Source organism: Archangium minus, assembly GCF_044360475.1.
Classification (GTDB): domain Bacteria; phylum Myxococcota; class Myxococcia; order Myxococcales; family Myxococcaceae; genus Archangium; species Archangium minus.
Genome location: NZ_CP043494.1, coordinates 1,431,494 through 1,546,836, shown reverse-complemented (window position 1 = coordinate 1,546,836; position 115,343 = coordinate 1,431,494). Strand labels below are relative to the sequence as shown.

87 protein-coding genes, 1 tRNA gene and 1 pseudogene (2 of these 89 running past the window's edge) are annotated in these 115,343 nt (G+C 67.1%); 41 read left to right on the top strand and 48 right to left on the bottom strand.

The features are described 5' to 3' along the window. Window positions 1-210, bottom strand: a pseudogene (locus F0U60_RS06490) (transposase); its annotated part reaches 335 nt to the left of the window's first position; the annotation flags it as partial. Window positions 211-627: 417 nt separating this feature from the next. Further along, complete coding sequence (dndA, locus tag F0U60_RS06485) at window positions 628-1,758, bottom strand: cysteine desulfurase DndA (protein WP_395815488.1); 1,131 nt, start codon at window positions 1,756-1,758, stop codon at window positions 628-630. A gap of 156 nt (window positions 1,759-1,914) precedes the next feature. On the opposite strand from dndA, the gene dndB reads away from it, so the two are divergent. From dndB to F0U60_RS06460, 5 genes are read left to right on the top strand one after another with little or no spacing between them, the layout of a single operon-like run. Next, window positions 1,915-3,069 (top strand): DNA sulfur modification protein DndB, encoded by a 1,155-nt coding sequence (gene dndB / locus F0U60_RS06480; RefSeq protein WP_395826006.1) that lies wholly within the window; start codon window positions 1,915-1,917, stop codon window positions 3,067-3,069. Continuing rightward, entirely contained in the window at window positions 3,056-4,594 is a 1,539-nt protein-coding gene (gene dndC, locus F0U60_RS06475) for a DNA phosphorothioation system sulfurtransferase DndC (RefSeq protein ID WP_395815486.1), read from the top strand. Before dndB ends, dndC begins: the two co-directional genes overlap by 14 nt. Beyond that, a complete protein-coding gene (dndD, locus tag F0U60_RS06470; RefSeq protein ID WP_395815483.1) occupies window positions 4,591-6,567 on the top strand; it encodes a DNA sulfur modification protein DndD in 1,977 nt (658 codons plus the stop codon). Before dndC ends, dndD begins: the two co-directional genes overlap by 4 nt. Before the next feature lie 8 nt (window positions 6,568-6,575). Then, the gene (gene dndE, locus F0U60_RS06465; RefSeq protein ID WP_395815480.1) at window positions 6,576-6,962 is read left to right on the top strand and encodes a DNA sulfur modification protein DndE; all 387 of its coding nucleotides are present in this window, start codon (window positions 6,576-6,578) and stop codon (window positions 6,960-6,962) included. Continuing rightward, window positions 6,959-8,425 (top strand): DNA phosphorothioation-associated putative methyltransferase, encoded by a 1,467-nt coding sequence (locus tag F0U60_RS06460; RefSeq protein WP_395815477.1) that lies wholly within the window; start codon window positions 6,959-6,961, stop codon window positions 8,423-8,425. The genes dndE and F0U60_RS06460 overlap by 4 nt, the downstream gene beginning before the upstream one ends. Before the next feature lie 54 nt (window positions 8,426-8,479). Here F0U60_RS06460 and F0U60_RS06455 read toward each other — a convergent pair whose 3' ends face one another. Continuing rightward, the gene (locus tag F0U60_RS06455) at window positions 8,480-9,631 is read right to left on the bottom strand and encodes a hypothetical protein (RefSeq protein WP_395815474.1); all 1,152 of its coding nucleotides are present in this window, start codon (window positions 9,629-9,631) and stop codon (window positions 8,480-8,482) included. 127 nt (window positions 9,632-9,758) lie between these two features. Next, a tRNA-Phe gene (locus tag F0U60_RS06450) sits at window positions 9,759-9,831 on the bottom strand. 194 nt (window positions 9,832-10,025) lie between these two features. Here F0U60_RS06450 and nhaR point away from each other — a divergent pair. Then, the gene (gene nhaR, locus F0U60_RS06445) at window positions 10,026-10,922 is read left to right on the top strand and encodes a transcriptional activator NhaR (RefSeq protein WP_395815471.1); all 897 of its coding nucleotides are present in this window, start codon (window positions 10,026-10,028) and stop codon (window positions 10,920-10,922) included. 21 nt (window positions 10,923-10,943) lie between these two features. Here nhaR and F0U60_RS06440 read toward each other — a convergent pair whose 3' ends face one another. Both F0U60_RS06440 and F0U60_RS06435 read right to left on the bottom strand, forming a co-directional pair. Next, complete coding sequence (locus tag F0U60_RS06440) at window positions 10,944-12,662, bottom strand: amidohydrolase (RefSeq protein WP_395815468.1); 1,719 nt, start codon at window positions 12,660-12,662, stop codon at window positions 10,944-10,946. Window positions 12,663-12,805: 143 nt separating this feature from the next. After that, window positions 12,806-13,006, bottom strand: coding sequence for a hypothetical protein (locus F0U60_RS06435; RefSeq protein WP_395815465.1), 201 nt, complete (start codon window positions 13,004-13,006; stop codon window positions 12,806-12,808). 216 nt (window positions 13,007-13,222) lie between these two features. Here F0U60_RS06435 and F0U60_RS06430 point away from each other — a divergent pair, with 216 nt between their 5' ends. The 3 genes from F0U60_RS06430 to F0U60_RS06420 all read left to right on the top strand — a co-directional run bounded on the left by F0U60_RS06430 (window position 13,223) and on the right by F0U60_RS06420 (window position 16,743). Beyond that, window positions 13,223-14,530, top strand: a complete 1,308-nt coding sequence (locus tag F0U60_RS06430; RefSeq protein ID WP_395815462.1) for a glycosyltransferase — start codon at window positions 13,223-13,225, stop codon at window positions 14,528-14,530. Between the two features lie 114 nt (window positions 14,531-14,644). Then, window positions 14,645-15,985 (top strand): nodulation protein NfeD, encoded by a 1,341-nt coding sequence (locus tag F0U60_RS06425; protein WP_395815459.1) that lies wholly within the window; start codon window positions 14,645-14,647, stop codon window positions 15,983-15,985. Next, entirely contained in the window at window positions 15,982-16,743 is a 762-nt protein-coding gene (locus F0U60_RS06420) for a slipin family protein (protein ID WP_395815455.1), read from the top strand. Before F0U60_RS06425 ends, F0U60_RS06420 begins: the two co-directional genes overlap by 4 nt. Window positions 16,744-16,762: 19 nt before the next feature. Here the strand turns inward: F0U60_RS06420 and F0U60_RS06415 are convergent, their stop codons facing one another. Beyond that, window positions 16,763-17,431 (bottom strand): hypothetical protein, encoded by a 669-nt coding sequence (locus F0U60_RS06415; RefSeq protein WP_395815452.1) that lies wholly within the window; start codon window positions 17,429-17,431, stop codon window positions 16,763-16,765. Between the two features lie 68 nt (window positions 17,432-17,499). Here F0U60_RS06415 and F0U60_RS06410 point away from each other — a divergent pair, with 68 nt between their 5' ends. Both F0U60_RS06410 and F0U60_RS06405 read left to right on the top strand, forming a co-directional pair. Next, complete coding sequence (locus F0U60_RS06410; RefSeq protein WP_395815449.1) at window positions 17,500-17,655, top strand: hypothetical protein; 156 nt, start codon at window positions 17,500-17,502, stop codon at window positions 17,653-17,655. Between the two features lie 51 nt (window positions 17,656-17,706). Next, complete coding sequence (locus F0U60_RS06405; RefSeq protein WP_395815446.1) at window positions 17,707-18,366, top strand: hypothetical protein; 660 nt, start codon at window positions 17,707-17,709, stop codon at window positions 18,364-18,366. A 210-nt stretch (window positions 18,367-18,576) separates the two neighbouring features. Here F0U60_RS06405 and F0U60_RS06400 read toward each other — a convergent pair whose 3' ends face one another. Continuing rightward, entirely contained in the window at window positions 18,577-20,367 is a 1,791-nt protein-coding gene (locus F0U60_RS06400) for a M4 family metallopeptidase (protein ID WP_395815443.1), read from the bottom strand. 151 nt (window positions 20,368-20,518) lie between these two features. On the opposite strand from F0U60_RS06400, the gene F0U60_RS06395 reads away from it, so the two are divergent. Further along, the gene (locus F0U60_RS06395) at window positions 20,519-21,544 is read left to right on the top strand and encodes a lipoate--protein ligase (RefSeq protein ID WP_395815440.1); all 1,026 of its coding nucleotides are present in this window, start codon (window positions 20,519-20,521) and stop codon (window positions 21,542-21,544) included. Between the two features lie 52 nt (window positions 21,545-21,596). Here the strand turns inward: F0U60_RS06395 and F0U60_RS06390 are convergent, their stop codons facing one another. Together F0U60_RS06390 and F0U60_RS06385 are read right to left on the bottom strand one after the other, a co-directional pair. Beyond that, window positions 21,597-22,184, bottom strand: a complete 588-nt coding sequence (locus tag F0U60_RS06390) for a superoxide dismutase (protein ID WP_395815437.1) — start codon at window positions 22,182-22,184, stop codon at window positions 21,597-21,599. 135 nt (window positions 22,185-22,319) lie between these two features. Further along, complete coding sequence (locus F0U60_RS06385; protein WP_395815434.1) at window positions 22,320-22,817, bottom strand: DUF2721 domain-containing protein; 498 nt, start codon at window positions 22,815-22,817, stop codon at window positions 22,320-22,322. 171 nt (window positions 22,818-22,988) lie between these two features. On the opposite strand from F0U60_RS06385, the gene F0U60_RS06380 reads away from it, so the two are divergent. Both F0U60_RS06380 and F0U60_RS06375 read left to right on the top strand, forming a co-directional pair. Further along, entirely contained in the window at window positions 22,989-23,492 is a 504-nt protein-coding gene (locus F0U60_RS06380) for a helix-turn-helix domain-containing protein (protein ID WP_395815431.1), read from the top strand. Then, window positions 23,489-26,074: a VIT domain-containing protein gene (locus F0U60_RS06375; RefSeq protein WP_395815428.1), complete on the top strand. Its 2,586-nt coding sequence runs from the start codon at window positions 23,489-23,491 to the stop codon at window positions 26,072-26,074. Before F0U60_RS06380 ends, F0U60_RS06375 begins: the two co-directional genes overlap by 4 nt. Window positions 26,075-26,131: 57 nt before the next feature. On the opposite strand, the gene F0U60_RS06370 is transcribed toward F0U60_RS06375, so the two are convergent. From F0U60_RS06370 to F0U60_RS06350, 5 genes are all read right to left on the bottom strand, one after another. Next, window positions 26,132-27,142, bottom strand: a complete 1,011-nt coding sequence (locus F0U60_RS06370) for an NADP-dependent oxidoreductase (protein WP_395815425.1) — start codon at window positions 27,140-27,142, stop codon at window positions 26,132-26,134. 55 nt (window positions 27,143-27,197) lie between these two features. Beyond that, on the bottom strand, window positions 27,198-28,646 hold the full coding sequence (locus F0U60_RS06365) for a di-heme oxidoredictase family protein (protein ID WP_395815422.1): 1,449 nt from the start codon (window positions 28,644-28,646) through the stop codon (window positions 27,198-27,200). Next, window positions 28,643-30,109, bottom strand: a complete 1,467-nt coding sequence (locus F0U60_RS06360; RefSeq protein WP_395815419.1) for an RCC1-like domain-containing protein — start codon at window positions 30,107-30,109, stop codon at window positions 28,643-28,645. Before F0U60_RS06360 ends, F0U60_RS06365 begins: the two co-directional genes overlap by 4 nt. 80 nt (window positions 30,110-30,189) lie before the next feature. Further along, the gene (locus tag F0U60_RS06355; protein WP_395815416.1) at window positions 30,190-32,421 is read right to left on the bottom strand and encodes a sensor histidine kinase; all 2,232 of its coding nucleotides are present in this window, start codon (window positions 32,419-32,421) and stop codon (window positions 30,190-30,192) included. A 130-nt stretch (window positions 32,422-32,551) separates the two neighbouring features. Next, a complete protein-coding gene (locus F0U60_RS06350) occupies window positions 32,552-34,243 on the bottom strand; it encodes a hypothetical protein (protein WP_395815413.1) in 1,692 nt (563 codons plus the stop codon). 254 nt (window positions 34,244-34,497) lie between these two features. On the opposite strand from F0U60_RS06350, the gene F0U60_RS06345 reads away from it, so the two are divergent. The 8 genes from F0U60_RS06345 to F0U60_RS06310 all read left to right on the top strand — a co-directional run bounded on the left by F0U60_RS06345 (window position 34,498) and on the right by F0U60_RS06310 (window position 41,934). Beyond that, a complete protein-coding gene (locus tag F0U60_RS06345) occupies window positions 34,498-34,710 on the top strand; it encodes a hypothetical protein (RefSeq protein WP_395815410.1) in 213 nt (70 codons plus the stop codon). A 190-nt stretch (window positions 34,711-34,900) separates the two neighbouring features. Then, the gene (locus tag F0U60_RS06340; RefSeq protein WP_395815407.1) at window positions 34,901-35,365 is read left to right on the top strand and encodes an FBP domain-containing protein; all 465 of its coding nucleotides are present in this window, start codon (window positions 34,901-34,903) and stop codon (window positions 35,363-35,365) included. A 21-nt stretch (window positions 35,366-35,386) separates the two neighbouring features. Further along, complete coding sequence (locus F0U60_RS06335; protein WP_395815405.1) at window positions 35,387-36,223, top strand: phytanoyl-CoA dioxygenase family protein; 837 nt, start codon at window positions 35,387-35,389, stop codon at window positions 36,221-36,223. Between the two features lie 191 nt (window positions 36,224-36,414). After that, window positions 36,415-37,899, top strand: coding sequence for an IS66 family transposase (tnpC, locus tag F0U60_RS06330; RefSeq protein WP_395810572.1), 1,485 nt, complete (start codon window positions 36,415-36,417; stop codon window positions 37,897-37,899). A gap of 163 nt (window positions 37,900-38,062) precedes the next feature. Continuing rightward, the gene (locus F0U60_RS06325; RefSeq protein ID WP_395815402.1) at window positions 38,063-38,593 is read left to right on the top strand and encodes a hypothetical protein; all 531 of its coding nucleotides are present in this window, start codon (window positions 38,063-38,065) and stop codon (window positions 38,591-38,593) included. Between the two features lie 107 nt (window positions 38,594-38,700). After that, a complete protein-coding gene (locus tag F0U60_RS06320; protein WP_395815399.1) occupies window positions 38,701-39,432 on the top strand; it encodes a hypothetical protein in 732 nt (243 codons plus the stop codon). Window positions 39,433-39,521: 89 nt separating this feature from the next. Further along, complete coding sequence (locus F0U60_RS06315) at window positions 39,522-40,772, top strand: transporter substrate-binding domain-containing protein (protein WP_395815396.1); 1,251 nt, start codon at window positions 39,522-39,524, stop codon at window positions 40,770-40,772. A 121-nt stretch (window positions 40,773-40,893) separates the two neighbouring features. Beyond that, on the top strand, window positions 40,894-41,934 hold the full coding sequence (locus F0U60_RS06310; RefSeq protein ID WP_395815393.1) for an alpha/beta hydrolase family esterase: 1,041 nt from the start codon (window positions 40,894-40,896) through the stop codon (window positions 41,932-41,934). 6 nt (window positions 41,935-41,940) lie between these two features. On the opposite strand, the gene F0U60_RS06305 is transcribed toward F0U60_RS06310, so the two are convergent. Next, the gene (locus F0U60_RS06305; protein ID WP_395815389.1) at window positions 41,941-42,399 is read right to left on the bottom strand and encodes a hypothetical protein; all 459 of its coding nucleotides are present in this window, start codon (window positions 42,397-42,399) and stop codon (window positions 41,941-41,943) included. A 421-nt stretch (window positions 42,400-42,820) separates the two neighbouring features. Between F0U60_RS06305 and F0U60_RS06300 the strand changes: the two genes are divergently transcribed. The 4 genes from F0U60_RS06300 (at window position 42,821) to F0U60_RS06285 (ending at window position 56,100) form a co-directional block, all read left to right on the top strand. Next, window positions 42,821-46,747: a Dyp-type peroxidase gene (locus F0U60_RS06300; RefSeq protein ID WP_395815385.1), complete on the top strand. Its 3,927-nt coding sequence runs from the start codon at window positions 42,821-42,823 to the stop codon at window positions 46,745-46,747. 268 nt (window positions 46,748-47,015) lie between these two features. Then, window positions 47,016-48,539 (top strand): SDR family oxidoreductase, encoded by a 1,524-nt coding sequence (locus F0U60_RS06295; RefSeq protein WP_395815381.1) that lies wholly within the window; start codon window positions 47,016-47,018, stop codon window positions 48,537-48,539. 23 nt (window positions 48,540-48,562) lie between these two features. Then, window positions 48,563-54,970, top strand: a complete 6,408-nt coding sequence (locus tag F0U60_RS06290; protein ID WP_395815378.1) for an SDR family NAD(P)-dependent oxidoreductase — start codon at window positions 48,563-48,565, stop codon at window positions 54,968-54,970. 38 nt (window positions 54,971-55,008) lie between these two features. Next, window positions 55,009-56,100, top strand: a complete 1,092-nt coding sequence (locus F0U60_RS06285) for a fatty acid desaturase family protein (RefSeq protein WP_395815375.1) — start codon at window positions 55,009-55,011, stop codon at window positions 56,098-56,100. 10 nt (window positions 56,101-56,110) lie between these two features. Here F0U60_RS06285 and F0U60_RS06280 read toward each other — a convergent pair whose 3' ends face one another. Continuing rightward, entirely contained in the window at window positions 56,111-56,977 is an 867-nt protein-coding gene (locus tag F0U60_RS06280; protein ID WP_395815372.1) for a LysR family transcriptional regulator, read from the bottom strand. Between the two features lie 72 nt (window positions 56,978-57,049). On the opposite strand from F0U60_RS06280, the gene F0U60_RS06275 reads away from it, so the two are divergent. From F0U60_RS06275 to F0U60_RS06260, 4 genes are all read left to right on the top strand, one after another. Next, window positions 57,050-57,895 carry a nuclear transport factor 2 family protein gene (locus tag F0U60_RS06275; RefSeq protein ID WP_395815369.1) on the top strand — a complete coding sequence of 282 codons (846 nt, stop codon included), beginning with the start codon at window positions 57,050-57,052 and terminating at the stop codon, window positions 57,893-57,895. Between the two features lie 205 nt (window positions 57,896-58,100). Continuing rightward, window positions 58,101-59,420, top strand: a complete 1,320-nt coding sequence (locus tag F0U60_RS06270) for a hypothetical protein (protein ID WP_395815366.1) — start codon at window positions 58,101-58,103, stop codon at window positions 59,418-59,420. 273 nt (window positions 59,421-59,693) lie between these two features. Then, window positions 59,694-60,212: a hypothetical protein gene (locus F0U60_RS06265; RefSeq protein ID WP_395815363.1), complete on the top strand. Its 519-nt coding sequence runs from the start codon at window positions 59,694-59,696 to the stop codon at window positions 60,210-60,212. Window positions 60,213-60,264: 52 nt separating this feature from the next. Next, entirely contained in the window at window positions 60,265-63,201 is a 2,937-nt protein-coding gene (locus tag F0U60_RS06260; RefSeq protein WP_395815360.1) for a hypothetical protein, read from the top strand. Window positions 63,202-63,409: 208 nt separating this feature from the next. Here F0U60_RS06260 and F0U60_RS06255 read toward each other — a convergent pair whose 3' ends face one another. Then, window positions 63,410-64,318: a LysR family transcriptional regulator gene (locus tag F0U60_RS06255; protein ID WP_395815357.1), complete on the bottom strand. Its 909-nt coding sequence runs from the start codon at window positions 64,316-64,318 to the stop codon at window positions 63,410-63,412. Between the two features lie 591 nt (window positions 64,319-64,909). Between F0U60_RS06255 and F0U60_RS06250 the strand changes: the two genes are divergently transcribed. Both F0U60_RS06250 and F0U60_RS06245 read left to right on the top strand, forming a co-directional pair. Next, window positions 64,910-65,530: a zinc-binding dehydrogenase gene (locus F0U60_RS06250; RefSeq protein ID WP_395815354.1), complete on the top strand. Its 621-nt coding sequence runs from the start codon at window positions 64,910-64,912 to the stop codon at window positions 65,528-65,530. Between the two features lie 54 nt (window positions 65,531-65,584). Then, entirely contained in the window at window positions 65,585-66,349 is a 765-nt protein-coding gene (locus F0U60_RS06245) for an SDR family NAD(P)-dependent oxidoreductase (RefSeq protein ID WP_395815351.1), read from the top strand. Between the two features lie 791 nt (window positions 66,350-67,140). Here the strand turns inward: F0U60_RS06245 and F0U60_RS06240 are convergent. From F0U60_RS06240 to F0U60_RS06225, 4 genes are all read right to left on the bottom strand, one after another. After that, window positions 67,141-67,755 (bottom strand): hypothetical protein, encoded by a 615-nt coding sequence (locus F0U60_RS06240; protein ID WP_395815348.1) that lies wholly within the window; start codon window positions 67,753-67,755, stop codon window positions 67,141-67,143. A 7-nt stretch (window positions 67,756-67,762) separates the two neighbouring features. Further along, entirely contained in the window at window positions 67,763-69,232 is a 1,470-nt protein-coding gene (locus F0U60_RS06235; RefSeq protein WP_395815346.1) for a hypothetical protein, read from the bottom strand. Between the two features lie 820 nt (window positions 69,233-70,052). After that, window positions 70,053-73,232, bottom strand: a complete 3,180-nt coding sequence (locus F0U60_RS06230) for a lantibiotic dehydratase (protein WP_395815343.1) — start codon at window positions 73,230-73,232, stop codon at window positions 70,053-70,055. After that, window positions 73,229-74,533, bottom strand: a complete 1,305-nt coding sequence (locus tag F0U60_RS06225; protein ID WP_395815340.1) for a lanthionine synthetase C family protein — start codon at window positions 74,531-74,533, stop codon at window positions 73,229-73,231. Before F0U60_RS06225 ends, F0U60_RS06230 begins: the two co-directional genes overlap by 4 nt. Window positions 74,534-74,676: 143 nt before the next feature. Between F0U60_RS06225 and F0U60_RS06220 the strand changes: the two genes are divergently transcribed. Further along, window positions 74,677-74,832, top strand: a complete 156-nt coding sequence (locus tag F0U60_RS06220) for a hypothetical protein (RefSeq protein WP_395815337.1) — start codon at window positions 74,677-74,679, stop codon at window positions 74,830-74,832. A gap of 101 nt (window positions 74,833-74,933) precedes the next feature. Here the strand turns inward: F0U60_RS06220 and F0U60_RS06215 are convergent, their stop codons facing one another. The 3 genes from F0U60_RS06215 to F0U60_RS06205 all read right to left on the bottom strand — a co-directional run bounded on the left by F0U60_RS06215 (window position 74,934) and on the right by F0U60_RS06205 (window position 77,176). Beyond that, window positions 74,934-75,239, bottom strand: coding sequence for a DUF6289 family protein (locus F0U60_RS06215; RefSeq protein WP_395815334.1), 306 nt, complete (start codon window positions 75,237-75,239; stop codon window positions 74,934-74,936). 44 nt (window positions 75,240-75,283) lie between these two features. Further along, complete coding sequence (locus F0U60_RS06210; RefSeq protein ID WP_395815331.1) at window positions 75,284-75,535, bottom strand: hypothetical protein; 252 nt, start codon at window positions 75,533-75,535, stop codon at window positions 75,284-75,286. Between the two features lie 108 nt (window positions 75,536-75,643). Next, a complete protein-coding gene (locus F0U60_RS06205; RefSeq protein ID WP_395815328.1) occupies window positions 75,644-77,176 on the bottom strand; it encodes an RICIN domain-containing protein in 1,533 nt (510 codons plus the stop codon). Here F0U60_RS06205 and F0U60_RS06200 point away from each other — a divergent pair. After that, window positions 77,176-77,448: a hypothetical protein gene (locus tag F0U60_RS06200; RefSeq protein WP_395815325.1), complete on the top strand. Its 273-nt coding sequence runs from the start codon at window positions 77,176-77,178 to the stop codon at window positions 77,446-77,448. The genes F0U60_RS06205 and F0U60_RS06200 overlap by 1 nt on opposite strands. A gap of 67 nt (window positions 77,449-77,515) precedes the next feature. On the opposite strand, the gene F0U60_RS06195 is transcribed toward F0U60_RS06200, so the two are convergent. Beyond that, a complete protein-coding gene (locus F0U60_RS06195) occupies window positions 77,516-78,037 on the bottom strand; it encodes a hypothetical protein (protein ID WP_395815322.1) in 522 nt (173 codons plus the stop codon). A 470-nt stretch (window positions 78,038-78,507) separates the two neighbouring features. Here F0U60_RS06195 and F0U60_RS06190 point away from each other — a divergent pair, with 470 nt between their 5' ends. From F0U60_RS06190 to F0U60_RS06180, 3 genes are all read left to right on the top strand, one after another. After that, a complete protein-coding gene (locus F0U60_RS06190; RefSeq protein WP_395826002.1) occupies window positions 78,508-79,212 on the top strand; it encodes a LysR substrate-binding domain-containing protein in 705 nt (234 codons plus the stop codon). Window positions 79,213-79,420: 208 nt separating this feature from the next. Beyond that, a complete protein-coding gene (locus F0U60_RS06185; RefSeq protein ID WP_395815318.1) occupies window positions 79,421-80,194 on the top strand; it encodes a glucose 1-dehydrogenase in 774 nt (257 codons plus the stop codon). 64 nt (window positions 80,195-80,258) lie between these two features. Then, window positions 80,259-81,311, top strand: coding sequence for an alpha/beta hydrolase (locus F0U60_RS06180; protein WP_395815315.1), 1,053 nt, complete (start codon window positions 80,259-80,261; stop codon window positions 81,309-81,311). 12 nt (window positions 81,312-81,323) lie between these two features. Here the strand turns inward: F0U60_RS06180 and F0U60_RS06175 are convergent, their stop codons facing one another. Next, window positions 81,324-82,229, bottom strand: a complete 906-nt coding sequence (locus F0U60_RS06175; protein WP_395815312.1) for a LysR family transcriptional regulator — start codon at window positions 82,227-82,229, stop codon at window positions 81,324-81,326. Window positions 82,230-82,436: 207 nt separating this feature from the next. On the opposite strand from F0U60_RS06175, the gene F0U60_RS06170 reads away from it, so the two are divergent. Further along, entirely contained in the window at window positions 82,437-83,213 is a 777-nt protein-coding gene (locus F0U60_RS06170) for an SDR family oxidoreductase (protein WP_395815309.1), read from the top strand. A 52-nt stretch (window positions 83,214-83,265) separates the two neighbouring features. After that, window positions 83,266-83,739: a cyclophilin-like fold protein gene (locus F0U60_RS06165; protein ID WP_395815306.1), complete on the top strand. Its 474-nt coding sequence runs from the start codon at window positions 83,266-83,268 to the stop codon at window positions 83,737-83,739. 271 nt (window positions 83,740-84,010) lie between these two features. Here F0U60_RS06165 and F0U60_RS06160 read toward each other — a convergent pair whose 3' ends face one another. The 17 genes from F0U60_RS06160 to F0U60_RS06080 form a co-directional block, all read right to left on the bottom strand. Further along, complete coding sequence (locus F0U60_RS06160; protein WP_395815303.1) at window positions 84,011-84,361, bottom strand: hypothetical protein; 351 nt, start codon at window positions 84,359-84,361, stop codon at window positions 84,011-84,013. Between the two features lie 287 nt (window positions 84,362-84,648). Further along, window positions 84,649-85,959, bottom strand: coding sequence for a group II intron reverse transcriptase/maturase (gene ltrA, locus F0U60_RS06155; protein WP_395815300.1), 1,311 nt, complete (start codon window positions 85,957-85,959; stop codon window positions 84,649-84,651). An 877-nt stretch (window positions 85,960-86,836) separates the two neighbouring features. Next, window positions 86,837-87,100, bottom strand: a complete 264-nt coding sequence (locus F0U60_RS06150; protein WP_395815297.1) for a hypothetical protein — start codon at window positions 87,098-87,100, stop codon at window positions 86,837-86,839. 20 nt (window positions 87,101-87,120) lie between these two features. Next, the gene (locus tag F0U60_RS06145; RefSeq protein WP_395815294.1) at window positions 87,121-88,470 is read right to left on the bottom strand and encodes a DUF6986 family protein; all 1,350 of its coding nucleotides are present in this window, start codon (window positions 88,468-88,470) and stop codon (window positions 87,121-87,123) included. Between the two features lie 12 nt (window positions 88,471-88,482). Then, a complete protein-coding gene (uraH, locus tag F0U60_RS06140; RefSeq protein WP_203410671.1) occupies window positions 88,483-88,824 on the bottom strand; it encodes a hydroxyisourate hydrolase in 342 nt (113 codons plus the stop codon). Next, complete coding sequence (gene uraD, locus F0U60_RS06135) at window positions 88,821-89,333, bottom strand: 2-oxo-4-hydroxy-4-carboxy-5-ureidoimidazoline decarboxylase (RefSeq protein ID WP_395815290.1); 513 nt, start codon at window positions 89,331-89,333, stop codon at window positions 88,821-88,823. The genes uraH and uraD overlap by 4 nt, the downstream gene beginning before the upstream one ends. Next, window positions 89,330-90,346, bottom strand: coding sequence for an allantoicase (alc, locus tag F0U60_RS06130; protein ID WP_395815287.1), 1,017 nt, complete (start codon window positions 90,344-90,346; stop codon window positions 89,330-89,332). The genes uraD and alc overlap by 4 nt, the downstream gene beginning before the upstream one ends. Window positions 90,347-90,372: 26 nt before the next feature. Next, window positions 90,373-91,734, bottom strand: a complete 1,362-nt coding sequence (gene allB, locus F0U60_RS06125) for an allantoinase AllB (RefSeq protein ID WP_395815284.1) — start codon at window positions 91,732-91,734, stop codon at window positions 90,373-90,375. Next, a complete protein-coding gene (locus F0U60_RS06120; RefSeq protein WP_395815281.1) occupies window positions 91,731-93,128 on the bottom strand; it encodes an FAD/NAD(P)-binding protein in 1,398 nt (465 codons plus the stop codon). The genes allB and F0U60_RS06120 overlap by 4 nt, the downstream gene beginning before the upstream one ends. Before the next feature lie 180 nt (window positions 93,129-93,308). Continuing rightward, window positions 93,309-94,460: an NrfD/PsrC family molybdoenzyme membrane anchor subunit gene (gene nrfD, locus F0U60_RS06115; RefSeq protein ID WP_395815278.1), complete on the bottom strand. Its 1,152-nt coding sequence runs from the start codon at window positions 94,458-94,460 to the stop codon at window positions 93,309-93,311. 2 nt (window positions 94,461-94,462) lie between these two features. Then, window positions 94,463-95,254 (bottom strand): 4Fe-4S dicluster domain-containing protein, encoded by a 792-nt coding sequence (locus F0U60_RS06110; protein ID WP_395815275.1) that lies wholly within the window; start codon window positions 95,252-95,254, stop codon window positions 94,463-94,465. 5 nt (window positions 95,255-95,259) lie between these two features. Then, the gene (gene fdh, locus F0U60_RS06105) at window positions 95,260-98,508 is read right to left on the bottom strand and encodes a formate dehydrogenase (protein ID WP_395815272.1); all 3,249 of its coding nucleotides are present in this window, start codon (window positions 98,506-98,508) and stop codon (window positions 95,260-95,262) included. 135 nt (window positions 98,509-98,643) lie between these two features. Continuing rightward, the gene (locus F0U60_RS06100; RefSeq protein ID WP_395815269.1) at window positions 98,644-98,949 is read right to left on the bottom strand and encodes a YkvA family protein; all 306 of its coding nucleotides are present in this window, start codon (window positions 98,947-98,949) and stop codon (window positions 98,644-98,646) included. A 204-nt stretch (window positions 98,950-99,153) separates the two neighbouring features. Beyond that, a complete protein-coding gene (locus tag F0U60_RS06095) occupies window positions 99,154-99,327 on the bottom strand; it encodes a hypothetical protein (RefSeq protein WP_395815266.1) in 174 nt (57 codons plus the stop codon). A 69-nt stretch (window positions 99,328-99,396) separates the two neighbouring features. Continuing rightward, window positions 99,397-100,485 (bottom strand): hypothetical protein, encoded by a 1,089-nt coding sequence (locus F0U60_RS06090; protein ID WP_395815264.1) that lies wholly within the window; start codon window positions 100,483-100,485, stop codon window positions 99,397-99,399. 38 nt (window positions 100,486-100,523) lie between these two features. After that, on the bottom strand, window positions 100,524-101,237 hold the full coding sequence (locus F0U60_RS06085; RefSeq protein WP_395815261.1) for a DUF7003 family protein: 714 nt from the start codon (window positions 101,235-101,237) through the stop codon (window positions 100,524-100,526). A 2-nt stretch (window positions 101,238-101,239) separates the two neighbouring features. Next, on the bottom strand, window positions 101,240-102,898 hold the full coding sequence (locus tag F0U60_RS06080; RefSeq protein WP_395815258.1) for an ATP-binding protein: 1,659 nt from the start codon (window positions 102,896-102,898) through the stop codon (window positions 101,240-101,242). A gap of 223 nt (window positions 102,899-103,121) precedes the next feature. Between F0U60_RS06080 and F0U60_RS06075 the strand changes: the two genes are divergently transcribed. Continuing rightward, on the top strand, window positions 103,122-104,555 hold the full coding sequence (locus F0U60_RS06075) for a S28 family serine protease (RefSeq protein ID WP_395815254.1): 1,434 nt from the start codon (window positions 103,122-103,124) through the stop codon (window positions 104,553-104,555). A gap of 144 nt (window positions 104,556-104,699) precedes the next feature. On the opposite strand, the gene F0U60_RS06070 is transcribed toward F0U60_RS06075, so the two are convergent. Beyond that, entirely contained in the window at window positions 104,700-105,464 is a 765-nt protein-coding gene (locus F0U60_RS06070) for an esterase family protein (RefSeq protein WP_395815251.1), read from the bottom strand. A gap of 23 nt (window positions 105,465-105,487) precedes the next feature. After that, window positions 105,488-106,537: a proline iminopeptidase-family hydrolase gene (locus F0U60_RS06065; protein WP_395815247.1), complete on the bottom strand. Its 1,050-nt coding sequence runs from the start codon at window positions 106,535-106,537 to the stop codon at window positions 105,488-105,490. A 220-nt stretch (window positions 106,538-106,757) separates the two neighbouring features. Here F0U60_RS06065 and F0U60_RS06060 point away from each other — a divergent pair, with 220 nt between their 5' ends. Beyond that, a complete protein-coding gene (locus tag F0U60_RS06060) occupies window positions 106,758-111,158 on the top strand; it encodes an AAA family ATPase (protein WP_395815244.1) in 4,401 nt (1,466 codons plus the stop codon). A 118-nt stretch (window positions 111,159-111,276) separates the two neighbouring features. On the opposite strand, the gene gyrA is transcribed toward F0U60_RS06060, so the two are convergent. Together gyrA and F0U60_RS06050 are read right to left on the bottom strand one after the other, a co-directional pair. Then, window positions 111,277-114,051, bottom strand: coding sequence for a DNA gyrase subunit A (gyrA, locus tag F0U60_RS06055; protein ID WP_395815241.1), 2,775 nt, complete (start codon window positions 114,049-114,051; stop codon window positions 111,277-111,279). Window positions 114,052-114,240: 189 nt separating this feature from the next. Beyond that, window positions 114,241-115,343, bottom strand: partial view of a hypothetical protein gene (locus F0U60_RS06050; RefSeq protein ID WP_395815238.1) — the 3' portion only. The gene runs 55 nt beyond the window's last position; 1,103 of the gene's 1,158 nt are visible here — the last part of the coding sequence; its start codon lies beyond the right edge, outside the window; the stop codon is at window positions 114,241-114,243.

Here is a 115,343-nt window from a genome sequence, read left to right as displayed (position 1 = left end):
GCCCGGAATCAGTTCGCGCAGGCGTAGCAGGACGGTGTCCTCCACGTCGTTGCGCTGGCCCTTGAGGGTGGACTTGTGCACTGTCAGCCACACCAGGGGCGTAGGGCGGCCGTGCTTCGTCAGCAGCGAAGCCACCAGGGTGGTGTGGTCATCATCGTCGAAGTCCGTCCAGTCCAAGGCGATGACGGCCTCGGTGCGCTGGGCCAGCATGTACGGCACCCACAGACTGAACAGGTGCCACACGTTCAAGCCCGCATTGGACAGCAACCTGTCTACCTGCTTCACCCCGTGCTTGCCCTTGGTGCCTCGCGCCACCGCCACGGCCTGCCCGATGGCGTACACCGACAAACTCGCGGCGTGGATGACCCCCAGCGTCGCCAGCGACAGTGACAGCACCCGCTTGGCGTGGACGTCCTCGGCGAAGAGGCTGGAGAGGAATTCATGGACCTGCTGCTCGTTGATAGCTGAAGTACCCACTTCTCCGGTAACGTCCATGACCCTACTGCTCGAACTAAACAGCCTACCGACCCCCTCCTCGCCAGCTTGCTAAATGAGGGGATGCCTCAGCTCTGGAGGAGGAAAAGCAGCAGCGTCGCACACGGGTTGCTCAACCCTGTTAATTTTAAACTACATCAACCGCCTAACGCCCGCTGCCATACCGTACCAATCAACATCTCCAGTAAGATGGGACCACGAGATACGTACAGCCCCACGTACATCGATTTCCGACAATCCCATCGCCAGGAGAACATGACTGAGCGTATAGGACTGAGAGGTACATGCGGAGCCATTGGACACCGCCGCAAGCCCCTTCCACGTCAGCATGACAGCTTCTGAATCCAGTCCTGGAAACGAAACGTTCAGAACGTGAGGGAGGGCTCGACCGGGTTCACCATTGACCCTACAGCCCAGAGGCAGGAGCGCACCGAGAGCAGCCTCGCGCAACTGAAGCACCCGCTGCTTCCGTTTATCGTGATCGCGAAGGGCCAGCTCCGCGGCCAAGCCCAGCCCGACCACGAGAGGCACGGCAACGGTACCTGGACGCAGTCCCCTTTCCTGGCCTCCTCCCACCATGAGCGGGGTGAGAGGAATGCGCTCGAAGCCCCGGCGCCGAACAGCAAGCGCCCCAGCACCTTTCGGGCCATAGATCTTGTGCCCGCTGATGCTGACCAGCTCGACTCGCGGGTTCCTCAGTGCGGAGAGGTCCTTGCCGAACCCTTGAGCAGCATCCACATGCAGGTAGGCCGGGTGCTCCACCAGCACGCGGCAAATCTCATCGAGTGGCTGCAGAATCCCGGTCTCATTGTTCGCGTGCATCACCGACACGAGCAGCGTGTCGGGCCGAAGGGCCGAGCGGATCTCCTCCGGATCCACCCACCCCCCTGAGGTCGGGGGCACAAGGGTGACTTCGAACCCACGTTCTCGAAGCCGTTCCAGAGGCTCAAGTACCGCCTTGTGCTCGATCGCCGTGCTCACGATGTGCCGCCGCCCCGTCTTCTCACCGTACGGAGCCAACCCGAGAATGGCCAGGTTGTTGCTCTCGGTCGCCCCGCTGGTAAACAGGACTTCGTCCCGCTTCGCCCCAAGCACGGCCGCGACTTGCTCCCGGGCCCGCTGGACCGCCTGCTGGGCCCGGGCTCCGAAGTCGTGCGTCCTGCTCCCGGCATTGCCGAACTCCTCGGCCATGAACCGCAGCACCACGTCCCGAACCTCGGGCTCCAAGGGGGTTGTCGCGTTGCAGTCGAGGTAGGCCGTCACCGCCAGTTCCTCCTTCAGGAGATGGCACCGATATAACCCCCCAGACTCCATTGGCCAGATCCTTGATTTCTTCGCTCTGTTTGCGATTCTCTTGACGTACAGACGTCATCATTTTTATTGACGTACAGGCGTCGTCGAGATACGCCACGTGACTTTATGCGTCGTGCTGCTGGCCTATCTGATACGTCCTCTCCCGGGCGTCGGTCGAATCCGCCGGCCGCCTTCGGGTACGTGTTCCCTGCCATCCGGGGGCTACAAGCGCACCGGGAGTACTACGTCTCCATGTGCCCGCTGCGGCTCATCCCCCGCATCTTCCTCTTCAACGAGGACGAGCTGATCCCCGAGCTGAGGGCGCAGCGGGTCCTCAACAAGGGGCGCATCCCGGAGATGGCCCGCTACATCCTTGATAACCGCGACTCCTACACGTTCTCGGCGCTCACCGCCTCCATCGACGGCGACGTGCGTTTCGAGCCCCTCGGCGACACGGGCGACGCGCAGAAGCTCGGCAGCCTGCAAGTGTCGATGCACGCGCGGTTCATCATCAACGACGGGCAGCACCGCCGGGCAGCCATCGAGGCTGCCATCCGCGAGAACCCGGACCTAGCCGATGAGACCATCGCCGTCGTCTTCTTCCTCGACACCGGTCTCGAGCGCTGCCAGCAGATGTTCGCGGACCTCAACCGGCACGCCATCCGGCCTTCGACCTCGCTGGGAGTGCTATACGACCACCGCGAGGACGGCGCGAAGGTCGTCAAACACTCGGTGCTGAAGCTCCCTCTCTACCGGGACCTCACAGAGATGGAGCGCAGCACGCTCTCCGCCCGATCACGGAAACTGTTCACCCTGAGCGCCTTGTACACGGCAACCCGCGCCCTCCTTGGCCGCATGGAGGACCGCAGCGACGAGGAGCGCCGGGAACTGGCGATATCCTTCTGGGATGAAGCAGCCAAGCTTTTCCCCGAGTGGCAGCAGGTCCTGGATCAGAAGCTGAGCGCCGCGGAAGTGCGTCGCGACCTGCTTCACACGCACGGCGTTGTCCTGCAAGCGCTAGGACGTGTTGGCAATGCGCTTTTGCGCGAGCAGCCTCAGGCTTGGAAGAAGTCTCTGAAGAAGCTCTCCCGGCTCGATTGGTCGCGCTCAAACGCGCAACTCTGGGAAGGACGCGCCCTGGTAGGTGGCCGGGTGTCGAAAGCCTCCACCCACGTTACCCTTACAACGAACCGAATCAAGGCCCACCTCGGGCTCTCGCTGACTCCCGAAGAGCAGCGCATCGAGGATGCCTTCCTACGAGGAGAACATGCAGCGCGCTGATTCGAAGCGAAGCTCCGCCTTCGAGACCACCGGCATGAAGCAGGTGGTTGCATCCCTCGTCGAGGAGATCCAGGAACTCTACTTGGCGGACCGCGTGCCCTGGGTGGTCGGCTACAGTGGAGGCAAGGACTCGACCGCCTGCCTCCAGCTCATCTGGATGGCTCTCGCGGGTCTTCCCGCGGAGAAGCGGACGAAGACTGTCCATGTCATCAGCACCGATACCTTGGTGGAAAACCCGGTCGTCGCCGCATGGGTGACCCAATCGCTTGAGACGATGAAGAAGGGCGCTACCAGTGCGGGCATGCCCATCGAGCCGCACCGGCTCACGCCTGAAGTCGCGGACACCTTCTGGGTCAACCTCATCGGCAAGGGATACCCCGCGCCGCGCCCGAAGTTCCGCTGGTGCACCTACCGGCTGAAGATCCGCCCCTCCAACGCCTTCATCAGCAACGTCGTCCGCAAGAGCGGTGAGGTCATCCTCGTGCTCGGCACACGCAAGGCCGAAAGCGCCGCCCGGGCCCGTGCCATGGAACGCCATGAGCGCAGGCGAGTGCGAGATCGGCTCAGCCCGAACGCCAACCTGCCCAACTCCCTCATCTACAGCCCCATCGAGGACTGGTCGAACGATGACGTCTGGATGTTCCTGATGCAGTACTCCAATCCCTGGGGCTACAAGAACAAGGAGCTGCTGACCATGTACCAGGGGGCCTCCGCCGATGGCGAGTGCCCGCTCGTGGTCGACGACACGACTCCAAGCTGCGGAGACAGCCGCTTCGGCTGCTGGGTCTGTACGCTCGTGGAGAAGGACAAGTCGATGCAGGCGATGATCCAGAACGACGAGGAGAAGGAATGGATGCTCCCGTTGTTGAAGCTGCGCGATGAACTGGACACCACGGACGACAAGCACCTGCGCGACTTCCGCCGCATGAATGGCCTCGTCCAGCTCCACAACGGGAAGCCCGTCCCCGGTCCTTATACGCAGTCCGCTCGTGAAAACTGGCTGCACCGTGTGCTCAAGGCCCAACGATGGGTGCGCGACAATGGCCCCGAGCACGTCCGTAACATCGAGCTCATCTCCCTCGCCGAGCTCCAGGAGATCCGGCGAATCTGGGTGGTCGAAAAGCACGAAATTGAGGACAACCTCCCTCGTATCTACGCCCAGGCCATGGGGGAGCCCTACCCCGGTCCCGCGCTCGACGACAACCTGATCTTCAGCGCCGAGGATATGGACCTGCTGCGCGAGGTCTGCGGGCAGGACCGCCTGCGCTTCGAGCTCGCACGAGAGCTCATCGATATCGAACGCCGTCATCGCTCCATGTCGAGACGTTCAGGACTCTTCGACGCGCTAGAGGGCTCCATCAAGAAACGCTTCTTCACGGACGCCGACGATGCGACGCGGTACGCCACCGCTCGACAGGAAGCACGGGAAAAAATTGCCGAAATGCGTCAGTCCGACGACCCGAAGCAGCTCGACTTGCTGTCTGGTGAGCCCTCTACGGCCGCTGAGGACCAGGCCGTCTCATGATTCTCGACCAGCTCATCCTCCACAATTTCGGCATCTATCATGGGCGCCACGTCATCGAACTGACGCCCACGTCGAAGAACAAGCCAATCATTCTCTTCGGCGGTTTGAACGGCAGTGGAAAGACCACCCTGCTCGATGCGTTGAAGCTGGTCCTTTATGGAAGGCGCGCCGACTGCTCGAATCGACGGGATCTGCCCTACGAGGAATTCCTGCGCCGCTCCATCCATCGCTCTGTCGACCCACAGGACGGAGCGGCCCTCGAGCTGCGATTCCGCCATCGTGTCGAAGGGGTTGAGAACATCTTCCGTATCCACCGCTCCTGGTCCACGAAGGGCCGGACGGTGCGAGAGCACGTCGAAGTTCTTCGTGACGGACAACCGGACCCCGTCACTACCGAGAACTGGACCGAGCTGGTGGAGGAGTTCATCCCGTCACGGCTCTCCGGATTCTTCTTCTTCGATGGCGAGAAGATCGAGTCGCTCGCTGACTTGGATCGTTCTGCGGAGGTGTTGGCCACCGCACTCCAATCACTCCTTGGGCTCGATCTGGTCGATCTACTTCAAACGGACTTGAAGGTGGTCGAGCGTCGCAACAAGGAGAAGCAACGCTCTCGCGAGGAACAGGAGAAGCTCGCGGCCGCGCAAGCTGAAGTGGAGCAGATCAAGGAGCGCTACTCCGAGGCCGTCACCGAGTGCGGCTCGAAAACCAATCAGGTCGACCGCCAGAAAAAACGCATCCGCGACCTCGAAGAGAAGTTCCGCAAAGCAGGAGGCGAGCTCTACACCAGGCGCGCCGAGCATGAAGCAGAGCGACGTGCCATCGAGAATCGGCTCGACACGACCTACAAGCATCTCCAAAGTTTGGCCGAAGGCGCCGCACCACTGCTCCTCGTGAGGGAGCTGATCGATGAAGTGGCAGCAAAGTCGGCATCTCCCGTCTCGATGCTGAGAGAGGAGCTGCTCACGGTACTGGCTGAACGGGATGAAAAACTGCTGTCCGAGGTAAAACGGGCTGGTACACCCTCAGAGGTTCTTGCCCGAATCGAGCGCTTCCTGAACCAGGACCGCGAAAGCCGTAGGCCCCTACACCCAGAAGACCCGAGCATTCACCTCTCGGAGGAAGCCGATCGCGACCTGGCAAACCTACGTGGGACCCTGCTCTCCGAGGCCCAGGCAACCAGCTCGGTGTTGCTGCGTGACGTCGACTCGCTCACCCAGGAACTCACTCAAGTCGAACGTACGCTCGAGATGATGCCGGATGAGGAGGCGGTCAGCGGTCTGGTTCGTCAGCTCGCTGAGGCCAGGAAAGCGCTGGCAAAGGCGGAGGCCGAGCTGAAAGTTGCCGAGGAAGAGCGCGAACGACTCAACCAGGAACGCTCACGCAAGTGGGATGCCTATACCAAGATGGTCGAGCACGATGTGGATGATCGCTTCCGTCAGGATGAAGCCGACCGCATCATTCATCATTCACAGGGCATCCGCTCGATCATGGAGCAGTTCCGCACACGGGTCTCCGAGCGGCATGTTCGGCGTATCGAGCAGCTCATCCTGGAAGGGTTCAGTCACCTGCTCCGCAAGGATTCGCTCGTGTCCAGGCTATCGATCGACCCGTCGACATACCACCTGTCGATGTTCGGTAAAGATGATCAGCCGCTATCCCCGGAGCGTCTCTCGGCCGGCGAACGGCAGTTGCTCGCGATTTCCATCATCTGGGGGCTCGCACGGGCTGCGGGGCGCCCTCTTCCCGTCGTCATCGACACACCGCTGGGGCGGCTCGATTCGGTGCACCGCAGCCATCTCGTCGAGCGTTATTTCCCCTTCGCCAGCCATCAAGTCATACTGCTCTCCACTGATCAGGAGATCGACGAATCAGGTCTCGACAGGTTGAGGTCCTCTGTGGGCCACTCCTACCGACTGACCTATGATGGGCGAGAGCAATCCTCTCGTGTGGAAAAAGGTTACTTCTGGGATTAGAGCGCACGATGGTCATCGAACACATCAAGCTGTCCCAGCAGGCGAAGGAACAGCTCATCAAGCTGAAGCGCGTCACGGGCATCATGAACTGGAACGTCCTGTGCCGCTGGGCGTTCTGCACGTCGCTCGCCGAGCCCACGCCACCGCACGCCATGCGGATTCCGGCAGACAGTTCCGTGGAAATGACGTGGAAGACCTTTGGAGGCGAGCACGCGGAGATTTATGAAGCGCTCCTGCGCGCCCGCTGTCTTCGGGACGGCCTGGAGCTCTCGGACGAGATTCTCGCGGAGCAGTTCCGCCTGCACCTCCACCGGGGCGTCGGATACCTGTTCGCCGACAAGAAGATGCGTGATGTCGCCGACTTGTTCCGGCGCATCCCCGAGCTCGCCTCGTGAGCGAGGCCAGACCAAGCTTCGCCCGCCACCGGACTGCACTCGAGCGAACGGACCTGTCACGTCCCGTACGTTTGGCGTTGAATGATAGCATCATCACGCAGAACACCCGCGTCCTCGATTACGGATGCGGCCGAGGAGGGGACATCCGGCGCCTGCGCGAGCGTGGCATCGATTGCGACGGATGGGACCCCGCCCACCGTCCCGAGGGTCCCCGCGTCCCAGCGGATGTCGTTAATCTCGGTTACGTCGTAAACGTCATCGAGGATATCGAGGAACGAGCCGAGGTGCTCCGCTCGGCTTGGTCCCTGGCCAAGCAGGTCCTCGTGGTGGCAGCCCGGCTCGAAGTGGAAGCCCATCAGTCCATTGGAGGCTGCCACCAAGACGGGTTCGTGACGCGACTGGGAACCTTCCAGAAGCTTTACCAGCAAGACGAACTCCGCCGATGGATCGACGGCACGCTGGAAGTCACGGGTGTGCCTGCGGGTCCTGGCGTCTTCTATATCTTCCGGGAAGAGGCCGCTCGACAGACCTTCCTCGCATCACGATACCGGCGGCTCAGTGCAGCACCTCGGGCCCGTCGCTCCGACGAACTCTTCGAGCGCCACAAAGACATCCTGCAACCGCTGCTCGATTTCTTCGGGCACCACGGCCGCCTGCCGCAACCGGAAGAACTGGGCGGAGCCCAGGCCATTTGCGAAGCGTTCGGTTCGATTCAACGCGCGTTCCGCGTCGTCCAAGCGGTCGTGGACGAGGCCCAATGGGAGGACGTGCAGCAACAACGCACGGAGGACCTCCTCATCTACCTCGCGCTCTCGCGCTTCAGCCAGCGACCTCGACTCACCGAACTTTCTGCTTCGCTCCAACTCGACATGCGGGCGTTCTTCACCTCGTACAAGGCCGCCTGTGAGCTAGCTGATGCCCTGCTGTTCTCAGCGGGCCACATGCCCAGCGTGGACCGACTCTGCCAGCAATCGACAGTCGGCAAGCAGACCCCGTCCGCACTCTATGTGCACGAGTCGGCCCTCGATAAGCTGCCCCCAGTGCTCAGAATCTACGAGGGATGCGCGCGCACCTTCATTGGGTCCGTCGAGGGCGCGAACGTCATCAAGCTGCATCGCGGCAGCCCACAGGTGTCCTACCTCTCATACCCGGACTTCGACTCAGCTCCGCATCCGAGCCTGAACAGTTCATTGCTCGTCGCACTCCAGACGTTCCGTATCGAGATGCGCCACTTCAGCAATTCGAAGAACCCTCCCATCCTCCACAGGAAAGAAGAGTTCGTCACGGAGACCTATCCTCAACGTGCGAAGTTCGCCCGGCTCACGGCGCAGGAGGAGCGGCATGGGTTGTACGTATCCCCAGAGCGGATCGGCACAAAGGCGGGCTGGGAACAGGTCCTGAATGAGCGTGGAGTGAGTCTCCGAGGGCACCGCGTCGTGCTGAACAAGGAAACCACGAAGTAGGCACCCAGGAATAATCCAGGCGTGCCATGCGCCAAAGATGAAACAGGAGCGGCGCTATTCGATACCGCTCCAATACGTGCTGAGATAGCGCTCATCGAGTGCCCATTCATCATCCATGGCCGCGTACGAGGTTGCCCGCCCTCCCGCGCTCGAATGGGCCTTGGTCGTAAGCAGACCAGCGTGCCAGAGCACCTGCTTGAACTTGAAGACCGCAGAGGGATTGAAGGCAACACCCTCGAGATTCTCCAGGTCGTTCTGAGAAGGGTCGGCCAGGAACAGTGAACGAGCCAGGAGCTCGTCTGTGCGCATAGCCGCCAGAAAGAGCTTTGGTGTCGGCAGAGGTCTCGCGCTCTGTCGGAGGGTATCGAGCACCAGACGAACGGCCGCCTGGCGAAGCAGCACCGCTCTGACGACAGCAGCAACCGCCGAAGCCTCCTCAGCGAGCTGACGCCTCTTGTCGATCGGTGAGGAGAGCGAAAACCCTACTGCGGAAAGCAACTCGGCTGTCGTCAGACCATCGAGAGTGGGCTTCCCGGAAGAGTCTATCAGCCCCAAAACGGAGGCACCTTCGATAGCATGCTTCCGAGTACCCTCGGACTGGAGATCCGGCCAGTGCCTGCTCATTGCGTCCAGCACTGACTCCCTGGGGAAGCTCACGGCCAGCCACGGCACCACGAGGTAGTTGAGAGGATGATTCAACTGGAGACGCCTCGTGACGGGAATCCCCTGTAACGCGGCCACCACCGTCCCCATCGTCCAGGGATGGGGGAGCGGCTGGGCCGGTGCAAGCACCTCTCGCCACTCGCGCTCGACCCGCAGCAGCAGCCCGATCCCATCGCGACGCGCTGTCTCCTCCATTTCTGGATTCGCCACTGGGCCCGGCAGAGCAAGGTATGCGTAATGAACACCCCTGCGGTAGCGGCGGGCTTGCGCGAGTCCCATGACCCAGTCGCTCACCGAAGGCTTCACCTCAAACCCGACCACAGAGGGCCAGGTAGGGCGTTGCAGCGTGCAGAGAAGGTCCGGGTATGCCCCGTCTATTGGGACGCGCCCCACGGGCTCAAGGCTCCGCGCGAATCTTGATTGCAGGTAGGAAGGCTGCGAATCGACGAGCACGTTTTCCACGGGAAGCCCCTGGAGTCCCCGCGCAAGCAGGTGGACCTTCAGCGAATGGACGACCTCTGCCTCAGGAGCCAGTCTCGTCATCTCCTCCCGGCGCAGTCTACGCAGGAGCGTTGCGCCCCAGGCTCAAGCCATGCGGGAGGCGCTGAAAACACGAAAGGCCGATACGTTGTGCGTATCGGCCTCGGTCTACTGCGAACTCATTTGAAAGTGCCCAGGGGCGGAATCGAACCACCGACACGGGGATTTTCAGTCCCCTGCTCTACCAACTGAGCTACCTGGGCGTGCTGCGCAACCGCTCGAAGTAACGGCGATTTACGGGGACTCGGCCCTCACGTCAAGCTGGTTCTTCAACTCCGCCTCACTTCCCTCCCTTCCCCCTCCTCGCTCGCACGCCCGTCCCCCCTCCCTCCTTCCCAGCACGCACCCGCTGTGCGTTTCCGTTAAATCCCCGGTCACCCCCCTCGAGGCCCCTCGCGTGAGCTGGCTCAACTACCACCACCTCCTCTACTTCTGGACCGTCGCCCGCTCGGGCTCCATCGCCAAGGCCAGCGAGGAGCTCCACCTCGCCCAGCCCACCATCAGCGCCCAGCTCAAGCTCCTAGAGGAGTCGCTCGGTCACAAGCTCCTCGAGCGCCAGGGCCGCCGCCTCGTCCTCACTGACGTCGGCCGCACCGTCCTGCGCTACGCCGATGACATCTTCCGCCTCGGCAACGAGCTCAAGAACGTCGTCAACGGCCTCCCCTCCGGCCAGCCCCTCCGCTTCGCCGTCGGCGTCACCGACGTCATCCCCAAGCTCGTCGCCGAGCGCCTCCTCGAGCCCGCCTTCGACGTCTCCCCCGACATCCGCATCACCTGCCGCGAAGGCCCCCTCCCCCAGCTCCTCGCTTCCCTCGCCCTCCACGAGCTCGACGTCGTCCTCGCCGACGCCCCCTCCTCCGAGCCCGTCAGCGTCCGCTCCTTCAATCACCTGCTCGGCAAGTGCGGCGTCTCCTTCTTCGCCGCTCCCAAGCTCGCCCACCTCGCCAAGGGATTCCCTCGCGCCCTCGATGGGGCCCCCACGCTCCTCCCCTCCGAGGCCTCCTCCGTCCGCCGCTCGCTCGAGATGTGGTTCGACGCCCAGCGCGTCCACCCGATCATCGTCGGGGACTTCGACGACTACGCCCTCCTCAAGGCCTTCGGTCAGCGCGGGCACGGCTTCTTCGCCGCTCCCTCCGTCATCGAGGCCGAGGTCTGCCGTCAGTTCAACGTCTCCGTCATCGGCCGCACCGAGGACATCGAGACGTGCTTCTACGCCATCTCCGTCGAGCGGCGGCTCCGGCATCCGGCTGGCGTCGCCATCGCGGAGACCGCTCGCTCTCGGTTGTTCGGCTAGCTCCTCACACGCGGCGAGGAGTCAGGGGGCGCGGTAGACCTCGCGGCCGTCCACCACCGTCGCCACGACCTTCGCGTCCACCAGCTTCCGGGGCTCGTCCAACACCGGGTCCACCGACAGCACCGTGAAGTCCGCGTCCATCCCTTCCATCAGCCGGCCCCGGCGCGCCTCCGCGAAGGATGCCCACGCTGGCCCCACCGTGAAGCCTTCCAGCGCCTCCTCGCCCGACAGGCGCTCCTGGGGCTGCCACCCTCCCTCCGGCTTGCCTGCCGCGTCCTGACGCGTCCTCGCCGCGTACAGCCCTGCCAGGACATCGGGGTTCTCGATGGGGAAGTCGCTCCCCAGCGCCAGCACTGCCCCCGCCTCCTTCAGGCTCTTCCACGCGTATGCGCCCTTCAGCCGCTCCGCTCCCAGCCTTGCCTCCGCCCACCCCATGTCGCTCGTAGCGTGCGTCGGCTGCACGCTCGCCACAAGCCCCGCCGCTCCCAGCTTCTGGATGTCCTCGGGCCTCAGAATCTGCGCGTGCTCCACCCGGTGCCTCAGCGGCTGCGTCCCCGTCCCTGCCGCCGCTCGAATCAGCGTGTCCACCACCAGCGTGTTCGCCCGGTCTCCAATCGCGTGGATGCACACCTGGAAGCCCCGCTCCATGAAGGCCCACGTCCTCGCCTCCAGCTCTCTCGGCTCCATCAGCAGCAGCCCCGTCTCTTTCGGCGCGTCGCTGTAGGGCTCGTGCAGTGCCGCCCCTCGAGAGCCCAGCGCCCCGTCCAGCAGGAACTTCACCGCCTTCATCTCCAGCATCCGCCCGCCGTACGTCCCCAGCTCCAGGTACGTGTGCCGGTCCTCCCCCTGCCCGTCCGCCATCGCGTACACCCGCACCGGCAGCCGCCCCGCCATGTCCCATGCCTGCAGCTTCCGGAACGTCCGCAGGTCCATCCCCGCGTCGTGCACTCCCGTCAGCCCCACCTGCGCGCACCGCTCCAGCGCCGCCGCCAGTCTCGCCTCCAGCTGCTCGTCCGTCGGCGCCGGCACCACCCGCGTCACCAGGTCCATCGCGTTGTCCACCAGCACGCCCGTCGGCTCGCCCTTCGCGTCCCGGAGGATCCGCCCTCCCGCTGGGTCTGGCGTCTCGCGTGTAATCCCCGCCCGCCTCAGCGCCTCGCCGTTCACCCACGCTGCGTGGTGATCCACCCGGGTCAGGTACACCGGCGTCTTTGGGAAGCGTGCATCCAGCTCGGCCCTGCCGGGGAACTCCTTGCCCGGCCACCCGTTCTGGTCCCACCCCTTTCCAATCAGCCAGTCTCCTTGAAAGCTCGTGGACGGGGCCTCGCCCAGCCGCCGCACCACGTCCTCCACCGAGCGCGCCTCCTCCAGCCTCGCCACCGTCAGGCTCCGCCCGAGTCCCGCGATGTGCGCGTGCGCGTCCACCAGCCCCGGCACCACCACCGCGTTGCCGAAGTCGACGACCCGCGCCCCCTCGCCCGCCGCCCTCAACACCTCCGCCTTCGTCCCCACCGCCACCAACTGCCCCCGCCGCACCGCCAGCGCCTCCGCATCCGGCCGCTTCTCGTCCAGCGTTCGGATCCGGCGTGCCACGTAGACTGTCGTCTCCACTCGCGCTCCCTCGGGCGCCCTCCGGGCGCACCCCACCCCCAGTGCCAGCACCACCGCCCCGACCAGGGCGAGCAGCGCCGCACCGCGGGCCCTCGTTTCGTCACTGTATTGAGATGGATATCCCCGCATCGACGCTCGCCACTGTGCGCCAGCGGATTGTGGCTGTCACCGTCGCCGTGCGTCTGTCCGCGGGGCCGTATGTGTCGACCGGGTGGCGCTGGGAGAGAGCAGACCCTCACCCCTGCCCTCTCCCAGAGGGAGAGGGAGAAGTGCTAGCTCGGTGGGACGGTTCCCGCGTCCGGCTCCGTGAGGGGGGCCGCGGGTCCTGGCGGCTCCGCCGGTACCGTTTGGATCTCCTCCCGCTGCGCAGGCGCCTCGATGGGCTGCGCGTTCTCCGTCCCCGGTGGCTGTGTCGTCCGACAGGCCAGCAGGGAAACCGTCACTCCAATCGCGATGAGCAGGGCACGGCGCATACGTCCTCCTGAGAGCACTCCGTCCCACCGTAGGGAGCCCCTCCCTCCGCCGCAACGCGCTTCCCCGCAGCTCCGTCTTCCATCGGATGCACGCGCCCCAAGGGGCGCTCCCTCCATCGCCTCCCTCCCCACCCACCGGAATTCGCTCTCCCGCCGTCCACTCCCGCCGTCGTCACCTTTTCCTCAACGCCGCATTCCTTCCGGGCAGGAGGCCCCATGCTCGATGTCGTCGACATCGGTGACCGGTCCATCGACGCGTACCGAGGCGTTGCTCCCGACGAGCAGCTCGACGAGCTGGTCCGCGTCGCTCGGCAGCTTCGCGGCGCCCGGATCCTCCACCTCAATGCCACCTCCTATGGTGGCGGCGTCTCGGAGATCCTCCGCGCCTGCGTTCCCCTCCTCAAGGACCTCGGGCTGAGGGCCGAGTGGAAGATCATCCGCGGCGACGACGCCTTCTTTCAAATCACCAAGCGCCTCCACAACGGGCTGCAGGGCGCTCCCGGCGAGCTCTCCGAGTCCGAGAAGGCCCTCTACCTCGGCAACGCCCAGCTCAACGCTCCCCACCTCGCCGAGGACTACGACTTCGTCATCGTCCATGACCCCCAGCCCGCCGCCATCCCTGGGCTCGTCCACCGCGACGGCTCGCGCTGGGTCTGGCGCTGCCACATCGACACGTCCCACCCCAACCCCGCCATCTGGGATTTCCTCACGCCCTACCTGCGCGTCTACGACGCCGCCGTCTTCACCCTGGAGAGCTTCATCCCTCCGCGCTTCCCCATCCGCCGCATCGCCATCCTTCCTCCCGCGATCGATCCGCTCAGCCCCAAGAACCTCGCCCTCCCTCCGAAGCTCGCCCGGCACATCCTCGAGTGGATTGGCGTCCGGCTCGACCGCCCCCTCGTCACCCAGGTCAGCCGTTTCGACAAATGGAAGGACCCCCTCGGAGTCGTCGCCGCCTACCGGCTCGTGCGCCAGCGCATCCCCAACCTCCAGCTCGCCCTCGTCAGCTCCATGGCGCTCGATGACCCCGAGGCCTGGGACATCTACGAGACGGTGCGCGCCGAAACGGCCCAAGACCGCCTCATCCACGTCTTCACCAACCTCGTCGGCGTGGGCAACGTCGAGGTCAATGCCTTCCAATCCCTCTCCGACGTCGTCATCCAGAAGTCTCTGCGCGAGGGCTTCGGGCTCGTCGTCTCCGAGGCGCTCTGGAAGGGCACGCCCGTCGTCGCCGGGCGAGTCGGGGGCATTCCCATGCAGATGCCCCCGGGCACGGGCGGCATCCTCGTGGACAGCGTCGAGGAGTGCGCGGACGCGCTGCTCCACCTCCTGCGTCACCCCCAGGTCGCCCATACGCTCGGTCAGAGTGGCCGGGAGCGCGTCCGCCAGCACTTCCTCATGCCCCGGCTCCTCCTCGACGAGTTGCGCCTGCTGGAGACCCTCGCCACGAGCCAGCCCCACGCTCCTGCTGGAAGTGGCTTGGAGGAGCACCTCATGGAGGAACCGTCCGCTGTCCGAGAGTGAGCGGTTCAGCACACGTGCCGTGCGGAGCCGAACGGATGCACTCTGAGTCCGGGCGACACGCTGACCCACGGTGCATAGGTGATCCGAGTGGAGCAGAGAGGGAGTGGAGGCGTGATGAACCGGTTCGGGCATTCGAGGTGGGGGCTGCTTCTGCTCGGCCTGCTCCTGGTCGGCCAGGCAACCGGACATGCGCAGACTTCCGCGCCTCCCGTCGTCTCCCAATGCGTCCTCGACGGCATGGTCGACGCCGGCTCCAGCGCCTACCTCGTCGACTGTGTCCGCCGTGCGCAGGAGGCCGGGCACCAGGCGCTGCTCATCCGGCTCGACACGCCGGGTGGAGAGCTCGAGTCCACCCGGAACATCGTCCGCGCCTTCCTCGGGGCTCGCATTCCCGTGCTCATCTGGGTGGGGCCCTCGGGCGCACGAGCCGGCAGTGCGGGCGTCTTCATCACCCTCGCGTCTCACCTCGCGGGCATGGCGCCCGGTACCAACATCGGCGCCGCCCACCCCGTCGTCGGACTCACCGGGCAGGACCCCGAGGCCGCGGGCGGCAAGGAGATGGCCCGCAAAATCGAGAATGACGCCGTCGCCTTCGTCGAGGCCATCGCCAAACAGCGGGGCCGCAACGTCGAGTGGGCCGTCAGCGCGGTCCGCCAGAGCGAGAGCGTCCCCGCCGAGAAGGCCCTCGCGCTGCGCGTCATCGAGCACGTCGCCCCCACCCAGGAAGCCTTCCTCGAGTGGGCGAACGGCCGCACCGTCACCGTCTCCGACACGCCCGTCACGCTGCGCACCGCCAACGCCCAGGTGGTGGAGCTCACGCCCACCTTCTCCCAGCGCGTCCTCCACGTCCTCGCCCAGCCGGCCGTCGTCTACATCCTCTTCCTCATCGCCGGCCTCTGCATCGCCGTGGAGCTCACCCACCCTGGCCTCTTCGCACCTGGAATCATCGGCGTGGTGTGCCTGGTGCTCGCCCTGCTCGCCTCCTCAGCGCTGCCCGTGCGCACCGGCGCCATCGTCCTCCTGCTGCTCGGGGTGGCCCTGCTCGTGGCCGAGCTCTTCGTCACCAGCGGCATGCTCGGCGCCGCGGGCACGGTGCTGCTCATACTCGGCGGCGTGTTCCTCGTGGACCGCTTCGACGCGGACTGGTTCATCGACCAGCCCCTGCACGTCCCCCTGCGCACACTGCTCCCCACGGCCGTCTTCGTCGCCGGAGCCGCCGTCTTCCTCGCCTTCCGCGCCGCCGAGACCCGCCGCAGGCCCCAGCTCGCCGGAGACGCGGGCCTCGTGGGCGAGGTGGGCCAGGTGCTCGAGCCTGTCTCCTCCTCCGGCGGCGAGGTGTTCGTCCATGGCGAGCGCTGGGCCGCCCTCTCTTCCTCGCCCATTCTGCCCGGTGCCCGAGTCGTGGTGCGCCGGGTGGAGGGGCTCACCCTCTTCGTCGACGAGGTGAAGCCATGAACGACTTCTTCTTCGGAGCCCTCGGGACGCTCATCCCGCTGGGCCTCCTCGTGCTCCTCTTCATCTCCGGCGTGCGCATCGTCAACGAGTACGAGAGCGGCGTCGTCTTCCGGCTCGGCCGCTTCGTGGGCCTCAAGCGCGCCGGCTTCCGGTGGATCATCCCCTTCGTCGAGCGCATCGTCATCATCGACATGCGCACCGTGGCGCGCGACGTGCCACCGCAGGACGTCATCACCAAGGACAACGTCAGCGTGAAGGTGAACGCCGTCGTCTACTTCCGCGTCATCCACGCCGACAAGGCCGTGCTCCAGGTGGAGGACTACCTCTATGCCACCAGCCAGCTCGCGCAGACGACGCTGCGCGCCATCCTCGGCCAGGTGGAGCTCGACCAACTCCTCTCCGAGCGCGAGCGCATCAACCGCGAAATCCAGAAGGTGCTCGACGCCCACACGGACCCGTGGGGCATCAAGGTCTCCAACGTGGAGGTGAAGCACATCGACCTGCCGGTGGAGATGCAGCGCGCCATCGCGCGTCAGGCCGAGGCCGAGCGCGAGCGCCGCGCGAAGATCATCGCCGCCGAGGGCGAGCACCAGGCCGCCGAGAAGCTCTCCCTGGCCGCCGAGGTGCTCAACCGCAACCCCATCACCCTCCAGTTGCGCTACCTGCAGACGCTGGTCGAAATCACCGGGGGCGGCAACCAGACCATCATCCCCATTCCCCTGGAGTTGATGCGCGCGCTCGGCATGCAGCCGAAGTGAGCGCGCCCTCGACGTCCCTTCATCGGGGCTGGGCCGCCGCCATCATCGCGTCCCAGAACATCTTCTCGTAGGCCTGGAAGAACCGCGCCGAGCGGTGGAGCAGGCGTGGCGGGACGCCCTGGTCCAGTCCGTCCTGGATGATGGGGAGCACGGCGCCTTCGAGTGGGGGCATGTTGGCGAAGGCATCCAGGAACACCGTCTCCTGCGCCGTGAAGCCGTAGCGCGCCCGCAGCGCCTGGCTCATCCGGCCACACGTCATCCCCCACGCCGGGAAGTTGACCAGGATGCCCACCGCGAACTCCGCCGCCGAGACGTTGGCCGCCATCCAGGCCATGTTGGTGGCGTAGGCGAAGCCCTCGGGCGTCACCTCGTAGCGCTCCAAGTCTTCCTGCGTCATCCCCAGCTTGCGAGCCAACACCCGCAGGCCCTCCAGCGCCGCGAACTCGCCCTGCAGGATGCCGTTGAGAAAGCCGCCCGCGGGCGTGTGGCCGAACCGCTGCACCATCATCGCCATCGAGCGAAGATCACTCGTGGCGACGTGGAACTGGGTACCGGGAAAGGCCCGCAGCGCCTCCACCGTAACTTCGCCTCGCTCCAGCGCATCCGGGTAGGGGTGGTGGCGGAGTTGCTCGTCCACGTCCCTGAGCGCCTCGCTGATCTCCTTCACCACCTCGGCTGCTTTCTTCATGAAGGCTCTCCGTCGAGTCTTGATTCACTGACGTTTTACGGTTTACCCAGCAATACTCGCACATCCTCATGGGGGCCTACTTCGCCATCCCGCCCTCGGTGGACATCAACTCGCTGGGCCTCTCGCCGCAGGGCAAGATGGTCGCCCAGGCCCCGCAGGATTTTGGCGCCTACGTCACGGATGCAACCGGAGCCACGGTCGCCTTCTGCGCGCGGATTGAATAGACGGGCTCCGCTTACGTCGGGGGGTCCCGTCACTCCTCTCCACAGACCTCCATGCTCCTCACGATTCTCGGCATTGCCCTCCTCGCCTCCACGCCGTCGATTCCGCCCGTCTCGTGTCTGTCCGCCAACGGGAAGACGGCCTGTGGCTACTCCTGCCGGGCCAGCGCCGACGACGTCCGCTGCGCCAGCACCCCTTACGGCACCTGCGGAATGTTTCATGGCAAGGTGTCCTGCTTCGATCCCTCGCCCGCGGCCATCCACCACCCGCCCGACGAGGGCCTGCGCCCCGAGTGCGAGGGCATTGGGAACGAAGCGGCCTGTGGCTTCAACTGCCTCGTGACGAGGGGGAAGGTCGTCTGTGCGAAGACGCCCTATGGCGTGTGTCGGGAGCACTTCGGCGAGCTGAAGTGCTGGGATCCGCCGGAGTCCTCCATCCATGAACTCGGCGCGGAGCTTCCGCGGCCCACCTGCCTCACGGCGTCAACGGCCATCGCGTGCGGCTATGACTGCAAGAACAGCCGCACAGAGGTGAAGTGCGCGGCGACTCCGCGCGGCCGGTGTGAGAAGGACGACTTCCGGCTCGAGTGCTTCGATCCTCCGTCGCTCCTCCAGTGCGCGCACGGCCAGCCGCCTGATCCCGCGGAGGTGCGCAAGCCGAAGAGCCAGCGGCGAGAGGAGAAGGAAGAGGAGGCCGAGAAGGCGGCGCGCTGACAGGCTCGCGCGGCTCCAGTGGAGTGTCCACGAAGTCTTTGGATTGGCCGTGTTGCGCATGCTCCCTCTCCCTCTGGGAGAGGGGACCTCCACGGGCGCTCGGACTCAGTCCAAGAACGTCGTGGACACTCCACTCGCCCCAAAACACAACCGGCGCGACCGCCAGGACAGGCAGCCGCGCCGGAGGGTGGGGTAAGGAGGTGCTCGGGGTTACTGCGCGGAGCTCACCTTGAGGGTGACGCCGGAGTAGGCCGAGTAGCCGCGGATCATCACGTAGTACGTGCCCTGCTGCGACGGGTTGAAGGTGCAGCTCTCCGCGTTGCCGGAGGCGTAGGGCCGGCAGTCATAGCTGGTGGTGGTGGGCGCGCTGCCGAACTTCACGTACAGGTCGGCATCACCCGAGCCACCGGACATCTCGAACTTCATGGCCTTCGCGCCGGTCGGCGTGACGTAGCTGAAGCTCGTCGAGCTGCTGCGGGCACCAGAGAGGTTGCTCTGGGTGGAGAGCGTCGACCACGTGGGAGCGGCGGCCACGCCGACCGCGGTCCAGGCCTCGTTGACGGAGGCGACCTCGCTCGCGCCGTACAGGTCGGCGGCGGCCTGCGCGGTGGCGGAGCGCGCGTCCGCGAAGGTGCTGCTCGGGCTCAGGTAGACGGTGTTGGCCCGGTAGAAGATGGCCGCGCCCTTCATGATGCTGCTGTAGCTGTTGGCCGCGTCGAGCGCGGGCACCACGTTGCTCGTCTTGCCGCGCGGGTGGGTGCCACCGGAGACCATCAGCTGGAAGGCCAGGTTGGCGATACCCGAGTTCCAGTGCACGCCGCCGTTGTCCGACGTCCCCGTGTAGCGCGTGGGGTAGTAGTCGTAATCGCCGGCGAGGGCCGGGTCATTCATGTAGCGCAGCGCGTCGCCCGGGGTGGCCGGGGTCCAGCACTCCTCGCCAATCTTCCAGGTGTTGGCGCTGACCGCGCCGTCCCGGTAGGCCTCGATGGACGCACCGAAGACATCGGACATGGCCTCGTTGAGGGCGCCCGACTCGTTCGCGTAGATGAGGTCCGAGGAGAAGTCAGTGACGGCGTGGGTGAGCTCGTGGCCGACCACGTCGAGCACCGTCAGCGCGGAGGACTGGGAGCCGTCGCCGTCGCCGTACACCATCTGCGTGCCGTCCCAGTACGCGTTCACGTAGTTCTTGCTGTAGTGGACGGACGAGGTGAGGGTGGCGCCCGCCCCGTTGTAGCTGTCACGCCCGAACATGTTGAAATAGAAGTCGTACGTGAAGCCCGCGTTGTCGTGGGCCGCGTCCAGCACGGCATCACCCGAGGCGCCCTGCCCCTCGGAGCGTACCAGCGTGCCGGGAAGCGTCGTGCGGTTGCTGGCCGTGTACGTCTTGCGGTTGCGCTGCGTCTTGATGTTGTCGAACTGCAGGGCGAGCTCGCCCGAGTGCGCGTTGATGAAGAGGTTCGGCTGCGAGGGCGCGCCATCGGCCGTGACCGTCTCGAGCTGCACGCGCCACGTCAGCTGCGCACCCTTGCTCCCGGGGAGGATCTGCAGGTCCGCCTTGGGCGCGGCCGCCAGGACGCTCGCGCCACCCACCTGGCTGATGGCGATCTGCGTGGCCTCCTCGGCCCGGAGCCGGGGCGTGGTGTCCACCTTGATGTCGCGGGCGAGACGGTCGGTGATGGAGGCGACGGCGCCGTTCTCGTCGAGGTGGAGGATGGCCTCCGCACCGAAGACAGGGATGCCCTTGATGCTCTGCCCCACGCGCTCGTGCGACAGGCCACGCGTGTCACGCAGCGCGCGCTTGAACGACACCTCACCCGCGCCCTGGAGGAAGTCGGGCCGCTGCGCCTTGAGCTGCTGCAGGCCCTGGCCACCGGCGTTGGCGGACAGGCTGCTGTCTTCCGTCCCCTGAGAGGCCTGAGCGTCGACATCCGTGGTGTCAACACCGCAGGCGCTCCCGAGGAGCATGAGGGGGAGGATGGAAACGAGACGGCGAATGCGCATGGCGGCTTCCTCCGGTTCGACAGGGTGTCGAACCCTTTCCTCGTTTTCCGATAAAAGGATATGCACAGTCAAGGCGCAATATTCTATTTTTAAAACGATTCAAGAAAAGGAGAAGGAGCGCGAGGCGCGACCGGGCATGTAGCTTGGGGCCATGTCGCAAGAGCGCGTCCGCATCCTCCTGTCCCAGACGTTCAACCCCTGGTTCAACCTCGCCACCGAGGACTGGATCTTCCGCGAGATGGACACGCGCACGCGGACGCTCTTCCTCTGGCGCAACGCCGAGACGGTCGTCATCGGTCGCAACCAGAACCCCTGGTCCGAGTGCAACCTGAAGCGCATGGAGGACGACAAGATCTTCCTCGCGCGGAGGACCAGCGGCGGGGGCGCGGTCTTCCACGACCTGGGCAACACGTGCTTCACCTTCCTGTCCTCCAAGGAGGGCTACAGCAAGGCGACCAACGTGACGATCCTGTTGGATGCGCTGAAGCGGCTGGGCGTGACGGCCGAGGCCTCGGGGCGCAACGACCTGGTGATTCCGATGGAGGACGGGCCGCGGAAGATCAGCGGCAGCGCGTACCGGGAGACTCGGGACCGAGCCTTCCATCACGGCACGTTCTTGATCTCCACGGACCTGAAGCGCCTGGCGAACTACCTGACGCCCCACCCGAAGAAGCTCGAGTCCAAGGGAAGCGCGTCCGTGCGCGCACGGGTGATGAACATCAACGACGTCCAGCCGGCGGTGAACCACGACTCGCTGGTGCAGGCGCTGATCGCCGCCTTCTGCGACCACCACGGGGCAACGGCCGAGCCCGAGCTGTTGGATCACGCCTTCCTGGAGAGCCAACCCTCGCTCAAGGGCATGTTCGAGCAGTTCTCATCCTGGGACTGGCGCTTCGGCAACGCGCCCCAGTTCCATCACCAGATGGTCGAGTACCTCTCGTGGGGCTTCTTCGAGGTGCACATCGACTCCCAGCATGGCCACATCAGCCGGGCGCAGGTCTTCTCGGATGCGCTCTTCCCGGAGCTGGTGCAGGACCTTCAAGCCGCGCTGGTGGGCAAGCCCTACAGCCGCGCCGGGGTGAAGGACGCCGTGACCGGACTGCGGGCCCAGTACCCGGGCCAGGAGCGGGAGCTCGATGAGCTCGAGGCGTGGCTGATGAAGCAGGTGGAGGTGTGAGCCCGCGACAGCGCAGGAGGGCGAGCGGACCCGCCCTCCTGGCTTGCGTGACTCAGGCGCCCTTGAGGTTCTGGAGGGCGAAGTCCCAGTTCACGAGCGACGCGAAGAACGTCTCGATGTACTTGGGCCGCGCGTTGCGGAAGTCGATGTAGTAGGCGTGCTCCCAGACGTCGAGGGTCAGCAGGGCCTTCTGGCCGTGCTTCATCGGAAGGTCCGCGTTGGGCGTCTTGGTGACCGCGAGCTTGCCGCTCTTGTCGAGCACGAGCCAGGCCCAGCCGGAGCCGAACTGCGTGGCGGCCGCGTTCGAGAACTCCTCGCGGAACTTCTCGAACGAGCCGAAGTCACGCTTGATGGCATCCGCGAGGTCGCCCGTCGGCTGACCGCCGCCGTTCGGCTTCAGGCAGTTCCAGTAGAAGGTGTGGTTCCAGACCTGGGCGGCGTTGTTGAACACGCCCCCGTCGCTGTTGAGGATGACCTGCTCGAGCGACTGGTTCGCCTCGGGCTTGCCCTCGAGCAGCTTGTTCAGGTTGTTCACGTACGCGGCGTGGTGCTTGCCGTGGTGGTACTCGAGCGTCTCCGCGCTGATGTGCGGGGCGAGGGCATCCTTGGCGTACGGCAGGTTTGGCAGCGTGAACGGCATGGGTTGTTCCCTTTCTCGGGTCAGTGGGTACTGGATGGTACAGATGGGTGGACGAGTATGCTCGTTCTGCCCACGAATCAGCACCAACTCCAATTTATTGGAGGATTTCCAATCCGCTGGCGGGTCTCCCCCGCTTCAGGTCTTCCGCTGGCCCGTGGGGGCCGGATGCTCCGCGTTCATGAACATCTCGCGCTTCTCCAACTCGAGCGCGTCCCGGCCGAGCCGCAAGGATGCCAGCGCGAACAGCGCGATGACCCCTAGCAGCACCACGCCCACCGAGAAGGACACCACGGGCAGCACATCCGGCACGCCGAAGCGTCGCTGTGACAAGTACAACAGCGACGTCAGCACGAACGAGAGGAGCGCCGCGTAGGCCATCCCCATCGCCCTCGCCAACAGCAGGTGCCTCCGGTCCAGGATGGACACCTCCAGCCGCAGCACCTCGCGTCTCGGGTGCCCCTCCGGCAGCGAGCGCCACTCACGCAACATCTCCCGCGTACGCGACGTCATCCGGCCAATCTGGTTGTCCAGCCCCGTGGCCAGGATGCCGCACGCGGACACCATCACCGCGGGCGTCACCGCCGCTCCAATGAGCCGGATGGAGGAGATGTCCATGCCTCCCGTTGCATCCATGCCCCCTCTGTCCCACCCGCGCCCCGTCCGGCGCAAGCCTGGCCGCCTGCCCTCCTCCGCGAACCTGCCAGTGACTTCATGACAGTGGCGAATCGTCAGTGACTTCATGACAGTGGCGAACCTGCCAGTGACGACTTGACACTTCAACTGTCGAGTCCTACTGTCAGGGTCGTGAGCACGACGAAAACACGCAAGGAGTGGAAGCTGACGGAGCTGGCCGAGGCGGTGGGCGTGTCCCCCCGCACCGTGCGCTACTACGTCCAGCGCGGGCTCCTGCCCGCCCCGCCCTTCAAGGGGCCGGACACCGTCTACGGGGAGGAGCACCTGCTGCGCCTCAAGGCCATCCGAGCCCTGCAGGCGAGGTTCCTCCCGCTCGATGCCATCCAGGTGGAGCTGGCGCGACTGAGCCCCGAGGAGCTCGAGGCACTCGGCGAGGCCGGGCCCCACGACGTCCCCGCCCCCACGGCCGGTACCTCCGCGCCGGCCCCCCATGCGGAGCCGGTGAAGCAGGGGGTCCCTGTCTCCCCTTCGGCCGGAGTGACAAGCTGGCGCCGCTGGGAGCTAGCGCCGGGGCTGGAGCTGCACCTCGCCGACACGGCGGACGAGAAAACCCGGGCGCTCGCGGAACGCATGCGCGCCCTCATCCAGGACTCCTGGGGAAAGGTAGAGCCATGACGAACGAGAAAGCAGGGCTGTACACGCAGAGTGGTGCCCAGGTTCCCCTCCAAGGGGTGGACGTCACCGGCGAGCTGCTCGGAGGTCATGCCCGGGTGCACGTTCGCCAGCGCTACCGCAACACCGAGTCCAAGCCCGTCGAGGCCGTCTACGTCTTCCCGCTGCCCTCCGACGCCACCCTCACCGCCTTCTCCATGGAGTGCGCAGGGCGCCGCGTGCAGGGCATCCTCAAGGAGCGCGAGGAGGCCTTCCGCGCCTATGACGACGCGGTGACGGCCGGCCATGGCGCCGCGCTGCTGGACCAGGAGCGCCCCAACGTCTTCACCGCCCAGGTGGGTAACCTCCTGCCCGGCGAGGAGACGCTCGTGGAGGTGGAGTTCCTCCAGGCCATCCAGGTGGAGGAAGGCTGCGTGCGCTGGGCCCTGCCCACCCTCGTCGCGCCCCGCTACATCCCCGGCGCCCCCACGGGGGACCGCACCTCCCATGGCGCGGCGGAACCGACGGATCGCGTGCCCGACGCGGATCGCATCACGCCTCCCGTGGGCGACGCGCGCTACGGCCTCACGTTGGACCTGCTCATCTCGCTCGGCCGCGAGGTGGTGGTGGAGAGCCCCTCGCACAAGCTGGACCTCTCTCGTGCCGAGGGTGGCACGCGCGTGAAGCTCTCCCAGCCAACCGTGGCCTTGGACAGAGACCTTGTCCTCAGCATCCGCGGCCAGGACATGAGCACCCCGCTCACCACGCTCGTCACCCACCGCAAGGGCGAGGGCCCTGGCACCTTTGCCCTCACCGTGGTGCCAGACCTGCTGGGCATGGCCGCGGGCCCCAAGCGCCAGGAGGTGGTGTTCGTCGTGGACACCTCCGGCTCCATGGGCGGCGAGAGCCTCCCCCAGGCCCAGGGCGCGCTCCGCCTGTGCCTGCGCCACCTGCGCGAGGGCGACCGCTTCAACATCATCGCCTTCGAGAACTCCTTCCACCTCTTCTCGCCGGAGCCGGTGACCTTCACCCAGAAGACGCTGGAGCAGGCGGACCGGTGGGTGGCCTCGCTGCACGCCCACGGCGGCACCGAGCTGCTCCAGCCCATGATGGCCGCGGTGCAGGCCGTGCCGGATGGCGTGGTGGTGCTGCTCACCGACGGCCAGGTGGGCAACGAGTCCGAGATCCTCAGCGCGGTGATGGGGGCACGCAAGACGGCGCGCATCTACTCCTTTGGCATCGGCACCAACGTGAGTGACGTGTTGCTCAAGGACATGGCCCGTCAGACGGGCGGCGCGGTGGAGTTCATCCACCCCGGCGAGCGCATCGACGACAAGGTGGTGGCCCAGTTCTCCCGCGCGCTCGCGCCTCGCGTCACCGGCGTGGAGGTGCGCTTCGAAGGCGTGGAGGCCTCGGAGCTGGCCCCCGCCGAGCCGCCGCAGCTCGTGGACGGCACGCCGTGGAGCCTCTTCGGCCGCTATACGTCGCCCGGCTCGGGCAAGGTGGTGCTCAAGGGCATGTCGGGCGCGGAGACGTTCTCGCTCTCCATCCCCGTGAGCTTCCCCGCCGAGAACGACCGGCCCGCCGTGGAGAAGCTATGGGCTGCCGAGCGCATCCGCTCGTGGCAGGACGCCGCGCTCGTGGGCCGGCGCGCCCAGTCGCTCAAGGAGCGCATCGTGCAGCTCGCGCTCGCGCACGGCATCGTCACGCCATACACGTCCTTCGTGGTGGTGGAGGAGCGCACCGGTGAGCGCCGCGCCTCGGGTCAGCCCGAGACGCGCGTCGTCCCCGTCCATGCCCCCGCGGGCTGGTCCATGTTCGGCACGGACACGAAGGAAGAGAAGGCCCGTGGAGGAGCGCCGCGGCCCCACCCGTCCGCCCCGGCTGCGGCCCCGGCCAGAGCGGTCGTCATGTCGCGCCCGCTCATCCAGGTCCGGCGTGTCACTCCCTTGGCGCCGCCCGCCCCCGCCGCACCGCCGCCCCCGGCGAGCAGCGACGGCTCGCGCCGCGAATACCGCGTGGTGCCCGAGTTCCTGGGGAGGGCCCGCGACTCCTCCAAGGGAGGACACGAAGAGAGGCAGAAAGAGGAGAAGGAGAAGGCCAGGTACAGGGACCAGCGCGCGGCGAAGCGCGCCGCCTTCGCGGATTATGACGACGACCTGAGCTTCTCGGAAGCCTCAAGCCTCTCGGACATGTCCGTCAGCGAGGGGGAGGCGCCGAGCGCGGCGGACGGAGTGGGACTGCTCGAGAGACAGCTCGCCAGCGGGCTGTGGGAGGGCACCGGTACGGGCCCCGAGCCCGTGCGCCAGGCCCGCGCCACCGCGCTCGCCCTGCTGGAGCTCTTGCGCCAGGGCATCACCAGCAGCCACGCACTCCACGGTGCGCAGGTGAAGAAGGCCGTGGACGCGCTGCTCGCGCTCGTGCCCCAGTTGAGCAGTGCTCCCGACGTGGCCGAGCTCGCTCTCGGCGTGGCGTGGCTCGTGGCCGCGGGCCCGCGCACACGTGGGAAGATCGCCGAGGCCGCACAGCCCATTGCCGGGCTCAGCTCGCGGCTGGAGAATGAAGTGGCCCTGCGCCAGCACGTGGACGCGCTCGCGGCACGCTGAGCCAGACCACCCGCCCACCGCCGAGGCACAAGCCGTGTGCCTCGGCGGGAGCCGCCGTTACTCCCCGGCGACCTTGAGCACGAGCTTGCCCGTGTTCTCACCCTTGAAGAGCTTCAGCAGGGTGTCGGGGAACGTCTCCAGGCCCTCGACGATGTCCTCGCGCGACTTGAGCTTGCCGGCGGCCATCCAGCCGGCCATCTCGCGCGCCGCCTCGCCGTAGCGCGCGGCGTAGTCGAACACCACCATGCCCGTCATGCTGGCGCGGTTGACCAGCAGGGACATGTAGTTGGCCGGACCCTTCACCGGACCCGTGTTGTTGTACTGCGAGATGGCACCGCAGATGACGATGCGCGCGCCGCGCGCGAGCCGGGTGAGCACCGCATCGAGGATGTCACCGCCAACGTTATCGAAGTAGACGTCCACGCCCTTGGGGCAGTGCGTCCGCAGCGCAGCCTTGACGTCCTCGGACTTGTAGTCGATGGCGGCGTCGAAGCCGAGCTCGTCCACGAGGTACCGGCACTTGTCGGCCCCGCCGGCGATGCCCACGACGCGACACCCCTTGAGCTTCGCGATCTGTCCAACCACCGTGCCCACGGCACCGGCCGCGCCCGAGACAACAACGGTGTCCCCCGGGTTCGGCTTGCCGATGTCGAGCAGGCCAAAATAGGCCGTCAGGCCGGGCATGCCGAGCGTGCCAAGGTACACCGGCAGCGGAGCCACCTTCGGGTCGACCTTGGCGACGTCCTTGCCATCGGAGAGGGCGTACTCCTGCACGCCGAAGTGGCCGATGACGTAGTCGCCCGCCACGAACCCGGGGTGCTTGCTGGAGACGACCCGGCCCGCGCCTCCTGCGCGCATGACCTCACCAATGCCCACGGGCGGGATATAGGACTTGCCCTCGTTCATCCAACCGCGCATGGCCGGGTCGAGCGAGAGGTAGAGCACCTTGACCAGCAGCTCGCCGTCCGCCGGCTCGCGAACGGGCTCCTCGGTGTAGTTCCAGTCTGCGCGCTTCGGCATGCCCACCGGACGAGCGGCGAGGCGGAATTGGTGGTTGGTCGCGTTCATGGGGGCGGGCTTATAGCGCCAGGGTATTTATGCGTCTATAAGCCCATCCCGACCGCTACAGGGATTCGAGGAAGGTGATGAGTACCTCACGCTCGCCCTTCGAGAGTTGACGCACCGCTTCACGAGAGGCCTCGGCCTCGCCGCCATGCCAGAGGATGGCCTCCATCAGCGAGCGCGCGCGACCATCGTGAAGAAAGCGCGTGTGTCCATTGACGGTGGCCGTCAGCCCAATGCCCCACAGCGGCGCCGTGCGCCACTCGCGCCCGGAGGCCTCGAAGTCCGGCCTCCCGTCCGCGAGAGCCTCGCCCAGGTCGTGCAGCAAGAGGTCCGTGTAAGGACGGATGCGCTGTCCAGACAACTCCGGGTAGCCCTCCAGCGAGCCCGTGGTGAGCGTGGGCCGATGACAGCCCGCACACCCCACGCGGTGGAAGAGGGCCTTGCCCTGCAACACCCGGGGCGAGTCCACGTTCCGGCGCGCTGGCACGGCGATGACGTGCGAGAAGAAGGTGAGCGCCGCCAGCCGGTTGTCCTCCACCTCCGGAGTCCCACCCGGGGGCGCATCACCGCAGGCCTGTTCGGCGAAGGTGCAGGGCTGCGTGGGGAAGAGGGACGTGGTGAGCCCCATGTCCCCAAGGAAAGCCCCCGCGCTCTGCTGCTCCAGGTCCGGCTGGTTCGCCTTCCATCCGAAGCGACCCAACACCTGCCTGCCCTGGCGCACACTCCACACACGATTGGGTCGGCCGGAGATGCCGTCACCATTCGCATCCTCCGGGTCCGCCCACTCCAGCACCGTCGCCTCGGGCACCGCCGCCAACAGGCCGAGTCCATGCAGTGGCTGAGCGAGCCGTGGCGACAGCAGCGTGTCCGGGTGCGGCGAACCATGGGCCAGCTCCTCCAGCACGTACTCCGGAGCCTGGAGGGAGAAGGCCTCGCCATCCGCGAAGGTGCCCGGGAGCGGCGTGTGACGCACCACCACGCGCGCCTCGGCCGGTACGCCCGGAATCCCCTTCGGTTGGAGCTGATCGCCGTAGGTGGGCTCGGCGAGCGGAGCGCCCGTTGGCGTCGTGCCAGGAATGCTCAGGCGCACCAACAGAGACTCTCCCGTGGAGCCGGGCTCATCCGGCGGCGCAGCCCGTCCGTTGGCCGGGTGGCACGAAATGCACGCCACCGCATGGAAGACGGGGCCCAGCCCATCCCGGTCCGCCCGGCTGCTCGAAGCCGGCGCCGGAACCCAATCAATCTCGAAGACGCCCCGCCCCGAGACGAAGCTCGAGCGCCGCTCCAGCGATAGCGCGGGCAGCGCCTGCGAGAAGGCCTGTGCGCTCGCGTTGGAGACGGTGCCCGCTTCGCCGCCAGACAAGGCCTCGCCGGGCTCCACCACATCCCAGCGAACCGGAGGCTCCTCGTCCGTCGGAGTCGGCGACGGAGGCATGGGCTCCTCCCGGCACGCTACCGACTGAACGAGGAGTGCCACACCCAACACCTGGCCGTACCACCTCTTCATGGCAGCTTCACCTTCACGGGCTCGGCGAAGCTCCAGTTGTTCTGCAGCTCGTCGTTGCCGAGCGAGCCATTGCTGTTCCAACCCCACCCGAAGAGCAGTCCGTCCCGGCGCAATCCCAGCCCGAACGTGGAGCCCGCGGCGACATCCCGCAGGTCCGAGAGCCCCACCACCGCCGTGTCCGCGAGAGGATCCGCCTGATAGTCCTTGCCACTCTGCCCGTTGCCGAGCTGTCCGTTGAAGTTCTGGCCAAAGCCCCACAGGGTGCCGTCCGCCTTCAACGCGAGGCTGAAGTTGGAGTTGGCGTAGACGGCCACCACGTCCGTCAGGCCCACCACCTTCACTGGCGCATACACCTCGAGGCCCGTGCCGCCCTCCCCGTTCCCCACCTGGCCGCTGGCGTTGAGGCCCCAGGCGGACACCGTGCCATCCGTGTGCAGCGCCAGCATGTGTTCACGCCCGCTGGCGATGTCCACCACGCCGCTGAGACCCGGCACCTGCGCGGGCTCGGGGTGGGCCACCGTGTCCTCGGCGCCCTGGCCCAGGTTGCCGGAGTCGTTGTTGCCCCAGGCCCAGACCGTACCGTCTCGCTTCAAGGCCACCGACTGCTGCGAGCCCCCCGCCAGCTTCACCACGTCCGTCAGCCCGAGCACGCGCACCGGGTAGTCGCGGTCCGTGGTGGTGCCATCCCCGAGCTGCCCGTTGTTGTTCTTCCCAAAGGCCACCACGGAGCCATCGGCCAGCAGCACGAGGGCATGGCTGAAGCCGAGCGCACCCGACACCGCGCCCGTCAGCCCAGGCACCTGCGTGGGCCGGTTGCGGGCCTGCGTGTCCGGAGTGCGCGTCTGCCCGTCCACCGGCGGGGTCCCCAGGCCGAGCTGCCCGCTGGCGTTGGCACCCCACGTCCACACCGAGCCGTCCTCGCGTATCGCGAGCGAGGTGTTGCTGTTGAAGGCGATAGAGGCCACCTGGGAGAGGTCCGCCACCACAGTCGGGAGGGGACGCGCCGTGGTGTCCCCCAGCCCGAGCTGTCCCTGCGTGTTCTGCCCCCACGTGTAGAGCTGCCCGCCGCGCACCGTACCGCCGTGCAGGCCGCCTGCAGACACAAGGGGGCCGAACGAAACCTGGAAGGAGGTGGATGCATCCGTCACGTTGCCCGCTGCATCCTCCGCGCGAACCACCAACGTGTTGGCGCCGGGCCGGGACAGCAGCTCCAGCGAGAAGGCGCGTCCACCCTCCGCCGCCGTGGACTCGAGCACCTGGGCCTCCCCACCGTTGAGCCACCAGGTGAGCCGTTCCACGCCGGTGTCATCACCCGCCAGGCCCGTTAGCCGCACCCTCTGGCGCCACACCTCGCGCGGAGTAGTGAGGAGCACGCTCGGAGGTGTCAGATCGGGCGATGGCTTATCACCACACCCCCACAGCAGTGCAGCCCCGAGCAGGGCGCGAGGGATATGTCGGAACATGGCTCTCCCTTCACCGGAGCATGTCCCCGGCGGAAAGCCCTGGCGGTAACGCATCCCGGGGAGGAGTACAAGCCACCGGCTCAGCGCTTCACATCCACTCGGGGGAGGACCAGGAGGAGCTCGGTGTATTGCCCTTCCACGGAATCGAGCCGGAGCTCCCCCCCGTGCTGCCGAACCACGACATCCTGGCAGATGGCCAGCCCCAGTCCTGTCCCCACTCCCACGGGCTTGGTGGTGAAGAAGGGACTGAACACCTTGTCGTGAAGCTTGCGCGGGATGCCGGTGCCGTTGTCACGGATGAGAATCCTCACCCGAGCGCCCTCGCTCCGGCTGCTCACGCGCACCTCGGGAGTGAAGCCCGGCCCCACCTGCTTCCGCTTCTCCGCCACGGCGTACAGGCTGTTGTTGAGGATGTTCAGGAGGGCCCGCCCGAAGTCTTGCGGCGCCAGCTCCACCCACCCCAGGGCGGGGTCCAGCTCTTTGTGGAAGAGCACCTCCAGGCCCGGATGGGTGCTCCGAAGACTCTGGGAGACCAGGTCCAGCTGCTCCTCCACCAGCGCGTTCAGGTCCGTGGGCTTTCGCTCGTTGACCCGCACGTGGGAGTGCAGCTGCATGGTGCGCAAGATGCTGTCGGCCCGCTTGCCATGCTCTTCGACCTTCCCGACGTTCTGCTCGAGCCAGGTCAGCAGCTCGTCCATCCGCTGGAGCGAGGACCCCTCCAGGCCCGGCGGATGTCCCTTCAGCTCCTCGCGCAGCTCCTGGACGAGGCCCACCGAAAGCTGGGCGAAGTTGTTCACGAAGTTGAGCGGGTTCTTGATCTCATGGGCAATGCCAGCCATCAGGGCGCCCAGGGAGGCCAGCCGCTCTTTTTCCACCAGCAACTCCTGCGTCTCCTCAAGCTGCTTCAGCGTCCCCTCGAGCTCGAGATTCTTCTCCCGCAGCTCCCGGGTTCTCGCCTCGATGCGGCTCTCCAGCCCTTCGTTGGCCTCCCGCAGGGCCGCCTCGCGCCGTTGGAGCTCGTGGGCCATCAGCTCGAAGCCCCGGGCCAACTGCCCCAGCTCATCGTCGCGCGAGTCGTGGAAGGCGACCTGGAAGTCACCGGCCGTCACCTGATCCGTGGCCTGGGTAAAGGCCCGCAGCGGCTGGGAGATCTGCCGCCTCAGCACCCAGGACATGATGAGCAACTCCATGACCAGGGATGCCAGACCAAAAACCAGGACATAGCGCGCGGCCCCGAAGGCCGCCGAGGACACGGTGTGCCTGGGCAGCACCGTCACGAGGTTCCAGTCCGGACCATTCAGCCATGCCACGGCGAGGTACTCGTCGTACTCCGGCAGCTCCAGCACGATCTGGCCGGGCGCGCGGCCCTTCACCCGCTCGAAGATGGCGCGCAGATGGGTTCGCTCCTCCGTGGAGAGCGCCTGCTCGAAGATCGTCTCCAGAGGCCGCTCCTCGTTCAGGATGTTGTAGGCGAAGGCCCCGGTCTTCATCCGCATCCCGGGGTGGACGATGAGCTCGGCCTCGTTGGTGAAGATGAGGTTGTAGGCCCCAGGAGGGCTGTCGTTGAGGGTGCGAGCCTTCAACTCCTCGATGAGGATGTCATGACCGATGGACGCGACGTGGCGGCCGTCCAGATCCACCGGTGTGGCGAGCGAGATGGAGATGGGCTCCACCGTGATGGCCGTCCAGTTCATCCGCCTCTGGGGATTGCGCCTGGGCGTGTTGATGGAAAAGAGCTCGAAGTCCGGGTCCATGGCGGCTGGATCGACATCCAGGCACCACGTCGGCTGCTCCGGCCAGTAGATGACGATCGCAGCCTCCGGCAGGAGGATGTATGTATTCGTGAAGCGAACGTGGAAGGCAGGCCCATACAGGTCCACCACGTCATATGCGGCCAGGATCCGGCGGCGGAAGTCGTCATCCACCGTCACGCCGTTGGGAATGAAGACTCCCGGCATGCTCGTGCCATCGAAGCCCTCGGGGCGGTTGCGGATCGTCCCATCCGGCAAGGACATGAACAGACTGTCGAAGCGGGGTCGGGGGTCCAGCGACTGCCAGGCCCGCAGCCGCTCCTGCATTGCCTTCCTGAGAACGACGTGGTGGCCCTCCGCTTGAGCGCGGATGGCCTGCTCCTGCTGGCCGCGCCTGAGGACACTGCGCTCCAGCTGTCCGAGGGCTTCCTCGCGGAAGGCCCTGAAGATGTGGAGGTAGCTGAGGAGAGTGGCCAGGGCGATGATCACCGCGACACGCACGCCCATCTGCGTGAGGGTCGAGCGGGCGAGCGAGGAGCGTGGACGGTGCGCCGACAGCATGAAGAGGCCTCCTGCGGTGCCTGACGAAACCCACCGCGGTGACGCGGCGCCCCTCCGTCCCAAGAGGCGCCCGGGAGTCCCAGATACACAATCGCGGATTCCGCGGCAAGGCAAGCAGGAGGAGCGTGGCTCAGACGGTGATGGACGTCCCGTCGAACCGGGTGAGTCGGAAGCCCTCGAAGCGCTCGGGGTAGAGGGCCTTCTCCTCGCGCAGGACGCGGATGGCCACCTCTTCGCCCACGAGGTTGCCGGCGACGTCATCCGAGCGCCAATGCACGCCAGACATGTTCCGCCCCACGGTGAGGTTGTGGACGAGCTTGTTGATCTCTCCGCCGATGGTGAGCACGGGCCCGTCCACCCCCACCCGGTAAGGCTCAAGCGAGAGCCCATCCTCGGTGGGCTTCACCGGATTGGGGAAGGGCAGGTCCTCGTTGAACCAGGCCTTGAGCAACGTGCCGCAGCAGCCGGCGGTCACTCCGTGGCCCGCCGGGTAGGAGGGGCTGGTGGGGCAGCCGTTGCGGAAGAGCTGGGGCAACAGGTACGTCCCCACGTCCTGACTGATCTCCGGCCGCTCGCGGTTGCGCCGGCGGTTGAGCTCGAAGATGTGCTCCAGCACCGACGAGCGCGTCAGCAAGTCCTCGTGGATGGGATAGGAGGCCGCGCCCGTCTTCGCGTTGTGCACGCGGCCCCCGCCCTCCTCGGGCCGCAGGAAGCGCTGCACGTGCCACTTCTGGAACCAGGAGTGGTGCTCGGACTTGTGCACCTTGCCGATCAGCTCCATCAAATGGGAGAGGCCAAAGGTAGAGAAGCCATCCTGCCGGCGGCTCCGGCTCGGGTGATAGGGGTTCGCCTCATCGAAGCCCTCGACGCCCAAAGGTGACAGGAGGAGGATGAAGGCGGCCTTGATGTACGACGAGGTGATGATGTCCTGTCCGGCCGACCGACCCATGTCACGAGCGTTGCGCATGTAGCGCGGCGTGAGATCCCTCGGATCAGGAAGGGTGACGCGGATGCCCCGCTGCGCTCGGAGCCACTCAGGGAAGAAGGTGAGGAAATCCTGCTCCGGAACGGCCGTGCTGAAGCGCTGCGGGATGGAGATGCCATCGTAGATGAAGTTCTGGAGCTGAAACTGAGAGACCATCAGGCCATCCCGCACACCAGGATGGTCGGTGCGGAACAGATCCTTGGCGCGGATCTCCCCAGTCACCGGCTCCCTCGGCCCCTTGTAGCCGGAGAAGCGCGCCAGGTCCCGGCGGGCCTCGAGCGCCAGCGGATGGCTGTCGTAGGCGGAGAAGGGCACGTCTCGGAGGAGCGCCATCCAGTAGAGCTCGGCCAGGTCCGCGGCCCATTCAGCGCTCGCGAGGGCAGGCGCAGGCTGAACGGCGATGACCGCGCTGTCCGGCCCCTCCATGCTGAAGGCCAGCCCGCCCAGCGGGTTCTGGAGGCGGCCCTCGCCAGGAACAACCTCGAGCTTCTCAAAGCTCTGGGCAGCCAGCCCCTTCAGGTACGCAGCGTAGGCCGCGGGCTCCACCTCTCCCAGCTCGTTGTGGGGGAGCGTCTTGGTGAAGTTGCCAATCCGAGTGGGGTAGCGCTCCTCGTCTCCGTTCGCCGTCAGGGGAGGCGCTTTGAGGAAGAGCTCGGTCTTGGCTGCCTTGAGCCGAAGACGAAAGGCCTCCGCCTTCCGTTTCAAGCCCAGGCTCAAGCCCAAGCCCGCATGATCGCCCTGCTTGGAAACAACCTTGCCCATCCTGGCAGAAGACGTCTTCGGGGCGAGCCGCTTTCCCTGCTGGCGCGGCATGCCTCGTTTACGCTGCGTGCTCATGGTTCCCTCGTTCCCTCGGCCCGAGCGCTCATTCGCGCGAGGCGGGTGGCGCCTGGCCTGAATTGGCCAGTGCAGAAGGAAGAGTGAGAGACACTCAGTGTGACGCCCTCGGGCGCTGAGGTTGGCAGGGCCTGGGACGTCCCCGACCAGTCGAGCGCCGGGAGCCTTTCACCCCTTCACAGAGGAGCGACGCCGTCTCATTCCCATCAAACGAAGTGCCCCTCCCCCTGCCTCCTCTCAACGAAAGGAAGTCCATGAACGACGATGTCCGCGGCCCGAGGATCGCTGCACGCACGTTCTTCCAGCAGCTACGTGCACAGGGTTACAACTCGACTCAGATCCTCCGGGAGATCTCCGACCTGATCGGCCTGGTCACCCTGTCCATCCAGGAGAAGAACCCGCCGCCCGGAGTCAGCGAGCCGCTGGAGTTGGCGCTCGTCCGCCCCGCCGCACTCACCGATAAATAGGAGGCGTAGCGGCCGGGACCTGCCCGTGCGGCGCATCCGCCGCAATGAATCTGAGAGGACTTCCGGCGATGTCCTCGTTTCCCAGCTTCCTGTCAGGTGCGTGAGACGCACACCGTCCTGGGAGTTGACTCCGGCCGAGCAGAAACCCTCGGCACGGTATAAGGAAACGCGACAATCCGAGGAGGCCCTGATGTTCCGCATCGAGACAGAGAAAGAGTTGCTGAGCGCATTCCGCTCGCGGGATCGCAAGTTCGTCGACTTGCCCAAGGGCACCAGCCTCCCCCTCTTCGTCCGCGACTACCTCGCGTGGGTAGATCCCTACGGGGTTCGCGTCTTCCTCGTGTTCACCGCGCCGGGTAGCAAGCGGCCCACGGGCATCGCCTTCCGCCGAGATCAACAGGGAGACAAGGCCCTGGCGCTTCGGGTGTGTGACTGGTGCCGGGCCTCTGGTTCGGCGGACCAGATCGGGCTGCTCACCACGGATGTCGATTCGAAGCGCCGAGTGGGCGTGAATCTCTGCCTGGATCTCCGCTGCAACGAGAAGCTGGAGACGGCGGCCAACCTGTCCGGTCGAAGTGCCTTGGACGACATCAAGGCGCTGAGCGAACGCATGTCTCGCTTCGCGAGTGAGGCGCTGGGCATGGAGGTCAGCTAGAAATAGGGCAGGGGTGTGAACATGGACCGAGCCAGAGACTTCGAGCGACAGGGCTTCCTCGTGCTTCCCGGGTTCGTCCCGCCGGCGGCCTGCGACGCCTTGAGAACCCGAGCGGATGAGCTGGTCGCCGAGTTTCAGCCAGAGACGGTCTCCATCTTCACCACGCACGATCAGACCCGGACCTCGGACGAGTACTTCCTGTCGTCGGGGGACGCCATCCGCTTCTTCTTCGAGGAAGACGCCTTCCGGCCGGATGGCTCCCTGCGCCAGGAGAAGGCGCTGTCCATCAACAAGATTGGCCACGCCCTGCACGACCTGGATCCGCTCTTCGACAGGTTCTCCCGCACACAAGAGCTGGCGAAGTTGGCCTCGGAGCTGGGCTTGAAGCAGCCGCTGCTGCTCCAATCGATGTACATCTTCAAGCAGCCCCACATTGGGGGCGAGGTCAACTGCCACCAGGACGCGACGTTCCTGTACACGGAGCCGTCCACCTGCCTGGGCTTCTGGTTCGCGCTGGAGGACGCCACGCTGGAGAACGGCTGCCTGTGGGCGCTGCCCGGAGGGCACACGCTGGGCTTGAAGAAGCGCTTCGTGCGCGCCGAAGGAGGCGGCACGGCGTTCCAGGTGTTGGACCCCACGCCCCTGCCCGAGGAGGGAATGGTGCCGCTGGAGGTGGAGAAGGGCACCCTGGTCGTGCTGCACGGGCTTCTGCCCCACAGGAGCGGCGCCAACACCTCGTCCAAGAGCCGCCACGCCTACTCAGTCCACCTCATCGATGGCACGGCGCACTACCCTGAGGACAACTGGCTGCGCCGTGCGCCCTCGCTGCCGCTCCGAGGCTTCGGCCCGTACGTGTAGGGCCTAGCGCGCGACAACTCCCCCGTCCACCGGGAGCGCGGCGTTGATGCGGATGTTCGTCTTCGCCGAAGGCATTCCAGAAGACATCGAGTACGCGTTCACGCGTCTGGCATGTTGAGGGACGAGGCAGTAGACGAGCAGGCGAACAATCAGGGGTAGACAGGACGGGAGAAGTTGAGCAGTAGAGACCTATGGGAGAAGTAGACCCCAGGGATGCGCGAATCGCGCAATTGGAAGCGCGGCATGCCGAGGACCAGGCGACCATCGCCGAGCTGCGACGGGAGTTGGCTGCGGCACGAGCCACCATTGCCGAGTTGCGAGCCACCATTGCCGAGTTGAGAGAGAGACTGGGGCGCGATTCGAGCAATTCCGACAAGCCGCCGTCCACGGACGGGCCCGAGGGAAGGCGACGGCGAAACAAGAAGCCCCGGGGTAGCGGGCGCAGGCCGGGAGGGCAGGTAGGGCACGAGGCGCACGGGCGACAGTTGCTGCCCGAGGACCAGGTGGATGAGGTGAGGCCTGTGCTGCCCCGGGCGTGTAGCAAGTGTGGAGGGCCGGTGGAGGAGAGAGAGGAGGGGCCGCCAGCCAGCAGGCACCAGGTGTGGGAGGTGCCGGAGGTGAAGCCGCACGTCACCGAATGGCGGCTTGTGTATGGGTATTGCGCCGGGTGCCAGCGTTGGACGCAGGGCGAGTTGCCCGAGGGAGTACCCACGGGGACGTTCGGCCCCAGACTCATGGCCCTGGTGGCATACATGACAGGCCTGCTCCGCCTGCCCAAGCGGCCGGTACAATGGCTATTGAGAGATGTGCTGGGGGTGGAGGTGGCCCTGGGCAGCATCTCCAAGGTGGAGGCGCAGGTAAGCCAGGCGCTGGCGGAGCCGGTGGAACAGGCGCGCCAATACATCCGGAAGCAGACAGGCCCGGTGCACCTGGATGACACAGGCTGGCATGAAGGCCCCCTGCGCAAGGCCCTATGGGTGGCGGCAACGGCCCTGGTGGCTGTCTTTCTCATCGCCGAGGGTCGGAGCAAGAAGGTGGCGCAGTGGATATTGGGCGAGGGCTTCAAGGGGATGGTGGTAGCCGACAGAGCCAGAGCGCACTGGTGGTTGGGAGTGGAGCGCTGGCAGGTGTGCTGGAGCCACCTGCAACGCAATTTCCGGAGTTGGGTGGATAGAGGCCGGGGAGCGTGCGAGGTGGGCAAGCAATTGCTGGAATATACCGCCACACTCTTCCAACTGTTGCGCCGGGTGCACGACGGCACCCTCGAGCGCGGCACCATGGTGCGGCGGATGGACGAAGTGCGCCAGCGGGTACGAGAGCTGCTGGAGAAGGCACGGGAGTGCGCGGATGAGAAAGCCGCCCATGCGGCCAGCGAGCTGCTGGGGCAGTTCAAGGCGCTATGGACATTCATGCACCACGAGGACGTGCCCGCCACCAACAATCATGCGGAGCGGCTGCTGCGCCATGCCGTCTGTATGCGGAAGGTGTCCTTCGGCACCAAGAGCCCCGAAGGCAGCCGCTTCATCGAGCGCATTCTCACCGCCGTGACCACACTGCGGTTGCAGAACCGTCCCGTTCTCCCCTTCCTCACTCGTGCTGTTGAGTCCTGGCTGCATGGTCACGGCGCGCCCTCTCTGCTGCCCTCTTCTCTTCCTCCCCTTCATGCTGCTGCTTGACGAGCTCCTTCATCCGCTAACGCGTGAACGCGTACGACATCGACGATGGAGGCCGCTGCAACAAATCCACGAAGCCCTCGTCAGGATTTTCCGGCGGATTTCGTCAACAGGCGCACTCTCGGTCGGAGTCCGCTCCAGACCAGAAATCACACAGGGGCATTCCTTGTCATTCCGTCTCACCTTCTCGCTGTGCTCCCTCCTCCTGTCGGGCTGTGGCGCCGAGCTGTCCTCGGACACCACCCGCGCCACGCGCTCCCAGTCCATCCACGTCGCTCCCTCCACCACTCACGGCGTGGAGCATGCGCTGCCCGCCTCGGAGCAGACCGTCGGAAGGGGCTCGGACCATCAGGTCGTCGGGTCCATCGAAGGTTTTTTCAGCCACATACAACCCGGCCTCGTGCGAGGCTCCGTCCAGCTGGAGCTGGATGCCGCTGACACCGCGGCGGGAGATGTGCAGCTCGCCCTGCAAGTCCACGACGGTACGACCTGGGTCGACCATACCGTGCGCGACTCGAGCCTGACGCATTCCTTCTACGGGGAGGTCGAGGCCACCCTCGCCCCAAACCAGCCCGTGCGCGTCGAAGTCCGCGTGCGGCAACAGCCCCTCGTCGAACGGCACCTGCGCGTGTCCTTCGTGCGGCTCTTCGGCGCCATTTGTGCGCCCGACTTCGCCAACCCCGGCACCTGCATGTGAGCCCATCCCGGCTCACAGGCGAGGAGCCCTGCGGACTCAGGCAGCCGGGCTCCTCCGGGTGGTAGTCTCGAAGGCCACGCCCCCCCCTCTGCCACGGATGATTAGGTATGTCCTCTGATCTGCTTGCCTCCGCAGTCGCCAACAATGCAGCGTGGTGCGACGCGGTGTGCCGCGCACATGGCTACCCGGGTGAGTTCTCCCGCTCTCTCTGGTTGAACCGTGCCGGAGTTCTCGAGTTCTACCCGAACGCCATCACGCTCACGCGAGACGACGTGGCTCAACAGCTCGAGCAACTCTCCGCGCTCGACGTGCCAGGGCAATGGGGGGTCAAAGACAGCTTCGCGGCGCTCGACCTCGCTCCGAGAGGCTTCACAGAGCTGTTCGCCGCACAGTGGATCACCCTCTCCAAGACAGCACCTGCGGCTGCTCCCGCCAGCGGAGTCCGTTGGCTCCCGATTCGCGACAAGACCTCGCTCTCCGCATGGGAAGCGGCCTGGCGCGGCCCCTCGGACAGCCACCGCTCCGAGCAGAGACATGTCCTCTTCCGCCCCGCGCTGCTGGACGACGCGAACATCCAGTTCTTCGCCGCTTACGACAACGAGGCCATCGTCGCCGGCGCCATTGCCTACCGGGCCGCGGGGGTCGTGAGCCTGTCGAACACGTTCTTCGTGGAAGGAGCTCCCGCGGTACTCCGCGCGGAGATGCTCGTACAAGCCATGGCGGCATTCCCAGGGCTGCGGCTCGTGGGCTACGAACACGGTGACGAGCTGTCCACGTGGTGCACCCTGGGCTTCGAGCCGGTAGGCGCCCTGCGGGTGTGGCTGAAGCGGGCTGGATAGCAACAACGGCTGCGACTCTGGGGCAGACTCAGGGGATGCACCCCTCCCCTCTCCCAAAGGCCCGAAGGCTCCGTCTCCTCGCGAGCACCGTGCTGGTCCTGCTCGCGGCGTGTGCGACGCAGCCACAGACACTCCCTCCCTCGCGCGAATCCCGAGTCCTCCGCGTAGGAACGAGCAGCGACTACCCGCCTTTCAGCACGCTGCGCGATGGCCAGGCGTTCGGCTTCGACGCCGAGCTCATGGAGGCCTATGCGTCCGACCGCGGCTACCGCCTCGAGTGGGTGCGCTTCCGCTGGCCGGAACTGGTGACGGACCTGGTCGCCCATCGCTTCGAGGTGGCGACCAGTGGCATCACTCTCCGACCCGAGCGGTCGCTGACCGGGCGCTACACCGTCCCGGTGGCGCGCAACGGCGCCCTGCTGCTCCTGCGGCGCCCAGCCTGGGCACCTTCGCCCGAAAGCGCTCCCCCCGAGGAGCCACTCGCGCTCCTGCGCGCGCTCGACCGGCCCGATTTCCGAGTAGCGGTGAACCGGGGCGGACACCTGGAGCGCGTGGCGCGAGCCCATTTCCACAACGCTCGCATCCTCGCCATCCCTAACAACGCGGCGGTGCGCGAGGCGCTAGCCACCGGGCAGGCCGACGCGGCGCTCACCAATACCTTTGAGGGTCCGCGCTGGGCCGAGGGCCTCTCCGGCATCGAGCGGGTAGGCCCGTTCACCCGAGACGTGGTGGCGCTCTACGTGGCTCCCTCGCGGGCCGATTTGGCCGCGGATCTGGACACGTGGCTCTTGCAGCAGGAGGAAAGCGGAGCGCTCGAGCGGCTCCGCGCGCGGCACCTGGGCCCCGGCGCCACCGGGCCCACCGCGACGCCCGTGGACGCACTGCTCGCCGCGACGGCCGAGCGGCTGGCGCTGATGCCCTGGGTGGCCACGGCCAAGCGGCGTGAGGGCCAACCCATCGAAGTGCCCGCGCAGGAGGCGCGAGTGCTGGAGGCAGCCCGGAAGGAGGTCCACGAAGCCGCGGCGGCCCGGGGCATTCCGGCGCCTCCGGACGAGGCAATCACCACGTTCTTCCAGGCGCAGATGGACGCGGCCAAACGGCTCCAGCTCCGCGCGCCCACCACCGCGAATGCGCCCGTGCACTCGCTCGATGGCGAGCTACGACCGGCGCTCGCGCGGATCAGCTCGCGCATCAGCGCACTCGTGCCGCGCGTTCCCCGAGGGCTGGACCGAGAAGCCACGCGGCGCAAGGCGCGCGAGGAGCTCGCGTCCACCGGCCTCGAGGGCGAGGAGATCGACCGCCTCGCCGATGCCCTGGTGGAGCTCGGCGCGGCCCGTTGAACCCCGGCGAAGGTACTCTTCATCTGGACCCTCACGAGCTACGTGGCGCTCTCCTCCTATGACAATTGGACCACGGTTGGTATTTGCCGCCATGATTAGCCAATCACGAAGGCGGTGACGCATGGGGAGTCCGCGGCTGGTTGAGAAGCGATGTGCCCGGGGCTGGCTTGTCCGCGGGGTGCTCCTGGCCTTGTGGCTGGGGGCTGGCAGTGCGCTGGGGTGCCGCAACGAGGAACTGGGGCCGAGCACACACGTGGCCTGCACCGCGGACGAGCTCCCGGCGGGCAACTGGTCGCGAGCCCTGAAGGTGGGGGAGCTGGTGCGCCGCTACACCCTCTACGTGCCCGCGTCGAGGCGAACGGGGGAGCCCTCTCCGCTGCTGTTCCTGTTCCACGGAGGGGGTGGCACGGCGGCGGACATCGAGGAGACGACGGCCCTGCGGGCCAAGGCGGACGCGGAGGGCTTCCTCCTCGCGCTGCCCGAGGGCACCGAGAGCCTCCTCGGCCAGCAGATATGGAACGCGGGGAGTTGCTGCGGACGGGCCGCGGACAACGAGGTGGATGACGTGGGGTTCGTCTCGGCGATGATCGACGCGACGGCGGCGGAGGTGTGCGTGGACGCGCGGCGCGTGTACGCCACCGGCCATTCAAATGGAGGCATGCTGTCCTATCGGCTGGCCTGCGAGCTGGCGGACCGGATAGCGGCGGTGGCACCCAACGCCGCCTTCCTGATGGACAAGGACTACGGAGCCCAGCCGCCCACGACAGTCTTCCCGTGCAACCCGTCGAGGCCCGTTCCCGTCATGCACCTGCACGGACTCGCAGACGGGTGTGCGCCCTTCGAGGGGGGAGTGGGCCCAACGGACCCGGCGGCGAGACCTCCAGTGGAGGACGTCATCGCGGGCTGGGTGGAGCGCAACAAGTGTGGCGCCCCGCCCACGGAGACGTACCGCAATGGAGGTGCCGTCTGCGTCTCGCATGGAAGCTGTGAGCAGGGAGCGGACGTCGTGCTCTGCACGGTGGAGCGCAACGGCCACGTGTGGCCGGGAGGCACGCGCTACCCGGCACAGACGCAGCGGCAGTGTGGAGGAGCGCTCACCGCGGAGCTGAAGGCCACGGACGCCATCTGGGACTTCCTGAAAGCCCACCCCCTCCCCCAGTGAGGGACGTCACTTCACGCCAATCTGGATTTCGAACGAGTTGGCCGTGGAGTCCGCCGATGTCCACCCATGCCAGACCTCGCGGCTCTCGCCGCTGAACTCCCGTCCGGCCTGGGTGATCGCCTCGACGACGCCTCCGTAGCCCGCGCGGAGGCTCTCCTCGGAGAGGGCCCCCTTGTGCAGGGAGAAGAAGCAGGGGAACGGGTCGAGCGTGCGCACCTGGAACGCTCCCCTGTACCGGTCTGGATTGCTGACGGGCACACAATAGTCGTGACGGAATCTCCGACTCGGATCGCCATCACGTCCGTAGGAGATGAAGAGCCAGGGTCCAGTCGTCGTGAGACCATAACGCTCGAGCTCCGCCATCATGATCGGCGTGAGCTTTTCGCCCCAGGTTCCTATCTCTTGCACAGTCAGGAACTCGGTCGCGGCAATGACTGTCATGGACGGTACAATCTTGAAGCTCAAGGGGTCCTCCTGATGTGACGTCGACACGGTCTCTCTCACTCCCACTCGTACTGGATATCGAGGATCTTACCCGAGGTGTCCAGGTCGAAGGTCCATTTCAGCGAGGGGCGGCAGGTAGAACGGCGTGGATGTAATCGTCCACGAGCGCCGAGGGTGCGCCGCCGACGGCCTCGGTGGAGCGCAAGTCATGAGCGTTCGAACGCATTCGGCCTGACCAGCATGATTGTTGACGAACACACACAAATATCATGGCGGATTTCTCGTATATCTCCCTCACGTCCGTGAGAGATGAAGCGCCACGGTTTAGTTAATTCCTGTTCCCTTGCCCGCGCCCCAGCGACAGGGAATCCGCACCCCTGTTAATGTCTCAATGGGGCTTCCTGGAAAGGCGCCTCATCACTGTTTTCGGGGGAATCTCTACATGAACGATGTGTCTCCAATCTCACTGGAGCAGCATTCCGCGGAGCGCCTGTCCACGCGGCGTGGACGACAGATCAGCCATGACCTCTGGGGGCTCGTGCAGCGTGGCCTGGTCTATCCCGCGCCGTACGCGCTGTTCGCGACCTTCTGGCGCAACCCCGAGGGAACCGGCAACCCCGTGACCCTGAATATCCTCCGACGGCTGATGGCAGACGTCCGCGAGGAGATCCATACGAATTACGGAAGCGCCAACACCAGCGCCATCGTCGGCGTGGGCTTCCGGCTCTGGCAGGAGTGGTGTGCGGAGGCAGGCACCGAGATGCCCGTGGGCATGAAGCTCCTCTTCCCGGAGCAGGATGCACCCACCTACCGCTCGTCCGTGTTCTCCCGCTCGAATGGAACCTTCATCGATTCGCAAGGCGACCTCTGGTTCCACATCAAGTCCGATGAGGAGTCACACTGTGATGGAGTTTTCGAGTTCATCCGCAAGCGGCTGGTAGAGGAGGAGCGCTGTGCATTTGCCAGGCCCGGCGACCACCAGAAGGCAGCCACGAAGTCCACGCGTCCGGACAAGCGCGGTGGCAAGGTCCTCGGCTGCCGGTTCTCCGAGACGTTGAACAATCCCGCCGACCCCGTCTCCATCCAGACCCACTCGTTGGTCGGCTTCGAGGATCCAGCGCATGTGGGAGCCTCCTTCGTGCTCGCGCAGCGCTTCATCATCAATTGGGAGCACCTGCTCAACATGAGCCCCCAGCAGGTGGAGGACCTCGTGGGGCGCACGACCGAGGACATCCTCATCCCCTCTCATGACGACCGAAGCCATATCAAGAGCGCCCGCGTGCAAGACGCCCAGGGCGACACCATGCAGGTGCTCCGGCTGAGCCTCCCCTTCGGACGGGCACGCTCCCTGGAGAACGATGAACTGCGCGCCAAGGGGGCGAGCCTTCGAGACGAGGAGGGGCTCTACTTCGCGGGCTATGCCCGGAGCACCCAGGTGCTCGAGGCCATCATGAACCAGCAGATAGGAGACACGAGCGGCTTCATGCGGGACCGGCTCCTCTCCGAGATGCGCGCCAACCTGGGAGGCTTCTACTACGTCCCCAGCCAGGCGGACCTTGGCCTGGAGCTTGTGCCACTCGCGGGGGTGGATGAGACGGACTGGACGCGCTTTCCCGGAGTGGACTGGAGCCGACTGGACCGGCACTTCGACATGGCCTCGTCGAATGGGTACATGCAGTACAACCACAAGAACTACCTGTTTGAGATGTCCACGATGACCGGGGAGGATCGCGAGAAGTACCTGCCGCCCTCCCACCGGGTGCTGCAGCTGCTCTCCAACGCCTTCTCCCGCTGGCAGGACAACTGGTATTTCGATCGGTGCCAACAGGAGCTCCAACACCTGTGTGCCTACGTCGCGCGCAAGTACGGCGCCGACAAGGCCCGAGAGGTGATGGGACTCTCCATCGTCGAGCGCATGGGCTGGGCCATCAAGGTGAGCCTCGGGGATGTCTTCGTGGACCCCGACTATGGCTTCCGAGGACGGCGGCGGGACCCGAAGGGCAACTGGTACAACGGTGCCGACACCTACCGCATCCACCCGGCGGAGCTCATCGTGGGAGCCCTGCCCAACCTCGGGCTCGGACAGGGCCGCTACGTCATCGACTACGCCCGTGAGGAGGAGCGCCTCGGCAACTTCTTCGCTGGGTTGAGCCATGCGTCCGGCGTCGGCCACCTCGTGCCAGGCTTCCAGCGGGTGTTGGACAAGGGCCTCGGAGCCCTCGTGGCCGAGGTGAACGCCCGACACGACTCGACGACTGACGAGAAGAAGCGCCAGTTCTACCGGGGCGTCCTGCGGGCGCTCGAAGGAGTCCAGGAGCACTGTCTGGCTTACGCGCGGCTCGCGGAGAAGCTGGCGTCCACCCAGGAGAGCGGCCGGAGAGCCGAGCGGGACAACCTGCTGGCCATCGCGGAGCGGATGAAGCGGCTCTCCAGCGCGCCTCCCAAGACGTTCCTCGAGGCCGCCCAGCTCATCTTCACGATGCACTCGTGCCTGCACCTCATCGGCGAGCCCACGGCCATCGGCCGGCTGGATCAGCTGCTCTACCCCTTCTACGAACGGGACGTGGCGAACGGGCTGCTCGACGACGAACAGGCGCAGGAGATCATCGACTGCTTCTGGATCAAGGTCGGCGAGAAGGTGCAGCTCAACCGCCAGTTCGTCGAGGATCACCAGCCCTACGGCAACCTCGCGATGGGAGGCATGAGCGGCAACTACCCGCAGGGCGCCGCCAACAACCAGTGGATTCAACAAGTGACCGTGGGCGGTACCGTGGCGGATGAGACGCCGGGAGAGGGCAAGCCCGCGTACAACCGGGTGACGCTGTTGTGTCTGCGCGCCGCCCGCCGTCTGCCGCTCAACGCGCCCTGCCTGTCCCTGCGCGTGCGCAAAGACATCCCCCAGGAGTACCTGCACGAGGCCGCGCTCGCGCTGCTGAGCGGCGGCGCGCACCCCATCCTGCTCAGCGATGAGAAGATCATCCCCGGCCTGAAACACAGCGGAGACGGCGTGGGCAATGGCACCGGAGAGACAGCCTTCACGCCCGTGGCGGCCAAGGCCGGAGGGACGTGGCGCAGCGAGGTGGCGCTCCAGGCCGCACGCGACTACGCCTGCGATGGCTGCTACGAGCCGCAGCTCATCGGTCAGAACTGGTTCACCCTGGGCGGGATGTGCCTCCTCCAGCCGCTCGAGGCCGCGCTCAACCAGGGCAAGAGCTGGACCACTGCCGGCCCCATGTACTTCCGCGGTCAGCGCGTGTCGTTCACCTCGCCACCCCCCAAGGAGATTCGCTCGTTCGAGCAGCTCCAGGAGCTCTTCTTCCAGCACCTGAGCTGGATGTATGCCAAGCAGGTAGACGGGCTGCTCGGCGTCTTCGGCACGATGAGCGCCGTCTGCCCGTCGCCGCTGCTGTCCGTGTTCATCGACGACTGCCTGGACAAGGGGCTGGACCTCTACGAGGGCGGGGCGCGCTACAACGTCGTGGCCCCCTGCTTCACCGGTTTCTCCACGGTGATCAACTCGCTGTACGCCATCCAGAAGATGGTGTTCGACCCGGGCACCGCGGTGACCTCGCTGCCGGAGCTCGTGGAGGCGCTCATCTGCGACTGGGGCTATCGGATGGACGAGCCGTTCATCAGCACGCTCGCCGGTCCGGCGCGCATCGAAGGCAAGGCCGAGCGCTTCAAGAAGCTGCGAGAGGTGGCCATGGCGCTGCCCAGGTACGGCCGAGGCCACCAGGAGATCGACCTCATCGGCAACGAGCTGCTCCGGCGTGTCGCGGAGACGGCCGTGCGCGTCTTCACCGAGCCGGCGGAGCCCACCGCCCAGAAGATGGTGGAGCTCGCACGGCGACTCGGAACGCCGGACAAGCCCTTCGGCGGGTTCCAGGTGCAACCGGGAGTGGGGACGTTCGAGAACTACCTCGAGTTCGGCGCCATGTTCGGAGCCTCGGCGGATGGCCGGCGCCTCGGGGAGACGCTCGCCTCGGACCTGAGCCCGTCGCCTGGCTTCGCGGACCAACCCGTGACACACCAGGTGGCGAGCTTCATCCAGGCGCTCTCCGGCTTCACGGGGCAGGGCGCGGATGCCTTCACGAGCGGCGCTCCCACGGACTTCAACATCCGCGAGGAATTCCCCGTCATCTCGCTCCAGCGGGCGCTCACCGCGTTCGCCGAAGGCAGGGGCTCCAACCTCCTGACGGTGACGTGCGCCAACCCCGAGACCTTCGCGGAGGCCGCGCGAAACCCGGAGAAGTACGATGTGCTGCGCGTGCGCATGGGCGGCTGGTCGGAATTCTTCGTGGCCATGTACCCGGAACACCAGGCCCAGCACCAGCGGCGTCCGCTCAGCACACCTGAAGACAAGAGCTGAGCCGCGACCACTCCGGTAGCAGCACCCGCGCGAGGAAGACCCCCTCGCGCGGCCTACATCGCATCCAGCCCTACCGCAATTCCTAACCGTGATGGAATTCCCGTATCGATTTCGAGCGTGAGATGGCCGGCCGCTGCTCAGGCCGACGAGCGCCTGGCCGCGAAGAACGTCTCAACGCAGGTGATGTCAGACCCCTGGTGCAAATCAGAACGGCGTCAGCCACCAAGCACCATCATCACCGCGCAGGTTCGAAAAGCGAGGGGTCGGAATGTCTTCACGTCCAACACAGCAGGGCGCCCATGCGCCGATGAACGTCCTGGAGCAGGTTCGTCGTTGCGCTGCGTCAGTCACCCGATATCCCCTGGACATCCTCACGGCGAACGCACAGCTCGAGGACGAGCTCGGCATCGACTCAGTCAAGCTCGCCGAGATCGCCGCCGTGGTCGGACGCGAGTTCAACCTCCCTCCCGAACGTCTTCCCCGGGGCGGGAAGGCCCGAACGCTCGGCGCGATCGCGGACATGGTGACCCAGCTGCTCGCGGGCTCGTCCCAATCACAGACACCGGCCCCCAGCGTCGTGCCGGTGCCTAAAGCCTCACCAGCCCCCGCAGCATGGGTTGCACCAAGCTCATCCCAAGCGCTCGCGGCGCCGCCGAGCCCACGCGCTGTACCGGACCTTGAGGAGCGTGTGCGCGCCGTGTTCGCGCGGGTGACGCGCTACCCCGAGCAGCTCCTGACCCTGGAGGCGGATCTGGAGGACGAGCTGGGAATCGACTCCGTGAAGCAGGCCGAGGTGCTGGCTGTGCTCGCCAAGGAGCTCGGCCTGGCCAAGGGCCCGACTCCGTCCCAGCGACTGCGGACCCTAGCGGCCATCTGCGAAGCAGCTCGCGCGCTGCAGGGCACGCCTACCGAGTCGGCGGCCCCCTCGCGCGAGGCGAGTGCGCCCGTGCGGCCCTCGCCGTCCCCCGTCTCACCACAACCCACCCTGCCCTTCGCGGGGAAGGTCGCGCTCGTGACGGGCTCCGGAAAGGGCATCGGCAAGGTCATCGCCACGCGGCTGGCCAGGGCGGGTGCGACCGTGCTGGTGAACTCGTTCCACTCCCGGGATGAAGGGGAGAAGACCACGCAGGAGATCCTCGCCACTGGCGGGAAGGCGTTGCACCTGTGGGGCTCCGTCGCCCAGGAGGAGCACCTGGAGCGGATGTTCTCCACCATCGCGGAGCAGTTCGGAGGCCTCGACTTCCTGGTGTGCAATGCGTCCAACGGCCTCATCGGGCCTTTCTCCCGGATTACTCCGCGCGATTGGGACAAGGCGTTCCGCACCTGCATCACCGGCACCTACGAGTGTGCGATGCGCGCGCGTCCGCTGATGGCCAGGCGCGGCGGCGGCAGCATCGTGACGATGTCCACCTCCATGTCCCAGCGGTACATGCACGACCTGGGATGTCAGGGCGTGGTGAAGGCGGGTGTCGAATCGCTCACGCGTTACCTGGCCGCGGAGCTGGCCCCCGAGGGGATCCGCACCAACTGCGTGTCCGCGGGGCCGGTGCATGGTGAGTTGCTCGGGATGTTCCCCAACGCAGCCGGACGCGTCGCGCGCTGGGAGGCGGCCACGCCCGGCGGGAAGCTGTGCACCGCCGATGACGTCGCCGATGTGACCGAGCTCCTGTTGGGGCCCAAGACGCAACGCGTGAACGGGGCCATCTGGGTGGTGGACGCCGGACTCTCCGGAACCGTGGATGGGCTGTTGCCGATCCCGAGCAACCCCGCGCGCCTGTCCCGCGAGTCCTGAGCCTTCCACCGGAGCGACCTGCCATGGGCTTCTTCGCCGTCCCGTATGACATTCATTTCGATGACACGATGGCCTACGGGAGCCATCACTTCCTCACCAACTTCAAGTTCCAGTGCGCCGGGCGCGAGCACCTGCTCTTCAGCCCGCACTTCTTCGAGGTGCCGGAGTTCCGGCGCGACTTCGAGCGGGTGCTCCTGCTCACCTATGAGGGCTACTCGCGCAACCTGGCTCCCGCGGCCCTGGGCGACCGACTCGTGGTGCTGACGTCGCTCGAGGAGCGGGGCGAGGTCTCGTTGCGCTTCTGCTTCCGGACCCTGAAGAGCGATGGCACTCCGGTGGCCTGCGGGTATCAGACCGTCCTGTGTGCCGATAAGGAACTCGGCACCCTGCGGACGTTTCCCGAGTCCTTCCAGCGCTGCCTCGAGGCGATGACGCGCATCCATGAGCCCGAGGCCCCACAGAGCTTCCGGGACCGCGTGTTGCGCGGGGGTGCCGCCATCAACGAGCTGTTCCCGGAGGGAATCAGGCAGCTCGCGAAGAACCTCCTGGCGGACCCAGCCTCGCTCGGCACCTCCCGGCTGGTGGACACCGCGCCGGTGCTCACGAGCGAGCCGCAGCTGCCGCCCGGCTCCACGGCCTTCCTCTTTGCTGGGCAGGGCTCGTTCGACCCTGTGCTCTTTGTCCAGCTGAAGGCGCTGCTTCCGGAGCTGCGGGATGAGCTCGCGACCGTCGCGGACGCGTGTCGAGCGCTCGGGTTCGACGTGGCTCCCCTGCTCGAGGCCCCCGACACCGCCGCCGTGGGGCGAGTGCTCGCGCAGTCTCCTCAGCTCGACCAGCTCGGCATCTTCCTCTCCGGCGTGCTCGGAGCCCGATGGCTGCGGCAGAACGGCGTGCGCCCGGACGTGTTCGTGGGGCACAGCTTCGGTGAGATCGCCGCCATGACCGCGGCGGGGGCGCTCGACCTGCGCACCGGAGCCGAGGTGGTCTGCCGGCGCATCCGGGCGCTCCAGACGATACCGGATGATGCCGGGACCCTCGCGGCTGTTGCCCTCGGTGAGGCGGAGACCGCCCGGGCCATCGCGGACTGCGGCGCTCGGAACCTGGAGATCGCGGGTCGCAACCATTCCCGCCAGACAGTGATTGCGGGCTCGCGTGCGGAGCTCGAACAACTCCGCGCGCTCCTGGAGAGCCGCGGGCAGGGGTTTACCTTTGTCTCCAGCCGCTACCCCTTCCACCACCCTTGCATGGCGCCGGCCGCGGACGCGTTTCGCGCCATGCTCAAGGGTTTGTCCGTGCACCCGCCGCAGGCCCCCATCTACTCGCCGATCGAACGGCGCGTGTATACCGGTGGGCACGACGAGCTGGCGAATGCGCTCGCCTCCCACCTGGTGCGTCCCTTCGATTTCCTCGGCGCGGTGGAGACGCTGGTGCGTGCGGGCTGCACCCGCTTCGTGGACTGCGGGACGGACGGGCGGCTGGCTCGCATCGTCCAGCGAGTCCTTCCTTCCGATACGCCCATCGAGGTCACCGTCATCGGCGGCACGCTCCCGGCGAAATCTCCGCCCAGCGTTCCCACTCCCATGACCGACGCGCCTGCGGCCATTGCCGTGGTGTCCCTCGGGTGCATCCTTCCTGGCGGCGCGAAGGATCCAGAGACGTACTGGCAGAACATCCGGCAGGGCCTCAGCGGCATCGTCGACCAGGGCGTGCTTCACCCCGAGTGGGTCACGGACTTCGCGGGCCCCGCGGGTACACCGGATCGCACCTATACCCTGCTCACAGGGCACGTATCGGACACGGACCTGGTCTCACCGCCCGGGCTCGACCCAGCTCGTTTCCAAAGCTACGTCCGGGAACAGAAGCTGCTGGCGATCGCGCTCTCGCAGGTCATGTCCGGCCTGCGGGCCGCCGCCTCGCGCCCACCGGAGCGCATCCAGTGTCTGCTCGGCTCTACGGCAGATGGGTCCGCCGAGTACGACGCCGCCCTGTGCCTGGAGGCCGGAGAAGCCCTCCTGCGCACGCGGGGAGAGAACGGACCTGAAACCGCCGCTCTCGCTCGCGCGGCACGGACGGCCCTCGGGCTCGAGGCCCGGTCCACCGAGCTGGCTCCGCACCCCACCCTCCAGGCAGTGGTGACGGACGTGGTCGGACGCGGCGTCCCCACGATGCTGCTCGACGCAGCCTGTGCATCCTCGCTCTACGCCATCGCGCTGGGAATGAAGGCGCTCGAGCTCGGTGAGGCCGATCTCATCTTGGCGGGAGGTGTCTTCTCTCCTGGTCCCGGCAACAGCTGCCTCTTCTCCCAGTTCAAGGGGCTCTCCGCCACGGGCAGCCGACCCTTCGATGAGCGAGCGGATGGCGTCATCTTCGGAGAGGGCGCGGGCGTGGTTGGCCTGATGCGCCTGACGGACGCGATCGCGTCCGGCCTCCGGGTCCACGCCATCATCCGCGGCGCGGGGCTCTCCAGCGATGGACGGAGCAGCTCGGCGAATGTTCCGCGCTCGGATGGGCAGGTGGCCGCGATGGAGGCGTGCTACGCGATGGCCCACGTCGAGCCATCCACCATCCAGTACATCGAGGCGCACGGAACGGCTACGCCGGCCGGGGATGCCACCGAGCTCAAGTCGATTGCGCGGGTCTTCGGCGGCAAACGGAGCGGCATTCAGCTCTCCAGCGTCAAGGCCTTGATCGGCCATGTCGGCTGGGCCGCGGGCGTCGCCTCGGTCATCAAGCTGTGCAAGGCGCTCGAACACCGCGTCTTCCCGCGACAGCCCAACTTCGACCGGCCGGGCGCCGAGCTGCGCGCGCTTGGCTCTGACTTCGAGGTGTGCACGCGCGAGCAGCCCTGGCCTGAGAATGGAGAGCATCCCCGCCGTGCCGCCACGAACGGTTTCGGCTTTGGAGGCACCAACGCACACCTGGTGCTCGAGGAGTACCGCGGCGGCCTGCCTACGGCGCTCCCCAGGAGCGTTCCCACCACGGAGGCTGGGCTCGTGGTGGTGGCCGCGGAAGGGCTGTTCCCGGATGCGCGGGGTATTCCGGTGGCAGGAGCGCCAGTCGAGGTGGGCACACGCTTCGATACCAACGCCATCCGTCTGCCCCCCTCGGTGCGCCTCCTGCCGGACATCGCTGAGGACATGGATCCGACCCAGAGCCTCGGGCTCGTCGTCGCGAGCTCGCTCGTCCAGAAGCTCGGTGCCTTCGACAAGCTGCGCCCGGGCACGGCCATTGTCCTCGGACTCGAGGGGAAGACCCGCCGCGGCGTAGAGGCCACCCAGCGCGTGCTGGCCTCCTCCACGCAGCGCCGGATCCGCGAGTACGTCCAGCGCGCTCCGGAGTTCGCCCCGGTCCTGCCACTCGCGGACCGCCTCTATGAGACGGTGACGGGCGCCCTCCGTCCATCTGGCCCCTACACACTCCAGGGAATGATGCCCAACGTCACGCCGGGACGCATCGCGGGTGCGCTCGACGTCAAGGGCCCCAACTTCGTGATCGACGCGGGAGCCAACTCGCTCGCCGGGGCGCTCCGGGCTTCGCGCGGGCTGCTGGAGAGCGGGTTCGAGCTGGTGCTCGTGGGCAGCACGCACGTCCTCCGGCCCGGGGAAGGCCTGGGCTCGTCCCAGCCGGCCGAGGGTGTGGTGATGCTGGCGGTCACCACGGCCACGAAGGCCGAAGCGCTGGGCTTGAAGCCGTTGTGCCATGTCAGGATGTCGGTTGACGCTCGGACGAGCACCGGGCCTGGCCTCGAGCTTCCGCCACACTCGGCCAGCGAGAGCCTGGAGGTCCTCCGGTCGGTGATGGCCGCCGCGGAGGGACGCGCGACCACGCTGCGCTTCCACCCGGATGCCGCGACCGGAACCCGGCTCGAGCTTCAGCTTCTGCCCACGGAGAATGTCCGGCCCACCGCCCACCGGCCCGCGGAGGTCCAGGAATCGCGGACGGCACAGGTTGACGCGCCGACTCCGGCGTCCGCCGCCCCAGGGCCGTCCGGAGGCTTCGACCACGCGGCGCCGATCCGGTACCACGCACCGGTGCTCGTCGAACGCGTCGCGCGGTCGACCCGGCCGTCGCACCTCCGAGGCCAGCGCGTGCTGTTCATCGCGCAGGATGAGGCATTGGCGCACGAGCTCGCGACCCAGGCGGACGCGCTGTGCGGGCCCGAGCACCTCATCCTCTGCGCGAGGGCTTCCGGAGCCCTGGGACGGCTCCGTTACATCGACCTCACACGTGAGGAGACCGCCGAAGCCGGCCTCGAAGCGCTTGGTTTCGAACCGCAGGTCATCCTCGCGGTCTGTCGGCTCGAACCTGGGGCTGGCGAGTCCGAGGTGATCTCCAACACGGCCCTGCACCACGAGGCGCTGGAGCTGCTCTTCCTCGCCGCGCGGCGCGCCTACGATCGCCTGACCGCCGGAGAGGTCGAGCTGGCGAGCCTGTGCATCGGCGGGGTCGGCACGCGCGGGACCTTGCACCCCGTGACCGGGCTGTTCGCTGGCATGCTCAAGTCCATCGGACGCGAGGTCCCGGCCCGGAATGTCCGAGCGATCTCCACCTCTCCGCTCCTGCTCCCGGCGGCGCTCGAGCTCGTCGCCACCGAACTCGGCTCCGAGGAGGAGGGAGAGCCCTCGGTCGAGGTCTGCTTCGATGGAGCACGGCGCTGCGTTCGTCTCCTCCGACCAACGGACGTCCCGGCGGACCCCGCCCCCACTCCGCTCGATACGCGCTCGGTGGTCCTGCTCACGGGCGGCGGCCGCGGTGTCACCGCGGTCCTCGCCGGAGCGCTCCTGAAGCGGTACGGGTGCAAGGTCGTGCTCATCGGCCGGAGCGATCCGGGAGAGGTCCCCGACCGCGTGCTCCAGGCGCGCGACGAGGAGCTCCCGCAGGTGGAGCGGGAGTTCTACGCCTCCGAGCTGGCCAGCAACCACACCGCCCGGATGCCCGAGCTACGCAAGCGCTTCGAGCGCTACCTGGCAGCACGAGAGCTGCGGGCCACGCTCGAGGGACTCGCGCGGCTCCCCGGCCAGATGGTCTATCGGGTCGCGGACGTGACCCGGCCCGAGGAGGTGGAGCGGGTGATTCAGGAGCTCGCCCACGAGCACGGACGCCTGGACCTGGTGGTCCACGGTGCCGGCACCCAGACCTCCAAGAAGTTGAACCGCCGGCGCCTCGCCGAGCTACGAACCAACCTGGGCACCAAGCTGCTCGGGCTGCGCAATCTTCGCGAGGCCTGCGCGAGCAGCTTCGCGCGACCGGTGCCCTTCCATGTCCTCACCTCCGCCTTCAGCTTCATTGGCAATGATGGACAGGCGGACTACGGAGCGGCCAACGAGGCGCTGGATCGACTCTGCGCCTGGGTCAGCGAGGCCAGCCAGGAGGTTCGCTGGTGCAGCGTGGGGTGGTTGGCTTGGGACGGTATCGGGATGACGCGCGGCTCGGAGTACCGCGTGCTTGGAGCCAGCCGTCAGCTGCGTGGAATCCGCGCCGAGGAAGGCGAAGCGCTCTTCCTCCAGCTCGTCGAGGGACGGCCGCGCGAGCCCATCAACGTGCAGCTCACCGAGAACGAGCGTGCGTACTACGGGCTGGAGCTGCTGCCCGCGGGGCCTGTGCGGCGTGAGCTCGTGGTCGACGCAACGAGCGTTCCCTGCCTGGAGGACCACCTCGTCCGCGGCACGCCCACGCTGCCCGGGGCATGGGCCCTGGACTTGATGCTGCAAGCCGCGCTCGGCGAGGGACGGCCAGAGCTGCGCACAGTCACCATTGAGGACGTCCAGTTCTCGCGCTTCATCCGCGTCAAGCCAGGGGGGCGGCAGCAACTGCGAGCCGAGTGCACCCAGGTGGCCGACGAGCCCGGCCGCCATTGCGTGCGGGTCAAGCTGACCGGCGACATCATCCATGCCTCCGGGGTGGTGCTCGAGCGAGACATCGTCTACGCCGAGGCCCGCTTCACGTTGACCACGGAGCCCCCCCAGGCCACGCCGCAACTCGAGGCGGCCACACCCTCGGGGAGCGGCCTGGCCGTCCATGATCCCCATTGTGCCGCCGGGGGCCCTATCGAGTTACGGAAGATGTTCGACTGTCTGGAGGAGATCCGGCTCGAGCCGACGGCTCGCTTCGCGCGGCTCGACCTGCCGACGGCGCCTCGGCAGGCGGGAAGCACCGTCCCCGCGCTCGTGCTGGACGCGGCCTTGCGGCTGAGCGCGATGCACGTGGATGGGGTGTCGAGCGCCGTGTTCGCGCCCATCAAGTTCCGGCGAGCGACGTTCGACCGGGGCCTGGTGGATGGGAAGGACGGCGCACCGCACCGCCTCGCCCTGAAGGCCCTCCCGCCGCGCTTGGAAGGAGACCTCCTCCAGTGCGGCAGCGTCGCGGCGCTCGACGGAGCGGGGCGCCTCCAGATGTTGCTCGAGGGTGGCCTCGCCCGACCCATGACCTGAGACATCACCCGCTCGACACTTCCAGATCGGATGAACACATGAGCTCCTCCACTCCCTCCACGGCCCGCATCCCGGTCGATGATTACCGACGGCTCCGCGCCGAGCTGCGCAGCGTGATGCCACCAGAAGCCTTCAAGCAGCAGCCCCTGCGAGGGGTCCTCGCGTTCGCGCACGTGCCCGTGATGATCGCCCTCGTGTGGGCGGTGGGGAGCGGGCGGCTGCCCTGGTGGGCGTGCCTGCTCATCTCCTTTGTGCTCGGGCAGATGCTCGTCACCGTCGGCTTCGTCGCCCATGAGGCACTGCACCACGCCGTGTTCCGCAGCAAGGTGCTCGAGGAGCTCCTCGGGTGGATCGGCTTCAGCCCGTGGCTGGTGACCCCTGGTAACTGGCGCGCCTGGCACGTCCAGGCGCATCACAGCGCGGCGAACATCCATGTCCGGGATCCAGACATCCTCCCGCGCCAGCACGAATGGCGCACCCAGTGGTTCGCCAAGCTCTTCCACGCGATCTCACCGGGTTCGCGCTCCTGGCTCAGCTACATCAGCTTCAGCCTCTTCTTCACCGCCCAGGGCCAGGCCTTCTTGTGGCATCACAGCAACCAACCCCAGTTGCAGCATGTGCGCATGAATCGCGCCCGAGAGCGGATCCTCACGGTCCTCCTCGCGCTCGGCTGGGGCACGCTGGGCTGGGTCCTAGGGCCACGGGGCGCGTTCTACGCGCTCATCCTCCCCCATCTCTTCAGCAACATCACCCTGATGATCTACATCGCCACCAACCACTGGCTCCTGCCGGCGTCCGAGGACACCGACAACCCCTTCGTGAACACGGCCAGCGTGGCAACACACCCGGTGATGGATTGGATCCACCTCAACTTCAGCTACCACCAGGAGCACCACATCTTCCCGGCGATGAGCCCGAAGTTCGCTCCGCTCCTGCGCAAGCACCTGCGGGAGCTCAACCCCGAGGCGTCCATCGTCTATCCGCACCTCCACGCCCTGCGGATGCTGTTCTGGCGCCCGGCGCTCTATTCGGATGATGGACGCACCCGCGTGGGCCCCGACGGTACGCCCTCGGTGACCCACGAGGAGCTCCGCCGCAGGCTCGAAGCCCCGACCCAGCCCACACTTTAGGAGGCACGCGTCACGTCGTGCCGCCCGCGGTCCCGCGCAGGCGGCCGAGCAACTCCACGACGGCCGGACGCACGGGCGCGTGGGCTCGCTGCACCACATAGACCGTGTTCGTCAGCGCGGCCTTGCCCCAACCCACCACCCGCAGGGAGCGTCCCTGGGGGATGCAGAAGTCGGGGACAACGGCGACGCCCTGTCCGCGCGCCACCAGCTCCAGCACCTCCTCCAACTCCTCGAAGTGAGCGGTGCTGTACCAGCGCGGATGGCGCCTGCCGAAGTGGTGGCCGAGCCAACGGCCCACCACGTAGTCGCCCTCGTCGTAGGTCACAAGAGGCACGTCCTGGAAGTCCGCCTGGACGCGCAGTCGACGGGCCCAGGCCGGCCCCGCCACGAGCACCAACTTCTCCTCGTAGACTGGCTCCAGCACGAGGCCCGGGTGCACCGTGGCTTGGAAGGAGAAGCCCACATCCACCTGCCCCTCGAGCACCTGGCGGAAGACTCCCTCGGCTGATGGGTAGCGCAGCGTCAACGCCCGCCGCAGCCGCTCCGACTCGAGCACCCGTGGAAAGAGCACGTAGCGGCCAAAGCCAGACACCGCCGCGATCTCCAGCGGTCGGCCCTCATCCTCCCCCTGCAGCACGGCCTGCAGGTCACGGGCGAAGCCACCGAGGAACTGGAAGAGTCGATCCGCCACAGGCGTGGGAACGAGACGCGCCGAGCGGCGCTCGAAGAGCGGTGCGCCAAGGGTCTCCTCCAGGCGGCGCAACTGATAGCTCACCGTGGGCTGGGTGCGGTGCAGGCGCGCCGAGGCCGCCGTGAGGCTGCGCGCCTCGTAGACGGTCACAAAGGTGCGCAGGAAAGGGAGCTCCGGGAAGTCCATCGAACTTTTCTATGGCCTCTGCCTGGAACTATCAATTGGTGCCCGGTCAGGCTCCGGGCGCATGTTCCCGCCATGCCCAAGCCATTCCTCGTGCTGACGGCCCTCGCCCTGCTCTCGGCCTGCACGCACACCCGCCCCATGTCTCCCTCCGCCCCGTCCCCTCGCCAGAACCTCACACCCGAGGAAGGCGTGCAGACGTACTTCCGCGCGTCCGACACGAGTTCCAGTCGCCTGCTGCGCTCGGCCTTCCATCCCGGTACCGTCATGCATTGGGTGGAGGGAGACGGGGAGCTGCGGGCACGCACACAGCTGGAGTGGTGGCAAGCGCTGGACGCGAAGGCGGGCCATCCGGAGCCCGCGACCGAACGTCGGCTCACGGTGCTCGACCGTGAGGGCCCATTCGCCCTGGTGGAGGCGGTCTCCCACTGGCCCAGCCACACGTTCGATGATCTGCTGCTCGTGGTGGACTCGCCCGCGGGCTGGCGCATCGTGGGCAAGGTGTTCCAGCGGCTCGCGCCCGGGGAGCGCGCGACGGAGTCCACCTCCGCGCAGGAGGAGATTCGCGCGGTGCTCGCCGGAAAGATCGAGGCGCACGCCGCCTACAGCCCCGCGCTGTTGCACCAGACGCACACCGCCGACTGCCGCTACTACCGCGTGCACGTCGAGGGGGTGCCCTTCTCGTGGGTGACCCTCTCCGAGGCGGCGGCCCGCTATGCGGAGAAACAGGACGCGGGGGTGCAGGACCGCGCGAGCCCGTGGCGCATTCTGCAGGTGGAGGTCCGTGGAAGCGTGGCAGCCGCCAAGCTCGACGTCGTGTTCGAGGGCGTGCGCTACATCGACCACCTGTTGCTCGTGCACACCGGCGGACAGTGGAGGATCGCCGCGGCGGCCTGGGGCAACCCACGGCCCGTTCCCTGACACACGCCCATCCAAGGTGTCAGACAATTCGTAGGGGACAAGGTGTCGGAACGAGTCGTCTGACACCTTTCGGCCTTTCCGGGCATTCGCGCCGCGAAGATTGTGGATTTGTCGATACCGCATCGTACTGGCGCACGGTTTACGGGAGGACTCGCACACTTCATCCTGCCGAGTCCCCGTTCCGAAAAACTCGCCGGAGAAGCCCATGAAGAACGCGCCGATGCGCCTCGGTGGTTTCCTCGCGTTGTTCACCTTTTTGTGGAGCAGCACCGTTCTCGCCACGACCGGCGGCGGGAACACGAGTCCACCGCGCACTCCGGTCGTCCTGTTCCCGGCCTTCCATTTCACACGGCTCCTGGTGAAGGTGGTGAACCAGACCGCCTTCCCGGAGTGCCCCCGTTACGGGACTTTCGAGGACTGGTTCCTCAACGATTCTCCCAGCAGCACCTTCAGCCAGGTCTGTCAGGACAAGCTTCTCACCCTGGTCTACAAGCCCCATGCCGGCAGGCCCATGGCGAAGCGCTTCGCCAACCAGCGGGGCGTCAACGTCAAGCTCCTGCACTTCGGCAAGACAGCGAGCGCGCCGTTCTACGAACCCCTGTATCAATTCCTGGAAGCGGCCGGTTACACGCGGGATGTGAACATCCGCGTCGCCGGCTATGACTCCCGCCTGACTCCAGATATGGATGGATTCCTCGGGCGCACCATCGAGCTGATCGAGGAGGTCTACCGCGAGAACGGGAACACCCCCGTGCACCTGGTGGGTCACTCCAACGGGCCGCTCTATGCCCAGTACCTGCTGACCCACACCAGCCAGGCCTGGAAGAACCGGTACATCCACGGATTCACCCCGATCGCTGGCAACTGGCCGGGGCAGGGCCTGCTGTATCCCGTGTACTTCACGGGGCTCAACACCCGCGACTTCACCTTCCCGGTGGATGCGGCGAACGCGGCCAGCAGCGCCGCCATGTACCAGAGCCACCCCTCCAGTTACATGAGCTCCGCCGATCCAGCGATCTTTGGCGATGCGGAGATCGTGCTGGCGACTGTTGAAGGGGGCAGGAGCTACACGCCGGCGGACAACCTGCGGATCTTCGAGGACGCGGGCCTCCCCCTCGCGAGGCACCTGGCCGCCTACTACACCGGCTTCGTCAAGTTCGCCGAGCCGGCCTTCTTCCCCAACGTCGATGTCTATGCGGAGAAGGGCTCGGGGTTCGAAACGGTGGTGGGCTTGGAGCTGCAGGACCTGAGCGTTGGGCAGCTCGTCACGGACACCACGGTCTTCTTCACCCGTCCGGACGGGGATCTCAATCAGGAGGACATCACCAACGACTCGATTGCCGTCTGGCAGAACATGCCCTGCTTCCGGTTCGAGCTGACGGACAACCCCGGAGTGGATCACTTCGCACTGCCCGGCAACGAAGCGGTGCTCCAGCGCCTGCTGGTCAACCTCCAACGGCCGAAATCGGTCTGCGCTTGCCCCTGGCTGGGGGACGTGGAACCGCGGACCGCGAACGACCACTGAGCGCTCAGGGTGTCAAACGAGAGGAAGAGCGACCCCTCGAAGCCGGTGCCTCCCGCGAGCTTCTTGTCAGGCTCGACAGCCTCATTGAGCGCCGCCAGGTAGCGCCCCGCCTGTTCTCTCCCTTCCTTGCGCCCCTCCTCATTGTCCGGCTTGATCTCGAAGAGCACGAGGGCTCGGGTATCGGTGATGTCCGGGCGCAAGAGCCTCACGAGCTCCGAAAGACGCTTGGGATTGCCCAACTTCCCCTCCTCCACAATTCTGTAGAGGTTGACGGTGTCGAGGAAGACGGCGTTGGTGGGGTGCTGCACGCTGTATTGCCTGCCAATGGCGAAGTGTGCGGCCCGGCCAAGAAAAGCGCCCCAGGGCTCCGTGGAGTCCGGCTTGCGGCCCGGGAGCTACAACACCGATGCTCCCAGCCGCATCATGTTCCTCAATCCCGCCAGCACCGAGGGACGCTGCAAGATGCGCGTGCGCATCAGCTACGACGAAGGAAAGACGTGGAACGATGCCCAGAGCCGGAGGATCCACGAAACGCTGACGGATAAGCAGACCTGCGAGCAGGGCAAGGGCGGCTACTCCAGCATGACCAAAACGGCCGACTACGCGGTGGCCGCCTTGATCGAGCGCAACGAGGACGTTGGTGGCAACCCAAGCCACCGCAGGAGGAGGCGGAGGACGGTCGCGGCCCGCGCCGGGTTGCCCCCATCCAGGGCCTCCACCGCCGCCGCAACGTGCCTCGTTACATGGTCCACCCGCCCCCCTCACAGGGCTCCTATCCGTCCTATACTTTGAACACCCTGGCGAGGTTGGCCCCCCCTCGCTGTCGTGATGAGGAGACATGCGAATGAAAAAGAATCGGCTCTTCCCTCGATCCGGCGCGGTCGCTGCCGCGGCCTTTCGCCTTTCAACCGTCTGTATCGCGCTGGTTCTGGGCTGCTCGGCACGGGCCGCGGACGTGCAGTGGATTGGCAATTCGTACATCTTCCCCGCCAATGGGAGCATCACTTCGTCCAGCGACGTGTGGCTCAACACCGAGACCTATCCCCTGGACAGCGCGGCGAGCGTACGGGTCGTGTACAGCCTGGACGCGGGGGCCAACTGGCTGACCGTGGCGATGACGAAGAACGGGGTCAGCGGTAACAACGACAAATGGCACGTCAACCTGGGCAGGCTGCCTTGTGGCAGCAGGATTCGTTACGCGATCGAAGCGACCAGCCCCTCGAGGTGGGACAACAACGGGGGCTCGGACTACACCGCGAACGTGAACGTGGCGGACGGTGACATCTGCCCGACGACGTTGAACTGGGTCTCCAATTACGGCTTCAAGAATGGCAAGGATACCGTCAGCGTGACGGTGTCCAATCCCAACACGGATGCGCGGACCTACGTGCTGAGCTCCGACGCGGTCCGCCGGTCCGATGTGGAAAACAAGGGAACCACGCGGACCCTCAACGAGACGTTGGGCAAACCGGTCGTTCGAACCGGCAACCCGCTCTTCGACAGCTTGTTCGCGCTGGCCTACGGCGAGATGGCCAATACCCTCTCCGTGAACCAGATCAGCGATGGCGCCTACAATGGAGGGAAACCCATCCCCTGCCCGAAGGACGGCGGGAGTGGTGGCTGCTTCAAGACCGGCGTGAAGTGGTCCTACGTGTGGACACGGGACAGCGCGTACGCGATCGACTTGTCCCTGGCGCAGATGGATCCGGTGCGTTCAGCCAACACCCTGAAGTTCAAGATCTCGGATCGGCGCGGCAATCCGGGCAGCCCGGAGCTCGTTCAGGACACCGGGTCCGGGGGCAGCTGGCCGGTCAGTACGGACCGCGTGGTCTGGGCGCGCGGGGCCTGGGAGGTGTTGAAGTACCTGAGCGGCGACTCTCGCACGCAGTTCCGTGACGCGGCCTACGCCGCCATGGTCAATACCATCGAGAACGATCGCATCGCGGTCTATGACGTAGGCACGGGTCTCTACGCGGGCGAACAGTCGTTCCTCGACTGGCGTGAACAGACCTATCCCACTTGGACCGCGAGCAACGTCGTGCACATTGGCATGTCCAAGACCTTGTCCACCAACGTCAATCACTGGATGATCCTCGATGTCGCCGCCAGACTCGCCGCTGAAAAAGGCGATACCGCCACGAGCACCCGGTACCGGGGCTGGGCTGACGCGCTGAAGACCGCGATGAACAACAACCTGTGGTTGCCCCAGGCGGGCCTGTACAGCACGATGAAGACCACCGAGCTGGACCCTTCCTCGGTGCAACGCTATGAGCTGATGGGAGAGGCGCTGGCGGTGATCGATGGCATCGCCGATGCGACCAGGACCGCCTCGATCCTCCAGACGTATCCGCATACCGTGGCCGGTGCTCCCGTGGCGTGGCCGCAGATCAGGGATACTCCCATCTATCACAATCAGGCCATCTGGCCGTTCGCGTCGGCCTACTGGCTGCGTGCCGCGGTGCTCGGAAAGAATGACGCGGTGGTCAACCACAACCTGAAGACGCTGATCCGTGGGGCGGGCCTGAACCTGTCGAACATGGAGAACTTCCAGTTCATCAGCCTGTCAGGCAATCATCAGGATCAGGACAATGGGAATAGGGCGGGCCCGGTCATCAACTCGGAAGCACAACTGTGGTCCGTCGGGGGCTACATGTCCTCGGTGCTGGACGTGGTCTTCGGCCGCCAAGCCACCCAGACCGGTCTGCGCTTCCAGCCGTTCGTGACCAAGTACATGCGCAACACGCTGTTCTCGACCGCCAACAGCATCCACTTGAAGAACCTGCCCTACAAGGGCAAGACCCTGAACGTGGAGGTGCTGTTGCCGGCAAGGGATGGCACGAGCAGCGGTTACTACAATGTCGCCAGCGTCAAGCTCAATGGCACCCTGGTGGCCAACGATACCTACTTCACGGCCTCCACCTCGGCCAGTGACACGTACAACGTCCAGATCCAGCTCGTGGATGCGAATGCGTCTCGAACGACGATGACGGTGGTGGAAGACACGGGGGACTACAGGCGCTTCTGGGCGCCGAGGGAACCGACGGGAGTCTCCGTGACGTTGAGTGGCGGCTTGCTGAGCATCGGCTTCAGCACGAACGGCGAGACGGGCGTGGTGCACCACATCTACCGGAACGGTACACGGGTGGCGAGCAATCTGACGACGACCCAATGGACGGATCCAACCTCGACCCATCATGCGTCGAAGACCCTGTGCTACAGCGTCGAGTCTCAGTACACCGGCGGCGATGCGGTCGCCAACCTGTCGCACCACTCGGAACCGATCTGTTACTGGCATCCCGGCACCATCACCGTCTTCAACACCGGCGCGGGCTTGAACAGCCTGGACGGAGCATCGACCGCGACCGATCACGGCCGCCCGCACTTCAACGATTGGGGAGCCACGAACCAGGTCCTGGAAGCGGCTTTCACGCCGGGGCTCACCGGAAGCTATGGGGTGCAGTTGGTGTATGGCAACGCGTTCGGCCCGGTGAACTCCGGTGTGACCGCGGCCGTGAAGCGGATCGAGGTGGTCAATGCCGCGGGCCAGGTGGTTGCTTCCGATGTGGTGATGATGCCGCAGCTGAGCAACTGGGATGTCTGGGGTGACTCCAGCTTCGCGCGCTTTTCACTGACCGCGGGTGCCACGTACAAGATTCGCGTGAAGGACTTCTACAACATGTCCTATCTCGAGAGTAACGCGACCTACGGAGGGTCGGGGGGCGCCGGCGGTCCGGTCAACCGGGCGAACGTTTCGGGCATGAAGCTGCTGCGCATGGAGTAGCCTCTCGGGCCACGAGGATACTCCTCGTGGCCCGTGGCGCACGCGGGGGTGAGAGGTCGCCACGGCGGGACAGCGGTGGCCGACCTGCACCGCTGCTCTCCGCCGGCTATCTCGACGCCGATGGCGTAAGCGTGCTTCGCCAGCCTGACGAGAACTACGTCCTGCCCGCGCATCTGCGTTGCCTACGCGGAGTGGACCGACCGCAGAGTCACTTCACGGCGCGAACCGCAAGTTCCCGTGCCGCCTCGACGAAGAGGCGCAGCGGCGCGGAGCTCTGGGCGCGGCTCGGGAAGTACAGGAAGTAGCCGGGAACCGTGGGCGCGAACGTCTCGAGCACACGGACAAGCCGCTTCGACCGCAGCCGATCCACCACGGCGGGCTCGAACGCGTACGCGAGCCCGAGCCCCTCCGCGGCAAGCGCGACCGCCACCAGATGGTCGTTCGTGACGACGCTCCCGCGCACCGGGACGCGCCAGTTTCTCCGGCCACGCTCGAATTCCCACGCGTAGAGCGCACCCGTCGTCTGCGAGCGAAACGTGAGGCACTCGTGGCGGAGCAGATCCTCGGGTCGCTGCGGCGTTCCGTGGCGCTCGAGATACTGCGGCGACGCGACCACCACGAACCGGAACGGCTCGGTGAGCCTCACCTGCACCATGTCGCGCTCGATCGCCTCGCTGAGCCGGACGCCTGCGTCGTAGCCCTCCCCCACCAGGTCCACGAGGCGCTCCTCGACGACGAGCTCGACCTGGATGCGCGGATGGCGACTCCGAAACGCGGGCAGCACGGGCTCTATGACGAATGGGACGGCGGTACGCGGCACGGAGAGGCGCAACCGGCCCACCGCCTCTCCGGGCTGAGCGGACACCTCGCCGAGCGCGCCCAGCACCTGACTGAAGGCCGGCCCGGCGCTCTCGACGAGCCTCCTGCCCGCGTCCGTGAGCGACACGCTCCGCGTCGTTCGGACGAGGAGGACGACGCGGAGCTGCTCCTCGAGTTGCCGCACGGCCTGGCTCACCGCCGACCGTGAGACGCCCAGCTCGCGGGCCGCGCCGCTGAAGCTGCGCAGGCGCGCCGCCGCGAGGAACGCTTGGAGCTGCGGGAAGGGAGCAGCCTTCATGTGGACCTCCTGAGGGGCGAACGACCAGCCTGGTGCCGCTTCAAGCCATTGTAAACCGTGGCTGAACAGGCCGTCGCTTTCGTAGCGCCTAGTGGAACAGGCCGCCGGGGCGTAGATCGTCGTGAGTCAACGTCCACGAAGGAGCGTCGAGCATGTGCGAGAAGTGCACCGAGACCCATCAGGGCGAACATCCCGTGGACTCGTCCCGACGGACGTTCCTGGCGGCGGGCGCCGCGCTGGCGGCCGCGCCTGTCCTCGCGGGCGCGGCGGCCGGAACGAAGAGCGCCGCGCCCGGCACGAAGGGGGCGGGCACCGATAGCGGCCTTTTCCCTACGCGCGCCTGGGCGGCCTCGAGCGCGACAAGCGCGTTCGCGCCCATCCGGATCACGCGCCGCGCACTCCGCCCGGGTCGGCGACGTCGGCGGCGTGGGCTGCATGGTCGACTCCTGCGGCACCTGCGAGAACTGCCTCGCCGACCGAGAGCAGAACTGACTGAACGGCACCACGTTCACGTATGACTCCGAGGACCGCGTCTCGGGAGGCCCAACATACGGCGGCTACTCCGAGCGGATCGTGGTGTCAGAGCGGTTCGTGATCCGCGTCCCGCCGGGCGCCGACCTGGCCGCCACGGCCCCACTCCTGTGTGCCGGGATCACCACCTTCTCGCCGCTCCAGCACTGGAAGGTCGAGGCAGGCCAGCGGCTCGGCGTGATCGGGCTCGGTGGCCTGGGCCACGTAGCAGTGAAGCTGGGCGTGGCGCGAAAGGCAGACGTCACCATCTTCACGACGTCGCCCGGCAAGGTCGCCGACGCAAAGCGGCTCGGCGCGCGAGAGGCCGTCCTGTGGACCGACCGCGAGGCGATGAAGCGGCTCGCGAACCACTTCGACCTCCTGATCTCCACCGTACCGACGTCCTACCCGATGCAGCCGTTCATGGACCTCCTCAAGCTGGACGCGACCCTCGTGAACGTGGGCGCCCTCGGGCAGCTCGAGGGCCTGAGCGGCATGGCGCAGGGCTTCGGCCGAAAGAGCCTCGCCGGTTCAATGATCGGCGGCATCGCCGAGACGCAGGAGATGATCGACTACTGCGCCGCCCGGAACATCAAGGCGGACTTCGAGCTCATCCGTCCTGACGAGCTCGGTCGCGCCTACGAGCGCGTCGTGAACAAGGACGTCCGGTACCGGTTCGTCATCGACATGACGCGACGCTGAGACAGGCGTCCCCGCTCTATCCAAACTCTCTTGTCCAACCAACGAGGTGACACCATGAAGATCTCATTCGAGAACCAGGTCGCGCTGGTAACCGGCGCCGCGTCGGGCATTGGCCTGGCAACCGCCAAGGCATTCGCGCAGGCGGGCGCGGCCGTCGTGCTGGCGGATGTGAACGGCGATAACGCACGCGCCGCCGCCGATGAGCTCGTCGAGGCCGGGTACAAGGCCATCGGTTTCCGCTGCAACGTGGCGGATCTGGGCGAAGTCGAGGCGATGGTCAATAAGACCGTCTCCACGTTCGGCCGCCTGGATGTGGCGTTCAACAATGCCGGCGTTCAGAACGTCCTCGCGGAGACCGCCGACACCACGCCCGAGGACTTCGACCGCGTGAACGCGGTCAACTTGCGTGGTGTCTGGGCCTGCATGAAGTACGAGTTGCAGCACATGCGACAGCAGGGCAGCGGCGCTATCGTCAATTGCTCGTCGATCGGCGGGTTGGTGGGCGGTGCCGAGCGCGGCATCTATCACGCAGCCAAGCATGGCGTTCTCGGCCTGACCAAGAGTGCGGCGCTGGAGTACGCCGCGCGGAATATCCGCGTCAACGCCGTGTGCCCCGGCCTGATCTGGACCCCGATGGTGGAACAGATGGTCGCTACTGGCCAGAAGGAGGCACTGGATGCCATGGTCAAGGGTACCCCGATGCGTCGGCACGGCCGCCCCGAGGAGATCGCCGATGCCGTACTGTGGCTGTGCAGCTCGGCGGCCAGCTATGTGACAGGGCAATCCATCTCGGTGGATGGCGGACTCCTCATGCGCTGACCGCTCCCCTGAACGGGCGCTCTTGCCCCGACGACGAACGTCCGTTACTTCATCAGCCGGCGGTCGTGGTCTGGTGAGCCATCGGAACGGGCAGGGTCGGCCGTGCGCTGTAACCGACCAAGGGTTTCTCACGCACAGCTGCGTGGCGAAGGCTGGCGAGTTGGTTGACGAGGCTCCACCGCGCACCCTCAAGCAGGGGCGGGGGAGGCGAGCGCGGGGCTTGAGGCAGCGGCCAGGAAGGAGTGGATGAAGGAGAGGACACCGCGAGTGGACTGGGCAGAGATGCTCAGCAGGACGTTCGACTTCGACGTGTTGAAGACGCAAACGACAAAAACCCCAATTTCTGGTGCATCCACGTACCCCGAGGCTCGTCCGGTTCGCCCGAAGGGCGAGATCAGCAGCCTGCCGGACGAGGTGGATGCTGCGCTGGAATGGGCGCTCAACCACGACGCGCGGGCGGGATCTCAGCAGCAGCCGCCGTTCGAGTTGTCCGGTTTTGACGCGTGGTCGTACGTTTGGTCAAAGCGCGCTGCGGACCGACATGCGGCGCCGCACTGCGTCCGCCCCCGATTAGTACTACAGTTGTACTTTGAGCCGAGGATTGCTGCGGCAGTAGTGGCACAGCTTGGCGATGGCCTAGTGTCGTCGCCTCCAGTAGCTCCACGGCAGCACGAAGTCCACCGTCGGGAGTACCGTCCGGCGGTGCCCGTATATTGGCGTGCCACTTCGACTAGTCCACCAACTCCAGGCGCGCAGCGGCCGGAACTGGCGGGCCTCGGTCGAGTTCGCCTCTACATGATGACCGACGGGACCCTCTCCAGGGCCGTGCGCAGTTCCTCGACTGTCGTGTCCATCTTCTCGGCCACGGTGGGCGCGTGCCAGGTCACCGCGGCAGTGTCCTTGGTTGACTCGCAGACCACCTCGATGGTGACCCGGCCGACCCGACCGGGCCAAGCGTGCTGGCGCAGCTCCGCCGCGTGCTTGAGTGGGTCCAAAAAGGTGAAGCACGGCCAGCGTGGCAGACGAATCGTGCTCATGTCGCAGTTGTAGAAGGCGCACCCATGGAGCTCGGCCTCGGAGAAGTCGCAGTCCTCGATCCCTCCTGCCCTCCACCTGTCGTCCACGTCCTCGCGGAATCCGAAGTCGTTGCCCGTGAAGCGGCCCTTGAATCGGCACCCCTTCAGCTTAATCGACGCCCACGGCATCGTCTTTAGCTGGCCCTGCGCCTGAATGGTGCAGTTGATGAACTGCCCTGAGACCAAGCTCAGTGAGCGTCGAGCCGCGCTGATAATGACGGTGCAGTCGCGCAGCGTGAGGTCTGGGCCGAGCCAGTAGAACGGGCCCTTGCGCAGCTCCAGCCGCTCGCCAACGATCTCTCGCTTCTCGTAGTGGATGTTGGGAGTCACACGGACCTCAGAAGAAGATCATGCGGAAGAAGGTGCTCGCCATCCGTCGCCCGTGCAGCGCGAAGTTGGACTCCGTACCAGACAGAATCTCGTAGTGGTAACTCTGTCCGCCCGGGCCTGTGATGTCTACACCGCGGCTGTTCCAGGACAAGCCTGGGAATCGATCTTTCACCCGGAGCTCGACCCACCGCCCGCGAGCCTGGCGCTCCAGCAGATTCGCCCAGTGCTCCTTTCCCGCGTCCCTCATGGCCTGAATGGCTTCCCTCTCCTCCTTCGACAGTCTGGCCTGGGACCACCTCGCCGCCTCCTCCCTCACGACCGCCTGCAGTTCGTCGCCGAGGCGGTCCTCCGCTGGAATGTCCCTGTAGCTCTTGCCTCGCGGGAGGTGCCACCGCTCCCCACTGCTGAGGATGACCTGCTTGTTGCCGCCGCGGTGCTGGATAGCCACGGTGCCCGAGCGCCCTCCAGCGGCTCCGCCGCTTCCGCTCTTCGCCAGGACGTTGATAGCCACGGGAGCCTGCCGGGAGGTGAGGACGACGAGCGCGCGGCTCTCCTCCACCACCACCTCCACCGCGGCGGCCTCCTCCATCGCCACCGCCACCGAGCCCTCCATGCCCTGGGCCGCCCACTGCGCCTGCACCTGGTTGAACCTCGGCATCGAGCGCAGGTGCGTGGCCACCTCACCAAGCGTCCGCCCGCTGAGCGTGGCCACCGCGAGAATAAGGGCCCGGGCCGCGTCTGTCCCAATCACCCGTCCGAAGGACTCGCCCGCCTCGCGCAACTCGTCGAAGGTGGTGGCCTCGTGGGCCCGGTGAGCCATGGTCGCCCAGCCCTCCATGAGGCCCCACAGGGCGTCCACGCCCAGCCAGGCCAGCAGCACCACCGACAGCGCGGCCGCAAGAGCCTTCGTGCTCGGCTCCGGTAGCAGCCAGAGCGCCAGGTACAGGCCCGTGGCCCACACCAGCGACGAGAGAATCGCCTTCGGGCTGAGCTCGTGCCCGAGGGCCGCCCGCGTCTCGTCGAGCACCGTGCCGAAGGCCAGGGCAAGGGCCAGGGTGCGCCTGTCGTCCGTGTGCAGGTAGGGCCCATCCGTGAAGAGGCCCAGACAATCCCCACCGCCGCGCCGCTCGCACCAGCGCAGGTATTTCTCTTTCAGCGCCGCCTCGGCCTCTGGCACGAGCGGGCCCTTGTCGTTGAGGGGCACCAGGGTGAGCACCCTGTCGCGGTACACCTCGGCGAGCAACTCCTCCTCCGGCATGGCCTGGAGGAGCCCCTGGGCTGTTTCCTGGGCCGTGCCCTTCACCTGGAGGCGCTGGCCGAGCACCTGTACCGCGCGCTGGTACTCGGCCGCCGTGAGCGCCACCACGCGGGTGTTGCCGCGCGCCTGGGGGCTGTCCGCGACGACGACTACCACGGGCTCGAGCTCGCGCGGAGTTGCTCGGGCCTCCGCCGCCGGCGGCGGCCGCCAGCGATTCACCCCAGCAAGGTGGCCTCCCATGGGGGCCTGCGTCGCGCACGCCGCATGGAGGAAGAGGACGACGAGCCCAAAGGCCCCTGCAGGTCCCCACCGCGGCGAACCACCCGTGGCTTTTCTCTGAGCTTCAACCTGCGTACCGCCGCCCTCCCCCACCACAGGACTCCGGTACTCATTCGACATGACGCTGGCCTCCCCCCAGGTGCAACACCCTGGAGGATAGGATGCGGGACGGCCAACCCTATAGGGGGCTCGCTCGAGACTTCTGATTTGGCCGCCCACCTGACAGTGCTGAGCCTGCATCACTCGGCGCACCAGCCAACTGCGGTCCTCTATCTCTCCCGCTCAGCCCGTCCCGCGCGTGGCCTGGAGCTTGACCCACGGGATCGGCAAGCCGCTCTCCTCCTGCGCCAACAACTGCGGGAGCACGACCTCCCCGTCCGCCACCGGCCTCACCTCAGCGGCCCGCAGCTCACAAGAGACTTGGACGCTTGGGCACGTCCTCCAGCAGTACCGCACGAAGAAGCCCCTCACCGAGGACTCCCCCTCAACAGGGCCCCCATCCCTCTATGCGCGAGCGCCACGCTCGCCTCCCCCGCTCCTGCTGCTTGGGGGAGCGCTCCTTGGAGTTGGGCTCCTCGTCCGCAAACCAGCGACCGAGCCGCTCGCGGTTGACGTAGCCCACGACGCCCAGCGCTTGAAGGCTCGGTTGAACGCGGCCTCGCTCAGGCCCTCCGTCCTGCGCGGCTGGGGCAGGGTGGGCGCGGCCGGGGAGACCGCCGCGGTGTTCAAGGTGCTACGCGGGGCGAGCTAGCTCTAGAAGTCAGCCCTGGCGCAGGCGCGCGGCCCGGGAGTCGTAGAGCCGGTGCAGGAAGTCGTAGAGGACCAGCTCCTGCGCCCGAGCCGCCGAGCGCAGCATCCGGTTGGCGTGCATGTGGACCAGGCTCCCCGCCACGTGGGCCAGCGTCTGGCCCAGCGCGCCCTGGGATGCGAGCGCCCTCAGGGCCTCCGTGGTGGGGGCCTGCCGCTCCGAGCGCCGCCGCAGCACCGCGAGCCCTTCCGCCAGCAACCCCTCGCGCGGTGGTGGCTCCCAGAGGAGCGACTCCAGCTCCCGGCGGTGGGCGCGGAACCTGTCCCCGAGCTGTCCCTCCAGGCGGGAGTCCACCTGGAACTCCTGGCCATGGGCCTCGCGCAGTCCGGCCAGGAGCGCGCGCCGGGCCTCCAGGTCCAGGCCCAGGTCGTCGAGCAGCGCGTGGATGCCCAGCAGCGTGAGCCGCCAGCGCGCGTCGGCGCCCGCGTCGGCGGTGAGCAGGTCCAGCAGCTCCAGCGCGGCGTCGCTGTCCGCGTGGAAGAGGTGCTCGGCGAGCAGCATCCCCTCGGCGCCGCCGTAGCGCTCCACCTCGCGCTCGTAGGTGTCGAGCTGGACGCGGTGGACACGCCCGTCCCCGGTCAGCGACTCCAGGAGGTCGTGGAGGCGCCCGAGCACCTCCGTCCGGAGCCGGGCCGGGTCTCCGAGGAGGCGCATCCGCAGGTGCCAGTCCGGGTCCCCATAGCGGATGAAGAACCACTGCCGGGCCGCGCCGGACGCCAGGGCCTCGCGCGCCAGCGGCGCCACGGCCTCGCGCAGCACGTGCTCGGCGGTGCCGGTGCCCGTGTAGAGCTTGACGTAGAGCCACTGCGAGCCAGGCGCGAAGGAGCGCACGAAGGGCGCCGGCCGCGCACGGGCGGGTGGCTCGGGACGCCGCGTGGCGGGGGCCGAGCGCACGAAGGGCACCACCAGCTCGTGGACGAAGCGGCCTTCCGGGCCCTGGACGCAGAGGCCCTCGGTGAGCAGCTCCACGAGGTCCACGTGGCGCCGGTCCTTCACCAGGTGCACGAACGTGTCGATGCTCAGCACGTTGTCCAGGTCCACCGGAAGCACGTTGTCCCGGTCCTCGACACCCACGAAGCGCGGCAGCCGCAGCTCCGCGCGCAGGCGCTGCACGGCGTCGAAGCGCAGCGTCTCGGGGAACGCGCCCAGCCCCCGGAGCCGGGGCGCACGCAGCCGCCAGCGGGCGCGGTGGAGGATGAGCCGGCCCGCGGTGACGCGCGGCAGGAACGCGCTGTCCGCGAGCGGGCCCCACCGCCACCGCAGGCCCGGGCAGACGCCCTGCTGCTGGAGCGCGGCGAGGAAGGTGTAGGGCCGCAGGTGGGCGCGGCGGACGTCGTGGACATGGGTCCTCCGGGGGAGGACCTCGCGCCCCAGGCGCGCGGAGCGCAGGACGATGCGCCGTCCCCGCACGCTGACGCGCAGGTCGGTGAGGGGGAGCTGCTTGTCCGGCGGCGCGCCCGAGCGTCCGAGGAACACCAGCTCATGCTCGCGCAGCACGGGACGGCAGATGATGTTGCCCACGCGCCCCTCGGGCAGGTGGACCAGCTCCGCGAAGACGGCGTCCGGGCGCAGCGCCTCCTCCGCGCGCAGGTGCGCCTCCACGTGGCGGTGCAGCTCCGGGTCCACGTGGCAGAAGCGGCCCAGCAGCGGCGCGCCCGAGGGCCCCATCACCGACTCCATCACCACCTGGAACCGCCCCGCGTCGAGGTCCTCCGGGGAGCCGGCCACCAGGCTCGCCATGACGGAGAAGGCCTCCGGGAGCGGGTCCGTCCGGGGGTTCTCCAGCGCCTTCAGGTCGGCCGCGTCCAGCTCCAGCACCTGGCCGCCCGCGCACAGCACTTCCGTGAGCCGGTGTTGCAGGTACGCCTGGGCCTCGCCCCAGGACGGGCGCTCCTCGGCGGCTTCCGTGGGGAAGGCCAGCCCCCGCAGCAGGGGCGAGGCCTCGGAGGCGATGTCGCTCGCCGACTCGAAGCCCACTCCCACGTCCTCGTCCAACGCCTCCAGGAGGGGCACCTCGCGCCCCTCGTAGCGGCGCGTGAAGGCCTCGCGGAAGCGCCGCAGCGAGGGCGACTCCGAGACAGGGCTGAGGCGGTGGAGGAGGGCGGCGCCCCGGGCCAGCTCCTCCACCACGCGAGGCCCCAGCGTGAGCGCCTCGGCGGGCTTCACCAGGTCCACCTGGAACAACCGGCTCGGCTCGACGGGCGCCGGCAGCGCCTCCAGGCTCCGGGCGAGGTCGCGGTAGCGCGAGGGCCGCGCGCCCAGGGGAGAGGCGTCCAGGTCCGTCAGCGCCTCGCGGACATGGGCCAGCCGGCGGTGGGCTTCCGCCATCGCGGGCATGGCCGCCAGCCGCTCCACGAGCTCCTGGAGCGGCTCGGGGCCCGTCACCCGCGGGTCCAGGTCGGGGACGAGGAGCTGGTGGTCCACCAGCATGCCGACGTACGCCTGCGCCTCCTCGGGGGCTACCTCGGGGTCCGCCTCGGTGAGGGCCCGGGCCAGCTCGGACAGCCGGGCCCCGGCACGGGCCCGCTCCAGCGTGGCCTCCAGGTAGTCCGTGGGCTCCACTGCGACGAGGTGGTAGGTGCGCGAGCGCCCCACCCTCTGGGACTCGGCGTAGCGCAGCCGGCCCGCGGTCCGGTAGAGGCTGGTGTTGGGCTGGTAGCGCAGGGCGTCTCGCAGCACGGGCTCGCGGGCGAGCGCTTCCGCCAGCGCGCTGACGTAGTCCATGTCCAGCCGCGTGTGGCGGCGGTAGGCCGCTCGCGGGCCCAGGGTGAGCCGGGTGCGCGGGCCCAGAGTGCCCACCGTGCCACCCGCGAAGAGGCCGAAGGGCGTCGCGCGCGCGGCCATGCGCTGCCAGTAGCGCACCAGCGTCCGCTCCACCTTCTGGCCCCACTCGCTCTGGGGCTCGCGGAGCCACACGGGGATGCCTTCGTCCAGCGAGGGCGAGGCGAGGAACAGCGCCTCGCGAAGCTCCTCCCGGGCCAGCTCGGCCGCCAGGCGCGCGCGCACGGGCGCCCGCTCGCGCGCGCCGCCTTCCGCCCATGCGCGCAGCACGTCGAAGGGGAGCAGGGGCGTGCGCAGGAAGAAGAAGCCCGAGGCCGTGTAGCCGGGCAGCGCGGAGAGGGGCTGGCTCATGACGGACGGGAGGCCGTGGGGGGGAGGGACATGAGGAGCAGGCGGTCCCAGGCGGGCTCCACCGCCGAAGTGGCCGCCAGCAGCGCCAGGGTGATGCCCGCGGCGCCCACGAGCAGGCCGGGCGCATCCGTCCAGCCCTGGGTGCCGTCGGGGAAGAACTCCAGCGTCTGGAACCCGCCGATGCCCACGCCCGGCCGTCGCAGCGACAGGGCATGGCGGAACCAGTGGACCGCCGCGTCCGCGAAGAGGCCTTCCCCCGTCTCCTGGAAGAGCCGGTTGTAGAGGTGGCCCAGACCCGTGGCGCCGTGGCAGAGGGCGGCATCCCTCACCCGCTCGGTCTGGCCCCTCCGCCCCGCCGCCTCGCGGCAGAGCGCGAGCGCCTCGCGCTCCCAGGCGACGTCACCCACGGCGCGGGCGACGCGGTGGAGGACGAGTGCCATCCCGGGGGCTCCGTAGCACCACGCGGGACGGTCCGACCCGCCGCTGGGCGTACCGTCGACGCCCAGGCGCGTGGGGAAGCGCGCGGCGGCGGAGTCGGGGGCGCGCTGCGCCATCATCCAATCCCAGCCTCCCCGCAGCAGCGCGCTCGCGGTGCCCGCCTCGACGCCCGCGGACGCCGCGCCGGCCAGCACGGCCAGCACGCCGGAGATTCCATGCGCGACGCCCAGGTTGTAGCACCCGTGGGGGTGGGCCTCCCGGGCCATCACCTCCACCTTGTCGGCGGGAGTCTTCCAGCGAAGGCCCGCGTCGGTCCGCTCCGCGAGCTCGCCCAGCCGCGCCACCACGCGCTCGAGGCACTGCCGCGCCCCGGGCCGGGGAAGCCGCTCCAGCGCGTAGACGCCGAGCCCCACCAGCCCGCTCACGAGATCATAGCGGTGCGGCCAGGGCCGCGTCTGGAGGTAGTCCGCGAGCGCCGCGTCGATGTCGCTCAGCGGGTCCTCGTCCGGGTCCTCCGGCGTCCCGCGCACATGCTGGAGGGCCCAGGCGATTCCTGGGAAGCCGTCGAAGAGGTCGGGGCCCAGGACCTGCGTGGCGAGGGCTTCGGTGGCCTCGTCCAGCAGCGCCTCCGCCCTGGCGCCGTGCGAGGAGTCCCCCGATACACGCGAGAGACAGGTGAGCAGCACCGCCACGCCCGGCTGGCCTCGCGCGAGCGAGGAGGCCAGCGGCCCGGATACGAGGAAGCGAGGCAGGTCCTCGACGATGTCTCGCACGGCGCGCAGCGCGGCCTCGTGCTCCGCTCCCTCCAGCAAGGGGCGCCACGCCACCGTCCGCCGCGGGTCATCGTCCCTGAGGTCTTTCACACCCACAGCTTGTTTCAGCGACGGGCCACGAGGGAATGGGAATCGTGAATAAATGGGCTTGTGGGTCCACTGTGAAGAACTGCAAGATTCACAGGCCGCGCGGCCCGGCGGTGATGTACGACCCTGACAGGGAAGGCGACGCCATGAACAAGACTGACAACAAGCAGCCCAAGAAGCTGAGCCTGAGCCGTGAGACGGTCCGCATTCTCTCCAACCAGGAGTCCGCTCCCGGTCCCGGCAAGCAGCGCGAGATGACCAGCCCCTTCTGCACCGACAGCGGCCTGACCTGCGAGGGGTGAGGCAGGTGAGCAGTCCTTCGTGAGTGTGCTGAAACCCCACCGGGTGCGGACGGGTGTCCTCATCCGATGGGGCAGGCAGCCCCTTCCCATCTAGAAGTCTGTCACCTGGGCGCAGGTCCACTCCCAATGCAGGAGGGCTCGAGCTCGATGGTGAACGGCGTCATCCGGCCCCAAGAGGTGAGGTAGCCGGAGCAATCACATGCGCGATAACCGACGAGTGTCGTGCGCGTCGCGTCGCTGTAGAACTCGGTCGCGAAGAGATCGCCAGGACGACACACGAATTGCGCTTCAACCTCGCGCGAGGTGCGGTCCTCTCCCACGAAGTCATCTCCCTGAGCGCCACCGCAGCCAGCCAGCATCAACCCCATCACGAGCAACGCACCGCTGATAAATCTTCCAGTCTGCATTCATGTCTCCCAGGACAACCCACGCATTGATTCCAGGGTTGTGTTTAGCCCGGACTGACCGTTGATGGAAGGGATTCCTCCTGGGGACAACACCAGCCGGTGCCACATGTCATATGCTCGAGCCTCCACTCAGGGTCAGTGCCCCCGCCGAGGGGCGCGGTGAAGTTCTCCGCGTCGAAGGGCAGATGAATCAACTCCTGCTTGCCCGTGGTGAAGAGGATGGCGTCGTCCACGACCGTCATTCCCTGCGCACGTTCCGGGGCGGTAATCGGGCCCTGCAGCGAGTCCTCCGCCATCTGACCGTCCTCACCTATCTTGAAGCGCCAGACGGCTCCGACGCTGCAGTCCGTGTTGACGCACGGGCCCCTCGACACTACTTCCAAAGTGACCGAGTCGTACCAGGGTCAGTAGGGGGCGCCGGCTCGCTTCCAGCGCTGGTTGGCGGTGCCGCTGCAGGTGAACTGGATGGCCTTCGGGCCCTCGGTGGCCGGATCGTAGGCGATGGTCAGGCACTTGCCGCTGTGCCGGGCGGTGATCTGGAAGTTGCCTTCGGGGAGGCCGGTGATCTTCCACTGCTGGTTCTCGCCGGTGCCGCAGGGCGCCTGTGACACCCGTGCGTTGTCGGCGGTGGACGACGACGGCACGGTGAGGCACTTGTGGCTGTGCCGGGCGACGATCCGGTAATAGCCGGCTCCCAGGTGGAGCACTTGCCAGTGCTGGTTCGAGGCCACGGCGGTGCCGCAGGGCCGCTGGGTCACCCCTACCCCGTCGCCCCTCGAGTCCTCGTCCTCGAGCAGGGGGCCATCGGTAAAGCGCCGCACAGCCAGGCACTCGTCCTTGTGCTGGGCTCGCAACTGCTCGTACGCGTGTCCGGAGCCGACGCCGCTCACCTCGCCGGTCGTGGTGTCGATGGACACCTGCGGGTGCCAGCGCATCGACAGCGACCTGTCGGTCGGGAATTGGAGCGGCAGCCAGACGTGCTCGCTGTCGTTGATGTTGCCATGCCAGGCGTTTCCATGCCGGTCGCCCATGTAGAGGTAGGAGGTCGTGCTGCTGCCCTGGATCGGCAGGATGTACGTGGGCTGCGAGCCGTAGGTGGTGCTGTCGCCGAGGTTCGCCATGCCGCTCCAAGGGCCTTTGATGCTGGTCGCGGTGGCGTATTTGGCTTGATTGGGATGCCAGCCGGTGAGGCCAGAGGTCACCAGGAAGTAGACACCGTTGCGCTTGAACATCGTCTGCGCTTCCCGTTTGACGTTGTAGAAAACATGCTCCCTGGCGGCGACTTCGAGGTAGTCGGGGGTCAGGCGGTAGATGGTGAGGTTCTGCTGCTGCTGCTGCTGCTCCTCATCACCGGTACCGGTCGTCGAGATCAGGTACGCCGTGCGGTCGCGATCATCATCCTGGAACACGCTCACGTCGAAGGATCTTTCCCCGAGGGGCTGGAAGTCGCCCCGGTATGTGTAGTCGCCGTCCACCGTGGGCGACGTGGCGATCCCAACCCGGTTCTCCTTCAAGGGAAATGGGTGGTTCTCCTTGCGCATGAAGAGTACGTATTGCCCGGTGCGGGAGTTGTAGATGACCTTGGGGCGCTGGAGGTTCTTCACTCCGCTGGCCGAGGTCTCGGTCAGCACGTGCTTGCGAAACTCCCAGGCATGCAGGTCAGTCGAGCGGTACACCGAGATGTACTGGAACCTGTTGTCGGGGTGGGGGTTCGCACCGAACCAATAGTAGTACTTGCCCACCTTGATCATGCCGCCGTCGTGCCCGCGCACCACGTTACCGGCGGTGTCGGTGAACTGCACTCCGTTGGTGACCGTGACCGGGGCGGCGACGGCCTCGCCGCCAGCGGCCAGCAAAATCAATAAAAGGCCGACGCAAGCTGCGACGGCAATCGGACGATGATGCGCGGTGCTCTGCGCATAGGTACGCCCCTTCATTGAGCTTCTACGACAAGCGCGTGACACAGGGTTGCTTTCCACAGGCTCTCCTTTTCTCCTTGTATGAGCTGATAACCCGAACAGGTGACGTCCCCCCGGGGGGCCAGGCACCATGGAAACATGGCATCCGCAAGGTCTTCTGCACCCAAAAGGCGGCGGTCCAGGGCGGCGCCATCTCGGCCGCCTCCGCCTGGAACACCGTCGCCAGCTTCACGCCGCTGCTGGGATTGAACCGGACGGCGTTGCCGAACTTGCCGGGGACCCAGCAATGAATGGTCTGACACCCTTCCCGAGGGGGAGCCTCACGATATGCAGCCCCATCCTCAGCGAATGTCTTCTTCACTTGCATGATTTGTCCGGGACGTCGAACTGGCCCCACATGTTGAGGGGGATGCCGGGGAGCGCCCTCTTGAAGCATCGGGTGGGGCGGGCAAAGGACTGGCCATTGATGGTGGCGGGCATCTGGTTGCACGCATCCTCCCAGCTGCGATCCTTGATGTCCCAGAGGATCGCCGAGTACTCACGCAGCCCTGGCCCCTTGCACGAGCCCTTGCTGAACTCCCCCCATCGCGGAGTGCACGAGGAATCATCCAGATCGAACTCACCCCACATGCTGGATGACATGTTCTTGCATCGGGCGGGGCTGGCGAAACGCTTGCCGTTGATGGTCGCGGGCATCTTTTTGCACGCCGCTTCCCAGGAGCCGCTGATGTTCCAGAGGATGGCGGAGTACTGCCTCTTGCCGATTGCGGAGCAGTTGTCCTTCTTGAACTCCCCCCAGTAGGGATTGGCCAGGGCAGGCCGGGGCCACACGACCGTGAGCGCCACCACTGCCAGAAGAGCGAGAGGATTCGTTTTCATGGGATTGATTCTCCTGGGTGTGAGTGAGCCGAGCGCTGGACTGTCATCTCGGAGGCGTGCCCGGCACTTCCTGCGTGGTTGGTGTGCAGGACAGATGCCAACGTGGCGGCCTTCGGATTTCAGGCATTTGAGCCCCTGAGAACCAGGTCGGCACGCCCACTGACACGTCAACTGACACGCAGCGGGCGCACTGACACATCGCTCTCCCAAGCAGGTGCGGAGGAGAGGAGCGTGACGCGCCCCCAGGAAGGAGCAGAGGAGGCGAGCGTGGCGCCGGAGGCAGGAGCGAGGCAGGAGCGGAGGAAGGAGAGGACGCCGCCAGTAGACTTTCGCGGGGCTGCTGCGCAGGACATTCGCGGTGGACGTGTTGGCCAGCGTGAGATGTGGAGGCAGGCGCCGGGTGCTGGAGTCTGTGAAGGCAGGGAGTGGAGTGCGAGCGATTGTGGAGCACCTGGGCCTGGCCCCGGCAGGTGCCAGGCTGGCCCCGGCGCGAGGGCCCCCCCAGAGCGCGTGGTGTTGAGGCTCGAGTCGCCCCAGCCAAGAACGCCAGGCCCCTGCCGCGCACCTCATGGGAGGGCGGCCTGGGCTGGCGTTTACCCCAATGGGCTGCGCGGCTTCTCCACCCGCCTGGCACTCTGCTCGGGCGGCCCCCTTCAGCGGCCCTCCTCGGCCCCTGCGCTCCTGCCCTCACCCTCCACAGGTCTTCTATTCGCCCTATGCGTGTGGAGGACCGCTTCGTGGACATCGTGGCCGAGGGGCTGGACGCGGGGATCCGGCTGACGGACGACCTGTTGTCCCATGACTGCATCTGCATCCGCTCCCCCACGACGTCAGGCATCCACCAGTGGGAGCTGGAGCGCGGGCCGCGGAGCTGGCGCGTGCCGGTGCGGGGGCCCGTCATCACCTCGGACAGCCACCTGCTGCTGCGGATGGCGGAGGTCGGGGTGGGGCTCGCCTACACGTTCGAGCCCATGGTGACGGAGGAGTTGCGGCGAGGCACCCTGCGCCTGGTGCTGGAGCCCTACGCGGCGTGGGTGCCGGGCCTGTTCCTCTACTTCCCCAGCCGCGCGCAGGTATCGCCCGCGCTACGGGCCTTCGTGGACGTGGCCGCGAGGCGGCGCCCCGGAAGAAGCGGGAGGCCCCGCGAAAAGCATGACCAGGGGCCGCTTGCCTGATGGGCGCACGGGTGTGCACGTCGCACCTCCGATGGAGAGACTGACCTCTCACTCCCGGCAACCGCGGCCAGTCAGTTGCACACTGTCAACCACCGGTTCACAGCCCGTTTGCTCCCTGCACGTAGTCATTCGAGGAACTGGAGCCTACTTCTATTCGTGAACGGGGCGCACCGGCTCCGGACCCGCGAAGAGGGAAAGGAATCTCCACATGAAAACGAGTGAGAACGGAAACTACGCAGGCAAAGTCGCACTCGTCACCGGCGCCGGCTCCGGCATGGGGCTCGCGACCGCGAGGGCGTTCGCTGAAGCCGGTGCGTCGGTCGTGCTGGCGGACGCCAATGAGAAATCGGTGCGCGCCGCCGCGGAGAAGTGGATCTCCGAGGGTTACAAGGCGCTCGCCATCTACTGCGACGTCAGCGACGACGCCCAGGTGGCGGCCATGGTGGACCGAACCGTGTCCACGTTCGGCCGGCTGGATGCCGCGTTCAACAACGCCGGCGTGATGGCCAAGGTCGCCGAGACGGCCGACAGTAGCCTCGAGGAGTTCGACCGCGTCACGAACATCAACCTGCGAGGCGTCTGGAGTTGCATGAAGCACGAACTGCGCCAGATGCTCCGACAAGGTAGCGGCGCGATCGTCAATTGCTCCTCGATTGGCGGGATGAGAGGCAACCCTGGCATCCCGTCCTACATCGCTTCCAAGCACGGAGTGATCGGTCTGACCCGGACCGCCGCGCTCGAGTATGCCGCCAAGGGCATCCGCGTGAACGCAATCTGCCCGGGCACGATCGACACGCCAATCGCCCGCGATGTTGTCAGCGGGGATGAGAAAGCCTTCGACGCACTGTCGAGATCATCACCGATCGGCCGTATCGGCAAGCCCGAGGAGATTGCCTCCGCGGTGCTGTGGCTCTGCAGTCCGGGAGCGAGCTACGTGGTCGGACATGCATTGGTTGTCGACGGAGGACTCGCGGCGCGATGATGAGGCGCCCACGAGGCCGATCCCATGTTCCTGCCATGAAGGTCCAATGAGAAAGAGCATCATCATGAGAAAGACCATTGTGTTTTTAGGACTTCTGATCAGCTCATTCTCGATGACGGCTGCCTGCAGCCCGCTGGCGAGTCCGGCGAGAAACCTGGCGCTCGGAGACAGGTCCAATGGCGCGGATAATTTCTACACGAGCGACAGGGTAACCATGCAGAAGGTCACCTTGAAGAATCAATACAAGATGACGGTCACAGGGAATCTTTTCATTCCCAAGGACTTGAATCGGAATGCAAAGAATCCGGCGCTCATCGTCGGGCATCCCATGGGTGCGGTGAAAGAGCAAAGCGCGAATCTGTATGCCACGAAAATGGCTGAACAGGGATTCGTGACTTTGTCCTTGGATCTGTCCTTCTGGGGCGAGAGTGATGGCCAGCCGCGCAACGCTGTTTCGCCGGACATCTATGCCGAGGATTTCAGTGCCGCGGTGGATTACCTGGGCACCCAGCCATTCGTTGACAGGGAGCGGATTGGTGCCATTGGGATTTGCGGCAGCGGGAGCTTCGTCATCAGTGCGGCCAAGATTGATCCGCGCATGAAAGCCATCGCGACCGTCAGCATGTACGATATGGGCGCGGCCAGCCGCAACGGGCTCAGGCATTCCGTGCCCCTCGAGCAGAGAAAGAAGTTCCTCGAGGAGGCCGCCCAGCAGCGCTATGTGGAGTTCACGGGAGGTGAGACCCGATACACCAGCGGGACGCCTGAGCAGTTGGATGAGAATTCAAACGCGATTGAGCGCGAATTCTATGACTTCTACCGCACGTCCAGAGGCCATAGCCCGAACACCACGACGCATCCAACGCTGACCAGCAGCGTCAAATTCATGAATTTCTACCCGTTCACGGACATCGAGACGATTTCTCCTCGTCCCATGATTTTCATCACGGGAGAGAACGCTCATTCCAGGGAGTTCAGTGAAGATGCCTACAGGCTCGCCGGTCAACCCAAGGAACTGGTCATTGTTCCCGGCGCGGGCCACGTGGATCTTTACGATCGGGTCAACCTCATCCCATTTGACACGTTGACCACCTTCTTCCGGGACAATCTGAAGTAACCCAAGCATCGCTCACCCCTTCTTCGCGACGAACTCCTTGGCTGTCTCGACGAAGAGGCGGAGCGGCCCGGAGCGCTGCGCACGACTGGGGTAGTAGAGGAAGAAGCCGGGGACGGTGGGCGCGTAGGCCTCGAGCACCCGCACGAGCCGCCCGGAGCGCAGCTGCTCCTGCACCGCTGGCTCGAAGACGTACGCCAGGCCCAGCCCCTCGGCCGCGAGCGCTACGCTGGTCTGTTCGTCGTTGGTGGCGACGCCGCCGCTCACCGGCACGCGCCAGTTCCTGCGCCCGCGCTCCAGCTCCCAGGCGTAGGGGGTCCCGGTCGTCTGTGAGCGCAGGGTGATGCATGGGTGGTGCAGCAGGTCCTCGGGACGCTCGGGCGTGCCGTGGCGCTCGAGGTAGCCGGGTGCGCCCACCACCACGAAACGGAAGGGGCCGGTCAGTCGCACCTGCACCATGTCGCGCTCGAGGAACTCGCTCAGGCGTACGCCCGCGTCGTAGCCCTCCGCGACGACGTCCACGAGGCGATCCTCAATGACGATGTCCACCTCCACGCGCGGGTGGCGCGCGCGGAAGGTGGGCAGCACCGGAGTGATGAGGAAGGGCACGGCCGTGCGCGGGACCGACAGCCTCAGGCGCCCCACGGCCTCCCCGGGCTGCGCCGACACCCCTTGGAGCGCGGCGATTGCTTGCCCCAGGCCAGGGCCCGCGTCCTCGACCAGTCGCCGCCCCGCCTCCGTCAGCGCCACGCTGCGGGTGGTGCGGGTGAGCAGAACCACGCGCAGCTGCTCCTCCAGCTGCCGCACCGACTTGCTCACCGCGGCCGTGGAGACGCCGAGCTCGCGTGCCGCACCGCGGAAGCTCTTGAGGCGCGCAACGGCAAGGAACACATGGAGCTGCGGAAGGAGAATCGTCTTCATTGCAGTGGCTCCTGCGAAGCGCCGATGGAGAGCTCCGTGACGGCCCGGCGGAGGAATGCAGCGACGTTCGGCGAAGAGGCCCTCCACTTTCAACCACCGGTTGACGGCCCGTTCGCCTTCGAGGCCTAGCCCTGGGGGGAGCCGGGGCGTACCTCTTACAGAGAACCCACGGCCCTCCGGGCCGCGCACGACTTTGAAAGGGAGCAGATGATGGCAAGGGTGAACGGGCAGGGAAGCTTCGCGGGGAAGGTTGCGTTCGTGACCGGCGCCGCCAATGGCATCGGACGGGAGGCCGCGCTCGCGTTCGCCCGCGAGGGCGCGAGCGTGGTGGTGGCCGACGTCTCCGACCCGGGCAACCAGGAGACGGCGCGAATGGTCGAGGCGCTGGGCGGGCGGGCGCTCGCCGTCAGGTGTGACATCACGCGGGCGGAGGACGTGCAGGCGGCTCTCGATAAAGCAGTCCAAGCCTTTGGGCGTGTCGACGCGGCCTTCAACAACGCCGGCTCCGAGCAGCCGATCACGGCGGCGGCCGACCTCACGGAAGGGGAATGGGACCGCATCGTTGGCGTCAATCTCCGCGGCGTGTTCCTGTGCATGAAGTACGAGCTGCCGCTGATGCTCGCCCAGGGCGGCGGCACCATCGTCAACACGTCCTCCGGTGCCGGGGTGAAGGGCTTCAAGGGCCAGGCCGCGTACGCCGCCGCGAAGCACGGCGTCATCGGCCTCACGAAGTCGGCGGCCCTCGACTACGCGCCCAAGAACATCCGCGTGAACGCCGTGTGCCCCGGCATCATCGACACCCCGATGATGCAGCGCTTCACCGGCAGCACGCCCGAGGGCCGTCAGGCGGTCATCGCGCAGGAGCCCATCGGAAGGATGGGCAGGCCCGAGGAGATTGCCGCCGCCGTCTTGTGGCTGAGCTCGGACGCGGCCTCCTTCATGACCGGTGCCGCGATGGTGGTCGATGGCGGCCAGACGGTCTGACGACGTGCAAGCACTGCGGTCCATCGCCGCTTTCAGCTTCTCGGGAGCTTCCATGATCGAAGTCTGCAAGGGAGGGAGGACCGGCGTGGTCTACATCGCCGCGCTCGTCTCCGCGCTCGCGCTGGCGGCGGCCCCGGTCCATGCGCAGCAACCCGCTCGCACCGAGGCAAAGGCCATGAAAATTCGACTGACGATGGGGGAGAAGGTCCTGACGGCCACCCTGCGCGACAACGAGACCGCGCGCGACTTCGTCTCCCTGCTGCCGTTGACCCTGACCCTCGAGGACTACGCGGCGACCGAGAAGATCAGCGACCTGCCGCGCAGGCTGTCCACGAAGGGCGCGCCTGAGGGCACCGCTGCCGCAGCCGGGGACATCACCTACTACGCCCCCTGGGGGAACCTGGCCCTTTTCCACCGGGATTTCCGCCACTCGAGCGGGCTTGTCACGCTCGGGAAGCTCGACAGTGGCGTTGAGGCCCTGAGGGAGCCCGGTCCGCTGAAGGTGCGGATCGAGCTCGCCGAGTAGGAAGCGCGCGTGAGCCAGCTTCTGGCGACAACTACGTTGACACTCACCGATCCCGGCTCCGGCTTCCGCCCACAGCTTGAGCGTGAAGGTGCCCCGAACCTCGCCGGAGGTAGAGTCAAAGGACTCGCAACGGCTCGAATTCTTTGACACCTGTGCTGCTGGAGGGCGACCCGCTCAAGCCGCTACGCACGCGCCCCGGTCGGCCCCCCACCGTGCGCGAAGCAACTCGGCAGCGGCAGCGGCGCAGAGGTGGGTGAGCCGAGCAAGCGCGTCACCGGAACGCATCAACGATAAACGCGGCTGCGACAGATCCTTCGAGGATGGCGGTTCCAGGCTTGGACTCGGGCAGCTTCCGCATCTGGTCATAGCCGAGCCGTGCCCCCGCACAGAGGGGAACTTTTTCGCCGGTTGGTGACTGCGCTTCGTAGTACCGGATCACAACCTGGGGACCGCTCGTCCAGACTTGCCCATACAGGCGGCTCGTCGCCGCGAACGGGCCGAACTCCTCCCTTGTGACACTCTCAATGGGTCCATCGTAGAGCGTGACGCGTCGGCTCTCGGTCTGGTTCGCGTCGAGATCCACCAATACGCTGTCCCCAACGCGCAGTCCCATGTAGCGCATCGCCTTCTTTGACTCCTCCGGGCACTCTTGTAGACCCGGACTGCCGTCGGTGCGCAGTGCTACGCCGCTCCCGATGCAGCCGGTCGAGAAGGCGAGCAGGGCTGTAGAGGTGAGCTGGGAAGGGTGGTCGGGTCGAGGATCGGCGCGGTGGTGTGCAGGTAAACCCTTGGCTGTATCCGCCGTTTCCGGCTTCGTGCCCGTTTAGGGTCCACCATCACTCCGTCTCCGCTCCCCGCCACATCGAACCGGACAGGCGGGACTACCGCATCCGGCTCACCGCGAAGGCGTCATCTCACCGGGGTTATGATTCCGTTGGGTTGGAGTCTGGCTTTCGAGGGGTTGTAGTACCTCACCCGATAGTCTCCGTAGAGGCCCCAGGCTCCGTATACCACCTCTCTACTCCACCGCTTCCAGCCCAGTCCCCTTCGCCCCGCTCGTTTCGCCACGAATCGTCTCACCTTGCGCTCGACATATTGCTTCACCTTGCCGAACGCCTGCCCCGAGTTTCCCACCCGGAAGTAGTTGACCCAGCCGCGCACGATGCCGTTCACCCTCTCCACCGCCGCCCTTATCGGCAGGGCCCGGCCAGCTCGTAGGGTGTCGCGTACCTTGCCCAGCACCTCGGTCACCTTCTTCTTTCGTGGGCTCCTGTGTGCGTACCACTTCCCGGTCCTCGGGCTGCGTTCCCACCGGAACTCGAAGCCCAGGAAGGCGAAATTCGCTCCCGGCTCGGTCATCGTCACCGTCCGGGTCTTCTCCGCGTTGAGCGACACGCCGATTGCCTCCGCCTCCCGGCGGATGCGCTCCAGCGCTCGGTCGGCCCACCTCCTTCCCTTCTGTGAGTCGGGGGTGAGCACCACCATGTCGTCCAGGTACCGCGTATAGGTGAGATAGCCTCTTCCTCGCTCCAGTGCGTGGTCCAGGTCATTCAGCGCGATGTTGGCCAGTAGGGGCGAGAGGGGTGAGCCTTGCGGCACCCCTTTCTCCCCCGTGCTCTTGAGGAACTGCTTCACCAGCGCGAGCACCTCGTCGTCCTGGACTCGTCGAGCCACCCTCTCCAGCAGCCGGTCGTGCCGGATGTTGTCGAAGAAGCCCTTGAGGTCCACGTCCACGACCCGGTGCTTGCGCTGGCGCAGCCCCTGTTTCACGGTTTCTATCGCCTCATGCGCCGAGCGGCCCGGTCTCGCTCCGAAGGAACTGTCCGAGAAATCGGCCTCGAAGATGGGTTCCAATATCAGTCGGAGTGCTCCCTGCACGGTCCTGTCCCGAATCGAGGGAATGGAGATGACGCGCACTTTGCCTCCTTCCTTTGGAATCTCTCTCCGACGATAGGGTCTGGGTCGGTACGTTCCCGTTCGTAGCTCCTCGGCTATCCGCGCGAGGAATTCCTCCCGGCCCCTCTCCTCAATGCGCTCGAACGTCTCGCCGTCTTCCCCGGGTGCTCCGTCTTTGCGACGGGCCTCCAGGTAGGCGGCTTCGAGCGTCTCGCGCTTGAGGAGGTGGACGTACATTCCCCAGAAACGGTGCGTTGGGGTGGATTTCGCCTGGTGGCCTATCTTCGCTCGAAGCTCCTGCAGACTGATGGTGGGCTTTGTCATCCCGCTCCTGCCTCGCTCCTTGCTCCGAATGCCTCCGGCAGGGCCCCTTCGCTCCACGGGCATTACCCCGCTTCCTCGCTACTACGGGCCCGTCCGCCAGGCTCCCGCCTTCCCCGCGCTTCGCCTCCTCGGCTCGCGCGGCTACCTTGCTTCCGCGGTCTTTCTCCGCGGGGCGGGGAGCCCTTCCCTGTTTCCACCCATGGCCTTGTGCGCGTGCCGCCACCCTCCACCCCGCCGGATGGACCTCCCCATGGTCGTCTTCGGGGGAGTCCTGCTGCCTTCGCCGTGTCTGAGTCGGCTCGGCATCCGGAGTCAACGAGTCACGAGGCCTCTTCCGGGTGTTCACTCGTCGTTGCGGCCCGCTCACTCGCTCACCCCGCTTTCCGGGGCTTTGTCGATGGGCTTCACCGCAGGGGTCTCCCCTGTCGGTGCCATCCGAGCTATGCGGCCTCGACCTTCTACCGCTTCGGGACTTTCACCCTATGGGTCCATGGGTAGCCTCCAGGCATCACTCAGACAACTCGTAGAGGACGAAGTGTCGGAACGAATCCTTTGGACACCTTCCTGGGCCACCGCCGCTGCACCGGAGCATTGAGTGAAGCCGGTGGTGTTGCTCCGACTCGTGTCAGTCCTTTGACACCCTGCCGACTCGCACATTCAGGGCGCCACGGCATCGGCGTAACCTGCGGCATCGATGTCGCAATGGAGGAAACTGCGGTTCTTGCCAATCACGAAGAGGGCATACCGTCCATTCGGATGGGATGGAGACCCGCTGAATCTGACGCTGGGTTACACCACCCCCCCCGCATGTCGCTACTACGTCACCTTCCGGTGGCCTCCGACAATCGGGGAAAGTCAGGTGGCCTTCGAGCGTGCATCATCCGACAATCTGGCGACGAACCCATCGACCACCTACTTCGTGACGTTCCGCTTCCCAGCCTTGGCGCAGATCCAGAATCCCGATGACGCTGGGATCTCGCTCGACCAGATGGTTCAGGCCGACGACTCGCGGCCCATCATCGAGCTCATGCTCTTCTCCACAAAGGAACTGCCAATCGCCATCCTCATGCGCGACCAGTCGGATGGGTCGGCCTCCTTCGAACACATGGCGGCATACGAACGCCAAACGTTCGCGTTCCAAGACGATCCCCCCGTGCGTCGCTACGCTACCTTCCGGCGGCCTTCGACAATCTTCAGGAACGAGCGGCTGCGCAGTTCCTCCAACGTCAGCCCCGAGGCACGCGCCTCCTCCTCGGTGATCGCACCGCAAGCAATGCCTCTCAGGAAGTAGTTCAGCAGCCCCTGGCCCGTCGCCGCGTCGTCGAACACGTCCCCGAGCAGCGTCGCCTGGGCCGCCTTCTCGATGAAGGACTTCAGCCGGGCTGACGTCGCCCCCAGTCCCTCCAAGAAGAAGGCGTACACCGCCGCGTAGCGCACCGGAATCTGGGCCGGGTGCAGATCCCATCCCTGGTAGAAGCCCCGCTCCAGCGAGTTGCGCGTGTGCTCGTACGCCAGCCGCCACGCTCGGTGCACTACCTCGCGGTTCTCCTTCTGCTGTGCCTCCGTCAGCGGGCTCGCGCCCTTCTTGTGCGGACCCACCGGCATAACGTTGGTCGCTCCATCCGAGAGCGCTACGTCCATGCCCGCTAGAGATATCTGCATCATCCCTCGCACCAGGTTGCTCGCCGGGTGCGTCATGCTCTGGTACGCGGCGGTGATACCGAGTGCCGCCGTATAGTCATACACGCCCAGGTGCGCCCCGACGCAGCGTCCCTGCGCCGCGGCCACCAGCCTCGGCAGCGCGAGGCGCCCCTCCCGGTCGAAGATGGACTGGGGCGTTTCCACCATCAATTCCAGACGCAGCGCACCCGCTGGCAGACCCCGCTCCTGCTCCAGCACTTCCAGCATGCGAGTCAGGGCCGTCACCTGCTCGGGCGAGGTGATCTTCGGCAGGGTGACGACGAAGTTGTCCGGCAGCTTGTTGCCCGTGCGCTCCAGCAGCGCGGTCACGAAGAGGTCCAGCGTGCGCGCGCTCCGGTCGAACAGCTCCTCGGTGAAGGACTTGATGCGGATGCCGATGAAGGGCGGCAGCGTGCCCTCCGCCATGCCCTTCGCCACCTGCTCCGCGGTGGACACCGCGTGGCCGTCCTCCTCCGCGTCCGGCCGGTGACCGTAGCCGTCCTCGAAGTCAATGCGGAAGTCCTCCACCGCCTCACGCTGGAGCTTCGCCTCCACGCGCTCGTGGACGCGCTTCGCGAGTTCGCCGCCCGGTAGGCCCAGGCACCCAGCGAGGGTCTCCGCGTCCGGCGCGTACTCCCGCAGCGAGGCCAGAGCCAACTGACCCATCTTCCGGGCTGTGTCCGACTTGAACAGATGGGCGCCCCCGTACACGACGTGCACGGGCTGGCGCCGGGAGGACTCGCCCGGGTACGTGCGGGCGTAGGCCTGATTGGCCTTCTTCAGCGCCTCGCGCGCGGTGGAGATGCGCTCCGGCTTCAGGGTCGTCTTCATAAAAGAACCAGCTCAGCTCCCCCGGTAGGTGGAATAGCCGAAGGGGCTCAGCAACAGGGGCACGTGGTAGTGCTCGTCCACGGCGGAGAGCTCGAAGACCACCGAGACGTACGGATAGAAGCCTCGGACGGAGTGCGCCCGGAAGTACTCCGCCGTGTGGAACGTCATCCGGTAGATGCCCGCCTCCAGGCGCGTGCCCGTGGGCAGGAAGTCGCGCACCCGGCCATCCGCGTTGGTCGTGCCGCGCGCCAGCTCCCGCCAGCCGTCGCCAGCCTGCTGCTCCAGGGTGATGGGGACGCCCGCAGCCGGGCGCCCCCACTGTGTGTCGAGGACGTGGGTGGACAGAGTGCTCATGGCGAGGTGAGGAGCTTCTCCAGTCGGATGCGGGTGATCTTCGCCTGCTCGCCGGCCGCGATGCGCAGCTCCGCTTCCGGCTCGTTGTTCATGCGCTCGCGCAGGAGGGCCAGCATCTCCCCGGCGCTCTTGCCCGTGGCGCACACCAGGAAGATGAAGCCGAAGCGCGCCTCGTACTCACGGTTGCCGTCCGCGAGCCCCTGCAGCACTTCCTCGCTCGCCTCCTGCACGCCGCGCTGCTCCTGGGAGGACCAGGTGGCGGTGGTCTTGTACTTCTCCCGCAGCTTGGAGATGTCTCCGATGCGCGGGTGGTGTGTCATCGCCTCGCGCCAGTCCTCTGGCCCCGTCTGGGACCAGAGCCAGTCGGCCTCCGTGTACACAGCAGCCTGGCTGACGAAGGGACGCGCGCGGGCCATGCCCTCCGCCCAGCGGGTGGAGCCACAGCAGCGCAGGAACTCAGCCTGGGCCTCCTCGACGGGGAGGCCGTTGAGCCACGTGAGCTTGCTCACACCGCCCGCCCGTGCACGCGCAGCCGGCTGATGCCGCCATCCGGGAAGATGTTGAGGCGCACGTGGGTGAAGGGCCCCTTGGCCTGCAGTTCGGCCTCGTAGAAGTGCCGGTGGTGCGCCTGGAGCTTCGTGCGCGGGAGGATCTCCTGCCAGACGATGTCCTTCGCGTTGGCGAAGTCGAGGATGTCCTCCTTCAAAGAGCACCCCTCCAGCGAGCACATATCCGGGTAGTTGCCCTTGAAGTGGTTGGTATCCACCTCCACGCGGTGCACGGTGCCGGGAGCGGCCAGCTTCACGACAATCCAATCAAAGCCTGGCACGCGCTTGCGCCGCGTCTCCCAGCCCTCGCCCATGGTGGCCGCGCGGCCGGGGAGGATGAGGTTGTCCTTGGGCCCGAAGAAGGCGTCGTTGCAGGTGACGACGATGCCGCCGTTCTCCGCCGCGGCCAGGTCCACCAGGTCCCCCGAGCGCAGCTTCTCCATATCCGGCTTCACCACGCCGTGGACACGGAAGCGCGCCACGCCACCGTCCGGGTAGATGTTGAGGCGCAGGTGCGTCCAGCGCCGCTCGCTCGCGACGGGGAGGTAGTTCTGTGTGCCGCCCGCCAGCTTCGTCCGGGGGACGATCTCCGTCCACGTGGCCTTCGTCAGCTCCTCGGGCGAGGGCTGGCCCTGGACCTCGAGCGCGTCCACCGAGGCGTACTCGGGGAAGTTGCCGATGAAGTGGTTGGTATCCACGTTCACGCCGCGGATGACGCCGGGCAGGCCGAGCTGGATGAGGCACCAGTCGTAGCCCGGGACGCGCTTGCGCCGCGTCTCCCAGCCGTCCATCCACTTGCCGAACTCCGTGTACTTGTCCGGGATGAAGACGCCGCGGCCTGGCTTGAGCAGGTTCTCCTTGGGCGCGAAGAACTCGTCGTTGGCGTAAAGGGCGCGGCCACCCACCTTCTCGGCGGCCAGATCAATGAGCTCGGCGAAGGCGACTCGCACCTTGCCTTCCTCGGGTGTGTTCATGCTGGGCGTTTCTCCTCGAAGAGACCTTATGCCACTGGACGCGCGGTGCCAGGACGACGGACCCACCGACCCACCGGGCTCGGAGCGGGCTCGCCGCGCGTGTAGACCCGCTGACCTCGGACGTACGTGCGCTCCACCACGCCCGTGAGCGAGCGGCCCGCGTAGGGCGTGAGCGAATGGCGGTGGAGCACCTGCGACGGCTCCGGCGTGAAGGAGGCTTCCGGGTCGAAGACGAGCAGGTCCGCGTCCGCGCCGGGAACGAGCGAGCCCTTCACACCCTCCAGGCCGATGAGCCGCGCCGGGTTCTGGCACATCCACCGCACCAGGGACTCGAGCCCGTGACCGCGCTCGCGCATCCCCGTCCACACGGCGGGCAGGCTGAACTGGAGCGAAGCGATGCCGCCCCACGCCGCGGCGAAGTCCCCGCGGTCCAGGTGCTTGAGGCCCGGGGTGCAGGGCGAGTGGTCCGACACCACCATGTCGATCTCCCCGCGCGCCAGCCCGGCCCACAGCTTCTCGCGGTTCTCCGCCTCGCGGATGGGCGGCGCGCACTTGAGCCAGGTGGCACCGTCCGGAATGTGCTCCGCATCGAAGGTGAGGTAGTGGGGGCACGTCTCCGCGCCGAAGGGCAGGCCCTCGCGGCGAGCGGCGGCGATGTCCGGCAGCGCGTCCGAGGACGACAGGTGGACGATGTGCACGCGGCCCCGGTGCTCGCGGCACAGCTCGATCATCATCCGGATGGCGTCGTCCTCCCAGCGGCGGGGGCGCGACTCCAGGTAGCTGCGGTAGGTGCGCGTGTCGCCCTGGGGTGGGCGCTCGTCCGGCGTCATCTCCGCGTGGACGATGAGGGGCACGCCGCGCCGGGCGAGGATGGGCATGGCGCGCGCCAGGTCCTCGCGGGTGACGTGGGGGAACTCATCCACGCCCGAGTGGATGAGGAAGCACTTGAAGCCCGTCACGCCCGCGTCGACCATGGCGTCCAGCTCGCCCGCGTTGCCGGGGATGACGCCGCCCCAGAAGCCATAGTCGATGGCACAGCGGCCCTCGGCGGCGGCGGCCTTCTGGCTCAGCGCCTCGCGGGTCGTCGTGGCGGGGATGGAGTTGAGCGGCATGTCCACCACGGTGGTGATGCCCCCTGCGGCTGCCGCGCGAGTAGCCGTCTCGAAGCCCTCCCACTCGGTGCGGCCAGGCTCGTTGATGTGCGCGTGGCAGTCCACCACGCCTGGCATGAGGACCTTGTCGCCCAGGTCCTCCACGGGAAGGCCCGCGGGCACGTCCGCCGGGGCCAGCACCGCCGCCACCCTGCCCTCCCGAATCACCACCGCGGCCTCGCGCACACCACTCGCGGTGACGACACGCTTGCTGCGCAGCACCTGCTCTCCGCTCACGGCTCGAACTCCTTGACGTCGTAGCTCATCAGGGACTCGAAGTACGCGTCCTTGTCCTCACAGTAGAGCTGCCTCGTGATGCCCGAGACCAGCTTCGGGAGGCTGTACTTCATACCGGAGATGCTCGCTCCGCCGAAGCCCAGCGAGAGCAAACATCCAAAGGTGTAGTTGAAGAGAGAACCCAGGTACGGCGCGCGGCCGGGCACCTTCTCCTGGAACTCGAAGCTGGGGCCCAGGTACGGGTGGCGCGCCAGGTCCTCGTGCGCCTCGGCGGGCGGAGGCGTGTAGCGGTCCTTCCACAGCGAGATCTCCCCCACGACGTTCGCCAGCTCCGGGCGCAGCGACAGGTCCGTCACGGTGCCACTGCCGACGATGAGCTTGTCGAAGGAGTACGTGCCGTGCGGCGTGGTGACGATGGCGGTGCTTCCCTCGGCCCGCACGTCCCGCCACGGGCTCTCCCCATGGAGGTGGAAGCCCGGGAAGGCCTTCGCGCGGTGGTACGTGTCGTGCGGCGGCAGCTGTCCCATCTCCAGGATGCGGCGGATGAAACGCCAGCGGTCCGCGTCCGGCAGGTCCGCGTGGTGTTTGAGGAAGCCCACGAACTCGGCCCAGCGGTACGCGTTCACCGTGGGCAGCGTCTTACGGCGATAGAAGAGGTGCACCTCGGCGGCGCCGCGCTCCAGCGCCACGGAGGCGTTGTCGAAGGCGGAGGCCCCCGCGCCCAGGACGCCAATGCGCTTGCCGCGCAGGGCATCGAAGTCGATGTCATCGCGCGTGTGAGCCCACAGCTCGCGCGGCAGGCGGGCCACCATCGAGGGCGTCTCCCAGCGGCCCGAGCCGTCGATGCCGGTGGCGAGCACCACCTTGCGCGCGAAGAGCGTGCCCGGCTGACCGTTGCCATCCGTGGGCTGCACGGGGACGGCGAAGCAGCGGTCCTCTTCGCGCCAGGAGATGGCGCCCGCGCGCGTGTGGCAGCGCACGGGGATGCCGAGGAAGTGGCGGTACCAGTTGAGGTAGTCCGCCCACAGCTCCTTGGGGATGAGGCCCAGTTGCTGCCAGGCGGCCTCTCCGTACTGGGCCTCGTACCAGCTCTGGAAGCCGAGGTTGGGGATGTTGTGGTCGGGGCCGGTGAGGTGCTTGGGCGTGCGCAGCGTGTGCATGCGCGCGAACGTCTTCCACGGCCCCGCGAGTCCGGGCGCGCTGTCGTCCACGACGAGGACGTTCGTCACCTTCTCGCGCATCAGCCCGAAGGCCGCGGCCAGCCCGCTCTGTCCGCCGCCGATGATGAGCACATCCAGGATGGGCGTCCCATCCCGCAGGTGACGGGGCAGCACCCAGGAGCGCTTGGGGTATTCGAGCCGCTCCAGGTCCTTCCGGAGCGCGGTTTCGAGCACAGCGAGTCCGGGTCCAGACTTCGCAACGGGACTCGGATTCGCGGCAGGACTCGGAGACGACGAGGAGCGCATGGGGTAGTCAAATCACGCTCCGCCCCCTCTTCGCCAATGGGGAGGCCCGGGAGCTGACTCCCATCAACGGAAGGGGCCAGGGTCCGCTCGTACCCTGGCCAGCCAGGTTCAGCGCACGACAGGGAGTGCGAAGCGCTCGGGCCGGGAGTCCCGGAGGACTTGCGAGGCCGGCCCCACCTCCGCCGCCCCGAGCCCCGCCCGCTGGGAGCGGAACGTGGCCTGGGGATCCAGTGAGCTCACCTTGCCCCCGTGGAAGATGGCGAAGCGCAGCGCCAGCGCCCCCGCGGTGGTCAAGGCACTCGCGGCCACCGTCTTCCAGCGTTGGCGTCCGGGCCACAGCGACAGCGCGAGGCCCGCCACGGTGCACGCCTGGAACGTCTTCCACAGCGCCCCCGGGGCCCCCTGTTTCAGCGGCCGGACCACCTGCTCCGAGCGCGACGCTTCCCGCTCCACCGCATAGGACGCCACGATCTGCGCCACCGTGCCGCCCAGCCGGAAGCTCCGCGCGACCCGGTGCTCGGCGCGATTCAGGGGGAACAGCTCGAGAAGGGCGCCGCAGCTCGCCGCCCCGGAGCTCATGAAGAGCAGCGGCAAGGTGCGGTACGTCTGCTGCCAGAGGGGGACAGACGTGTTGGTGAGGAGCACGGCGGTATAGCCGGCCAGCGGAACGCCGAGCCCTCCGCCGACGACGCTCGCCGCCCGGCCCACCTTGCCCAAGACTCCGCGCTGGTGCGCGAACAGGACCGCCGCGGCATTGCCCGCGCCGGAGGCCGCGAGAATCCACGAGCCCAGGCTCATGGGAGACCGGGGCCGGAACACCCGAAGCATGTTCAGGAAGCGCTCGGGCCGCCCGAGGTCATGGATGAGCAAGGCCCCGCTCACCGCGTCGCCCACGGCGCCCACCCAGTGACAGCGCCGCGCGAGCCTCTCAAGCCGCCCTCGTCCGCCGAAGTCCGCGACCACGCCGAGCAGGCTCGCGGCCCCGGCGAGCCCGCCCACGTAGAAGTACAGCGGGATGCTCCAGATCCACACGGGCTGCTTGACGGCCGGTAGACCGTAATACGTGGGCGCCGGCTCCTCGGGACCGGCTTGAGAGGGCCGCTCCCCCTCCTCCAGCGGGACGGAAGCCGTGGGGTAAGGCTCATCGAGTTGCTTCACCCGCTGCCGGGAGCCCTCGCCCTGGAGGACTCCGAGCGCGGGGTCCACGTTGCGCCCATCGCTGCGCCGCTCCGCCTCTTTCAGTGGATCCTGCTCCTCCATGCTCACTCCTCCAGTCCCAGCAGCACCGAGCCGAAGGCGAGCGCCGCCATGCCCAGCGCTCCCAGCCCCACCATGGCCCAGCTCTTGCGGCCCTTGAGTGTGGGCACCACGGGGTCTGGCGGCAGGTTGTAGACCTCGGGTTTGTCCATGAGGAGGAAGAAGGCGTTGAGGCCACCGGTGCCCGGCTGGTTCTCCGCATCCACCCCGTAGAGGTATGCGTCCGTGACGCCCAGCGCGTGCAGCCGCTCCACCCGAGTCCGCGCACGCTGCCGGAGCTCGTCCAGGTCGCCGAACTGGATGGACTCGGTGGGGCAGTGCTTGGCGCACGCCGGCGTCATGTCGTCCTTCAGCCGGTCGTAGCAGAGGGTGCACTTCCACGCCCGGCCGTCGTCCTCGCGCCGGTCCACGACGCCGAAGGGGCAGGCCACCACGCAGTAGCCACAGCCGTTGCACACGTCGGGCTGGATATAGACGCTGTCGAACTCGGTGCGGATGATGGCGCCGGTGGGGCACGCCTCCAGACACCCAGCGCGCTCGCAGTGCTTGCACACGTCCGACATCATCAGCCAGGAGAAGTTCTCCAGCCCCGAGTGCTGGCCCGGCATCGGCACCGGCCGCTCCACGAAGGCCACGTGCCGCCAGGTGGCCGAGCCCAGGTGCCCGGTGTTGTCATAGGACATGCCGGTGAGATGGAAGCCGTCGTCCGGCAACTGGTTCCATTGCTTGCAGGCCACCTCGCACGCCTTGCAACCAATGCAGAGGGTGGTGTCGGTGAAGAAGCCCTTCTGTCCCATGGGCGCTACTGCTCCTTCCTCTCCTGCATTGGAAACCTGGGTCCGGCACCCCGATTCAGCTCGCGCGTGCCGGGCGGGAGCGGAGGCGGCCTCCTCCGAGCCATCGCCCCCCGGCGCTCGGCGCGTCTTCCAGGCACGATGGTCCCGGTGAAGGCCTTGGACTCCTGGATGCTCACGTTGGGGTCACCCACGAAGCCGATGAGCTCATTGACGCTGTCCCCTCGCGCCCGTCCCACCACGCCCCAGTGGTAGGGCAGACCGATTTGATGGACCAGCCGCCCGTTCAGCTTCAGCGGTCGCATCCGCTCGGTGACGAGCACCCGGCACTCAATCTCCGCTCGCGCGGTAGACACCGTCGCCCAGCCACCGTGAATGAGCCCTCGCTCGCGCGCCAGCTCGGGTGACACCTCGCAGAACATCTCCGGCTGCAGCTCCGAGAGCCAGGACAGCCAGCGGCTCATCCCGCCCGCCGTGTGGTGCTCGGTGAGCCGGTAGGTGGTGAGCACGTAGGGGTAGCGCGGATCATCCCAGGCACGGTGATAGGGATTATCCCGGCGGCGCCACACCTGCCGCATCGGATCGCACTGCTGCTTGGGGTACAGCGGGTTCTGGATGACGGATTCCTGCGGCTCGTAGTGCGTGGGCAGCGGCCCGTCGATGATGCCCGTGGGAGCGAAGAGCCATCCCTTGCCGTCCACCTGCATGAGGAAGGGATCGATGCCGGAGAGGGCGACCACTCCTGTGGCCCCCTCGGGCGGCCGATAGGACGGCGGTCGGTCCACGATGAAGTCGGGCACGTCCTCGCCGGTCCACCGCTGCGCGTGCGCATCCCACCAGACGTACTTCTTGCGCTCGCTCCAGGGCCGCCCCTCGGGGTCCGCCGAGGCGCGGTTGTAGAGCAGACGCCGGTTGGCCGGCCACGCCCAGCCCCACTCGGGCGCCGCCAGGCTCTGCTCCTGGCCTGGCTTGCGCCTCGCGGTCTGGTTCACCCCGTCCGCGAAGCAGCCGGAGTAGATCCAACACCCGCACGCAGTGGAGCCATCGGCGGCGAGCTCGGTGAAGTCACGCACGGGCGCCCCACTGCCCATCCGGTAGCCGCTGATCTCCTTGAGAACGGCCTCTGGCTCCGGCTCCTGGTGCGGGCTGGAGACCGGGTAGTCCCAGAGGAGATCCTGCACGGGCCGGTCCTTCGCCTCCCGCGACGAGGCGTAGAGCTCCTTGAGGCGGCGCCCCAGGTGGAAGATGAAGTGCAGCTCGCTGCGCGCCTCCCCGGGCGGCTCGATGGCCTTCTCACGCCACTGCAGCAGCCGCTGGGTGTTGGTGAAGGTGCCTTCCTTCTCCGTATGCGCGGCGACCGGGAAGAAGAAGACCTCGGTCTGGATGTCCTCGGGGCGCACCTCGCCGCTCTCGATTTCCTGCGAGCGTTGCCAGAACTCGGCCGTCTCGTTGAGGACGAGGTCGCGCACCACCAGCCAGTCCAGCTCACGCAATCCCTTGCGCTGCAACGCGCCGCCAGAGGAGCCCACGGCGGGGTTCTGCCCCATGACGAAGTAGCCCTTCACCTTGCCATCGGCCATGTCCGTGATGGTGGTGAGGTGCGAGTGGTCCCCGGTGAGCCGCGGCAGGTGGCCGAAGAGATAGTCGTTGTCCGCGCGGGCCGCGTCCCCAAAGTAGGCCTTGAGAAGCGAGACCATGTACTTGGGCATCTCGCCCCACCAGCCGGACTGGGCCTGGTTCGTCTTCAGGTACGTCTCAAGGTCCACGCTGCGCACGTGGGGCATGGGGAGGTAGCCGGGCAGGATGTTGTAGAGCGTGGGAATGTCGCTCGAGCCCTGGATGGACGAGTGGCCGCGCAGCGCGAGGATGCCTCCGCCCGGACGCCCCATGTTGCCGAGCAGCAGTTGCAGGATGGACGCGGTGCGGATGTACTGCACCCCGCCCAGGTGCTGCGTCCAGCCCACCGAGTAGCAGAAGGCGCTCGTGCGCTCGCGTCCCGAGTTCTGGCAGAGCGCCTCCGCGACCTTGAGGAACAGCTGCTGGGGGATGCCGCAGATCTGCTCCACGATGTGCGGCGTGTAGCGGGAGAAGTGACGCCGTAGCAGCTGGAAGACACAGCGTGGGTGCTGAAGCGTGTAGTCGTGGCTCTCGGCCGACAGCTGCGTCTCGCGCGGAGTGGACTCACCGGCACCGGGCTCGGCGTACAGCTGCTTCTGGCCACCGGCGGCCATGGTGCCGCTGGCCCCTTCGTACTGCCAGGTGGCGGGATCGTACCGGGCCTCGTCTGGCTTCCAACCGCTGAACAGTCCCTCGAGGTCCTCGGTGTCCTGGAACCCCTCGCGGATGATCGCCGCGGCGTTGGTGTAGTGGACGACGTAGTCCTTGAAGTAGCGCTCGTTCTCCAGGACGTAGCGGACGAGCCCGCCGAGGAACGCGATGTCCGAGCCCGCGCGGATGGGCACGTGGAGGTTGGACATGGCGCTGGTGCGCGTATAGCGCGGGTCCACGTGGATGAGGGTGGCACCCCGCGCCTTCGCCTCCATCACCCACTGGAAGCCCACCGGGTGACACTCGGCCATGTTGCTGCCCTGAATGAGGATGCAGTCAGCGTTGCTCAGGTCCTGCTGGTAGTTGGAGGCTCCACCGAAGCCGAACGAGATGCCCAGACCGGGCACCGAGGAGGAGTGTCATATTCGAGCCTGGTTCTCCACCTGCACGATGCCCAGCGAGGTGTAGAGCTTCTTGATGAGGTAGTTCTCCTCGTTGTCCAGGGTGGCTCCGCCCAGGTGCGCGATGCCCAGCGTGCGGCGCACCTCATGGCCGTTGATGTCGCGGGCCTCCCACGTCTCGTCGCGGGTCTTCTTCACCCGCTGGGCGACCATCTCCATGGCCTGCTCGAGCGGAATGGTCTCCCAGCGCGTCCCACCCGGGCGCCGGTAGAGCACCTGCTTCTCTCGGTGCGAGCCGGTGACGAGCTGGAAGGAGGCCGCGCCCTTGGGACACAGCCGCCCGCGCGAGATAGGAGACTCCGGGTCCCCTTCAATGTCTGTGATGCGCCCGTCCTTCGTATAGACGAGCTGCCCGCATCCCACGGCACAGTAAGGACACACGGAGCGCTTTACCGCGTCGGCATCGCGCGTGCGCGGCCGCAGCTGCTCGCTGCGCTCGGTGGCCACTGTCAGCCCGAGTCCATCCAGGTCTCGAGCCCTCAGCTGCCGAATCACTGGCCAGCGAGCGAGCAAGTCCAGCAGTCCCACGGTGCGCCTCCAGTTCGGGCAGAGAGCACGAGGACATTGCTCACTCGGAGAACTCGACGTGAGTCCCCCTCGACTGGAGTACAGGATGCGGCTTCCTGGAATGAACAGGAGGGGAGCAGGCAGCCCCCTGCCCTGTCAGCGATCGCGGAGCGGCGGGGTGCCTGCCCGGTTCGCCTCGCCCGGCGCGACTGGCGTCGGCCACGCGGAAACATCCAGCTGGTAGCGCTGCACCTCGCGAACCATGAAGAAGGCCGCCGCGGACAGCACGCCCACGTCATCCAACCACCCCAGGATGGGGAGGAAGTCCGGAAGCGCGTCCACGGGGAGGACGAAGTAGATGACGGCGAACAACCCGGCGAGCCGCCGCCACAGCGGCACGCGCGGGTCTCGCACGTAGCGGAAGAACCGGGTCCCCATTGCTCGAAGGCCAGCGACGTTCATGTCCTCTCCTACGATGGGAGGTCGATCTCCATTGCGACCCCTCACGGTAGGCGCCTAGTCGCCTGTGGAGCAAGCCGCCCTGCCCAATCTCCATCAACCCTGATGGGATGTGACGGAGACCGGAGCACGCCTCCACCGCTGGTAGCCGGCCCAGATGCAGCCGAGCAATCCCACTCCGGTCATCGCACTGCCGCCAAGCAGCCCCTACATCGGGTGCCGACACTCAGGAGCCTGAGCATCCAGCGAGAAGGTGGGGCAAACAGGCACGTGGAGCGTAGCCATGCTCATCGCGCTCCAGGCCCAGAACAGCCCCAGCACGAGGAACAGCACCGAGAGCCAGAGACCGAGCTTCTTCCACCCATCACGCAGAGCACTCATGGTGATTCCTCCGTAGAGCCCCAGCTCTAATTCGTTCGCGCCCCTCTGCTGGGACTTTCTTCAATTGGTTCAGGGCGTCGACACCGGAGGGAGCCGATCGAGCAGGTCGAGCAGGATGTCGCGCCAATCCGTGTCGGCGCACGCCTCCGCATCTCGCAGCGCCAACTCGAGCGCCGGCCGTGCCCGGGCACCGCGCCGGGTGAGCTCCGACCACGCCAGCGCCGCTCCGGGCCAGTTTGGATCGGCGACAAAACCCGCCAGCTCCCTCAACGATTCATCGGTATCGTGACTGGCGAGAATGGCCACCTTCGATTCGAAGGTCGACTTCGCTGTGCACAGGCGCGCCAGTGCTTCCCAGCGCGGAGAGCGCCCCTCCTCCTTCCAATACGCGAGCGCCCGCTCCTCCCCCGGAGCGCCCCAGGACAACCGCTCCACCCAAGCTTCGAGGTACCACTCCTCCTGGCTCCTCTCCGGCCAGGTCAACGGAAGCGGTGCCTCATATTGCCGCGGTCCGCGCAGCACCTTCTCCCCAGGTCGCGTCACATCTGCGATGAAGGTCTCGACGGCCTCGAGCACACGGGAGCGCCACTCACACGCTGCGACGTCGAGCACTCGCGCCTCCTCGATCGCACGGGCCAGCACGCCGCGCACATGTTCCACCTCGGGCCAGGGGCCCAGACGCAGGATGTCTTCCTCGAACATCCTCGCGAGGCCCTCGAGGGGGTGGGCCATCTCGCCGAAGAGGACACGCGACAGCATCAGCCTGGCTGTTGTCGAAGCGGGAGATGTCCCCTCGTGCCGGGTGAGCTCGAGGGACAGCGGTGCCTCTGGAATGAAGCGGAGCCTCGGACCCTCGGGCGAGGCTTCGAGCATGGGCACCCCGACCCGCGTGAGCCACCCGCCATCCCGGGCCAGGGCCCAGTAGCACACTCGATGTCTGGCGGGCCCCTGCTCCGGCTCGACGCCGACGGAAGCGAGTTGCTCGGCCATGGTGATGAGGCCACTCGCGTCGACTCCTCCTCCGTCCACGAGCGAGGGCGACTCCCGGGGCTGTAACGAGAGCCCGGCGGCACTGAAGTGCGCGACAGCCCGCTCAACCACCTCGTGGAGCGAATCGTCCGCTCGGGGAAAGAACCAGAGCCATGGGCTCTCTACCATGGTGCGCCTCCCGACCCGGGCTGGGCCCAGGTCATCGCTCAGAGCTGTCCCGCGAGAGGCCAGTGGGACCAGTGGGTGTTGGGCGGCTCGGGCGGCACCAGCCCCGCCCCCTCTCCTCGTGCCAGGGCCTCCGCGAGCTGGCGAAACGTCTCGAGCCCACTGGGACGCTCGCCGCCCGCCACATCCGGGTGACGCCACGCATCCCAACGCACCCGCAGGGGCATGTCGCGAGGCAGCTCCTCCCGCAGCTCCTCGTCCGTCGCCAACAGCTGCTCCCGGTGCTCCGGAACGAGTGCCCGCAACAACTCGTAGGCCCTCAGCGCCGTCGGCTCGACGAGCTGGATTTCCTCGCGCGGGTAGGCCTCGGGCGCGGGCAGGGGCACGACCTTCCCTCGGATCAGCACGTCGCGAGCCGCCGGGGAGATGAGCTCGCCGTACCGCTCCACGAGGAGCTCACCGGAGGGCCCGTCGTCCACCGGGAACACGAAGTCGAGCCGGAATCCCTCCTGCCCCTCCTTGCCCTTGGGGATGCAGTTGCCCAGCCGGTAGAGCGCGACGTCGAAGCCCTCCGTGCCCCCCGCCCGGGTGTTGAAGCCCAACACCTCGATGACGAGCGCCCACTGCGCCCCCGAAGAGAACCCGCTCAAGCGCACGTCCGCCGGGTAGACGTAGCCGTTGTCGAGCACCGGGAACGTGAACCGCGCCGCCGCCTCGTCCAGCATCGCCAGAATCTCTGACGCGTTCAGGGGCATGCTCAAGCTCCTTGTCCAACAGGGGGTACACCTTCCGAGAAGACTGGCAGCACCAGCCGGAAGGTACTTCCCCGTCCCGGCGTGCTGCGCACCTCGATCTGCCCACCCATGGATTCGATGATGGCGTGGCTGATGGCCAGACCCAGGCCCGTGCCCTCTCCCACCGGCTTGGTGGTGAAGAAGGGGCTGAAGAGGCGCTTCAACACCTCAGGCTCCATGCCCCGCCCATTGTCTTCTACTTCCACCACCACCTGGGCCGCCCCGTTCGTCCGGGACGAGATGCGGATGAGGTTGCGCTCGGGGTCACGCACGGAGAACGACTGCACCGCGTTCACCAACAGGTTCACCAGCACCTGGCCCAGGCGCGCCGCGTTGCCGAAGACGGGCGGCACCGGCTCCAGCGCGTGCACCAGGCGGGCGCGGGTCTGTAGCTGGTGGCGCACCAGCCGCTGCGCGCTATCAATGACCTGCGGGAGCTCCACCGGACCGAGACGCTTCTCGTCCGAGCGTGTGAAGCCCTTCAGATCCTCGACGATGGAACGAACACGCCCCGCCCCCTCGATCGCCTCGGCCACCACCTCACGCAGCTCAACCAGGTCCAGCTCCGTCACATCCTCCTGCGAGAGCTGCTCGCGCAGGAACGAGAGGTTGGCGCTGACGTAGGCCATCGGGTTGTTGATCTCATGCGCGATTCCGGAGGCCATCGTCCCCACCGCCACCATCCGGTCCGCCAGCCGCAGCTGCGTCTCCAGGCGCGTGTACTCGGTGATGTCCCGGATGACGGCAACGAGGTAGGGCTGCCCGTCCGCGCCGGTGAAGACGGCCTTCTTGGTCACAAGCGTATGGGTGAGCCCGGCACTGTCCGTGATGGACTCCTCGTTCTCGTTGGGCTGGCCGGAGCCGAAGACCAGCTCGTCCTGACGCCAGAAGACATCCGCTTCATGAGAGGGAACAAAGTCGTAATCGGACTTGCCGAGCAACTCCGCCTCGGGGTGGTTCATGAAGCGGCAGAACGCGTCGTTCGCGACGATCCACCGGTGTGCGCGATCCTTCACGAAGAGGGGATCCTGAATGGAGTTGAGGACCTTGCGCAGGAAGTCCCGCGCCTGCTCCATCCCGGCCTGTGCCTGAAGGCGCTCCAGCTCCGCGACCAGGCGCGAGGCGAAGGCCCCCAGGAGTGCGAGGTCCGGAGGGCCCACCTCGAGCGGCGCGTCGTGCAGGAGCGCCAGCGCTCCGAGCACCTCCCCCCGCGAGCTCCTCAGCGCCATGCCCAGGAACCCACCCGGGCCGAGCCGGCGAAGCCAGCCGTCCTCGGAGAAGTGCGTGTCCACGGCCTCCTGACAGTGAAAGACCCCCTGGGTGAGGACCTGCTCGAAGGCCGTGCCGGTCAGCGCCAGGGGCTGCTCCTCGCGAAAGTCTCCCTGGCTCCAGACGGCGAGCGGGTGGAGGGTGTCCTGACCGGGCTTGCGCTCACCCACCACGGCGCTGGTGACGCGAAAAACCTCGGCCACCTGCCGGACGAGCGCCCGGAAGAACTCAGGACCAACCGCCGCTCCGGTGCCCGTGAGCAGGGCCTGGAGGGCGGCGTCCGGGGAGACCCGCCGCACCTGCTCCAACCCCGGGCTCATGGCCTGGTCGGGCTCACGCCCCTTGGTGCACATCTCGCCTCACCTCGTTCCAACAGGAACTCCCCCCGCGCCCCTTCGATGGCATGTCAGTCCTGAAGGATGATTGCACCTTTTCAAAAGGCGGACCACCGCGGCCCGGGCGTGAGCAGGCCCACCTGCTCCGCGAGTGAACCCTCCAAAAAGCAAGCATCGGATCCGCCCTATTGGCCGGGGCACCTACTCTCGTGTGCGCCACTGCAAACGGGAGATGTTCATCATGACGAAGAAGCGCACGTTCCGCTGGAAGAGCACCCTGGCCGCTCCCGCGCTGGCCTTGCTCCTCCAGACTGTCGCCCCACCCGAGGCGAGCGCCACACCCCACAACCCCAACCCCCAGACGCTCGCGAGCCGGAATGCCTCCGAGCCCACCGACATCCTCGTCCAGCTCAGCGCCGTTCCCGGGCTGTCGGTCACTGAGCAGGTCTCGCGTATCCCGGGCACGCGCATCTTCCACCTCCGGTTGGAGCAGCCGGTGGATCACCGGGACCCCGAGGGACGGCGCTTCTCCCAGTTCATGACGCTGCTGCACCGCTCCACCACGGCGCCCATGGTGATGATCACCAGCGGCTACGCTGTCGTCCCCATCGTGAGGGAGACTCCGCTCACTGGAATGCTGCAGGGCAACCAACTCTACGTCGAGCACCGCTTCTTCGGGGAGTCCATCCCGCAGCCCGCAACCTACGAGCACCTCAACATCCAGCAGGCAGCCTCGGACATCCACCGCGTCGTCGAAGCCCTCAAGCCTGTCTACACCGGCAAGTGGGTCTCCTCCGCCACCAGCAAAGGAGGGATGACGGGCGTCTACCACCGCTACTTCTACCCGGATGACGTGGTCGCCACCCTGGCGAACGGGGCCCCGAGCAACCACGGCCCCTCGGACGAGCGGTACGTCCACTTCATCGACACTGTCGGTGACGCGGCCTGCCGCGAGCAGCTCCGGGAAATCCAGAAGGCCGCACTCCGCCGCCGCGAGGAGATGCTGCCCCTCATGGCCGAAACCGCCGAGGACTGGTCCACGAGCTTCCACTGGCTGGGGGTGGACCGGGCCTTCGAGTTCGGCGTCCTCGAGTTCCCCTTCTACTTCTGGCAGATGCTCGGCTTGCCGTCGTGCTCGAAGCTCCCTTCGCCGGATGCACCCGCCGCTGAGCTGTTCGCCTTCATCGACTCCGCTTCGGCCTTCGCGCTGAGCTTCGATGACCTCAGCATCGAGTACTACGGCCCGTACTACTACCAGGCGGCCACGCAGCTCGGCGCTCCACTCTACGACGAGTCCCACCTCCAGGGCCTGCTGCACTACCCGGGAGAGGACGTGCCCTCCATCTACTCGCCCGTGCCCGTCACGCAGCCGTTCGAGTACTCGATCATGCGCAAGGTGGAGAACTGGGTGCGCAAGGACGCCCAGCGCATGATCTTCATCTACGGCCAGAACGATCCCTGGTCTGCCCGCCCCTTCGAGGTGCGGGAGCGCAACGACTCGTACCGGTTCTACGTCCCTGACGGGGACCACACCGCCAACATCACCCAGCTCACCGAGGCAGATCGGCAGTTCGTCCTGGACCGGCTCTCGACCTGGCTCGGCGTCGAGCCCGCCACCGCGTACGTCGTGACCGAGCCGCCCCCCTCCAGATTGTTCAGACGGGCTGAACAGTGAGCTCCAGGCGGCCCGGCGACCCGAGCCGGAGCCAACGGCTACTCTCCGGCTCGAGAGAACCGGAAAAGGAGCCACTGGATGCACCGTCAATCAAGAACGGCGAGCTGAAGACGCGGACCTGAGCCGCGAGCGCCTCGATGCGCCCTAGTACCCGAGCCGCTCCGCCACGTAGTGGTCGAGCTGCCGGTACCAGGTGGGCCAGTCATGGGGCATGTCGTGGCCCCAGATGTCGAGGTTGTGGGGGATGCCACGCTGGTGCAGCAGGTGGCTGAGGTGCTCGGAGTACCCCGGGTTCTCCCACGCGCCGCGGCTCGTCACCAGGTGGATCCGGCTGTGGTGTCGGAGCAGGTCCATGTTCGGGCCCTCGGGCAGGTTTGGCACGTAGGAGACGGGGTTGTTGAAGTAGACCTCGTCGCTCCAGTAGCCGTGGAGGAACTCCGGCTGGAGGTCGTAGAAGCCGCCCAGCCCGAGGAGCAGCTCGAACAAGTCCGGGCGCCGGAAGAAGGCGTTGGCGGCATGGAAGGCCCCGAAGCTGGCCCCCGCCGCGCCGATGCGCGCGTGGTCATTCCCCAGGCAGCGGCGGACGTGCGGGACGACCTCCTGCTCGACGTAGTCCGAGTAGAGCGCCTGGTTACGGGCCTTCTCGTGCAAGGGAATGCCCGGGTTCATCCACGCCCAGGGATTGATGCTGTTGATGCTGAAGAGCTGGAATCGGCCGGCGAACAGGTGGTGCGCGACGGCCTGGATGAGCCCCATGCGCTCAGCCTCGAGGAAGTCGCCTCCGGCGGTGGGGAAGAGCAACATCGCCGGGCCCCAGTGGCCATAGCGAACGATGGGCATGTCCATGCCCAACCGGTGGCTGTACCAACCGAAGAGCTCTCGGCGCAGGTTTGGATCGACGTATGACATGAAGACAGGTCCCTCTCGTGGGTTTATTGCCGCTCGAAGCGACCCGCGTCCACGTCCTGGATGAAGCGGATGAGGCCGGTGACGTACGTCTGCTGGTCGTCGTACATGGCCATGTGGCTGCCCTTGGGGCAGTGCAGGTAACGGCCGTGCTGGACCTGGCTCGCCATCCACTCCATGTGCTTGGGGTCCATGGTGTCGTACTGCGCACCAATGGTCAGCGTGGGCACGGTGATGGCCTTCAGGTCCTTCGTGCGGTCCCACTTCTCGAGGATGCCGCTCGCGCCCATCTCGCTGGGGCCCTGCATGGGCACGTAGACCTTCTGGTTGGTGTGCGAGAAGGAGCGCGACGCCGGCTCGGGCCATTGGGCTGCCGGCATGCGCAGGATGTGGTGCTCGTAGAAGTGGGGCACCAACAGCTCCATGTAGCGCGGGTTCGTGTAGTCCTTGGCGGCCTCGAGCGCCTGCACCTCGGCGAGCACCTTCGGGTCCATCCGCGGCATCAACACGTTCTTCGCGTACGCGTTGTACGCGGGGATGCTCGCCATCATGTTGGAGATGATGAGGCCCTTGAGGTGCTGCTGGTACTTGAGCGCGTACTCGATGGCGAGGATGCCGCCCCAGGAGTGGCCGAGCAGATAGAAGTTGTCGCGGTTGAGACCGAGCGCCTGGCGCACCTGCTCAACCTCCTCGACGGAGCGCTCCGTGCCGAGGAGCGCTGCGAGCTTTGCGTCGTCAGGCTGGTCGCTGCGGAAGGAGCCAAGCTGGTCGTAGTAGTAGTACTCGATGCTCGCGCCGGGGAAGTAGCTGTCAAAGGCCTCGAAGTACTCGCTCGTCCCGCCAGGGCCACCGTGTAGCAACAGTACCCGGATGGTGGGGTTGTTCCCTACGCGCTTCGTCCAGACGTTGAACGGGCCCTGCGGGGTGGAGATTTCAATGCGCCGCGCGCCGCCGCTCAGCACGTCGGGGCGTCCGCTCGAATCGAAGTAGCGAGAGCTGGCGGGGGCATGCGCCGCGCACGCCTGGAGGAGGAGGAGAGCACCGACTGCGAACAGCGTTGAAGCGTTCGTCTTCATGTCAGGAGGGACTCCGGGGGGCAAAGGCCGCGGGCTGAGGGCCCGCTGCTCGCGCGGCAGCGTACTCCGGGCCCATGGAAGGTGGCGCTGTCCTTATGAGCTCCGACGAGTGCAGTGTTGTACCGGGGTACAAGGCCGCCCGCCCCCCCAGGCGGAAGAGCGTGGGAGATGGCATGATCCCCCCCCGCATCAAACGCCTCGACCCAGCAGTTCCATCACCATGCATGATTTTCCCGGAGCTCCCCTCCGCGGTGGCGCGCAAGACACGCGCAGCCCCTTCCAGCTCCCCCAGCGCCTCTACGGACGGGACACGCATGTCGCCACGTTGCAGCGAGGCTTCGAGCGAGTTGCCCAGGGAGGCCGCTCGGAGCTCATCCTGGTCCGCGGCTACTCCGGCATCGGAAAGTCCTCGGTGGTGCACGCGCTGCGGGAGCCCGTGGTGCGGCGACAGGGATTCTTCCTGAGTGGAAAGGCCGAGCAGTTCCAACGGGACATCCCCTACGCCACCCTGGCGCAGTCCCTCATCGGGCTGATGCAGCAACTGCTGGAGGTCCCCGAGGAGCAGAGCGCCCGGTGGCGCGAGCGGCTGCGCGACGCCTTGGGCGAACAGGGACAGGTCCTCGTCGAGGTGGCGCCCCAGCTGGAGCGCTTCGTGGGCCGGCAGCCGGCGGTCCCCGAGCTGCCTGCCAATGAGGCCCAGCGCCGCCTCCACCGACTGAGCCAGAAGGTCCTCGGGGTGTTCGCCACGCCCGAGCACCCGCTCGTCCTCTTCCTGGATGACCTGCAGTGGGCCGATCTGGCCAGCCTCAAGCTCCTCCAGTTCCTGCTCCCCCACCCGGAGACGCCGCCGCTGCTGCTGATCGGCGCCTACCGGGACAACGAGGTGAGCCCCTCTCACCCGCTGGCGATGATGCTGACGGAGCTCCGCAAGGAGGGAGTGCGGATGACGGAGCTCCAGCTCGAGCCCCTGAGTCGCGAGCACATCCAGCAGCTCGTCGCGGACTCGCTCGTGGGTGCTGGGGAGACCATGGTCGGCACGCTGGCAGCCCTGGCCCACGAGAAAACGGGCGGCAACCCGTTCTTCCTCACCCAGTTCATGTTGACGTTGCACCATGACGGCCTGCTCACCCGAACGTCCGAGGGAGGGTGGCGGTGGGATGCCGCGGGGGTCCGGGCGAAGGACTACTCCGACAACGTCGTCGACTTCATGGTGAGCCGGCTGCGCCAGCTGCCCGTCCGGACCCAGCACCTGCTGCAGCTCGCGGCCTGCATGGGCAATGTCTTCTCACGCCAGCTGCTGGTCATCATCTCCGGCGCGGAGCCGAGCAAGGTGGAGTCGGGCCTGGAGGAGGCGATCCGCGAGGGCATGCTCGTGCGCGCCGGTCCGGGGCAGTGCCGGTTCCTCCACGACCGCATCCAGCAGGCGGCCCACGAGCTCATCCCCGCGCAGGAGCGCAAGGCCGTTCACCTACGCATCGGCCGCATGATGCTGGCGAGCCTGTCTCCCGAGGAGGTCCGTGAGAAGCTCTTCGATGTGGTGGGGCAGCTCAACGCGGCGGCGGAGCTGCTGGGCGACGCGGGGGAGCGCCACCGCATCGCGCGACTGAACGCCGAGGCGGGCTGGAAGGCCCGCGCCTCGACCGCGTTCCGGTCGGCCGCGGACTTCTTCGCGATAGCCTTCACGCTCATTCCAGGCGACCCCTGGGAGACGGACCCGGAGCTGGCGTTCAAGCTCCAACTGGACCGGGCGCACAGCGAGTTCATGAGCGGCAACGCCGCCGAGGCACGCCGCCTGGTGGAGACGCTCCGGCCCCGGGCCCGGACTCGCGTGGAGATGGCGGCGGTCTACCGCCTGGCGAGCGACATCCTCCTCGCCGCCAATGAACTCCTCGACGCCAGAACCTGCCTGCTCGAGGGCCTGGCTCAGTTGGGCATGCCGATGCCTCCCCAGCCGTCCCGGGAGGAGATGGTGGCCGCACACGAGGAAGTGTGGACCTTGATGGGAGGGCGCTCCATCGAGAGCCTCATCGAGCTGCCGCTCATGACCGACCCGGACATGAAGGCGGTGATGGAGCTGCTCTCCTCGCTCTTCACGCCGGCCATCTACACCGACCAGAATCTGCTCATCCTCCACCTGTGCAAAATGGTCTCCCTGAGCCTCCGGCACGGCAACTGCGAGGCGTCCGTCCATGGGTACGGCTGGTATGGCCTGATGCTGGGGTCCGCCTTCAAGCGGTACCAGGAGGGCCATGCCTTCAATGAGCTGGCATACGCGCTGGTCGAGCGCCACGCCTTCTCCTCCGCACGGGGAAGGGCGCTCTTCAGCCTGGAGCTGACCAGCTACTGGGTCCGGCCCATCGCCCAATCGCTGGAGCACGTTCGCGACGGCTTCCTCCACGCGCTGCGGAGCGGGGACTACCAGGTCGCCGGCTACTGCAGCAACCACATCGTCACGGACCGCCTTGTGCTGGGACACCCCCTGGAGGAGGTCTACCAGGAGTCCATCGCGCGCCTCGACTTCGCGCGCCGGGCCGACTTCCCGTCCGTGCAGGACGTCATCCACCACGTCCAGCGCTATGTGCAGCAGCTGCGCGGGTTGTCGCGCTCGTTCGACACGCTGAGCGGCGACGACTTCGAGGAGGAGGCCTTCGAGGCCAGCCTGACCCCCGAGAACATGAGCCGGTGCTGGTACTGGCTCATCAAGATGCAGTCGCGCTTCATGTGCGGCGCCTACGCGCAGGCGCTGGAGGCGGGGAACCGGGCCGCGGAGAGCATCTCGACCTCGCTCGGCCACATCCAGCTGCTGAGCTTCCACCTCTACCGGGCCCTGTCCCTGGCGGCCTGCTACCCGACGGCGACGCCGGAAGAGAAACCGCAGTACCTGGAGTCCATTCAACAGCACCATCAGCAACTGGCGGAGTGGGCGGAGAATTGTCCCGAGAACTTCTATGCCCCCGAGCGGCTCGTCGCCGCGGAGCTCGCCCGCCTCACCGGACGCATGGAGGATGCGCTCCGGGCCTATGAGGAGTCCGTCCACTCCGCGAACGCGCACGGCTTCATCCAGAACGTGGGCCTGGGCTGCGAGCTGGCCGCGAGGTTCTGGCGCGAGCGTCAGGTGCCCACCTTCTCTGATGCCTATGCCCGATACGCCCGGGAGTACTACCTGAAGTGGGGCGCGCTGGGGAAGGTCCGGCACCTGGATGAGCAGTGGCCCCATCTGATTCCCCTCACCACCCCTCAGGACCCCCGCCCTCTTGAGGAGTCGGTGCAGCAGGCCCTCGCGGGAGAGCTGGACCTCGAACGGCTGACGGCGACACTGGTGCGCGTGGCCGCTGAGAACGCGGGCGCCCAACATGGAGCCCTCCTGCTGGCCCAGGGCGACAAGCTCATGGTCGCGGCGCTCCTGGGGACCCGGGAGGAGGAGCTGCCCTGGAACCTGCTCTCCTACGTCAGGCGAACCCGGGAACACGTGCTCATCGCCGACGCCAGCCTGCCGCACTCCTTCACGTCTGATGCCTGCTTCGAAAGCGGACGGATCCGCTCGGTGCTCAGCCTACCCCTGATGCACCAGAAGGAGCTTCGAGGGGTGCTGTACCTGGAGAACACCGTCTCGCCGCACGCGTTCACCCCGGCGCGCCTCTCTCAGGTCGGACAGCTGGCCTCACAGGCGGCGACCTTCCTCGAGAACGCGCGACGGCACACCGAGGTCCAGCACGCCGAGGCCACCCTGCGCCGCGCCAACGCCGAGCTCACCCAGCGCCTGGAGGAGCACGAGTGGGAGCTCAAGCAGGCCCAGGCCCGGCTGGCGGACTCGACGCGCACGTCGAACGTGAGCGAGCTGACCGCCAACGTGCTCCACAACCTGGGCAACGTCCTCACCAGCGCCATCCTCAACGCCCAGATTCTTCGCGACAAGGTGGACACCTCCCGCATGGCCCGGCTCAAGCAGCTCACGATCCTCCTGGAGGAGCATCGGGATGACCTGGCCGGCTTCCTGACGCAGGAGCCGCGAGGCCCCCAGCTGGTGCGCTATCTCTTCAGCCTGGCCGATGAGCTGCTCAACGAGCACGCGTCGCTGAAGGAGAGCGCGGGGAAGCTGAAGGAGCAGATCGATCACATGCGCGCCATCCTCCAAACCCAGCAGGCCTATGCCAGACACTCGCTCCTGCCCGAGGAGTGCGAAGTGTCCCAGTTGGTCGAGGACGCGCTGAACATCCAGCTGCCCGCGCTCCAGCGCTATGGCATCACCGTCACCCGGGAGCTTCGCGCACGGCCCAAGGCGCGGCTGGACAAGCACCGCGTGCTGCAAATCCTCATCAACCTCATCACCAATGCCCGCAACGCCATGATCGATGTGGCCGAGGCGCAGCGGCACCTGCGGGTACGGCTCGACGCAGAGGGGAGCACCGCGCGCATCCAGGTGATGGACAGCGGCAAGGGGATTGCCGCGGAGCACCGGGAGCGGCTGTTCTCGCAAGGCTTCACCACGCGCTCGGACGGGCAGGGCCTGGGGCTCTACTCGAGCGCGCTGACAGCGAAGTCCTTGGGAGGACGGCTCACCCTGGACAGCGAGGGGCCGGGCAAAGGCGCCACGGCCACGCTGGAGCTCCCGCTCGCCTAACCCCAACCGCGCAGGACTTCCCACTCCGCCTCAAAACGCGAAGAGGGCCGGGGGAGGATGACCCTCACCCAGCCCTCTCTCAACCCCTCTCACGACATGAGAGGGAAGGGTTGGCGGCTCAGCTCTGCTCGGGCTCCGGCTCGGACGACCCGGACTCCGACGACTCGGACTCCGACGACGCCTCCACGGCCGGCGCCTCCGCGGCGGGCTCGGACGCGGGCGACTCGGACGACGCGGACGCCTCGGCCTCGCCTCCGTTCTCCTCCGTCTCGTCCGACTCCGGCAGCTTCGAGATGCCCGTCACCTTCTCCTCGGCGCTCTCCAGGGCGATCAGCCGCACGCCCTGCGTGTTGCGGCCGATGACGGAGATCTCCTTCGCCTTCATGCGGATGAGCATGCCGCCGTTGGTCACCAGCATCACCTCGTCCTTGTCCGTCACCTGGACCAGGCCCACCACCTTGCCGTTACGCTCGGTGGTCTTGATGTCGATGATGCCCTTGCCGCCGCGGCCCTGCTGACGGTACTCGCCCTCCTCCGTCCGCTTGCCGTAGCCATTTTCCGTCACCGTGAGGATGGTGGTGTCCTTCTCCACCACGTCCGCGCCCACCACCTCGTCACCGTCCTCCAGCGTGATTCCCTTCACGCCGTAGGCCTGACGACCCATCGAGCGGACCTCGCTCTCCGGGAAGCGGATGCTCATGCCCGTGGCCGTGGACAGCAGGATGTCCTTCGTCCCGTCGGTGATCTTCACCGCGACGAGCTCATCCCCGTCATCGATGCCCAGCGCGATGATGCCGCTCGCGCGCACGTTGGCGAACGCCGACAGGTCCGTGCGCTTCACCACGCCCCGCTTGGTGACGAAGAAGACGTACTGGTTCTCACCGAACTCGCGCGTCACCAGCACCTGCGCCAGCCGCTCACCCTCGCCGAACTGCACCAGGTTCACGATGGCCTTGCCGCGCGACGTGCGGCCCGCCAGCGGAATCTCATGCACCTTGAGCGAGTAGAGCCGGCCCTTGTTGGTGATGGGCATCAGGTAGGCGTGCGTGCTCGCCACGAAGAGGTCGGTGACGAAATCGTCCTCCTTCGTCGTCGCCCCCGTCTTGCCGCGCCCACCGCGCTTCTGCGCCCGGTACTCGGAGAGCGGCGAGCGCTTCACGTAGCCCGTGTGCGACAGCGTGACCACCATCGTCTCCTCGGCGATGAGGTCCTCGCTGGTAATCTCCTCCGCCGCGCCGGTGATCTCCGTGCGCCGCTTGTCGCCGTAGCGCTCGCGGATCTCCTTGAGCTCCGTCTTGATGACGTTGAGCAGGCTCGACTCGTTGGCGAGGATGTCCTCCAGGCGGAGGATGTCCTTCACCAGGTCCACGAGCTCGCGGAACAGCTCCTCGCGCTGCAGGCCGGTGAGGCGCTGCAGGCGCATCTCGAGGATGTTCTTCGCCTGCTCCTCGCTGAAGCCCGAGCCCTCGTAGCGGTGCTCCAGGCCCGAGTAGGCCGGCACCTCGTTGCGCGCGCGCGAGACGAGCAGCTCCATCTGCGCCTTCGCCTTCTCGTAGTCGATGCGCTGCAGGTTCCTGAAGCGCTCGTGGTCGTAGAGGGCGGGCGACAGGATGTTCATGAGGCCCCAGCGCGCCTCGTCCGGGTCCTTGGAGGCGCGGATGAGGCTCACCACCAGGTCGATGAGGTCCTGCGCGACGAGCAAGCCTTCGACGATGTGGCGGCGGGCGCGCGCCTTGCGCAGCTCGTAGCGGCTGCGGCGCGTCACCACGTCGCGGCGGTGCGAGATGAAGCGCTCGAGCAGCTCCTTGAGGGTGAGCGTGCGCGGCTGGCCCGCGTCGATGGCCAGCATCACCGCCCCGAAGGTGGTCTCCATCGGGGTGTTGGCGAACAGGTTGTTGAGCACCACGGCGGAGAGCGCATCGCGCTTGAGCTCGATGACGATGCGCATGCCCTGCCGGTCGCTCTCATCGCGGATATCGCTGATGCCCTCCAGCTTCTTCTCGCGCACCAGGTCGGCGATCTTCTCGATGAGCCGCGCCTTGTTCACCTGGTAGGGAATCTCCGTGACGATGATGCTCTCACGGTCGCCCTTCTTGGAGGTCTCAATCTCCGTGCGGGCACGGATGGTGATCTGCCCGCGGCCCGTCTCGTAGGCCCGGACGATGCCCTCGCGGCCGGTGATGATGCCGGAGGTGGGGAAGTCCGGACCGGGGATGAACTGCATCAGGTCGCGGACGGTGGACTCGGGGTGCTCGATGAGGTGCAGCGTCCCGTCGATGACCTCGGTCATGTTGTGCGGCGGGATGTTGGTGGTCATACCCACCGCGATGCCCGTGCTGCCGTTGACCAGGAGGTTGGGGAACTTGGTGGGGAGGACGAGCGGCTCGAGCGTGGAGTCGTCGTAGTTGGGACCGAAGTCGACGGTCTCCTTGTCGATGTCCGCCAGCATCTCCTCGGCCAGGCGGTCCATGCGCACTTCCGTGTAACGCATGGCGGCTGGGGAGTCGCCGTCGACGGAGCCGAAGTTGCCCTGGCCATCCACCAGCAGGTAGCGAAGGCTCCACTCCTGGGCCAGACGCACCATGGCGTCGTAGACGGCGGTGTCACCGTGGGGGTGGTACTTACCAATGACGTCACCCACCACGCGCGCGCTCTTCTTGTAGGCGCGGTTGTGGTAGTTGCCCAGGTCGTTCATCGCGTAGAGGACGCGGCGATGCACGGGCTTGAGGCCGTCACGCACGTCGGGCAGAGCGCGCCCGATGATGACGGACATCGAGTAGTCGAGATACGAACGGCGCATCTCGTCTTCGATGTTGACGGGGATGAGTTCTCCCACGCTGCCTTGAGGAGGAGCGGGGGGCGTTGCCGGCTTGTCGGTGGTGTCGTCGGCCATGAAATCTGAGGTCAGGAGAGGGTCCTCCCGAGGGGGACCCATCAGGGGAACGTGCCTACGTAACCCCCGGAATTTCCAGCGTCAACAATGGAAACACGGGGGTGATGGGGGGTAGCCAAGAAGAGGGCCCCGAGCCTGCCCGGTTGGGGGGCATCGGACACTCTTCCAGGCCGTTTTTTTTCTACCTCTTCAACGGATGAGCTCGCGGGCTTGTTGCACCCACTTCACCAGGTGTGACGAATCCTTCCAGCCGCGCAGGAACGCCGTCCCAATTCCCTGCTTCTGAATGAGCTCCCGAAAGACGGCGCGAACACGCTCGCTGTCCGCCCCACCCCGATCTTCATCCGCCCGCCAGGCCTGCTCCTCCAGCCGAGCCCAGCGCGCGGCCGTCCAACGCTCGTCCTCGGGAATATCTGGGCGTTGGGCGTCCCACAGCTCGTAGGCCACTTCGATCAGCCCCGCTCGGGCGTCCGCCAAGGAGTCCGAGGCCGTCAGCCGCACGCGGGGCGCGTACTCTCGCTCGAGGAGCCACCAGAACACCTTCAGGTACTCGTCCGGCTCGAGCTGGATGGGGGCCAGCCGTACCTCGACGAGCTGCCGCACCCGAGCCCAGGCCTCCTGGTGCCAATACTCCGCGTGAACGAGCCGCTCAGGGCCGTTGCGCGGCGGGTGGCTCGGCGCCCGGGTGGCCACTCGCTGGAGCTCCGTCACGATGCCCCGGTTTGCGTCCACCCCGGACAGCCGGTTCCACAGCGAGGCCAGCGCCGCCTCCCCCTTCGCCCAGCGCTGGTGCAACTGCTCGCGCTGCGCGCTCGTGAGCGGGATGCGGCCCGTGAGGAGGATGGGGTGGGCGAAGAGCGACTCCAGGAGCGTCCCGAAGGCCGAGGCCTCGCGCAGCGCGGGCAGCGTGTCCGGGAGTACCTCCAGGGCCGTGCTCCAGCGCAGGTGGGGAGGCACCACGCGCGGGATGGTGAGCAGCCAGTCCTCCAGGGCGTTCATCAGGCTCCCGAGGGGCTCCCGGGCGCTGCGCCCGAGCTTGCGCGCCACATCCCGGGCGAGCTGCTCGCGCAGCGAGTGCACCTCGAACAGGCAGCGGACGGTCGGGTTGCTGGTGGGCCAGGCCTCGGCCTCGGCCCGGCGCAGGGCGGGGCCGAGCATCGCGTCCAGCGCCTCCTGGTGGGCCGCCACCTCGCGTAGCAGGGGCCGTTCCCCCCGCAGCCGCTCCTGCCATCGGGACTCCGCCAGCATCAGCACCAGGCGGTAGTAGCGCTCCCGGGAGGGCTCGAGCAGAG

What these genes read in the sequence shown, in the direction of transcription:
- F0U60_RS06255 (WP_395815357.1), bottom strand. Translation starts at nt 64,318, where the DNA reads ATGAAGGCTGCTCCCTTCCCGCAGCTCCAAGCGTTCCTCGCGGCGGCG.
- F0U60_RS06095 (WP_395815266.1), bottom strand. Translation starts at nt 99,327, where the DNA reads ATGAGTGCTCTGCGTGATGGGTGGAAGAAGCTCGGTCTCTGGCTCTCG.
- F0U60_RS06300 (WP_395815385.1), top strand. Translation starts at nt 42,821, where the DNA reads ATGAACGATGTGTCTCCAATCTCACTGGAGCAGCATTCCGCGGAGCGC.
- F0U60_RS06365 (WP_395815422.1), bottom strand. Translation starts at nt 28,646, where the DNA reads ATGAAGAGGTGGTACGGCCAGGTGTTGGGTGTGGCACTCCTCGTTCAG.
- F0U60_RS06165 (WP_395815306.1), top strand. Translation starts at nt 83,266, where the DNA reads ATGATCGAAGTCTGCAAGGGAGGGAGGACCGGCGTGGTCTACATCGCC.
- F0U60_RS06345 (WP_395815410.1), top strand. Translation starts at nt 34,498, where the DNA reads ATGAACGACGATGTCCGCGGCCCGAGGATCGCTGCACGCACGTTCTTC.
- F0U60_RS06395 (WP_395815440.1), top strand. Translation starts at nt 20,519, where the DNA reads ATGTCGCAAGAGCGCGTCCGCATCCTCCTGTCCCAGACGTTCAACCCC.
- F0U60_RS06400 (WP_395815443.1), bottom strand. Translation starts at nt 20,367, where the DNA reads ATGCGCATTCGCCGTCTCGTTTCCATCCTCCCCCTCATGCTCCTCGGG.
- F0U60_RS06100 (WP_395815269.1), bottom strand. Translation starts at nt 98,949, where the DNA reads ATGAACGTCGCTGGCCTTCGAGCAATGGGGACCCGGTTCTTCCGCTAC.
- F0U60_RS06370 (WP_395815425.1), bottom strand. Translation starts at nt 27,142, where the DNA reads ATGAACGCGACCAACCACCAATTCCGCCTCGCCGCTCGTCCGGTGGGC.
- F0U60_RS06360 (WP_395815419.1), bottom strand. Translation starts at nt 30,109, where the DNA reads ATGTTCCGACATATCCCTCGCGCCCTGCTCGGGGCTGCACTGCTGTGG.
- F0U60_RS06435 (WP_395815465.1), bottom strand. Translation starts at nt 13,006, where the DNA reads ATGCGCCGTGCCCTGCTCATCGCGATTGGAGTGACGGTTTCCCTGCTG.
- F0U60_RS06355 (WP_395815416.1), bottom strand. Translation starts at nt 32,421, where the DNA reads ATGCTGTCGGCGCACCGTCCACGCTCCTCGCTCGCCCGCTCGACCCTC.
- F0U60_RS06275 (WP_395815369.1), top strand. Translation starts at nt 57,050, where the DNA reads ATGCCCAAGCCATTCCTCGTGCTGACGGCCCTCGCCCTGCTCTCGGCC.
- F0U60_RS06335 (WP_395815405.1), top strand. Translation starts at nt 35,387, where the DNA reads ATGGACCGAGCCAGAGACTTCGAGCGACAGGGCTTCCTCGTGCTTCCC.
- F0U60_RS06420 (WP_395815455.1), top strand. Translation starts at nt 15,982, where the DNA reads ATGAACGACTTCTTCTTCGGAGCCCTCGGGACGCTCATCCCGCTGGGC.
- F0U60_RS06110 (WP_395815275.1), bottom strand. Translation starts at nt 95,254, where the DNA reads ATGGGACAGAAGGGCTTCTTCACCGACACCACCCTCTGCATTGGTTGC.
- dndB (WP_395826006.1), top strand. Translation starts at nt 1,915, where the DNA reads ATGCGTCGTGCTGCTGGCCTATCTGATACGTCCTCTCCCGGGCGTCGG.
- ltrA (WP_395815300.1), bottom strand. Translation starts at nt 85,959, where the DNA reads ATGACAAAGCCCACCATCAGTCTGCAGGAGCTTCGAGCGAAGATAGGC.
- F0U60_RS06440 (WP_395815468.1), bottom strand. Translation starts at nt 12,662, where the DNA reads ATGCGGGGATATCCATCTCAATACAGTGACGAAACGAGGGCCCGCGGT.
- alc (WP_395815287.1), bottom strand. Translation starts at nt 90,346, where the DNA reads ATGAACACACCCGAGGAAGGCAAGGTGCGAGTCGCCTTCGCCGAGCTC.
- F0U60_RS06405 (WP_395815446.1), top strand. Translation starts at nt 17,707, where the DNA reads ATGCTCCTCACGATTCTCGGCATTGCCCTCCTCGCCTCCACGCCGTCG.
- F0U60_RS06175 (WP_395815312.1), bottom strand. Translation starts at nt 82,229, where the DNA reads ATGAAGACGATTCTCCTTCCGCAGCTCCATGTGTTCCTTGCCGTTGCG.
- F0U60_RS06060 (WP_395815244.1), top strand. Translation starts at nt 106,758, where the DNA reads ATGCATGATTTTCCCGGAGCTCCCCTCCGCGGTGGCGCGCAAGACACG.
- F0U60_RS06425 (WP_395815459.1), top strand. Translation starts at nt 14,645, where the DNA reads ATGAACCGGTTCGGGCATTCGAGGTGGGGGCTGCTTCTGCTCGGCCTG.
- F0U60_RS06295 (WP_395815381.1), top strand. Translation starts at nt 47,016, where the DNA reads ATGTCTTCACGTCCAACACAGCAGGGCGCCCATGCGCCGATGAACGTC.
- F0U60_RS06260 (WP_395815360.1), top strand. Translation starts at nt 60,265, where the DNA reads ATGAAAAAGAATCGGCTCTTCCCTCGATCCGGCGCGGTCGCTGCCGCG.
- F0U60_RS06205 (WP_395815328.1), bottom strand. Translation starts at nt 77,176, where the DNA reads ATGAAGGGGCGTACCTATGCGCAGAGCACCGCGCATCATCGTCCGATT.
- tnpC (WP_395810572.1), top strand. Translation starts at nt 36,415, where the DNA reads ATGGGAGAAGTAGACCCCAGGGATGCGCGAATCGCGCAATTGGAAGCG.
- F0U60_RS06280 (WP_395815372.1), bottom strand. Translation starts at nt 56,977, where the DNA reads ATGGACTTCCCGGAGCTCCCTTTCCTGCGCACCTTTGTGACCGTCTAC.
- F0U60_RS06285 (WP_395815375.1), top strand. Translation starts at nt 55,009, where the DNA reads ATGAGCTCCTCCACTCCCTCCACGGCCCGCATCCCGGTCGATGATTAC.
- gyrA (WP_395815241.1), bottom strand. Translation starts at nt 114,051, where the DNA reads ATGGCCGACGACACCACCGACAAGCCGGCAACGCCCCCCGCTCCTCCT.
- F0U60_RS06350 (WP_395815413.1), bottom strand. Translation starts at nt 34,243, where the DNA reads ATGAGCACGCAGCGTAAACGAGGCATGCCGCGCCAGCAGGGAAAGCGG.
- F0U60_RS06340 (WP_395815407.1), top strand. Translation starts at nt 34,901, where the DNA reads ATGTTCCGCATCGAGACAGAGAAAGAGTTGCTGAGCGCATTCCGCTCG.
- F0U60_RS06375 (WP_395815428.1), top strand. Translation starts at nt 23,489, where the DNA reads ATGACGAACGAGAAAGCAGGGCTGTACACGCAGAGTGGTGCCCAGGTT.
- F0U60_RS06320 (WP_395815399.1), top strand. Translation starts at nt 38,701, where the DNA reads ATGTCCTCTGATCTGCTTGCCTCCGCAGTCGCCAACAATGCAGCGTGG.
- F0U60_RS06070 (WP_395815251.1), bottom strand. Translation starts at nt 105,464, where the DNA reads ATGTCATACGTCGATCCAAACCTGCGCCGAGAGCTCTTCGGTTGGTAC.
- F0U60_RS06180 (WP_395815315.1), top strand. Translation starts at nt 80,259, where the DNA reads ATGAGAAAGACCATTGTGTTTTTAGGACTTCTGATCAGCTCATTCTCG.
- dndD (WP_395815483.1), top strand. Translation starts at nt 4,591, where the DNA reads ATGATTCTCGACCAGCTCATCCTCCACAATTTCGGCATCTATCATGGG.
- F0U60_RS06230 (WP_395815343.1), bottom strand. Translation starts at nt 73,232, where the DNA reads ATGAGCCAGCCCCTCTCCGCGCTGCCCGGCTACACGGCCTCGGGCTTC.
- F0U60_RS06160 (WP_395815303.1), bottom strand. Translation starts at nt 84,361, where the DNA reads ATGCGCTACATGGGACTGCGCGTTGGGGACAGCGTATTGGTGGATCTC.
- F0U60_RS06310 (WP_395815393.1), top strand. Translation starts at nt 40,894, where the DNA reads ATGGGGAGTCCGCGGCTGGTTGAGAAGCGATGTGCCCGGGGCTGGCTT.
- F0U60_RS06385 (WP_395815434.1), bottom strand. Translation starts at nt 22,817, where the DNA reads ATGGATGCAACGGGAGGCATGGACATCTCCTCCATCCGGCTCATTGGA.
- F0U60_RS06210 (WP_395815331.1), bottom strand. Translation starts at nt 75,535, where the DNA reads ATGGCGGAGGACTCGCTGCAGGGCCCGATTACCGCCCCGGAACGTGCG.
- F0U60_RS06185 (WP_395815318.1), top strand. Translation starts at nt 79,421, where the DNA reads ATGAAAACGAGTGAGAACGGAAACTACGCAGGCAAAGTCGCACTCGTC.
- F0U60_RS06080 (WP_395815258.1), bottom strand. Translation starts at nt 102,898, where the DNA reads ATGTGCACCAAGGGGCGTGAGCCCGACCAGGCCATGAGCCCGGGGTTG.
- F0U60_RS06220 (WP_395815337.1), top strand. Translation starts at nt 74,677, where the DNA reads ATGAACAAGACTGACAACAAGCAGCCCAAGAAGCTGAGCCTGAGCCGT.
- F0U60_RS06455 (WP_395815474.1), bottom strand. Translation starts at nt 9,631, where the DNA reads ATGACGAGACTGGCTCCTGAGGCAGAGGTCGTCCATTCGCTGAAGGTC.
- dndE (WP_395815480.1), top strand. Translation starts at nt 6,576, where the DNA reads ATGGTCATCGAACACATCAAGCTGTCCCAGCAGGCGAAGGAACAGCTC.
- F0U60_RS06390 (WP_395815437.1), bottom strand. Translation starts at nt 22,184, where the DNA reads ATGCCGTTCACGCTGCCAAACCTGCCGTACGCCAAGGATGCCCTCGCC.
- F0U60_RS06195 (WP_395815322.1), bottom strand. Translation starts at nt 78,037, where the DNA reads ATGAAAACGAATCCTCTCGCTCTTCTGGCAGTGGTGGCGCTCACGGTC.
- nrfD (WP_395815278.1), bottom strand. Translation starts at nt 94,460, where the DNA reads ATGGAGGAGCAGGATCCACTGAAAGAGGCGGAGCGGCGCAGCGATGGG.
- uraH (WP_203410671.1), bottom strand. Translation starts at nt 88,824, where the DNA reads ATGAGCACTCTGTCCACCCACGTCCTCGACACACAGTGGGGGCGCCCG.
- F0U60_RS06075 (WP_395815254.1), top strand. Translation starts at nt 103,122, where the DNA reads ATGACGAAGAAGCGCACGTTCCGCTGGAAGAGCACCCTGGCCGCTCCC.
- F0U60_RS06090 (WP_395815264.1), bottom strand. Translation starts at nt 100,485, where the DNA reads ATGGTAGAGAGCCCATGGCTCTGGTTCTTTCCCCGAGCGGACGATTCG.
- F0U60_RS06290 (WP_395815378.1), top strand. Translation starts at nt 48,563, where the DNA reads ATGGGCTTCTTCGCCGTCCCGTATGACATTCATTTCGATGACACGATG.
- F0U60_RS06145 (WP_395815294.1), bottom strand. Translation starts at nt 88,470, where the DNA reads ATGAAGACGACCCTGAAGCCGGAGCGCATCTCCACCGCGCGCGAGGCG.
- F0U60_RS06170 (WP_395815309.1), top strand. Translation starts at nt 82,437, where the DNA reads ATGATGGCAAGGGTGAACGGGCAGGGAAGCTTCGCGGGGAAGGTTGCG.
- F0U60_RS06065 (WP_395815247.1), bottom strand. Translation starts at nt 106,537, where the DNA reads ATGAAGACGAACGCTTCAACGCTGTTCGCAGTCGGTGCTCTCCTCCTC.
- F0U60_RS06215 (WP_395815334.1), bottom strand. Translation starts at nt 75,239, where the DNA reads ATGCAGACTGGAAGATTTATCAGCGGTGCGTTGCTCGTGATGGGGTTG.
- F0U60_RS06245 (WP_395815351.1), top strand. Translation starts at nt 65,585, where the DNA reads ATGAAGATCTCATTCGAGAACCAGGTCGCGCTGGTAACCGGCGCCGCG.
- F0U60_RS06415 (WP_395815452.1), bottom strand. Translation starts at nt 17,431, where the DNA reads ATGAAGAAAGCAGCCGAGGTGGTGAAGGAGATCAGCGAGGCGCTCAGG.
- F0U60_RS06270 (WP_395815366.1), top strand. Translation starts at nt 58,101, where the DNA reads ATGAAGAACGCGCCGATGCGCCTCGGTGGTTTCCTCGCGTTGTTCACC.
- F0U60_RS06430 (WP_395815462.1), top strand. Translation starts at nt 13,223, where the DNA reads ATGCTCGATGTCGTCGACATCGGTGACCGGTCCATCGACGCGTACCGA.
- F0U60_RS06410 (WP_395815449.1), top strand. Translation starts at nt 17,500, where the DNA reads ATGGGGGCCTACTTCGCCATCCCGCCCTCGGTGGACATCAACTCGCTG.
- F0U60_RS06085 (WP_395815261.1), bottom strand. Translation starts at nt 101,237, where the DNA reads ATGCCCCTGAACGCGTCAGAGATTCTGGCGATGCTGGACGAGGCGGCG.
- dndC (WP_395815486.1), top strand. Translation starts at nt 3,056, where the DNA reads ATGCAGCGCGCTGATTCGAAGCGAAGCTCCGCCTTCGAGACCACCGGC.